The 114,585-nt window shown below is 53.8% G+C and carries 103 protein-coding genes and 3 riboswitches; of the genes, 45 read left to right on the top strand and 58 right to left on the bottom strand.

Features of this window, described 5'->3' with window-relative positions; genetic code table 11:
* Positions 1–16: 16 nt before the first annotated feature.
* The gene (locus HVE01_RS12145) at positions 17–337 is read right to left on the bottom strand and encodes a hypothetical protein (RefSeq protein ID WP_125752034.1); all 321 of its coding nucleotides are present in this window, start codon (positions 335–337) and stop codon (positions 17–19) included.
* A gap of 185 nt (positions 338–522) precedes the next feature.
* On the opposite strand from HVE01_RS12145, the gene HVE01_RS12140 reads away from it, so the two are divergent.
* Positions 523–1,416, top strand: a complete 894-nt coding sequence (locus tag HVE01_RS12140; RefSeq protein WP_146944387.1) for a LysR substrate-binding domain-containing protein — start codon at positions 523–525, stop codon at positions 1,414–1,416.
* 92 nt (positions 1,417–1,508) lie between these two features.
* Here the strand turns inward: HVE01_RS12140 and HVE01_RS12135 are convergent, their stop codons facing one another.
* Positions 1,509–2,147, bottom strand: a complete 639-nt coding sequence (locus tag HVE01_RS12135; protein ID WP_125752029.1) for an NAD(P)-dependent oxidoreductase — start codon at positions 2,145–2,147, stop codon at positions 1,509–1,511.
* A gap of 110 nt (positions 2,148–2,257) precedes the next feature.
* Here HVE01_RS12135 and HVE01_RS12130 point away from each other — a divergent pair, with 110 nt between their 5' ends.
* On the top strand, positions 2,258–3,157 hold the full coding sequence (locus HVE01_RS12130; RefSeq protein WP_125752026.1) for a LysR family transcriptional regulator: 900 nt from the start codon (positions 2,258–2,260) through the stop codon (positions 3,155–3,157).
* A gap of 27 nt (positions 3,158–3,184) precedes the next feature.
* Here HVE01_RS12130 and HVE01_RS12125 read toward each other — a convergent pair whose 3' ends face one another.
* Complete coding sequence (locus HVE01_RS12125; protein WP_125752024.1) at positions 3,185–3,838, bottom strand: TetR/AcrR family transcriptional regulator; 654 nt, start codon at positions 3,836–3,838, stop codon at positions 3,185–3,187.
* 100 nt (positions 3,839–3,938) lie between these two features.
* Here HVE01_RS12125 and HVE01_RS12120 point away from each other — a divergent pair, with 100 nt between their 5' ends.
* Genes HVE01_RS12120 through HVE01_RS12115 form a run of 3 tightly spaced genes read left to right on the top strand, consistent with a single transcriptional unit; the run spans position 3,939 to position 8,185 of the window.
* On the top strand, positions 3,939–5,099 hold the full coding sequence (locus HVE01_RS12120) for an efflux RND transporter periplasmic adaptor subunit (protein ID WP_146944385.1): 1,161 nt from the start codon (positions 3,939–3,941) through the stop codon (positions 5,097–5,099).
* Positions 5,086–5,922, top strand: a complete 837-nt coding sequence (locus tag HVE01_RS20040) for an efflux RND transporter permease subunit (RefSeq protein WP_252183161.1) — start codon at positions 5,086–5,088, stop codon at positions 5,920–5,922. Before HVE01_RS12120 ends, HVE01_RS20040 begins: the two co-directional genes overlap by 14 nt.
* Before the next feature lie 13 nt (positions 5,923–5,935).
* Positions 5,936–8,185 carry an efflux RND transporter permease subunit gene (locus tag HVE01_RS12115; RefSeq protein ID WP_252183160.1) on the top strand — a complete coding sequence of 750 codons (2,250 nt, stop codon included), beginning with the start codon at positions 5,936–5,938 and terminating at the stop codon, positions 8,183–8,185.
* Between the two features lie 68 nt (positions 8,186–8,253).
* Here HVE01_RS12115 and HVE01_RS12110 read toward each other — a convergent pair whose 3' ends face one another.
* The 6 genes from HVE01_RS12110 to HVE01_RS12085 all read right to left on the bottom strand — a co-directional run bounded on the left by HVE01_RS12110 (position 8,254) and on the right by HVE01_RS12085 (position 14,356).
* The gene (locus HVE01_RS12110) at positions 8,254–9,015 is read right to left on the bottom strand and encodes a M15 family metallopeptidase (protein WP_198350388.1); all 762 of its coding nucleotides are present in this window, start codon (positions 9,013–9,015) and stop codon (positions 8,254–8,256) included.
* A gap of 33 nt (positions 9,016–9,048) precedes the next feature.
* The gene (locus tag HVE01_RS12105; protein ID WP_146944383.1) at positions 9,049–10,326 is read right to left on the bottom strand and encodes a TRAP transporter large permease; all 1,278 of its coding nucleotides are present in this window, start codon (positions 10,324–10,326) and stop codon (positions 9,049–9,051) included.
* Positions 10,323–10,814, bottom strand: a complete 492-nt coding sequence (locus HVE01_RS12100) for a TRAP transporter small permease (protein ID WP_146944381.1) — start codon at positions 10,812–10,814, stop codon at positions 10,323–10,325. Before HVE01_RS12100 ends, HVE01_RS12105 begins: the two co-directional genes overlap by 4 nt.
* A 125-nt stretch (positions 10,815–10,939) precedes the next feature.
* Positions 10,940–11,986, bottom strand: a complete 1,047-nt coding sequence (gene dctP, locus HVE01_RS12095; RefSeq protein ID WP_125752012.1) for a TRAP transporter substrate-binding protein DctP — start codon at positions 11,984–11,986, stop codon at positions 10,940–10,942.
* A gap of 125 nt (positions 11,987–12,111) precedes the next feature.
* Positions 12,112–13,038 (bottom strand): LysR family transcriptional regulator, encoded by a 927-nt coding sequence (locus tag HVE01_RS12090; protein ID WP_125752009.1) that lies wholly within the window; start codon positions 13,036–13,038, stop codon positions 12,112–12,114.
* Between the two features lie 67 nt (positions 13,039–13,105).
* Positions 13,106–14,356, bottom strand: coding sequence for a D-amino acid dehydrogenase (locus tag HVE01_RS12085; RefSeq protein WP_146944379.1), 1,251 nt, complete (start codon positions 14,354–14,356; stop codon positions 13,106–13,108).
* A gap of 55 nt (positions 14,357–14,411) precedes the next feature.
* Positions 14,412–14,519: riboswitch (glycine riboswitch) on the bottom strand.
* 23 nt (positions 14,520–14,542) lie between these two features.
* A riboswitch (glycine riboswitch) is annotated at positions 14,543–14,633 on the bottom strand.
* Between the two features lie 169 nt (positions 14,634–14,802).
* Between HVE01_RS12085 and HVE01_RS12080 the strand changes: the two genes are divergently transcribed.
* The gene (locus HVE01_RS12080; protein WP_146944377.1) at positions 14,803–15,096 is read left to right on the top strand and encodes a hypothetical protein; all 294 of its coding nucleotides are present in this window, start codon (positions 14,803–14,805) and stop codon (positions 15,094–15,096) included.
* A gap of 109 nt (positions 15,097–15,205) precedes the next feature.
* Positions 15,206–15,733: an HPP family protein gene (locus HVE01_RS12075; protein ID WP_125752000.1), complete on the top strand. Its 528-nt coding sequence runs from the start codon at positions 15,206–15,208 to the stop codon at positions 15,731–15,733.
* Here the strand turns inward: HVE01_RS12075 and HVE01_RS12070 are convergent.
* Positions 15,724–16,308 carry a gamma-glutamylcyclotransferase gene (locus HVE01_RS12070; protein ID WP_125751997.1) on the bottom strand — a complete coding sequence of 195 codons (585 nt, stop codon included), beginning with the start codon at positions 16,306–16,308 and terminating at the stop codon, positions 15,724–15,726. The genes HVE01_RS12075 and HVE01_RS12070 overlap by 10 nt on opposite strands.
* 94 nt (positions 16,309–16,402) lie before the next feature.
* On the opposite strand from HVE01_RS12070, the gene HVE01_RS12065 reads away from it, so the two are divergent.
* Complete coding sequence (locus HVE01_RS12065) at positions 16,403–17,269, top strand: sirohydrochlorin chelatase (RefSeq protein ID WP_146944375.1); 867 nt, start codon at positions 16,403–16,405, stop codon at positions 17,267–17,269.
* An 83-nt stretch (positions 17,270–17,352) separates the two neighbouring features.
* Positions 17,353–18,942, top strand: coding sequence for an ABC-F family ATPase (locus HVE01_RS12060; protein WP_146944373.1), 1,590 nt, complete (start codon positions 17,353–17,355; stop codon positions 18,940–18,942).
* Between the two features lie 11 nt (positions 18,943–18,953).
* On the opposite strand, the gene HVE01_RS12055 is transcribed toward HVE01_RS12060, so the two are convergent.
* The 4 genes from HVE01_RS12055 to HVE01_RS12040 all read right to left on the bottom strand — a co-directional run bounded on the left by HVE01_RS12055 (position 18,954) and on the right by HVE01_RS12040 (position 22,895).
* Entirely contained in the window at positions 18,954–19,547 is a 594-nt protein-coding gene (locus HVE01_RS12055; RefSeq protein WP_146944371.1) for a cell division protein ZipA C-terminal FtsZ-binding domain-containing protein, read from the bottom strand.
* A 254-nt stretch (positions 19,548–19,801) separates the two neighbouring features.
* On the bottom strand, positions 19,802–20,920 hold the full coding sequence (locus HVE01_RS12050; RefSeq protein WP_146944369.1) for an alkene reductase: 1,119 nt from the start codon (positions 20,918–20,920) through the stop codon (positions 19,802–19,804).
* A 176-nt stretch (positions 20,921–21,096) separates the two neighbouring features.
* Positions 21,097–21,468: a hypothetical protein gene (locus HVE01_RS12045; RefSeq protein ID WP_146944367.1), complete on the bottom strand. Its 372-nt coding sequence runs from the start codon at positions 21,466–21,468 to the stop codon at positions 21,097–21,099.
* 236 nt (positions 21,469–21,704) lie between these two features.
* Complete coding sequence (locus tag HVE01_RS12040) at positions 21,705–22,895, bottom strand: M24 family metallopeptidase (protein WP_146944365.1); 1,191 nt, start codon at positions 22,893–22,895, stop codon at positions 21,705–21,707.
* A gap of 356 nt (positions 22,896–23,251) precedes the next feature.
* Here HVE01_RS12040 and HVE01_RS12035 point away from each other — a divergent pair, with 356 nt between their 5' ends.
* Positions 23,252–24,544 (top strand): NAD(P)/FAD-dependent oxidoreductase, encoded by a 1,293-nt coding sequence (locus tag HVE01_RS12035; RefSeq protein WP_146944363.1) that lies wholly within the window; start codon positions 23,252–23,254, stop codon positions 24,542–24,544.
* 227 nt (positions 24,545–24,771) lie between these two features.
* Here the strand turns inward: HVE01_RS12035 and HVE01_RS12030 are convergent, their stop codons facing one another.
* Entirely contained in the window at positions 24,772–26,160 is a 1,389-nt protein-coding gene (locus HVE01_RS12030) for a glutamine synthetase family protein (RefSeq protein ID WP_146944361.1), read from the bottom strand.
* 266 nt (positions 26,161–26,426) lie between these two features.
* Here HVE01_RS12030 and HVE01_RS12025 point away from each other — a divergent pair, with 266 nt between their 5' ends.
* The 5 genes from HVE01_RS12025 to HVE01_RS12005 all read left to right on the top strand — a co-directional run bounded on the left by HVE01_RS12025 (position 26,427) and on the right by HVE01_RS12005 (position 32,604).
* On the top strand, positions 26,427–27,233 hold the full coding sequence (locus HVE01_RS12025; RefSeq protein ID WP_125751970.1) for a gamma-glutamyl-gamma-aminobutyrate hydrolase family protein: 807 nt from the start codon (positions 26,427–26,429) through the stop codon (positions 27,231–27,233).
* Between the two features lie 35 nt (positions 27,234–27,268).
* Positions 27,269–28,645 (top strand): aspartate aminotransferase family protein, encoded by a 1,377-nt coding sequence (locus HVE01_RS12020; RefSeq protein WP_146944359.1) that lies wholly within the window; start codon positions 27,269–27,271, stop codon positions 28,643–28,645.
* Positions 28,645–30,144 (top strand): aldehyde dehydrogenase, encoded by a 1,500-nt coding sequence (locus HVE01_RS12015; RefSeq protein WP_146944357.1) that lies wholly within the window; start codon positions 28,645–28,647, stop codon positions 30,142–30,144. The genes HVE01_RS12020 and HVE01_RS12015 overlap by 1 nt, the downstream gene beginning before the upstream one ends.
* 290 nt (positions 30,145–30,434) lie before the next feature.
* A complete protein-coding gene (gene nhaC, locus HVE01_RS12010) occupies positions 30,435–31,889 on the top strand; it encodes a Na+/H+ antiporter NhaC (protein ID WP_125751960.1) in 1,455 nt (484 codons plus the stop codon).
* A 163-nt stretch (positions 31,890–32,052) separates the two neighbouring features.
* Positions 32,053–32,604 (top strand): cupin domain-containing protein, encoded by a 552-nt coding sequence (locus HVE01_RS12005; RefSeq protein WP_051626371.1) that lies wholly within the window; start codon positions 32,053–32,055, stop codon positions 32,602–32,604.
* A gap of 73 nt (positions 32,605–32,677) precedes the next feature.
* Here the strand turns inward: HVE01_RS12005 and HVE01_RS12000 are convergent, their stop codons facing one another.
* The 3 genes from HVE01_RS12000 to HVE01_RS11990 form a co-directional block, all read right to left on the bottom strand.
* The gene (locus HVE01_RS12000) at positions 32,678–33,418 is read right to left on the bottom strand and encodes a sulfite exporter TauE/SafE family protein (RefSeq protein ID WP_146944355.1); all 741 of its coding nucleotides are present in this window, start codon (positions 33,416–33,418) and stop codon (positions 32,678–32,680) included.
* Between the two features lie 11 nt (positions 33,419–33,429).
* Positions 33,430–34,095, bottom strand: a complete 666-nt coding sequence (locus tag HVE01_RS11995) for a transglycosylase SLT domain-containing protein (protein ID WP_171880216.1) — start codon at positions 34,093–34,095, stop codon at positions 33,430–33,432.
* A 75-nt stretch (positions 34,096–34,170) separates the two neighbouring features.
* Positions 34,171–35,589, bottom strand: coding sequence for an aminotransferase-like domain-containing protein (locus tag HVE01_RS11990; RefSeq protein WP_146944353.1), 1,419 nt, complete (start codon positions 35,587–35,589; stop codon positions 34,171–34,173).
* Between the two features lie 140 nt (positions 35,590–35,729).
* Between HVE01_RS11990 and HVE01_RS11985 the strand changes: the two genes are divergently transcribed.
* The 3 genes from HVE01_RS11985 to hmuQ all read left to right on the top strand — a co-directional run bounded on the left by HVE01_RS11985 (position 35,730) and on the right by hmuQ (position 39,068).
* Positions 35,730–37,181 carry an NAD-dependent succinate-semialdehyde dehydrogenase gene (locus tag HVE01_RS11985; RefSeq protein ID WP_146944351.1) on the top strand — a complete coding sequence of 484 codons (1,452 nt, stop codon included), beginning with the start codon at positions 35,730–35,732 and terminating at the stop codon, positions 37,179–37,181.
* An 11-nt stretch (positions 37,182–37,192) separates the two neighbouring features.
* Positions 37,193–38,464: a 4-aminobutyrate--2-oxoglutarate transaminase gene (gene gabT, locus HVE01_RS11980; RefSeq protein ID WP_146944349.1), complete on the top strand. Its 1,272-nt coding sequence runs from the start codon at positions 37,193–37,195 to the stop codon at positions 38,462–38,464.
* A 301-nt stretch (positions 38,465–38,765) separates the two neighbouring features.
* Positions 38,766–39,068 (top strand): heme-degrading protein HmuQ, encoded by a 303-nt coding sequence (hmuQ, locus tag HVE01_RS11975; protein ID WP_125751945.1) that lies wholly within the window; start codon positions 38,766–38,768, stop codon positions 39,066–39,068.
* 18 nt (positions 39,069–39,086) lie between these two features.
* On the opposite strand, the gene HVE01_RS11970 is transcribed toward hmuQ, so the two are convergent.
* From HVE01_RS11970 to HVE01_RS11950, 5 genes are read right to left on the bottom strand one after another with little or no spacing between them, the layout of a single operon-like run.
* Positions 39,087–40,487, bottom strand: coding sequence for an amidase (locus tag HVE01_RS11970; protein ID WP_146944347.1), 1,401 nt, complete (start codon positions 40,485–40,487; stop codon positions 39,087–39,089).
* A 2-nt stretch (positions 40,488–40,489) separates the two neighbouring features.
* The gene (locus HVE01_RS11965; RefSeq protein ID WP_146944345.1) at positions 40,490–41,779 is read right to left on the bottom strand and encodes a Zn-dependent hydrolase; all 1,290 of its coding nucleotides are present in this window, start codon (positions 41,777–41,779) and stop codon (positions 40,490–40,492) included.
* A 49-nt stretch (positions 41,780–41,828) separates the two neighbouring features.
* The gene (locus HVE01_RS11960; RefSeq protein WP_146944343.1) at positions 41,829–42,695 is read right to left on the bottom strand and encodes a FadR/GntR family transcriptional regulator; all 867 of its coding nucleotides are present in this window, start codon (positions 42,693–42,695) and stop codon (positions 41,829–41,831) included.
* A gap of 22 nt (positions 42,696–42,717) precedes the next feature.
* Positions 42,718–44,265, bottom strand: a complete 1,548-nt coding sequence (locus HVE01_RS11955; protein WP_146944341.1) for a sodium:solute symporter family protein — start codon at positions 44,263–44,265, stop codon at positions 42,718–42,720.
* Between the two features lie 13 nt (positions 44,266–44,278).
* Positions 44,279–44,521 carry a hypothetical protein gene (locus HVE01_RS11950; RefSeq protein ID WP_125751929.1) on the bottom strand — a complete coding sequence of 81 codons (243 nt, stop codon included), beginning with the start codon at positions 44,519–44,521 and terminating at the stop codon, positions 44,279–44,281.
* Positions 44,522–44,867: 346 nt separating this feature from the next.
* On the opposite strand from HVE01_RS11950, the gene aptA reads away from it, so the two are divergent.
* From aptA to HVE01_RS11935, 3 genes are all read left to right on the top strand, one after another.
* Positions 44,868–46,235: an omega-aminotransferase AptA gene (gene aptA / locus HVE01_RS11945; protein WP_146944339.1), complete on the top strand. Its 1,368-nt coding sequence runs from the start codon at positions 44,868–44,870 to the stop codon at positions 46,233–46,235.
* A 43-nt stretch (positions 46,236–46,278) separates the two neighbouring features.
* A complete protein-coding gene (locus HVE01_RS11940; RefSeq protein WP_146944338.1) occupies positions 46,279–47,775 on the top strand; it encodes a CoA-acylating methylmalonate-semialdehyde dehydrogenase in 1,497 nt (498 codons plus the stop codon).
* 94 nt (positions 47,776–47,869) lie between these two features.
* Positions 47,870–48,490: a TetR/AcrR family transcriptional regulator gene (locus tag HVE01_RS11935; protein WP_125751919.1), complete on the top strand. Its 621-nt coding sequence runs from the start codon at positions 47,870–47,872 to the stop codon at positions 48,488–48,490.
* Between the two features lie 7 nt (positions 48,491–48,497).
* Here the strand turns inward: HVE01_RS11935 and HVE01_RS11930 are convergent, their stop codons facing one another.
* Positions 48,498–48,956, bottom strand: coding sequence for an Lrp/AsnC family transcriptional regulator (locus tag HVE01_RS11930; protein ID WP_146944336.1), 459 nt, complete (start codon positions 48,954–48,956; stop codon positions 48,498–48,500).
* Positions 48,957–49,081: 125 nt separating this feature from the next.
* Between HVE01_RS11930 and HVE01_RS11925 the strand changes: the two genes are divergently transcribed.
* Entirely contained in the window at positions 49,082–50,038 is a 957-nt protein-coding gene (locus HVE01_RS11925; RefSeq protein ID WP_146944334.1) for a hypothetical protein, read from the top strand.
* A gap of 94 nt (positions 50,039–50,132) precedes the next feature.
* Here HVE01_RS11925 and HVE01_RS11920 read toward each other — a convergent pair whose 3' ends face one another.
* Both HVE01_RS11920 and HVE01_RS11915 read right to left on the bottom strand, forming a co-directional pair.
* Entirely contained in the window at positions 50,133–51,005 is an 873-nt protein-coding gene (locus tag HVE01_RS11920) for a PhzF family phenazine biosynthesis protein (protein ID WP_146944332.1), read from the bottom strand.
* Positions 50,992–51,192: a DUF1127 domain-containing protein gene (locus tag HVE01_RS11915; protein WP_125751907.1), complete on the bottom strand. Its 201-nt coding sequence runs from the start codon at positions 51,190–51,192 to the stop codon at positions 50,992–50,994. Before HVE01_RS11915 ends, HVE01_RS11920 begins: the two co-directional genes overlap by 14 nt.
* A gap of 225 nt (positions 51,193–51,417) precedes the next feature.
* On the opposite strand from HVE01_RS11915, the gene HVE01_RS11910 reads away from it, so the two are divergent.
* Both HVE01_RS11910 and HVE01_RS11905 read left to right on the top strand, forming a co-directional pair.
* Complete coding sequence (locus HVE01_RS11910; RefSeq protein WP_146944330.1) at positions 51,418–52,860, top strand: aminotransferase-like domain-containing protein; 1,443 nt, start codon at positions 51,418–51,420, stop codon at positions 52,858–52,860.
* A gap of 83 nt (positions 52,861–52,943) precedes the next feature.
* Positions 52,944–53,900, top strand: a complete 957-nt coding sequence (locus tag HVE01_RS11905) for a zinc-dependent alcohol dehydrogenase family protein (RefSeq protein ID WP_241006755.1) — start codon at positions 52,944–52,946, stop codon at positions 53,898–53,900.
* Between the two features lie 133 nt (positions 53,901–54,033).
* Here the strand turns inward: HVE01_RS11905 and pcsA are convergent, their stop codons facing one another.
* The 3 genes from pcsA to pdxR all read right to left on the bottom strand — a co-directional run bounded on the left by pcsA (position 54,034) and on the right by pdxR (position 57,019).
* A complete protein-coding gene (pcsA, locus tag HVE01_RS11900; RefSeq protein WP_372374328.1) occupies positions 54,034–54,714 on the bottom strand; it encodes a phosphatidylcholine synthase in 681 nt (226 codons plus the stop codon).
* Positions 54,715–54,916: 202 nt separating this feature from the next.
* Positions 54,917–55,522 carry a DNA-3-methyladenine glycosylase I gene (locus HVE01_RS11895; RefSeq protein ID WP_146944326.1) on the bottom strand — a complete coding sequence of 202 codons (606 nt, stop codon included), beginning with the start codon at positions 55,520–55,522 and terminating at the stop codon, positions 54,917–54,919.
* A 24-nt stretch (positions 55,523–55,546) separates the two neighbouring features.
* Entirely contained in the window at positions 55,547–57,019 is a 1,473-nt protein-coding gene (gene pdxR / locus HVE01_RS11890) for a MocR-like pyridoxine biosynthesis transcription factor PdxR (RefSeq protein WP_146944324.1), read from the bottom strand.
* A 92-nt stretch (positions 57,020–57,111) separates the two neighbouring features.
* Between pdxR and HVE01_RS11885 the strand changes: the two genes are divergently transcribed.
* A complete protein-coding gene (locus HVE01_RS11885) occupies positions 57,112–57,561 on the top strand; it encodes a GNAT family N-acetyltransferase (protein WP_146944322.1) in 450 nt (149 codons plus the stop codon).
* Positions 57,562–57,663: 102 nt separating this feature from the next.
* Here the strand turns inward: HVE01_RS11885 and HVE01_RS11880 are convergent, their stop codons facing one another.
* The 4 genes from HVE01_RS11880 to HVE01_RS11865 all read right to left on the bottom strand — a co-directional run bounded on the left by HVE01_RS11880 (position 57,664) and on the right by HVE01_RS11865 (position 61,703).
* Positions 57,664–58,161, bottom strand: coding sequence for a 6,7-dimethyl-8-ribityllumazine synthase (locus HVE01_RS11880; protein ID WP_125751897.1), 498 nt, complete (start codon positions 58,159–58,161; stop codon positions 57,664–57,666).
* Positions 58,162–58,266: 105 nt separating this feature from the next.
* Positions 58,267–58,437: riboswitch (FMN riboswitch) on the bottom strand.
* A 32-nt stretch (positions 58,438–58,469) separates the two neighbouring features.
* Positions 58,470–59,726 (bottom strand): cytosine deaminase, encoded by a 1,257-nt coding sequence (gene codA / locus HVE01_RS11875; protein WP_125751895.1) that lies wholly within the window; start codon positions 59,724–59,726, stop codon positions 58,470–58,472.
* A 16-nt stretch (positions 59,727–59,742) separates the two neighbouring features.
* Positions 59,743–61,008, bottom strand: a complete 1,266-nt coding sequence (gene codB / locus HVE01_RS11870; protein WP_125751893.1) for a cytosine permease — start codon at positions 61,006–61,008, stop codon at positions 59,743–59,745.
* Positions 61,009–61,082: 74 nt separating this feature from the next.
* Positions 61,083–61,703, bottom strand: a complete 621-nt coding sequence (locus HVE01_RS11865) for a TetR family transcriptional regulator (RefSeq protein ID WP_125751891.1) — start codon at positions 61,701–61,703, stop codon at positions 61,083–61,085.
* 149 nt (positions 61,704–61,852) lie between these two features.
* Here HVE01_RS11865 and HVE01_RS11860 point away from each other — a divergent pair, with 149 nt between their 5' ends.
* Both HVE01_RS11860 and HVE01_RS11855 read left to right on the top strand, forming a co-directional pair.
* Positions 61,853–62,950 (top strand): efflux RND transporter periplasmic adaptor subunit, encoded by a 1,098-nt coding sequence (locus HVE01_RS11860; protein ID WP_125751889.1) that lies wholly within the window; start codon positions 61,853–61,855, stop codon positions 62,948–62,950.
* 1 nt (position 62,951) lies between these two features.
* On the top strand, positions 62,952–66,008 hold the full coding sequence (locus HVE01_RS11855) for an efflux RND transporter permease subunit (protein WP_146944320.1): 3,057 nt from the start codon (positions 62,952–62,954) through the stop codon (positions 66,006–66,008).
* On the opposite strand, the gene HVE01_RS11850 is transcribed toward HVE01_RS11855, so the two are convergent.
* The 5 genes from HVE01_RS11850 to HVE01_RS11830 all read right to left on the bottom strand — a co-directional run bounded on the left by HVE01_RS11850 (position 66,005) and on the right by HVE01_RS11830 (position 72,148).
* The gene (locus HVE01_RS11850) at positions 66,005–66,877 is read right to left on the bottom strand and encodes an ABC transporter substrate-binding protein (protein ID WP_146944318.1); all 873 of its coding nucleotides are present in this window, start codon (positions 66,875–66,877) and stop codon (positions 66,005–66,007) included. The two genes, HVE01_RS11855 and HVE01_RS11850, sit on opposite strands and share 4 nt — an antisense overlap.
* Before the next feature lie 179 nt (positions 66,878–67,056).
* Complete coding sequence (gene preA, locus HVE01_RS11845) at positions 67,057–68,391, bottom strand: NAD-dependent dihydropyrimidine dehydrogenase subunit PreA (RefSeq protein ID WP_125751881.1); 1,335 nt, start codon at positions 68,389–68,391, stop codon at positions 67,057–67,059.
* Complete coding sequence (locus HVE01_RS11840) at positions 68,388–69,773, bottom strand: NAD(P)-dependent oxidoreductase (RefSeq protein ID WP_213017539.1); 1,386 nt, start codon at positions 69,771–69,773, stop codon at positions 68,388–68,390. The genes preA and HVE01_RS11840 overlap by 4 nt, the downstream gene beginning before the upstream one ends.
* Before the next feature lie 37 nt (positions 69,774–69,810).
* Complete coding sequence (gene hydA, locus HVE01_RS11835) at positions 69,811–71,250, bottom strand: dihydropyrimidinase (protein WP_125753822.1); 1,440 nt, start codon at positions 71,248–71,250, stop codon at positions 69,811–69,813.
* A gap of 31 nt (positions 71,251–71,281) precedes the next feature.
* Positions 71,282–72,148 carry a nitrilase-related carbon-nitrogen hydrolase gene (locus HVE01_RS11830; RefSeq protein WP_125751874.1) on the bottom strand — a complete coding sequence of 289 codons (867 nt, stop codon included), beginning with the start codon at positions 72,146–72,148 and terminating at the stop codon, positions 71,282–71,284.
* A 576-nt stretch (positions 72,149–72,724) separates the two neighbouring features.
* Here HVE01_RS11830 and HVE01_RS11825 point away from each other — a divergent pair.
* Complete coding sequence (locus tag HVE01_RS11825) at positions 72,725–74,242, top strand: NCS1 family nucleobase:cation symporter-1 (RefSeq protein ID WP_146944314.1); 1,518 nt, start codon at positions 72,725–72,727, stop codon at positions 74,240–74,242.
* A gap of 86 nt (positions 74,243–74,328) precedes the next feature.
* Here HVE01_RS11825 and HVE01_RS11820 read toward each other — a convergent pair whose 3' ends face one another.
* On the bottom strand, positions 74,329–75,234 hold the full coding sequence (locus tag HVE01_RS11820) for a LysR family transcriptional regulator (protein ID WP_125751869.1): 906 nt from the start codon (positions 75,232–75,234) through the stop codon (positions 74,329–74,331).
* Between the two features lie 184 nt (positions 75,235–75,418).
* Between HVE01_RS11820 and HVE01_RS11815 the strand changes: the two genes are divergently transcribed.
* Entirely contained in the window at positions 75,419–78,532 is a 3,114-nt protein-coding gene (locus tag HVE01_RS11815; RefSeq protein ID WP_146944312.1) for a bifunctional diguanylate cyclase/phosphodiesterase, read from the top strand.
* Here HVE01_RS11815 and HVE01_RS11810 read toward each other — a convergent pair.
* The 5 genes from HVE01_RS11810 to HVE01_RS11790 are packed head-to-tail and all read right to left on the bottom strand — an operon-like array spanning position 78,512 to position 83,281.
* A complete protein-coding gene (locus tag HVE01_RS11810; protein ID WP_146944310.1) occupies positions 78,512–79,534 on the bottom strand; it encodes a CobW family GTP-binding protein in 1,023 nt (340 codons plus the stop codon). The genes HVE01_RS11815 and HVE01_RS11810 overlap by 21 nt on opposite strands.
* Before the next feature lie 3 nt (positions 79,535–79,537).
* Positions 79,538–80,545: a GTP 3',8-cyclase MoaA gene (gene moaA / locus HVE01_RS11805; RefSeq protein WP_213017540.1), complete on the bottom strand. Its 1,008-nt coding sequence runs from the start codon at positions 80,543–80,545 to the stop codon at positions 79,538–79,540.
* Positions 80,542–81,795 carry a molybdopterin molybdotransferase MoeA gene (gene moeA / locus HVE01_RS11800; protein ID WP_146944308.1) on the bottom strand — a complete coding sequence of 418 codons (1,254 nt, stop codon included), beginning with the start codon at positions 81,793–81,795 and terminating at the stop codon, positions 80,542–80,544. Before moeA ends, moaA begins: the two co-directional genes overlap by 4 nt.
* A complete protein-coding gene (gene mobA, locus HVE01_RS11795) occupies positions 81,792–82,427 on the bottom strand; it encodes a molybdenum cofactor guanylyltransferase MobA (protein ID WP_125751857.1) in 636 nt (211 codons plus the stop codon). Before mobA ends, moeA begins: the two co-directional genes overlap by 4 nt.
* Entirely contained in the window at positions 82,424–83,281 is an 858-nt protein-coding gene (locus HVE01_RS11790; protein WP_125751854.1) for a formate dehydrogenase accessory sulfurtransferase FdhD, read from the bottom strand. Before HVE01_RS11790 ends, mobA begins: the two co-directional genes overlap by 4 nt.
* A gap of 146 nt (positions 83,282–83,427) precedes the next feature.
* Here HVE01_RS11790 and HVE01_RS11785 point away from each other — a divergent pair, with 146 nt between their 5' ends.
* From HVE01_RS11785 to HVE01_RS11735, 11 genes are all read left to right on the top strand, one after another.
* On the top strand, positions 83,428–83,868 hold the full coding sequence (locus HVE01_RS11785) for a DUF3305 domain-containing protein (protein WP_146944306.1): 441 nt from the start codon (positions 83,428–83,430) through the stop codon (positions 83,866–83,868).
* The gene (locus HVE01_RS11780; RefSeq protein WP_146944304.1) at positions 83,865–84,488 is read left to right on the top strand and encodes a DUF3306 domain-containing protein; all 624 of its coding nucleotides are present in this window, start codon (positions 83,865–83,867) and stop codon (positions 84,486–84,488) included. The genes HVE01_RS11785 and HVE01_RS11780 overlap by 4 nt, the downstream gene beginning before the upstream one ends.
* A 186-nt stretch (positions 84,489–84,674) precedes the next feature.
* Positions 84,675–86,393 (top strand): 4Fe-4S binding protein, encoded by a 1,719-nt coding sequence (locus HVE01_RS11775; protein ID WP_146944302.1) that lies wholly within the window; start codon positions 84,675–84,677, stop codon positions 86,391–86,393.
* Between the two features lie 4 nt (positions 86,394–86,397).
* Entirely contained in the window at positions 86,398–87,051 is a 654-nt protein-coding gene (locus HVE01_RS11770; RefSeq protein WP_146944300.1) for a TorD/DmsD family molecular chaperone, read from the top strand.
* Between the two features lie 79 nt (positions 87,052–87,130).
* Positions 87,131–87,334 carry a twin-arginine translocation signal domain-containing protein gene (locus HVE01_RS11765; RefSeq protein ID WP_146944298.1) on the top strand — a complete coding sequence of 68 codons (204 nt, stop codon included), beginning with the start codon at positions 87,131–87,133 and terminating at the stop codon, positions 87,332–87,334.
* 24 nt (positions 87,335–87,358) lie between these two features.
* Positions 87,359–90,211 (top strand): molybdopterin-dependent oxidoreductase, encoded by a 2,853-nt coding sequence (locus HVE01_RS11760; protein WP_146944296.1) that lies wholly within the window; start codon positions 87,359–87,361, stop codon positions 90,209–90,211.
* Between the two features lie 72 nt (positions 90,212–90,283).
* Positions 90,284–90,898: a formate dehydrogenase FDH3 subunit beta gene (gene fdh3B / locus HVE01_RS11755; protein ID WP_146944294.1), complete on the top strand. Its 615-nt coding sequence runs from the start codon at positions 90,284–90,286 to the stop codon at positions 90,896–90,898.
* A gap of 11 nt (positions 90,899–90,909) precedes the next feature.
* Complete coding sequence (locus HVE01_RS11750; protein WP_146944292.1) at positions 90,910–92,022, top strand: formate dehydrogenase subunit gamma; 1,113 nt, start codon at positions 90,910–90,912, stop codon at positions 92,020–92,022.
* Positions 92,023–92,109: 87 nt separating this feature from the next.
* The gene (locus HVE01_RS11745; RefSeq protein ID WP_125751833.1) at positions 92,110–92,436 is read left to right on the top strand and encodes a DUF1244 domain-containing protein; all 327 of its coding nucleotides are present in this window, start codon (positions 92,110–92,112) and stop codon (positions 92,434–92,436) included.
* Positions 92,437–92,447: 11 nt separating this feature from the next.
* Positions 92,448–92,969 (top strand): molybdenum cofactor biosynthesis protein B, encoded by a 522-nt coding sequence (moaB, locus tag HVE01_RS11740; RefSeq protein WP_146944290.1) that lies wholly within the window; start codon positions 92,448–92,450, stop codon positions 92,967–92,969.
* Complete coding sequence (locus HVE01_RS11735; RefSeq protein WP_146944288.1) at positions 92,962–94,167, top strand: molybdopterin molybdotransferase MoeA; 1,206 nt, start codon at positions 92,962–92,964, stop codon at positions 94,165–94,167. The genes moaB and HVE01_RS11735 overlap by 8 nt, the downstream gene beginning before the upstream one ends.
* Here the strand turns inward: HVE01_RS11735 and HVE01_RS11730 are convergent.
* The 8 genes from HVE01_RS11730 to HVE01_RS11695 are packed head-to-tail and all read right to left on the bottom strand — an operon-like array spanning position 94,150 to position 103,962.
* Positions 94,150–94,554, bottom strand: a complete 405-nt coding sequence (locus tag HVE01_RS11730) for a hypothetical protein (protein WP_146944286.1) — start codon at positions 94,552–94,554, stop codon at positions 94,150–94,152. The genes HVE01_RS11735 and HVE01_RS11730 overlap by 18 nt on opposite strands.
* Before the next feature lie 4 nt (positions 94,555–94,558).
* Positions 94,559–95,146 carry a chemotaxis protein CheW gene (locus tag HVE01_RS11725; RefSeq protein ID WP_146944284.1) on the bottom strand — a complete coding sequence of 196 codons (588 nt, stop codon included), beginning with the start codon at positions 95,144–95,146 and terminating at the stop codon, positions 94,559–94,561.
* Positions 95,143–96,888, bottom strand: coding sequence for a diguanylate cyclase (locus tag HVE01_RS11720; protein ID WP_125751818.1), 1,746 nt, complete (start codon positions 96,886–96,888; stop codon positions 95,143–95,145). The genes HVE01_RS11725 and HVE01_RS11720 overlap by 4 nt, the downstream gene beginning before the upstream one ends.
* Positions 96,889–96,942: 54 nt before the next feature.
* A complete protein-coding gene (locus tag HVE01_RS11715) occupies positions 96,943–97,299 on the bottom strand; it encodes a response regulator (protein ID WP_125751815.1) in 357 nt (118 codons plus the stop codon).
* 25 nt (positions 97,300–97,324) lie between these two features.
* A complete protein-coding gene (locus HVE01_RS11710; RefSeq protein ID WP_146944282.1) occupies positions 97,325–99,460 on the bottom strand; it encodes a hybrid sensor histidine kinase/response regulator in 2,136 nt (711 codons plus the stop codon).
* A complete protein-coding gene (locus HVE01_RS11705) occupies positions 99,460–100,860 on the bottom strand; it encodes a CheR family methyltransferase (protein ID WP_125751808.1) in 1,401 nt (466 codons plus the stop codon). Before HVE01_RS11705 ends, HVE01_RS11710 begins: the two co-directional genes overlap by 1 nt.
* On the bottom strand, positions 100,857–101,924 hold the full coding sequence (gene cheB, locus HVE01_RS11700; RefSeq protein ID WP_125751805.1) for a chemotaxis-specific protein-glutamate methyltransferase CheB: 1,068 nt from the start codon (positions 101,922–101,924) through the stop codon (positions 100,857–100,859). The genes HVE01_RS11705 and cheB overlap by 4 nt, the downstream gene beginning before the upstream one ends.
* A gap of 10 nt (positions 101,925–101,934) precedes the next feature.
* Positions 101,935–103,962 carry a methyl-accepting chemotaxis protein gene (locus HVE01_RS11695; RefSeq protein ID WP_146944280.1) on the bottom strand — a complete coding sequence of 676 codons (2,028 nt, stop codon included), beginning with the start codon at positions 103,960–103,962 and terminating at the stop codon, positions 101,935–101,937.
* A gap of 171 nt (positions 103,963–104,133) precedes the next feature.
* Between HVE01_RS11695 and HVE01_RS11690 the strand changes: the two genes are divergently transcribed.
* The 3 genes from HVE01_RS11690 (at position 104,134) to HVE01_RS11680 (ending at position 106,589) form a co-directional block, all read left to right on the top strand.
* Positions 104,134–104,313: a hypothetical protein gene (locus tag HVE01_RS11690; RefSeq protein ID WP_146944278.1), complete on the top strand. Its 180-nt coding sequence runs from the start codon at positions 104,134–104,136 to the stop codon at positions 104,311–104,313.
* Positions 104,314–104,430: 117 nt separating this feature from the next.
* Positions 104,431–105,435 (top strand): GlxA family transcriptional regulator, encoded by a 1,005-nt coding sequence (locus HVE01_RS11685; RefSeq protein WP_146944276.1) that lies wholly within the window; start codon positions 104,431–104,433, stop codon positions 105,433–105,435.
* Positions 105,426–106,589 carry an MFS transporter gene (locus tag HVE01_RS11680; protein ID WP_146944274.1) on the top strand — a complete coding sequence of 388 codons (1,164 nt, stop codon included), beginning with the start codon at positions 105,426–105,428 and terminating at the stop codon, positions 106,587–106,589. Before HVE01_RS11685 ends, HVE01_RS11680 begins: the two co-directional genes overlap by 10 nt.
* Here HVE01_RS11680 and HVE01_RS11675 read toward each other — a convergent pair.
* From HVE01_RS11675 to HVE01_RS11655, 5 genes are read right to left on the bottom strand one after another with little or no spacing between them, the layout of a single operon-like run.
* Positions 106,586–107,032 carry a phosphatase domain-containing protein gene (locus HVE01_RS11675; protein ID WP_146944272.1) on the bottom strand — a complete coding sequence of 149 codons (447 nt, stop codon included), beginning with the start codon at positions 107,030–107,032 and terminating at the stop codon, positions 106,586–106,588. The genes HVE01_RS11680 and HVE01_RS11675 overlap by 4 nt on opposite strands.
* 10 nt (positions 107,033–107,042) lie before the next feature.
* On the bottom strand, positions 107,043–108,125 hold the full coding sequence (locus HVE01_RS11670; protein ID WP_146944270.1) for an MBL fold metallo-hydrolase: 1,083 nt from the start codon (positions 108,123–108,125) through the stop codon (positions 107,043–107,045).
* Complete coding sequence (locus HVE01_RS11665; protein WP_125751790.1) at positions 108,122–109,180, bottom strand: ABC transporter ATP-binding protein; 1,059 nt, start codon at positions 109,178–109,180, stop codon at positions 108,122–108,124. The genes HVE01_RS11670 and HVE01_RS11665 overlap by 4 nt, the downstream gene beginning before the upstream one ends.
* Positions 109,168–110,868 (bottom strand): ABC transporter permease, encoded by a 1,701-nt coding sequence (locus HVE01_RS11660; protein WP_125751787.1) that lies wholly within the window; start codon positions 110,866–110,868, stop codon positions 109,168–109,170. The genes HVE01_RS11665 and HVE01_RS11660 overlap by 13 nt, the downstream gene beginning before the upstream one ends.
* 2 nt (positions 110,869–110,870) lie before the next feature.
* Complete coding sequence (locus HVE01_RS11655) at positions 110,871–111,851, bottom strand: ABC transporter substrate-binding protein (protein WP_125751784.1); 981 nt, start codon at positions 111,849–111,851, stop codon at positions 110,871–110,873.
* 148 nt (positions 111,852–111,999) lie between these two features.
* On the opposite strand from HVE01_RS11655, the gene HVE01_RS11650 reads away from it, so the two are divergent.
* A complete protein-coding gene (locus HVE01_RS11650) occupies positions 112,000–112,752 on the top strand; it encodes a DeoR/GlpR family DNA-binding transcription regulator (protein WP_125753816.1) in 753 nt (250 codons plus the stop codon).
* Positions 112,753–112,759: 7 nt separating this feature from the next.
* On the opposite strand, the gene HVE01_RS11645 is transcribed toward HVE01_RS11650, so the two are convergent.
* Positions 112,760–113,044, bottom strand: a complete 285-nt coding sequence (locus HVE01_RS11645) for a YrhK family protein (RefSeq protein WP_125751781.1) — start codon at positions 113,042–113,044, stop codon at positions 112,760–112,762.
* Positions 113,045–113,171: 127 nt separating this feature from the next.
* On the opposite strand from HVE01_RS11645, the gene mtnK reads away from it, so the two are divergent.
* A complete protein-coding gene (mtnK, locus tag HVE01_RS11640; protein ID WP_213017541.1) occupies positions 113,172–114,437 on the top strand; it encodes an S-methyl-5-thioribose kinase in 1,266 nt (421 codons plus the stop codon).
* Positions 114,438–114,585 lie beyond the last annotated feature (148 nt).

The raw sequence follows: 114,585 nt of genomic DNA, 5'->3' as shown, positions 1-114,585 counted from the left end.
CCTGGGCCTTTTGGGCTTACCGCTTTTTCTGCCGGGCTTCTAACGCGTGGATGGCGTCGATTTTCAATGGGAGCTTGTTGGCCCAGAGAATATCTTCGCGGCAATGGCCAATATCTATCAGCACCTGATCATCGTAGGCCAATAGCGGCAGTATATGGCGGCGGAAAAGACAGCGCCGCCGAAAACGCCACCAGCCCATATCTAGCGCGCGAATTAGCCTCATTGACGGCATGGCCGGCATGTAAAAATCTACTTGTGGCGGCTTTGGGGGCGGCGCCAATTGGCTAGCTTTTATCCATGCATTTTGGGCATGTTGGGCTGAATATTCACACTTCATCGCGCACCTCTTTTTTCACAACGACTGTGCAGGCAGCGGTGTCTGGGCACTGACTGGACAGGTATGGTTTGTGGTCAATAAGTGAGAGGGTCGCGACCTCTTGTGAACAGCTTGGAACTTCGCCTTGGATCAATCAAACGAAAAGATCTACACTGATCGTTAAGTTTTTCTGAAGAGTGGGCGTGATGAATCAACTATCGGCCATAGCTCCCAGCCGAGCTGCCTTGCCGCTACTGGATAGCGAGGTGCTACGCACCTTTGTGACGATTGCGGAGAGCGGCAGCTTCACCCGCGCCGCCCAGCAGCTATTTCGTACCCCATCTGCGTTGAGCATGCAGATCAAACGGCTAGAAGAAACGCTTGGGCAAACGCTATTTGTGCGAGAGGCGCGCTATGTGCGCCTGACTACCGAGGGGGAAGTACTCCTGGGCTATGGTCGACGGCTGCTTAAGCTCAATGCTGAAGCCGTGACTCAGTTTTTATCTCCCTCCATAGAGGGGCGCGTGGGGCTGGGGATCACTGACGACGTCGTTGGGCGTATTTTACCCAATGTGCTTGCGCAGTTTGCTCGCTCGCATCCAGCCGTGCAGATCGATGTCGTCGTTGGGCGCAGTCAAGATTTGCTCGCTAGGCTGGATGAGGGAGAACTCGACTTAGCATTGGTGATGGGGGGAGAGCCTGGTCAGGCGGCGCGCGGCGATGTGGTGCATAGCGAACCGTTAGTGTGGGCGGGTCGTGAGGATGGCGTTGCCGTGGAGCGAACACCACTGCCGGTGACTTTGGCTCAACAGGGGTGTACGTGGCGGAGGATCGCGCTAAACGCCCTTGACCATGCTGGGGTTAATTACCGGATCGCTTACTCCTGTGACCATTGTGCTGGTCAGGAAGCGGCTATGCTGGCTGATCTGGCTGTGACGGCTTTTCCGAAAAGCTTGATTCGCCCACCGCTCAAACGGTTAAACAACGATTCTCTACCGCCGTTGGGCGATTATCAGGTATTTCTTGTCAAGCGTGCGGGCAGTCGCGATGCCTGCGAGGTATTAGCTGAACGTGTTGTAGAGGCGTTTCGTAAGGGATGAGTTCATAGGGAAGTTCGTTGCGTATCTCTGACCGGCGTAGCTCTGATAGTCGACCCGACACTATGTCGGGTCGAGAAAGCGTTCCTGGCCACTCAATACGCGACGCAGAAGCGCTGATTGGTGTGTCGTGGGTTTTCCAGTTCATCGATCATGGCGATGGCGTAATCCTGCACGGAAATACGGCTGTTGCCTTCGCTGTCGGTCAGTAGCGTATCGCCGCCCAGCCGGAAGTTGCCTGTGCGTTCGCCGGGGAAAATCTCAGCAGCAGGGGAGAGAAACGTCCATGCTTGGGCTGTTTGTGCGCGTAAGATTTCAAGAGCTGTTTGCGCCCCTTCCGCCGTGGCCCGGTACTCTGCTGGAAAACCAGGTGCATCTAACAAAAGCTGACCCGGCGCTACCTCGAGTGTTGCTGCGCCACCCACTATCAGTAGCCTAGGTACTGAAGCTTGTTGAGTGGCTGACAAAATCGAGTGAAAGCCTTTGAGGTAATACTCGTAAACATCCTCCTGGGCGTGGCCACTAAAGGCGCTGATAACGGCCTCGGAACCGCGTAGCTGCTCGGCAAGCGCATCGGTATTTAACACGTCACTTTTAACGGTAGTGAGATTCTCCTGTGGCGCTACCCGCTCGGGCCGGGTCACTAACGCCGTCACGTGATGGCCGCGGGATAGCGCTTCGGTTAATAGGGCAGATCCAATGAATCCGCTAGCGCCAATCAGTGCAATCTTCATAACAGTTCTCCTTAAGTAGGTTGTCGCTGCATTGTCTGACGCTTTATTGATTTGAAAAATAGCGATTAACGTAATTTACTGTTATTGATTTCATAACAGTAGGGTGATGAATGACCACCGCCAATGAGTTCGATTTAAACGGTTTGCCGATCTTTGTCGCGCTGGTGGAAGCCGGTAGCTTTACCAAGGCAGCTGAGCGGCTAGGCTGTACAAAAACCCGCGTGAGTCTACAAATTCGCCAGCTGGAAACGCGCCTGGGTGTCACGCTGTTCCATCGCACAACGCGGCGGGTGCAACTTACCCAAGCTGGGGAAGCACTCTACCATCAGTGCCACCCGCTGTTAGCAAGTTTACAGGGCGCGCTTGAGAGCACCGTGAGCGATACTCAGCAGCTACATGGTGAACTGCGTATAACGGCTCCAGAAGATTACTCCTCCGGGGTGCTGAGCGACGTGGTGGTAGCGTTCAGCCGTTTGCACCCAGCGTTGCATATCGAACTGCGTAGCGGCGACCAAGTCAGCGATATGGTGCAAGAGGGAATCGATTTAGCATTTCGTTTAGGCTGGTTAAAAGATTCCACTCTGCGTGCCCGTCGGTTAGGCACATTTCAACAGTATGTAGTGGCTGCTCCCAGCTACCTAAAACGCCACGGCATACCAACGCACCCGAAAGCCCTGGAAGCACACGACTGGATTGCCTTCACGCCATTAAAAGCGCCTTTAACGTGGGCGTTTAAGCAACAAGCAACCTTGGTCAATGTGCAAATGAACGCAAGGTTAGCAGCCAATTCGACGGTGAGTTTAGTGGCTTTGACCGCTGCCGGAGGCGGGTTTTCAGTGCTGCCCGATATTACCGCTGAACCGGAAATAGCGGCCGGACGCTTGGCTCGCGTTTTGGCCGAATGGTCTCTGTCCGAGGGGGGCGTTTATGCGGTTTACCCGCCTGGACGGCATGTGCCCGCCAAAGTACGTGCGTTTATGACATTTTTTGAATCGCAAATGCAGCGCTAAAAGTGACAGCCGCGATTGCCGTTCTCATCATGCTTGTTTCCCATACGCCGCCAAAAACACATCCACTGCGCTACTAACCTGACGATCAATCTCTTCATCACTGGGGAGCTGGCGAACCCCCATACGCACCTCCATAACCAACATGCCTTGCCACATGCTACAGAGTTGGTCTGCGGCCAGTGTGGGAGCGTTAAGAGTTAAATGTCCGGTGCGGGCTAGCCCCTCAAGTTTTTCCTGCAGCCACTTTTTAGTGGCCCAGGGGCCTGATTCGAAAAAGGCCAGTAGCAGCTCGGGGTACTGACTTCCCTGTGTACTCATAACGCGCTCAACGGCTAACACGTGGGGCTCCAACAAAAAGCGCACGAGGCTTGTGCCGACTTCAATCAGTGACTGACGCACGGCTTCATGGGTGTCGGGAAGCTGTTCTAGGCCATGACGGAGGAGGGCGGTTTCACGCTGAATGACGCTGCCAAACAGCGCTTCTTTGGTGGCAAAGTGGCCGTACACGGTCACTTTGGAAACACCCGCTTCACGGGCAACGGCTTCCATGGTCACCCCTTCGAGTCCAAAGCGAAAAAATAGGCAGGTCGCCGCGTTTAACATCGCGTCGCGCTTAGCCATATCCTTGGGGCGGCCGACGCTGCGTTTTTTGTCAGGCGGTAAAGGTTGCGAGTCCGTCATGCGTAAAATCCGTGCCTATCGAATAAATAAATATTGAACGCTAGCGTACACATATTATAGTGAACCGAATCGTTCAAGAATAAACCATTTCGAGGCCATTATGGACACTTCCTTCAATACTTCCTGGCGCCACCGAAGTCGTGGCACGTTGGCGGCCTTAATTATGATGAGTATCACGGCAGTGGCGGTGGTTGCGCTTACTAGCCAGCACAGTCGTGCCCAGTTGGCGAATCAGCAGGAAACGGATAACGCTTTGTTGCAAGTGGTGACGCAGTCTCTTGCTCACTCCCAACAGTTGGAACGGGACGTGCGCTTAACGGGGCGAGTGGTTGCACGCCAGTCAGTGTCGCTTGCTTTCGAACCCGCTGGCCGTGTTAGCGAAGTGTTGGCTGATAGAGGGAGTGCGGTTGAACAGGGCGATGCGCTGGCGATACTGGATACCCGTCGTCTTGAAAGCCGTTTGGCAGAAGTGGCCGCACGCAGTGAGGAAGCCCGCGCTAGCCTAGCTTTTGCTCAGCGTCAAGAAGAGCGCGAAGCGCAGCTGAATCAAAGTAACTTTGCCAGCCGTACGGCGTTGGACCAAGCGCGCACGGATCGGTTAACGCTTCAAGCCCGCCTTGCCGCACTGACGGCTGAGCGAGACAGCCTTACTGCTGACCTTGAGGACAGCACGTTAAAAGCGCCTTTCGCTGGGCGTGTTATTGAGCGTTATGTCAGCGTTGGTAGTTTAGTGACCAGTGGTACCGCCGCGTTTGAGCTTATCGACGTTGAGAAACTGGAAGCACATTTAGGGTTGCCTGCTCGGTTAGCGGCGACGTTTACACCAGGCGAGACAGTCGCGCTCAACGTTAATCACCAGGCTATTGGCGGTGTGGTGCGTGCTCGATTACCCCATATCGACAGCGACAGCCGCACGCAAACGCTGGTTGTCTCGCTTGACGCCTCAAACAGCGCGGTGCCTGGTGATCTCGTTGAGCTTAGCTACGCAGTTGTCGAGCCTGCCAGTGGTTACTGGGTGCCGCTAGATGCCTTACGTGCTGCCGAACGAGGATTGTGGAACGTGTTGGTGGCAGAGCCGCTGGAAGAGGAGCGCTTTCGTGTGGCACGGGCGAGCGTGGAGCTGCTGCACACCGAAGGCGACCAAGCCTTTGTGCGCGGAACCCTTGAGCCAGGAATAAGGCTAATTACTAGCGGCATTCACCGCATCGCCCCGGGGCAGCAGGTCACCCTCAGTGAGGATATGGCTTATGCAGCGGATTGAGTGGTTATTTAACCGGCGTTTAGTGGCATTAACCTTGGGGTTGCTGGTTGTGGCTGGGCTATCGGCTATTCAAACGCTTCCTCGGGCAGAAGATCCTCATCTGATTGCACGTATGGCTACTGTGCTTGCGCCGTTTCCCGGCGCTACGCCTGAACAGGTTGAAGCGCTGGTAGCGCGGCCCATTGAGAACGAGCTGCGCACTATTTCTGAAATCCAAGTGCTTGAATCTACGTCGCGCCAGGGCATCGCTGTTATCAGTCTTGAATTAGAAGACGCGGTTGTTGATGTCACCCCCGTATGGAGTCGAGTACGCGATAAGCTAGGCGATATCGCGCCAACCTTGCCAGCCAGTGTGCAGACACCAGAGCTTCTGGATGACCGTGGTTACGCCTTTAGCATAGTGGCTGCCCTGCGCTGGACACTAGATTCTTCGCCTAACCCTCAGTTAATGGAGCGCTACGCCGAACGGCTGGAAGATCAGTTTAGGCGTGTTGCAGGCACGGAATACACCCATCGATTTGGTATCGCAGGGGAGCAGGTCGAAGTTATGGTCGACCCCTTAGAGCTAAATGCACTGGGGCTTTCCGTAGGCCAGCTGGCCGCCGCCATTGAAGCAAGTGATGGCCGTCGCACAGCAGGCGAAGTGGTTACCCAAGGCCATCGGCTAACGGTCGGGTTGAGCGGTGAGTTTAATACGTTAGACAGGTTGCGCGATGTCGACGTGGCTATCCGGCAAGGCCAAACGGTTAAGCTAGGAGAAATTGCCGAGCTGCGTCGCGGCGTGCAGGATCCGCCCGCCGCTATGGCGCTGCTTAAACGGTGAACGAGCCGTGTTTGTGGGTGCCCGTATGGCTCCTGGCCAGCGTATTGATGTTTGGGTTGAACGGGCTCAGCAACAGCTAGTGGCGTTTGCTGACGAGTTGCCTGTAGGCCTTGAAATTGAAGTGGTGTTTGAGCAAGCCAGTTACACCAATCAGCGCTTAAGCGATGTCGCTAGCAGCCTGTTGATAGGGTTAGTGCTGGTAGTGGCTATTCTGTTTTTAAGCATGGGTTGGCGCTCGGCGATCACGGTGGGGCTAGCGATTCCCGCTACGGCGCTGCTCACGTTGGCGTTTTTTAAGCCGCTGGGCATTGATATCCACCAAATGAGCATTACCGGCATTATTGTAGCGTTGGGCTTAATGGTGGATAACGCCATTGTCATGACCAACGCCCTTCGGGAGCGCTTCTTGCAAGGGGACTCAGTGGTGGCTGCGACCCGAGATGCCTTGCGCCATTTAGCGGTGCCATTACTCGCCAGCACGCTGACTACTATTCTGGCATTTATGCCAATTGTGCTAATGCCAGGGCCCGCCGGAGAGTTCGTAGGGCCGCTAGCCATGGCCGTCATGGTGGCGCTGGTGAGCTCTTACTTGGTATCGCTGCTGTTAGTGCCAGCGCTTTCGCCGATGCTGCTGGCTAACGTGGCGCAGAAACCGTCGGGCTTACAAGATAACGTGATTAAACGTGGTTTTCGGCGTGTCGTAGGTAGTGCGCTGCGTCATCCGGTGGCTGCCATGATCATTACCTTATGCGTGCCTGTGAGCGGTATCGCGCTAATGCCAACGTTAGACGTCGCGTTTTTTCCACCGGCAGACCGTGACCAACTTCACATTGAAGTACGTCTGCCCCCAGCTAGCAGTATCGCCAATACCGCGGCGTTAGCCGATGAAGCTGTCACCCTTATTCGAGAGCTGCCGGGCATCAAACGAGTATCTGCATTTATCGGCGAAAGCGCCCCCATGATGTATTACAACGTATTGACCAATGAGGATAACAACCCAGCGTTTTTACACTTGATTGTCGATACCGAATCGTTAGCGGTGACGAATCAGCGGGTGCCCATGTTGCAGCAGATGCTTGATCAGCACTTTCCTCAGGCGCAAAGCGTGGTGCGTAAGTATGAGCAGGGGCCTCCGTTTAAAGCACCGGTTGAGCTACGGGTCTATGGCGATGACTTGGACATACTGTCATCGCTGGGGCTTGAACTCGCGAAGCTAATGCATCAGTTGCCGCAGGTGACCCATGTGCGCGCAGGCATGCAGCGCGATCTGCCCAGGCTGACGCTGGATATCGACCAAACGGCGCTTCACGATGCAGGTTTAACGCCACAACGGCTAGCGGAGCAGGTTGGTGCTGCGCTGTCCGGCCAATCTGCGGGCATGCTGCTGGAAGATACTCAGCAGCTCCCTGTTCGAGTACGGTATGTTGGTGAGTGGCGCACCGATGCTGAACAGCTTGCCGCGCTGCGCTTAGTCAGCGATAGCGTCGCAGAGGGGTTGCCACTAGCAGCAGTGGCGGAGGTATCGCTAACGCCAGCCTGGAGCGTGATTACTCGCCGTAATGCCGAACGGGTGCAGTTAGTACAAGGCTACTTGGTGGCCGATGCGTTGCCGGCAGTTTCCACGGCACAGTTAGAGGACGCGTTGCAGAATGCGCTGAAAGCAGGAGAGATCCACCTCCCTTCTGGCTATCGTATTGAAACCGGTGGCGAGGCTGCCGAACGTAGCGAAGCCGTGGGTAACCTGCTGGCCTCAGTGATACTGCTGGTGATTGCCATGGTGGCAACGGTGGTGCTGGCGTTTAATTCCTTTCGCCGCGCTGCCATTGTGTTTATTGCCGGTGCTCAGGCGATGGGCATGGGCATTGTAGCGCTGCTGCTCAGTGGCCATGCATTCGGTTTTGTCATTATTGTTGGCATTATGGGGCTGGTGGGTGTGGCGATTAATGCCACTATTATCATCATTGCTGCGTTTGACGACGATGAAGCTGCACGCCAAGGCGATATTGATGCCATGTTAGCGGTCATTAGCGGCCCCACCAGTCGCCATATTGTCTCAACAACGATCACCACTTTCGCTGGATTAATTCCACTGATGATAGCAGCAGGTGGGTTGTGGCCACCTTTCGCACAAACCGTTGGATTTGGGCTACTTCTGGCAACGCTGGTGTCGTTTTTCTTTACCCCAGCGCTGTATCGGCTTTGGATAGCAAGAGCAAGCTCGTCTGTCGGTAGCAAGGATGCGGTAGCAGGAAACGCAATCTGAGCATCCTTGATCAGGGGGAAACTCTAGGCGCGATGCCCTTTAGCTGGAGCGGCATCGCGCCTAGTAAACTACAGTTGCCGGCGCCAGCGATTCTCAATGGTATCCAGCTCTATCGGGCCGTAATGTGCCTGTTGGTGTGACCCGTAGTAGGCCCATAATTGATCGCCGTAGTCGAAGTGCCACCACTCGCTGGGTAGGTTTGTGAAGCCTTGCTGTTGCATGGTGTGGTATAGCAGGCGGCGGTGATCTCGGGCGTTAACTTGCTGAGGCGTTAGCGTTTCCAGGTGCTCGAAATAGTCGCTATGAGAGGCGGGGATCGCTTCATCAAACAGTGTCCCCATATCCAGCGGCAGACCATCGGCATCACATAGCGTGACATCGACGGCACCACCGGTGAGATGTGGGCTCGGTTCTAGTGGATTGCGGCTGGGAACCGAAACAAACTCCCTTGTGCGCTCCAGTAGCTCCGCCTCGCTGAGGCCAGGCTGATGATGCTGGATAGCTTCGTGCAGGGTATCAAATAAGTACTGCTGTACCCGCCATGGACGCCAGCCGTCCAGCACGATTAGACCGATCCCTTCGGGCAAGCTGCGCGCTGCGGCGAGTAGCGCCCGATAAACGCCTTCCCGAACGAAACACTCTGGTACCGCGCCGGGAATGCCCAGCCGAGCATAGGCGGGGAATACGCTAATCGGTGCCGGGGCGAGGCTCATTGGCACCAAGCGCTCACCATTATCTTCAATAGATGTTCGGCGTAGCTGTTCCCAGTTTGGAGCTAGGTGGCTGGGTAGAGGCGGTAAGGCCTTCACTAGTGTGTTCAAAGGCATCATGTTATCCAAGCAAAGGATTATTCAAGAAGAGCACTATCCAAACTGTGTAGGCAGCCAAAGTGTGAGTGGCGGAAACAGGATGAGTAGAAGAAGCACCGCAATCGCTGTTAGCACAAAGGGCCAAATGGTTCTGAATAGTGACACTATCTCCAGCCGACTGACCGCGGCGGCGACAAACACGCAGGCGCCCAGCGGCGGGGTGATTAACGCGATGGTAATGTTTAGCGTGATGATGACACCCAGATGAATGGGGTCGATACCCGCCATCATCGCCACTGGCGCAAAGATGGGCGTCAGTAGCATCAGCGCTGACACTTCCTCCATAAACATTCCCGTGACGAAGGTGATTGCGCTGAGTAGCAATAAAATAACCACGCTATTGTCTACGTAGGGCGATAGCAGCGAGACAAATTGCGCGGGCACTTGCGCATAGGAGAGCAGCCAGCTAATCGTCGCGGAGGCGGCCATAATCAGAAAAATCGCCGAGGTTAAGCGTGCCGTATCGACAATAGCTTTCCAGCACTCTTTGAAACGCAATCCTCCCAACACGACTCCGCACAACGCGACATACAGCGCTGTCAACGCCCCCGACTCGGTCGGCGTTACAAAGCCCAGCACGATGCCCGCAACAATAATAAAAGGGGCGATAAGTGCAGGCAGAGCGGCCACAAAGGCTATACCAAGTTGGCTGAGTGAGGGCAACTGACCACTTTTGGGTAACCGATGGCGCCAGGCATACCAAGCGTTCATGCCCATAAAGGCAACGCCCAGTAGCAGCCCAGGCACGACGCCTGCCAGAAATAGGTTGCCGACCGAGGTATTGGTCAGTGAGGCGTAGAGAATCATAAAGATGCTGGGGGGAATAATCGGGCCGATTAACGAACTGCCAGCGGTCAACCCTGCGGCAAAGGCTCGTGAGTAGCCCTCTTTCTCCATAGCAGGTACTAATAGCGACCCAAGTGCCGAGGTGTCCGCTACCGCTGAGCCATTAACACCTGCGAAGAATACGCTCGACACCACATTGACGTGCCCCATGCCGCCCCGCAAATGCCCTACCATCAGGCGGGCGAGCCCCATCAAGCGTTCGGTTAAGCCGCTGACGTTCATCAGGTTGCCAGCGAAGATAAATAACGGAATCGCCATCAAGGAGAAAACATTGATACCACCAAAGAATTGCTGGGGCAGCATGCGTGGAATCATTGAGGGGTCGACAAACAGAAAGCCGACTATCGCGGTGGTCAGCAGGGCGATAAACAGGGGCAGTCCAAGCAAAACGTGGCCCAGGAAAACAACCAGCATAGTGACAATCATAGGTCGTCCTCGATGGTCTTGAGTGGCGCAGGGCCATAAAGGAGCACATGCCAAGCCAGCAGCAAAAAACCAATCGGTAGCGAAAGCAGTGGCACCGTACGGCTAATGCCGAGCCCAGAAGTGGTAAACATACTGACCGACAGCGCATATCGATAGCTAACCCATGCCCCGCCCGCCGCAATGAACAGAGTGAGTAGCCATTGGTACACGTTTAGCAGCCGAGCGAAGGGGGCGGGCAGTCGTTTCTCTAACAGGCCAACGCGCATATGTCCTCCTTCAGACCAGACAGCGCCAGCTGCAAGCATCACGGTGGCGATGATCAAGAAACGTGATAGCTCATCTGTCCAGATAGGCGCGCCACCAGCGATGTAGCGTGCAAACACCCCAAACAGAATAGCCGCAACATTGAGCGATAAAAGTGCGCCCGCCAGGGTTAAGGTAACAGGGCGGCTGATCGCTAAAAGACGGGATCGAAGCGTATTAAACATGGCAGCCTTTCATGAAGCACAGAAATGTTAAGCACGAGAACATTGAGTTGTGGAAATAGGGGCCAGCATGATGCCAGCCCCTGTTGTTTCCATCATTGCAATGGTGACAACGGTGTTAACAGCCGTTAGTCGAGCAGTTCGCTCATGCCTGCATCTTCCAACGCCATATCGATCCAGCGCTGCTCGATATCACGCTCAGCAAGCCACTCAAGGTAGGCAGGCTGGCCGATTTCGCGGAAAGCGGCTAGCTCTTCTTCAGAGGGGCGAATGACTTCCATGCCTTGCTCTTCCAGATAGGCGATACGTGATTCTACTTGCTCCTGATTATGCTCACGGGCATTGTGATTAGCTTCGGAGACGGCCTCCATAAAAGCGCTACGAAGCTCATCATCCCAACCTGCGATCATGTCGCTGTTGCCTACCAGGAATTGGTCGGAGTACTGGATATTGGCAAGGGTCAGATAGTCCTGCACTTCGTAGAGACTGCCTAAGATGATATACATCGGCGGGTTCATTTGGCCGTTAGCCACCCCGGTGCGCAGTGCCATATAGGTCTCTGTCCAGGGGATGGGAGTGCCGGAGGCGCCGAAGGCTTCATAAAGAGCGACCTGGCTAGGATCCATGGCGCGGAAGCGGAGTCCTTCGAAGTCGTCAGGGTGGCTGATCGGCCTTTCGTTATTGGTGAACGCCAAAAAGCCGCCCTCTTCCACAACGGCTAGCATATCGATACCGGCACGCTCCTGCAGCGCGTTGCTGACTTCCTGCCAATACTCACCCTCATCGAAGAAAGTGTGGGCTGCAGAAAAATCGTCGAACAGAAACGGAATAGCGCTAACGAAGATTTCATCCACAAGAGGTGAGACACCCGCAAATGACGCCACATTGAGCATGGGCGTATTCATGGTTTGTTCCATGCGCTCCTCTTCTTCGCCGAGCATGCTATTTGGATAGAGCGTAAGCTGGATCTCACCGTCAGTTTTTTCGTCTACCAGCGCTTTAAGGTTCTCTGCAAAAACGTGGACAGCGTTCTTTTCCGGGTCTGGGGCTCCGTTGTAACTTAGATTAATCGTAGTCGCTGCAAGCGCGTTCCCTGCCATCAACGCAGAGCCTACTAGGCACGCGGTTATAAGCTGTTTAGGTGCAAAGTAGTGGGGCAGTTTTGCTGGGTACATAGTCAGTCTCCTGGTTTATTGTCGTGAGCTACGGGCGCTGTGGGCGCGTTATTGGATTTATAAGGAGTGCCTACTAGAAGACTATGTATTGAGGTGTTGACTATGCAATACCTAAACTGTGGCTTTTATTGCAACAGTCGTGGTGCATCGGCGGAGAAAAAGCGCATGCCTCTGTGCAAATGATTGATGCAAGTAATTGAAGCTATTGGGAGTTCCTGTCCTTTCAGGCTAACAATTTGCGCCCGCGTACCGTTCATTATTGGGTACTGCATGGGGAGTGTGAAAATCTCACCGCGCTTAATCTCATCCGCTACGGTGAGTTCAGGCATAAACGTAACGCCGATGCCTGAGCGGACGAAATTCTTTAACACCGCAACAGAGTTTGTATGCAGGCGTGCTTCAAGGTGAATGCGCTCCTGATGAGCCACCATATTGACCATTTGCCGCATACCGAAAGGATTGTCCATTAACGCCAGGGGCCACTCCTTTAAGTCATGCAGCGTAACCGGGCGATTAAGATCACTTAGTGGGTGGTTGGGGGGAACAATGACATCGAGCGGCTGGCGCGTTTCCACATGGCAGAAAAGTTGCGGGTCTACCGGCGGTGCATAAAGCAGCGCTATATCCACCTCGCGATCTTGGAGTAACGACATCGCTTCATTGACACCCGCCATGCGGATTTCAACTTTGATGCCGTCAAACGCTGACATAAAAGTGCCTAACGGGGCGGCGATTAAGTCAGCAATAAACCCTTCTCCCACGGCAATGCGAACTTGCCCTTTCGCGAGACTTTGAAGTGCCATTAGCTGGGAAAGCACCGCTTCTTCTGAAGCCCGCTGAGCATGAAAATGGTGCACTAGTAGCTGGCCCGCGGCGGTGGCGCGCATCCCTCTTCCGTGCCGCTCGCATAGCTGGGTACCCAGCTCTTCTTCTAGTGCTTTTAGTTGGCGGCTAACGGCAGAAGCATCGACATTCAGGTGGGCAGCGGCGCGCCTGAGCGAGCCGCGCCGAATCACTTCATTGAGGTAAGTTAATGCACGCTGGTTAAGCATAAAACACGCCTATGTTGGGGTGTTTAATATCTTACCCGAAGCCTGCCCGGACTTGTCATGGTTGGCACTAGCTAAGCGGTTGAGGGGCTGGCTCGCGGAGGATGTTTTTCTCCTCTACTGCGTCCGCCAGCATTTCGGCGGTAATGGCTGACAGTGTCCAGCCTAGGTGGCCGTGACCGGTGTTATAGAAAACAGTCGGTAAGCGGCCAGGCCCAACTTTGGGCAGCATATTAGGCAGCATTGGGCGCAGGCCAGCCCAGGGCACTACGCGTTGGGTGCTCACGCCAGGGAAACACTCTTCTACCCAGCGAACCAGTGGTTGAATGCGGTCGTTGCGTATATCGCGATTCGCGCCGTTAAATTCAGCGGTGCCAGCCACGCGGAAGCGGTTGAGCCCCAAGCGGCTGGTCACCAGCTTGGTTTCATCGTCTAGCAGGCTGACGGTTGGCGCAGCTTGCTGAGAGGCCTCGTCATCTAGCTGTACGGTGATGGAGTAGCCTTTTACGGGATAGATATTAACGCGATCGCCTAATTTGGCGGCAATGGCGCGGCTGCCAGTTCCCGCACAAACGACCACGCTGTCAAACCGTTGGCTCATGCTGCTGTTATCTACCTTGGCGCTTACCCACGCTCCATGTTCGTCAGCGCCAATATCGTCAATATGGTGGCCATAGTTAAGCTGCACGCCACGCTTGGCGGCTGCTTGAGCGAGGCCGTTGGTATATTTATGGATATCGCCAGTGGCGTCGCTTTCGGTATAGAAACCGCCATAGTAACTGCCCGCTAGGGTTGGCTCGATGGCGCGCATTTCATCCGGCGTAACCGATCTACGTTCAAGGCCACCTTTCGCTAGCAACTGCGACACACGGGTGGCGTGATCAAAGCCAGCTTTGTCACGATAGATATGCAAAATGCCTTGCTGCTTAAGATCGAAATCAATTTGCTCGTCTTTCGCCCACTGGAATAAGTGCTCTCGGGCAGCAATGGCTAACCGAGTGGTTTCCGTGGTGTTGTCGGAATAACGGGGAATGGCGGCGATGAACTCTGCAAACCAGCTGAGTTTGTGCCAACTAGGTCGGGGATTGACCAGTAACGGTGCGTCGCTTTTTAGCATCCAGCGCAGGCCTTTAAGCACCGTCGGCCAGTGGTTCCACACTTCAGCATTTGAGGCTGATAGCTGCCCGCCGTTGGCAAATGACGTTTCCATTGCCGCATAGCGGTGCTTCTCAAAAACAGTCACCTCAAAACCACGCTTTGCTAGCGCATAAGCACTTGTAATACCGGTGATCCCACCGCCAATAATAGCAATGCGTTGCATAAGTCTCTCCAGATTGTATGAGCGTCAAGCGATACCCCTAGCAACATTGGCTAGGCGTACCCCTTCCGTCATGGAACCTGAGAGATTCACGCATCTGTGGAGGCGCTTGCTCCTTCGGTGTGCTGAGTGACGCAGTCATCAGCCGCTCTTCGGAAAATGTTAGTAGTTACTGTGTTAGTAAATACCATAACGATAGCGGTCCGGTGGCCTGAGAGTTTCCGGGGTCGTTGCTCCTTCGGCGCTGGTGGCTAGCACCAGTCTCTCCCGCTATTGCTTTAATAAATGACGTTGTAACGCGTCAGTCGAAAAAGTGAAATAGGGTAAACGTCTTAAGGGGAGGACGCAAAGACGCAAAAGAGAGGAGCACGCTGCTTAATGGGCATGCTTTGCAATAGCGTGGTTTTAACTGACAATATCGAAAACCTTATTAGCGATGGAAATAACGCATGCAGGCAAACGGATTTTTTGATGGTGTAGGCGAAGCGATTGGCGATGCTATTCGCGTGGTGGTGGAGTTTTTAGTAGGCTTTTTTGGCAATTTTTTTGGCGCGTTTGATGATTTTATTGATGGTCTAACCCGCTCACTGGGTATCAATGCGTCGTTCTTTAGCATCCTGGTGTTGGTAATTGGCTTGTGGCTGTTGTGGCGCGGCTTTCGCGCGCTGCTACGGGGCTCCGTACTCGGGGGCATTGTGCGTATTGTGCTGGCGCTGTTTATCCTGTCGTGGTTAATGACGTAGAGAGGGCGAGCGCCCTTGAGTCAGCTTCATTGGCTAAGTGATCAATTGTCATTTGCTTATTTGGTGCATTTTGCCATTATCTGCACTCTTTTTGTGCAGAGAGGGAGCAATGAAAGCTTATCTTGGCAAGATGCGAGGAGAACCAACGGCACGCCGTCCCGTTGGCTGGCAAGATGCCTGCTGGTCGTGGCTGGGCGCTTTTACTGGCATGGCCGTTATATGCTGGCTAAGCACCGCTTGGCTCTCGCAGCAGTTATTGATCGTAGGCTCCTTTGGGGCAACGTCGGTGTTGATTTATGCCGCGCCTGAAAGCCCGTTCGCCCAGCCAAGCCATGTACTGTTTGGCAGTGTTTTGTCGGCGCTGGTGGGGGTGGGTTGCTACCAATTGTTGGGTGCTACACCTATCTCGATGGCACTAGCGGTGTCGCTTTCCATACTGGTGATGCAGCTAACACACACAGTACATCCACCGGGGGCTGCCGCTGCGCTGATTGCGGTAGCCGGTGGGGCGAGTGTCCACAAACTAGGCTGGTGGTATCCGCTGATCCCCATTGGCGCTGGGTGCGTGGTCATGCTGGTAGTAGCCATTTTGGTAAATAATTTAGCGCGCCATCGCCGTTACCCACGTTATTGGTAGCGTTGTAGCTGCTCCTCAATGGCGAAAACGTGCGCATCGTCTGTGCCTAATTCGCGTAACGCCTGGGCTAAGTTCAGTAAGTAAGCTTTATTCGAGCCGCTCGGGCCATGTGAATAGGCAATTTGGTGTGCAATATCATCCAGCGATGCCTCGCCCAGAAAGGCTGGGTTATCTTCAGTAGCTAAGTAAATTAGCCCTTCCGTTGTTGCCTTTGCTGTTTGCACATTGCCCCGCTGCGTTAGAAAAGTGAGCGGCACTTTTTCACGCAGGTAGCCGTTCTTTTCACGTACATCCAGCGGTGCCAGCACGTCGGGTGTAATGCGGTACGCCATGCCGTGACATATTTCTCCCTGGGCACGAATCAGCGTCGCGACGCGACCCGGTGCGTCCGGCGTGCCACGATGATCGTGGGAACCTTGCCAAAAACGCCGCGCCCAGCCGGTAATGTAGGCGGGCTGACGTTCCAAATAGGCAAAGTCGGCCTTCCAGATCAGCGAGCCATAACCAAAAAGCCAGATATCGGTATGGCCATCGAAGAAGTTTCTTTGCTGGTTCAGGGCGGTAGTATCAAACATCGCTATCAAGCATCATGAGCACGGCACATCGATTAAAGCGCTCATCTTATCATGCCTTTAGTGATTACTTACTTGACCATCTCCGGAGACCGATATGCGCGCTATTTTTCTCGTCGATAACGGCTCATTACGGCCTCAGGCAACCCATAATCTGCGCCGCGTAGCGTTTGCACTCAGCCAGCAGCTAGGCGAAACCGTACAGGCAGCTTCCTTGCTGCACTCCAATAAAATTCCTCCCGACGAGGTCGACGGCACCCCTGCGATGACTCTGGGCCCAGCTGCTGAGCGCAGTGCCGAGAATGGGGCGACAGAGATCATTGTGCTGCCGTTTTTCTTTGGCCCAAGCAAAGCACTGACGGGCTACTTGCCAGAGCGCATGGCAGCACTGCAGGCGCGGTTTCCTCAGGTGAGCATTCGGGTGGCCCAGCCGCTGGTGGATGAGCGGGGTAATAATGACCTGCGCTTAGCCAAGCTGCTGGCCGACAACGTGCGCGACAAGTACCAGGCGGGAACGACGCCGCATGTGGCGCTGGTCGATCACGGTAGCCCGATCCCTGACGTAACCGCCGTGCGCAACCGCTTGGCGGGACAGCTTAGTGTACTGCTTGGTGATGACGTGGCCTGTGTGGCGGCAGCCTCGATGGAGCGCCGTGAGGGTGACGAATATCGCTTTAACGAGCCGCTTTTAGCGCATCTGCTGAATACACCGGAGTTCCAAACAGGCCCAGTCATCTTAGCGATGCTGTTTCTCTCGCCTGGGCGTCATGCGGGAGAGGGGGGCGATATCGCTGAGATTTGTGCCGCCGCTGAGCAGCGCCATCCAGGTTTGAGTGTGACAACCACCGCACTGGTTGGTGAACATCTTGACATTGTCGCGATACTGCACACCCGGCTGCGCCAAGCGCTTGATGGTGAACGTTTTCTACTCGAACTTCCGGCGACGCTAGACAACGCGCACTAGGTGGGAGGTGTAACGCTGCTCAAAGGCGCGTAGAATCGCGAGCCTTTGAATGCGCAATTACACTGTTAACCAGGGCTCACATCTTGATCGCAACCGCCAATATCACCATGCAGTTTGGGGCCAAGCCCCTGTTTGAAAATGTTTCCGTCAAATTTAATAACGGCAATCGCTACGGTTTGATTGGCGCCAATGGTTGCGGTAAGTCCACCTTTATGAAAATTTTGGGTGGCGAGCTTGAGCCTTCTTCCGGGCAGGTCATGCTGGATAGCAGCACGCGGCTGGGTAAGCTACGCCAGGATCAGTTCGCCTACGAAAACGAACGGGTCATCGATACCGTTATCATGGGGAACGCGGAGCTCTGGAAAGTGGCCGCCGAACGCGAACGGATCTACTCCCTGGCTGAAATGAGTGAAGCGGATGGCATGGCGGTGGCCGACTTGGAAGTACGCTTTGCTGAGCTTGACGGCTATACCGCCGAGTCTCGCGCCGGAGAGCTACTGTTGGGGCTAGGTATTCCCATTGAACAGCACACCGGTCCGATGAGTGAAGTTGCCCCCGGCTGGAAACTGCGTGTGTTGCTGGCCCAGGCGCTGTTTTCCGACCCGGATGTGCTGCTGCTCGATGAGCCGACTAACCACCTGGATATCAATACTATCCGCTGGCTGGAAGATATTCTTAAAGCACGCAGCAGCACCATGATTATCATTTCCCACGACCGCCACTTTCTGAACAGTGTGTGCACGCACATGGCGGATCTGGATTATGGGGAAATTACCCTGTTCCCCGGTAACTACGACGACTACATGACCGCGGCCACCGCTGCCCGCGAGCGTCAGCATGCGGACAATGCCAAGAAGAAAGCCCAAATTGCCGAGCTTCAGCAGTTTGTTAGCCGTTTCTCGGCCAATGCCTCCAAAGCCAAACAGGCCACTTCGCGGGCGCGCCAGATCGATAAAATCAAGCTGGAAGATATCAAGCCCTCCAGTCGGGTGAGTCCGTTTATCCGCTTTGAGCAGAATAAAAAGATTCACCGCAATGCCGTGAATGTTGATGCCATTACCAAAGGCTACGACGATGAGAAGCCGCTCTTCGAGCGTTTCTCGATGACTGTAGAAGCGGGTGAGCGCATTGCGATTATCGGCCCCAACGGCATTGGTAAAACCACCCTGCTGAAAACCCTGGCGGGTGATTTACACCCCGACGCCGGTGAAGTGAAGTGGACCGATGCAGCGGAAGTTGGCATGTTTGGCCAAGATCATACCGACGATTTTCCTGTCGATGCCACGCTCTTCGAGTGGATGAGCCAGTGGACCAAAGGCGGCGAACAAGTGGTACGTGGTGCATTGGGCCGGATGCTGTTTTCCAGCGACGATATTGGTAAATCGGTGAAGGTTATTTCCGGTGGCGAGCAGGGGCGCATGCTGTTTGGCAAGCTAACGCTCACCAACCCGAACGTGCTGTTAATGGATGAGCCAACCAACCACCTGGATATGGAATCGATTGAGGCGCTGAACTTAGCGCTGGAGAACTACCCAGGCACGCTGATCTTTGTCAGCCACGACCGCGAGTTTGTTTCCTCGCTGGCCACGCGCATTATTGATATGCAGCCAGGAGGGATTGTCGACTTCAGTGGCAGCTACGACGACTACCTACGTAGCCAGGGCGTTGTTTGATTGCTAACCGATCAACCAATAATCTGTGTGTAAGTCGACTCTGAGGCGGGCTGCTGCTCGGCATCGAGTAAGTTGCCGCTAAAGGTTTCGTTTAACTCTTTGGCAAGCTCTACATAAACGTACATCTGCTGATTGCGACGTTTATGTAGCGGCGGCTTAACCAGCAAGCTAATCCCACGAATGGGTTCGTGGTTTTCCCCTTGCAGTAGGTCGGGCATTTCTCCAGGTGGAAAGGCGTTGGCGATCGTGATTGGGTTCGAAGGTTGTTTGCCTTTGATAAAGAAAACCTTTTTGATCGCATCATAGCTGGCTTCTTTTCCCCGAAGCCATTCGGCCAGACGCTCGTCTGTCGTCGCATCGGGGTGAGAAAAAATCACAAACAGAGAGTGCTGCTTCACTTTCGCGGTGCGCTTGGTGGGCACCGGCTCTTCTGGCTCGGGCGAGGGAGGCTGTGGTTCTGCTTTGGGTGCTGGCGGCGGCGTGGCGGCCTTTGCTTTGGCGCGGCGTTGTTTGGGAAGAACCACGTAAACGAAAATAGCCGCAGCCACGACCCCCAGCACTAATGAAGCAACAGCGAGCAAGAACGGAAGTGAAGTGGTATCCATCTCATTGAGTCCTATCTATCGGCGCTTAGGCCCTATTATTTAGTTAGTCGTAAAATAGCGGCATTCAGTGTTTACGCAAGCGCCTCCAAAGCCAATGAGGAATACCCGTAGAGTGAATAGCAAGCTGAGCATGACTCACCAGTATATGACAACTAAAGAATCAATAGCCTAGCAGCGTTTTGGCGTGTCCAGACATAAAAAAGCACCACCTAAGTGATGCTTTTCATTCGTAAGGGTTCGGCTTAACAAGCAATCTAGCCAATACGGTCGTAGCCGTTAGCCATAAACGGGTAATCGGTGTAACCCTTTTCATCACCGCCGTAGAACGTTTCATGGTTCGGTTCGGTAAGCGGTGCATTCACTCGGAAGCGTTCCGGCAGGTCGGGGTTGGCAATATAAGGGCGGCCAAAGGCCACGGCATCGGTAGTATTTTGATTAATGCGGGCTTCCGCACGTTCTGCATCGTAATTGCCGCAGTAAATCAGGCTACCGTTAAAGCGCTCGCGCATTTGCTCGCGAAAGCCGTCAGGGAAAGTAATATCGCCACCGATCCAGTTTGGCTCGTTTAAATGCAGGTAGGCTAAGCCGCGTTTGGACAGCTGCTCCGCCAGATAGAAAGCCATGGCTTCAGGCTCATCATCGGTCAGGCCGAACAGTTCGATAAAGGGCGTCAAACGAATGCCCACGCGCTGTGCACCGAACACCTCAATCACCGCATCGACCACCTCTAGTGGGAAGCGGGCGCGGTTTTCCAACGAGCCGCCATACTGATCGGTGCGCTGGTTGGTGCCGGTCGCCAGGAACTGGTTAAGCAGGTAAGCGTTAGCCGCGTGGACTTCCACCATGTCGAAGCCTGCGCGTTTGGCGCGAACAGCCGCTTGGCGGTAGTCATCAACAATGCTAGGAATCTCATCGGTTTCCAGCGCCCGGGGCGTGCTGGTAGGGTGCTGACCAGCAGTGCCGTCTGCAAACTCAACAAAGCACTGAGCGCCTTCGCCTTTTAGCGCGCTCGGGGCAACAGGCTGTTGTCCATCTGGTTGCACCATTTCATGGGACACACGCCCAACGTGCCACAGCTGTAGCGCGATACGGCCACCTTTTGCATGCACCGCATCCACCACGCCTTTCCAGCCCGCTTCTTGTTCATCCGTCCAGATGCCAGGTGTATACACATAGCCCTTGGCAGTCGGGGAGATATTGGTGGCTTCACTAATAATCAGCCCTGCGCCTGCCCGCTGGCCGTAATAGGCTTCCTGCAGGGTGCCCGGCACGCTGTCTGGGGTGCGCGAGCGTGTCAGTGGCGCCATGATGACTCGGTTTGGAATCGACAAACTGCCTAACTGAAGAGGGGTGAAAAGCGTTTCATACGCCATGAGCAAACTCCTTTTGGAAACGGTCAATTACATCGTGGCGAACAGAATAGACCAGTTTACTAGTAAATGCTAACTCAGTCATTGCCAGCCGCTACAACGCAGTCATGGGGTAAGGTTTTTGATGGAAAAACAAACCCCCAGCAACGCAATAAACCGGGGTATAGGTAAAGGGTTGCTTAGGCTCTCTGCCAAGGCCAGCGGCGCTTGGCTGGCGTGTTGACTTGCTCAATAGCGTTGGTCAGCGCCAGCATGATGGCGCTTAACTGACGGTGGCAAACGGCGCTGCTCAGCACGCCGGGGCACTGTTTGAGGAGTAAGTCACACTGCTGTGAGGCAATGAATATTTGCTCGGTGACGGGAGGGGCGAAGAGCGGCTTCGCTTGTTGGCTGCTGCGGGTCAGTTCCCGTGAGAGTAGAGAGAGCATGCTGGTGTCTAGCCAGCAGGGTAGCGGGTCGTCTAGCCGACCGGCAATCGAGTGTTGCACTGCTTCGAAAGAGGTGCGTAAAAAAATCAACGTTTGGCGAAGCTGGCGCTGCTCACTAGTCATGGTGCTTTTCCATAGGACTTTTCCATCGTACTTACTCGCATCACAGTACTTGCTCACATCACACTACTTACTCACATCACACTACTTATCGTTAGCTCAACTGAGCGTCACCTAAGAGAGATGATAGACCTAAAATAGAGATCTAAAAGATAGTGTTTCTCATTTGCATATTTGGTGACGATAGCGCTGGTTAATCGTACTGTCAATCTTGGGCTATAAGTGTGGTTCTCTGTTCGCTACTTATCCATTGCCTGATAGAGCTGCCAATCGTTGTTAGTGAGTGGCTCGGCACCGTGTTGAGTGACCACTACGGTATCACTGATGCCTACGCCCCACTGGCCAGGAACGCGTAAGCAGAGCGGTAAGTGGAAGACCATATTCTTTTCGAAGGGACGATGCAGGCCTTGGGCAATATAGCCGGTACCTTCCACCCAACTAGGAGGGAACTGCGCCCCCACCGCGTAGCCAAACACCCCCGAGAAGAACAGTTGATCACGGCTAGGTGCCAGCAGTGTATCCGCCGCCTGCGCGGCATCATCAAAGGTGTGGCCTGGTTTCATATGGCTGCACAGGGTCTCGAACAGCGAGCGGCACAGATCGCGGGTGGCGGTTAATTCAGCGCTAGGTTTTCCTGTTACCGCTGTGCGCATCATCGGGGCGGTATAGCGCTGATAAGCGGCACCAAATTCTAAAAATATCGGTTCATTGGGCTGTATGACGCGGCGTTTATGGTTAACGTGAATCACCCCGATACGGTGCCCGCTGGTCACGATAGGCTGCAAACTCATAAACTCGCTGCCGTTCTCCAGCAGTGCTTGAGCACCGATAGCGGCAATATCGTTATCAGTCATGCCAGGGCGAATAGCGGCCATCGCAGCTTCTAAACCTGCCGCAGTGATGCGTGCACTTTCGCTGAGCATTTCAAGTTCGGCGCTACTTTTAACAATGCGAATCGTATCGAGCAGGTCGCCTGCTTCACAGAAGCGCTCTTTACCCACTGAGCGGGCCAGCGCGTCCATCACGCCCACTCGCAAACCGCTGCTCCAGCCATCAATACCAATTTGCTCGCAAGCAGTGAGTAAGTCCGCGAGCGGCGTGATGATCTCATCCAGGTTTTCCCATCGGTATCCAATGATTTCGTCGACACGGGCGGTGACCACTGCCGCCCCTGTTTCAATGGAGGCCACCTGCAGCACCAGCTGTGTAGGTGTGCACACTAAGCAGGCATGCACCGATACCTCGAAGGTGTGATAGCCGGTTAAGTAGTTAATGTCGGCAGGGTCGGTGAGCAGTAAGGCATCCAGCCCGCGCTGTGCCATTGCCTGGCGCACTTTGTCTAGGCGCGTTTGGTATTCGGCAGGCGTAAAGGGCAGCTCACTTTGGGCGAGCGTCTCGGCAAGGGCGGTGCGGTATTGTTGATAATCCATAGCGGTCTCCGGTGGGGGCTATGGTGAGTATAGGCAGCGGCTAGGGTTACGCCGCTGTGGTTATCAACGCTAGCAATAGCAGCGAGTTGTGTTCTCCAGCGTACTCGGTAATAAGGCGCCAACAGGAAGCACGTGAGCGCGTCCTCAATGGGAGGCGGTGGATAAAAATGGGAGTGGCTATTGTCAGTGTAATAGTTGTATCTTTTATGTCTTGGTGTTGCTTTTTTAATAACATTTGTTTTGTGGGGAAAGATGCTTTTCGCCTCTATAAGCCCATTTTATGCTGTTGCTTGCGCATTCTCACATCGGCCTATATGATCATTTGGTTAAAATAATCAACAAAAGGAAGGTGGCAAATGCAACCTCAAGCGTCTTCTGGGTATGTCGCGTCTTACTACGCGGCATCGGCAAGCTCCACACCTCAACGGCCTACGCTGGAAGGGGATGTCGAATGTGATGTCTGTGTCGTAGGGGCTGGGTTTACAGGCATCTCCGCAGCACTACATTTGGCCGAACGTGGTCATCGGGTTGTGGTGTTGGAAAGCGTGGCGATTGGTTTTGGGGCGTCCGGGCGTAACGGTGGCCAGATCGTTAATAGCTATAGCCGTGATATGGATGTTATCGAGAAACAAAACGGCGCTGAAACCGCTCGGGCGCTGGGTGCGATGGCATTTGAGGGTAACCAGACTATCCGTCAGCGCATTGAAAAGTATCAGATCGACTGCGACCTAAAAGAAGGCAATTTGTTTGCTGCTTGTAACAAGAAGCAGTGGCAAGGCTTAAAGGAGCAAAAAGCCTTATGGGAGCGCTACGGCCATCAGAAACTTGAGCTGCTGGAAGGTGAAGAGGTCAAACGAGAAATAGGCAGCGATCGTTATGTGGGTGCGTTGGTGGATCACTCTGGTGGCCATCTTCATCCTCTCAATTTAGTGCTGGGGCAGGCGGCGGCGCTGGAGTCGCTGGGTGGCAAGATTTTTGAGCACTCCCCCGTTACACGCGTAGAGCACGGTGAGCCGGTGACGCTGCATACCCCCAAGGGGCGCGTGACCGCTCAACGGGTCGTTATGGCTGGCAATGCCTATTTGCAAGGCTTGCTACCCAAGCTGGAAAGCAAGGCGATGCCGTGCGGCACCCAGATTATTACCACTGAGCCGCTGTCCACAGCGTTAGCTGCGCGATTACTACCTAACGATAAAGCCGTAGAGGATTGTAATTACCTCTTGGATTACTACCGACTGACCGCCGATAACCGTTTGTTGTATGGCGGCGGGGTGAACTATGGCGGTCAGGAGTCCGCGAGTATTGAGGCAGCTATTCGGCCAAAGATGCTGGCTACTTTTCCTGAACTTGGTGATGTGCGCGTCGATTACGCCTGGAGTGGTAACTTTTTGCTGACACTTAACCGCCTGCCGCAGTTTGGCCGCATTAATAGCAACGTTTACTACGCTCAGGGGTATTCTGGCCACGGGGTGACGTGCTCTCATTTGGCTGGCAAGTTAGTGGCAGAAACGATCAGTGGTGAAGAAACACGTTTTGAAGCGTTTGCGCAGATTTCTCATCTGCCAATGCCCGGTGGACGGTTGTTACGTGTGCCGCTTTCTGCCATGGGAGCGTGGTTCTACGCCATGCGTGACCGGCTGGCGGTTTAGCGCCGATTAGTTTGGTGTTTGCTTGGAAGCGGGCTGGCGAATACGTTCGTTAGCCCGTTTTTTATTTGCCACGGATGCTCAGAGATAACACGACATATAAAGCTAATAGAAGGACGGGGGGAGGGGCAGCATAAGACAGACAGAAGCAATAAGAGAGACGCCGAACAGCGCCTCTCTCTATTCTATTGGTGAGTTCTATTGGTGGGTTCTATTGGTGGTTTATCAGCTTATACGTGGCGCAGGTACCAGTCATACTCCATGGCGCTAACTTCGCGCATAGTTTCGGCGCGCTCTGCCTGGCGGTTGGCAATGAACACTTCAATAAAGTCTTCGCCAAGCTGTTCGCCAAGTACGCGGTTGTTGCTTAACAGGTGCAGCGCTTGGGTCCAGCTGTTCGTCAACTGAGGGGCGATTTGGTCATAGGCGTTGCCGACGATTGGCTCCGCAGGTGCAATCTGCTGAGTTAGGCCATGGTGGATAGAAGCTAGCACGGTGGCCAGTAACAGGTAGGGGTTAACATCGGCTCCCGCTACACGGTGTTCTATGCGTCGGGCTTCTTTTGGGCCAGCGGGGACGCGTATTGCTACAGAGCGGTTATCGTATCCCCAGGTTGGTGCCATGGGCACATAGAGGCCTTCCTGGAAACGGCGGAACGAATTGAGGTTGGGAGCCAGCAGTGCCATGGAGTCTGGCATTAGCTCCAGCAGCCCTCCTACGGCGTGTTGCAGTGCAGTGCTCTCCAGCGGATCGTCGCCGTTTTCGGCAAAGATATTGTGTCCGTCGCTATCTATCAGGCTAACGTGAACATGGGTGCCGCTCCCCGCTTCTAAGCCGTAAGGCTTGGCCATAAAGGTAGCTTCAAAGCCGTGCTTTAATGCAACGCCCTTGATCAATCGCTTGAGTAGTACTGAGTGGTCGCAGGCGCTTAACGCATCATCGCTGTGAATCAGGTTGGCTTCAAACTGGCCGGGGGCACACTCTTTCAATACCGTATCCAGCGGCAAGCCTTGCGCCTGGGCGGCACTCTGCAAGTCATTGATAAACTCGGCGTACTCGTCTAACTCCAACACAGAATAGAGCTGACTTTGAGTGGCCCGCTCGCCGCTGCAGGGAGACTGCGGTGGCTGAATCAAGTTTTCTTCGTCGCGTAAGCGATCAACCAAATAAAACTCTAACTCAAGGGCGACAACAGGGGTTAAACCCCGCTCGGAGAGCTGTTCAAGAATGCGCCGTAGAATCTGGCGAGGATCGGCAAAAAATGGTGAGCCGTCCATCTCCTCCATGGTCATCAATAGCTGGCCATACTGGTTGTTGTTCATCCAGGTAACCGGATTGAGCGTGCCTGGAATGGCGCGACATACCCGGTCGCCGTCGCCGCTGGAAAGCCCCAGCCCCGTCTCTTCGACGGTGTTGCCATTGATGTCCAACGCAAATACCGAAGCAGGCAAATAGATGCCTTTTTCAAACACTTTGCCAAGGTTATCGCTAGGGATGCGTTTACCACGAATGACGCCGTTAAGATCACTGATTAGCAGGTCAATGCTGGTGATCTCTGGGTGACTGTCAAGAAAATCCGAGGCTACGTTTTGAGCGTCTGTGTTATTGGCAGAGGACATACGTTGTACCTTATTTTTATGCCGTTTTAGTTGTGTTTCTGCTAACAGTATCCTTGCTTCGGCAATCGTTCGTGTCAAATATTTAATAACAAAAATTGTGGCATTGTTTTTTTGAGATAACGGTTATTTTTTTTAATTCCTTGTTTATCATATGGTTAATGTATTTTTTCATAAAAATTTCATTTTGCTATTGGAAAATAAAACAAGCCACGCTATGTTGAAGTGACTGTTGAATAAAACATAACAACTGACAAAGTGGTTTGACTATGCAAGCAACGCATTCCCCACGCCCACTGGTGGGTGTTATCGCCTGCTGCCGAGAAGTGGAAGGCCATCCCGCGCAGATAGTGACCGATAAATTCCTGCAGGCGCTTTACCACTACGGCATCACGCCGGTGATTCTTCCTGTATTAGCCGCCGATACGTTGACGCCCGAGCAGCGTGCTGAGCAGGCCATTGAGCTGCTGGGTAGCCTGGATGGCTTGCTGCTAACCGGCAGTTATACCAACGTCGCTCCTGACCGCTATGGTGCTGAACGCGCGCCGGAGAATACCCGCGCAGACGTACGGCGCGATGAAGCGGCACTGTGCTGGGTGCACGAGGCGTTACGTCAGGCGTTGCCCTTATTTGGTATTTGTCGCGGCTTTCAGGAAATGAATGTGGCCTTTGGAGGCACCCTGCATCAGGCCGTTCAAACGTTACCAGGCATGCTTGATCATCGTGAGCCGCCCGCTGACGACATGGCTGGCCATTATGTCCCCTCTCATACGATCAGAATCCGTCCGGGTGGCGCCCTGGCAGCGCTCTATAGCAGCGAGCAGGCTGAGGTGAATTCACTGCATCAGCAGGGGATTGATCAGCTAGCACCAGGCCTAGTGGCAGAGGCCTGGGCGCCTGATGGATTAGTTGAAGCGATTTCGGTGCGTGATGCGGCTGCGTTCGCCCTGGCTGTGCAGTGGCACCCGGAGTGGCGCCCTAAAGAACACCCTTTCTATGACGCACTGTTTCAGGGGTTTGCGGCGGCCTGCCGTCAGCATCGTACCCAACGCGCCGCCCAGCTAGCTACTAGCTGAATGCTTGTTGTAACGACTTGATCAGGAACTGACCTATGCAGACCCAGGACTACCAGGCGTTGGATCGCCAACATCACCTTCATCCATTCACTGACTTTAAATCACTCGGCGAAGAGGGTAGCCGCATCATCACCCACGCCGATGGGGTATACATTTACGACAGCCAGGGCAATCGTATTCTTGATGGTATGGCGGGACTTTGGTGCGTCAATCTCGGCTACGGCCGGCAAGAGTTGGTGGATGCCGCCAGCGAACAGATGCAGCAGCTGCCGTATTACAACAATTTCTTTAAAACCACCCATCCACCGGCGGTAAAGCTGGCCGCTAAGCTGAGTGAGCTGGCACCCGAGCATATCAATCATGTGTTCTTCACGGGTTCCGGGTCTGAAGCCAACGATACCGTACTGCGCATGGTGCGGCGCTACTGGGCGATTAAAGGCAAGCCGGAGAAACAATGGGTCATCTCGCGTGAAAATGGTTATCACGGCTCTACTGTCGCGGGGATGAGCCTGGGTGGTATGGCGCCGATGCATGATCAAGGCGGCCCGTGTGTGCCGGGAATTAGCCATATTTGCCAGCCTTACTGGTTTGGTGAAGGGCGCGACATGAGTCAGGAAGCCTTTGGCAAGCAGTGTGCCCAAGCGTTGGAAGAGCAAATTCTGGCGTTGGGTGAAGACAAGGTGGCGGCGTTTATCGCTGAGCCGGTGCAGGGCGCAGGTGGTGCGATCATTCCACCAGACAGCTATTGGCCCGCGGTGAAAGAGGTGTTGGCCAAGTACGACATTTTGTTGATTGCCGATGAAGTTATTTGCGGTTTCGGACGTCTAGGCGAGTGGTTTGGCAGTACTCACTATGGCTTAAAACCTGACCTGATGCCGATTGCCAAGGGCTTGTCGTCGGGCTATCTACCCATTGGCGCGGTGCTGGTGGGAGATCGCGTGGCCGATACGCTGATCAAAGATGGCGGTGAGTTCTTCCACGGTTTTACTTACTCGGGTCACCCGGTCTGTGCGGCGGTTGCGCTTAAAAACCTCGAATTGCTGGAAAGTGAACGGGTAGTCGAGAAAGTCCGCGATGAATTGGGGCCCTATCTGGCTAAACGTTGGCAGGAACTGGCTGAGCATCCGTTGGTGGGAGAAGCCCGCTCGTTGGGCTTGATTGGGGCACTAGAGCTGGTCGCCGACAAGCGCACCGGTGAACGCTTCGATAAGTCGCTTTCTGCGGGCAATTTGTGTCGTGATTTGTGCTTTGAACATGGCCTAGTGATGCGCTCAGTGGGCGATACGATGGTGATGTCGCCGCCGCTAATTATCACCCGTGATGAAATCGATGAATTGGTCAGCAAGGCGCGTTTAGCGTTGGATAAAACTGCTGAAAAACTGGCGATAACACACCCAATGGAGAGTGCATAATGGCGGCAGATACACCGAAAACCCTCGCCGACTGGCAATCAAAAGCCGCATCACTGAGCTTTGAAACGCGCGCCTTCATTAATGGTGAGTTTGTCGCTGCCGCCGATGGCAGCACGCTGAGCAGTATCAACCCTGCCACCGGGCATGTGCTTGCTGAGGTAGCCAGCTGCGATGCGCAAGATGCTGAGCTTGCGACGCAAGCAGCCCGTGCAACCTTTGAAAGTGGTGTTTGGTCACGCTGTCACCCGAGTAAGCGTAAGCGGGTGCTACTGCGTCTAGCTGAGCTGGTAGAGACACACCGCGATGAATTGGCGCTGTTAGATACGTTGGATATGGGCAAGCCGATTTCCAGTTCGCTAGGGGATTTGGCAGGCACCGTCGCCTGTCTGCGCTATCAAGCGGAGTGTATCGACAAGCTTTACGGTGAAGTGGCACCTACTGGAGATCGTGCGCTAGGGTTGGTGCTGCGCGAGCCAATGGGCGTTATCGCTGCCATTGTACCGTGGAATTTCCCACTAATGATGACGTCGTGGAAGATTGCTCCAGCACTGGCGGCGGGCAACAGCGTTATTCTCAAGCCGTCGGAAAAATCACCTTTGTCAGCGCTGCGCTTGGCTCACCTTGCCAAGGAAGCGGGTATTCCCGATGGTGTCTTTCAAGTGTTGCCAGGGTACGGCCATACGGTGGGCAAGGCTCTGGCACTTTCTATGCAGGTTGATGGTCTGGCGTTCACCGGCTCCACTGGCGTGGGTAAACAGCTGATGCAGTACGCCGGACAATCCAACTTGAAACGCGTGTTTCTGGAGTGCGGTGGCAAAAGCCCCAATATCGTTTTTGCTGACTGCCAGCACCTAGATGCCGTCGCCCAGAGCGCTGCGGAAGCTATTTTCCACAACCAAGGCGAAGTCTGTATTGCCGGTTCGCGACTGCTGGTGGAAAACAGTATTCGCAAAGACTTTGTGGCTCGGGTAGTGAAAGCTGCTGAGCACATGCAGCCGGGCGATCCGCTTGATCCGGCTAGCTTTATGGGTGCTATGGTGGATGAAGCGCAGTACCAACGAGTACTTGAGTATATTCGCCAAGGCGAAAGCGAAGGTGCCACCCTGAAGTTGGGCGGCGAACCTAGCGGCTCTAATGGGTATTTCCTGCCGCCTACGGTCTTCGATGATGTGACTCCCGACATGTGCATTGGCCGCGAAGAAATATTTGGCCCTGTACTGAGTGTGTTTGGGTTCGACAGCGAAGAGCAAGCCATTGCGCTGGCCAATGACAGCGACTACGGCCTTGCTGCGGGCGTTTGGAGCCAAGATATTGACCGCATCATGCGAGTCTCTCGGCGGCTGCAATCCGGTCAGGTCTATGTGAATAACTGGGCCGGTATCGATCAGACCGTTCCCTTCGGCGGTGTTAAGCAGTCGGGCAATGGACGCGATAAATCGCTTCACGCGCAGGAAAAATACTGTGAAGTGAAGACGGTATGGATGTCGCTTAGCCCTTAACACTTAACACTCCTTTGTTCGTGACTTGCGAACAGCGATTAAAGGCATCACCACGTATTGATTTGAGTCATTCACAGCGCCAGACGCCGCCGTATAAGCGGTGGCATCTGGTCATGGCTTCGCTGTGCCTGAGCACCGTATCAGAAAGGTAATAACAATTTCTGCAATGGTCTTTGCGATGGTCTTTGAGATGGTCTTTGAGATGGTCTCAGCGATGCCTGCACAACGGTTTCTAACGCGGTTACATCACTATCAACACCAACAACAAGCAAATGCTGAGTGAGGACATTATGTCGACCGACACCACTGTTAAGGAAGATCAGGAAATACCACGGCCAAGTTTAAAAGCGACCATGATCCCGATTGTGTTTATGGCAGCATCTTTGGGCGTATTTATCGGCTACTTTGAAACGGATCCGCACTTGCCGCTGTTTTTAAGTGCGATTGTGGCAACAGCGGTGGCCCTTGCGACGGGTAGCCGCTGGAAAAAGCTTGAAGCGGGCATCATGCGCTCTATTGGCCTGACGACTCAGGCGATTGTCATTCTGATCATTATCGGCACCATTATTGGCTACTGGATTGCCGGTGGGATTGTGCCCACGATGATCTATTACGGCCTGAGCATTCTGGCACCGGATTACTTTTTGGTCGCGGCGTGCTTAATCTGCTGCTTAGTGTCGTTGGCTGGTGGTAATGCCTGGACGGCGGCCGGCACCATTGGTATCGCCTTGATGGGCGTTGGTGAAGGGCTAGGCCTTAACCCGGCAATGGTCGCGGGAGCCGTGATCTCCGGCGTGTATTTTGGTGACAAGATTTCTCCGCTTTCCGAAACTACCAATATGGCGCCGGGTGTGGTTGGTGTCGACCTGTTTGAACACATTCGCTATATGCTCTACACCACGGTTCCTGCGCTAGCGGTTGCTCTGGTGCTTTACACCATTATCGGCCTGAACATGACGCCTTCCGGTGATGGCGCAGCACAGGTAACCGAGTTACAGCAGAGCCTCAATGAGCTGTTTATTATTAGCCCCTGGCTGCTACTGGTGCCAGCGGCCGTCATTGTGATGATGATCAAAAAAGTACCTGCCATTCCGGCACTTTCTATCGGTTCGCTGATGGGAATTGTCTGTGCAATTGTGGTTCAGGGCGTCCCGCTAGGTGATAGCTTTACTATTTTTGTGGAAGGCTACGCGGTAGACACTGGCAACGTTACGGTGGACGACCTGCTAACCAACGGCGGCGTTAGCGCCATGATGTGGACGGTTTCGCTGATCATTATCGCGATGAGCTTTGGCGGGATTCTTGAGTCAGCAGGGTTCTTTCGCACCATCGTGGAAAGTCTGCTCAAACTGGCCAAGACTACTGGCAGCCTGATTGCTACCACAGTGGCAACATCGATGGCCGCTAACGTCGTAGGTTGCGATCAGTATTTAAGTATTATTCTGCCTGCCCGTATGTATGCCAGCGAGTACAAACGCCGCTCGCTCAAACTGAAAAACCTGTCTCGTACCGTGGAGGATGCAGGCACCATGACATCACCCCTGGTGCCCTGGAATACCTGCGGTGCCTTTATGTTTGCCACCCTTGGGGTCAGTGCATTTAGCTACGCGCCCTACGCCTTTCTGGCGCTGCTGAGCCCGATGTTCGCGATTATTTATGGCTTTACCGGCTTCCGTATCGCCTATGAAGATGGGGCGAAAACGGCAAGCGCCGACTCGGAGTTGGCGGGAGTTCGTAGCGCCTGAGTGGAACATAATGCCTGACGCTGACTAAAACGATTATTTTTCAAAACGCCACGTTAATTGAGAGTTTGCCCCACAGCCGTGGGGTTTTTTTTGCGCTATTATGTGCCCGTCAATAGACCGTCAACGTAATTTAATTTACTTATTGATAGGGAGTGAAAACAGCATGTCGGATGACGTGGGTGCGAGCTTGCGCTCCTTGCGCAAGCAGCGAGGGATTTCGCAGCGTGAACTGGCAAAGTTGTGTGGGGTTACCCACTCAAGTCTTTCGCTAATAGAGCAAGGAAAAGTTAGCCCATCAGTCAGTTCCCTGAAGAAAATCCTAAACGCATTCTCTATGAGCGTCGGTGATTTTTTTACGATGGATCTTGATAGCCAGGAGCAGATTTTCTATTCGGCGGATGACTTGGTTGATATCGCATCCGGCGATATTTCCTTCAAACTTGTCGGGGCAAATCGGCCTAATCGTGCGCTGGCGTTTATGGTTGAACGATATCTGCCGGGCGCTGACACTGGGCAAGCCATGATTACCCACTACGGTGAAGAAGCTGGCTTTGTTGTAGAAGGCGAGATCGAAATCATTGTTGGCAGCACCGCCAGGCGCCTAGGGCCGGGAGAGTCTTATTATTTTAAGACAAGCGTTCCACATCGTTTCCGAAATATTAGTGATGCCCCCTGCAAGATAATTAGCTGCGCTACGCCCGGTAAGGCGTTCTGATATGACTGGTTTGTAGTGTGCGGCAATTGTCGCAGTAATGATGTCGTACACATAATTTGGGCGCTGCCCAACGTTAGCGGGTGAGTAGAAAGAGCCCTTGCAGGAAGTAGAAAATCCCAATGCCGGTCACGATCCAGCGCGTCCAGGTGCGGAAGTTGGCATCAGTGAGGCGCTGCAAAATACGATTGCCGGTGTGGGTGCCAAAGATCGCAAAGGGCGTTGCTAGCAGCACAATGCCCCATTCGCTGGTGCTAAGTGCCATAGCTGCGCCCAGATAAAAGAGAATCTTGATGCTGTGAGCCACCACCTGAATCATCGCCTTGGTGGCTACCACTTGTCGTCGATCCATTTGGGAGCGCACAAAGAAGATATCAATCAGTGGCCCAGAAACCCCCGCCGCAATGGTCAGGCTCCCTGCTGCAATGCCGCAGCCTAGCGCGTGGCTGGCGCGATTAGCATCTAAGTGAAACCAGCGTTTGGGAATCCATACGAGTATTGGCATTAAGCCAATGAACAGGGAAACCGTCGCGGCATTGGGGCTATAGCTGAACAGCAGCAGCAAACCAGCGGCGATCAATACGCCCAATGTCATCAGCATAACAATCCGCCAGACAATAAAGCGTCTTGATAACCATGCTCGCGATCCGTTAGACGTGAGCTGAATCACCCCGTGTACGGCCATGGCAGTTCCTGCAGGAAACATGATCAGCAGAAACCACAGCAGTACTAAGCCGCCCGCCATGCCAAATACGCCAGACAGCATCGATGTCAAAAACACGACACTAATTAAGGCCAAGCCACCCATTAGAGTCATAGAAGGAGCGCTTAACTACGACAGAACGGCCAGACTTGATAAAACTTGCGGCACTGAAACTCTGCTTCGCAAGCGTTGAGCTGGGCTTGATAACGGTTAGCGCGGGCTGCTACTTGGCTGCCTGCACGCAGCACGTGGGGTTTGCTGCGGTAAGTGCCTCGCTGGTAGCCGCCCGCGCCTTCATGGTAAGCGTAGTAAAGGTGTTCAGGGTTACTCAGCGAGATACCTGCCTGCTGCTGAGAGCGGCGGTTATACCAGCCAATGAAATCCGTGGCGTGCTTCATATGGGTTCGGCGGGCAAATAGGCTACCCGCTTGATCCTCATACTCCTCCCAAACGGGGTCTTGGGCTTGGGCATAGCCTTTGGCGGAGGAGGGGCGTGGACCGGGGATAAAGCCCAGGTAATACTTGCGGTCTGGGCGCACATGACTGCGAAATGAAGATTCCTGCTGAATAAATGACATCTGCGTGGCAATCGGTGTGCCCCATTTCTCTTCGGATTCCTGGGCATAGTCATACCAGCTTGGCTGCTCACGAAAGATTTCACAGATATTGCTCTGATCTTCCGGCGGGCTAGGTGCAAAAGCTGCGCAGCCTGAAACTGCCAGCACGGCGCACAGCACCATCAATAGGCGAAGCGTTGAGAGAAGCACCGAATTATCAACAGGGTGGCGCATGGAAAAATCCTTGTGAATAAGTTTTTTTAACTAGGCATACAGTGTGATGCTCAACACGGTCTAAGCCTACCTCGCCTAGCGAAGTAGTAACTCTAAACAGCGCCGCAGCCGTTGGGCTTCACGCACTAATGTCTCGCCCGATAGCATGCCCACGCCCATTACCAATCCTGTCCGTGAGTCCTTGTCAGCGCACACGGGGCTTAGCGGGCGAACAATCAAGTGTTCTTTGAGCAGTGCTTGGGCAAGTGCTACATCATTAACCCCGGGTTCAAACTCAACGCACAAGCTAATCGCGCTAGTCGGGGGGGACACATTGCGCACTTTGGGTAGTGAGCTGAGCTGGTCGTGCAGCACCTGCTGACGGCCTAGATAGTCGCGCTGGATGCGGCGACACCAAGTGTCTAAGTCACCATCAAAAATAAACTGCGCCAATACCGCTTGATCAAGCATACGGCCTTCGCGAAACAGCTCGCTGCGTAGGCGGTTCATTGGACCTGCCAAATGGCGTGGCACCACTAAATAGCCAAGTCGCAGGCCGGGAAACATCATCTTAGAGAATGAGCCTACCAGTAAATGGCGTTCCGAGTTTGGATCAAACAGCAGGTTAGTGTGATCGTCTCGGGTGAATTCGTAGTCATCCTCAACCACATAGGTGGGCGATAAAGCGTCACACAGCTGCTGCTTATGAGCAGCGCGAGTGGGCACGCTGAGCGGATAGTGATGAGAGCCGGTCAAATATGCGAGCGCAATATTACCGGTCGTCTGCGGTAACACATGTCCACTATCGGAAAACCAAGGCAGCATCTCAATTGAAAGCCCTGTGGCAGTGAATACGTTGCGCGCTCCCCAATAACAGGGCGATTCCATCGCCACGGTATCGCCCACATCGGCCAATGCCATGGCGCATAGCTCAATACCGTTATGGGTACCATCAGTGATGATGATCTGCTCAATATCACAATGAATATTGCGCCAGCGCGCCAGAAACTCACGGATTGCGCGCTTAAGCGGCCCATAGCCACCGGTAGAGTAAGAAAGCAGTAAGGCATTTTGCGGCACGGTGACACTGGCATACAGCTGACGCCACTTGCGCATTGGAAACTGAGCGATATCCGGTATGCCAGGCACAAAGGCGCCGCTTTGAACGGTGCTGGCGCCAGGCCAACGCAATACTTGCTGAGCACGTTTTGAAAGCTGAATACTCTGTGACGTGGGAGCGACAGAAGCTTCCTTCCTACAACTCCAGGTGCCCTTGCCATGAAATGTCGTTAGCAGCCCCTCTTCAACAAGCGTCGAAACCGCCACTGCTAGCGTATGTCGGGCAACGCCCAACGTTAATGCCAACTGACGGTGCGACGGCAATCGAGTTTGGTTCGGCCACGCCTTAGTAACCGCCTGCCTCAATGCCTGCTCCAGTCGTACTTGTTTGCTTAAACGCTCAGGTTGCTGGGCATAGTGTTTTACAAGCTGCTGTAACACGTCCTGGCGGTCCATTTACATCCTCTTATTGTCACGATGCTCCCCATTTAGATAGTAAAACAGAAAAGTGGTCTGGTTGAACGCGAAAGTGGTGCATTCGCTCACCAGCGCATTACTGCTAGCGTGCATACCATGTTGCAGATCAGGAGAAGGTCATGAGCTTTATCGAACAGTGGTTACACGATGCAGTACCCACCCTGGTGGGTGGCGAGTGGCGCAAGGGTCAACAGACCTTTGCCGTCGATAACCCCGCAACCGGCGAGACGATTGCCCGGGTTGCCGACTTAGGCGCTGATGACGCCCGCGATGCGGTGGCCGCAGCGTATGCCGCCGGGCCAGCCTGGCGCGCAACGCCAGTGAAACAGCGCTCGGCATTGCTGCGCCGCTGGTTTGAGCTGATCAATGAACACGCCGATGACTTAGCCCGCTTGATGACCCTGGAGCAGGGCAAGCCGCTAGCAGAAGCAAAGGGTGAAGTGACTTACGGCGCCTCATTTATTGAGTTTTTCGCTGAAGAAGCCAAGCGTATGGCCGGGGAAACCTTGCCTAGTCACGGCGCGGACAAGCGCCTCATGGTGCTGCGCGAGCCGGTCGGCGTGGTAGCAGCGATTACCCCGTGGAACTTCCCCCTGGCGATGATTACCCGCAAGTGCGCCCCGGCCTTGGCTGCAGGCTGCACCGTGGTGATTAAGCCCGCCGAAGCGACGCCGTTAACCGCGTTGGCAACGGCCCACTTGGCGCTTGAAGCAGGCCTGCCAGCCGGCACTATTAACGTGATTACCGCCTCAAAACCGGCAGCGGTGGGTGAAGTGCTCACCACCGACTCACTGGTGCGTAAAGTCTCGTTTACTGGCTCGACGCCGGTGGGTAAGCACCTGCTTGCTCAGTGCGCGAGCACGGTGAAGAAAACCGCTATGGAGCTGGGCGGCAACGCGCCGTTTATCGTCTTTGATGACGCTGATGTGGATGCCGCCGTAGAGGGGGCGATTGCCTCAAAATTCCGTAATGCCGGGCAAACTTGCGTGTGCACCAACCGCTTCCTAGTACAGGACGGGGTTTACGACGCGTTTGTCAGCAAGCTGACCGAGCGTGTTAGCGCGCTGAAGGTCGGCGATGGTTTAACGGAAGGCAGCACCATCGGCCCGCTGATTAACCAAGCGGCGGTGGAAAAAGTGCAGCGTCACGTAGACGACGCGGTCAATCACGGCGCGCGACTGCTCTGCGGCGGTAAGCCCCACGCCGCAGGCGAGCGCTTCTTTACCCCCACGGTGCTTGCTGACGTAACCACCCAGATGGCGGTGGCCGATGAAGAAACCTTCGGGCCCGTTGCGCCAGTGTTCCGTTTCCAGCGTGATGAAGAAGCGATCGCCATGGCCAACGATACCCCGTTTGGCTTGGCGGCCTACTTCTACGCCACGGGTTACCGCCGTATCTGGCACACCATGGAGCAGTTGGAATACGGCATGGTTGGTGTCAATGAAGGCCTGATTTCTACCGAACTGGCGCCGTTTGGCGGCGTGAAAGAGTCCGGATTGGGGCGTGAAGGCTCCCACCACGGGTTAGATGAGTTTACTGAACTGAAATACGTCTGCGTTGGCGGTCTATAAGGAAAACGATGATGAATAACCAAGAATTGAACGAACTGAAAAATCGCTATGTGGCCAACGGTGCCGCCACGCCTACCACCCAGTTTGCCGAGCGTGCTGAAAACGCCGAGCTGTGGGATGCCGATGGCAACCGTTGGATCGATTTTGCGGGCGGTATTGGCGTATTAAACCTGGGCCATCGCCATCCAAAAATTGTCGCGGCGGTAGAAGCGCAGCTTAAAAAAGTCATGCACACTAGCGCGGCGGTGATCTCCTACGCCCCTTACGTGCAGCTGTGCCAAAAACTTTGTGAACTGACGCCGGTGCGTGGCCCCGAGCGTAAAGCAATGCTGGTTAATACCGGTGCTGAAGCGCTGGAAAACGCCGTGAAGATCGCCCGCGCGGCGACTGGCCGTACCGGCATTATCACGTTCGACGGTGCTTTCCACGGCCGTACCATGATGACGCTGGCCATGACCGGCAAGGTACTGCCCTATAAGAACGACTTCGGCCCTATGCCGGGCGATGTTTTCCGCGCGCCGTTCCCCAACCCGCTGCACGGCATCAGCGAAGAAGCGTCGTTAGACGCCATTCGTACGCTGTTCAAAACCGATATTGCCCCGCATCGCACCGCGGCCATTGTGATTGAGCCGGTACAGGGCGAAGGCGGTTTCTACATCGCCTCACCGGATTACCTGAAAGCGCTGCGTGCGCTGTGCGACGAGCACGGTATTCTGCTGATCGCCGACGAAGTGCAGTCTGGCTTTGCCCGCACCGGCAAGCTGTTTGCGCTGGAACATAGCGGTATTGAAGCGGACATCCTCACCACCGCCAAGAGCCTGGCGAACGGCATGCCGCTATCGGCGGTTGTGGGTAGTGCCAGCGTGATGGATGCCTCTGGCCCCAACTCCCTGGGCGGCACCTACAGCGGTAACCCGCTCTCCTGCGCAGCGGCGTTAGCGGTTATCGAGGTAATCGAAGAAGAAGATATCCTGGCGCGCAGCGAACAGATGGGCAAAATGCTGGCCGAACGTTTCGCGGTATGGGAAGAACGCTTCCCTGCCGTTGCCCACGGCCGCCAGCTCGGAGCCATGGCGGCGTTTGAACTGCTCGACAGCGAAGGCAAGCCAGATCCTCAGATGACCGGCGCGCTGTGTGCCAAAGCCCGTGAGAAAGGCCTGATCCTGCTCTCCTGTGGCTTCTACGGCAACAGCATCCGCATTCTGGTGCCGCTGACGGTCTCTTCTGCAGTGTTGGAAGAGGGCTTGAGCATTATTGAGCAGTCGTTGGAAGCGCTTAGCTAAACCGTTCTTCTAAGCATCATCAAACCCGTCATCGCCAAACAGTGAAAGCTGTTGGCGTTGGCGGGTTTTTTGGTTTGAAGATGCTGCTTAGCGAATGTTTGAGTGACAGGTCATGATTCATGCGCATATCGCGTTTGAACCAAACGACCTGGATGGGTGCCTTAGCCATGCCGTATCCTGATGGTTTGCTCGGCGTAACGCCTATTCGTCATAAAACCATGACGTTACCATCAAGTGATAGACGTCGTAAGCGGCAGGCCGCTACGCTAGCGTGTTAGACAAACTCAATAGGAGAGAGTGCATGTATATCGCCATGAACCGTTTTCGGATTGCCCCAGGCCGCGAAGAGGATTTTTTAGAGGTGTGGCGCAACCGCGATTCTCATTTAGATGAAGTGCCGGGCTTTCAACAATTCCAAATGCTGCAGGGCGAGAGCCAGGAAGACCACACCGTGTTTATCTCCCACAGTGTGTGGGAATCGGAAGAGGCCTTCCGTGCCTGGACCAAGTCAGAAGCGTTCCGCAAGGCTCATGCTAACGCCAAGGCGCCGGAAGGTATCTATCTTGGCCCACCTAAGTTTGAAGGGTATGAGGTCGTGCTATAAGCGATATTTCATATCTGTTTAGGCAATCGCGGGTGGTGTTAGCGGTGGCAAGTAGCGCTCAAGTAACTGGGCGGCATGCAGCACTTTGAGGTCTTGATATTTGCCCGCGACTAAATGAAGGCCTACTGGCAGCCCTTGATTATCCAAACCGCAAGGAAGGGATGCAGCGGGCTGCTGGGTGAGGTTGAAGGGGTAGCTGAACGGCGTCCAGTCCATCCAGTCTCGGTAGGTTCCCCCTGGTGGTACGTTGTGGCCCGCTGCAAAGGGGGAGATGGGCATCGTGGGTGTAACCAGTAAGTCATAGCGTTCGTGAAAGGCTGCCATTTGGGCGGTCAATTCACTGCGCTGGCGCCGGGCGGCGAGATAGTCGGAAAGCGATACATCCTGCCCGCGTCGGGCAATATCGAGAAACCCAGGGTCGAGTGATGCCTGCTGCTGTTCGTCCAGTTTTTCTAGCGCTTGGGTGGCACCTGCAAACCAGAGGGTGTTAAACGTCTTGATTGGATCGCTAAAGCCAGGATCAACGCGGGTTACTGTGGCGCCCAGCTCTTCGAAATAGGCAATGGCTTCCTCTACCCTTCGAGCAATGTCTGAGGCTACTTCTACGTAGCCCAGGTCGGCGCTGTAGGCGATGCGCCAGCCCTTTAGGTTGGCAGGCGGCGGTGTTAGCCAGTCTGGCCCTTGGGGGTTGCCGGAGTAACCATCCCTGGCATCTGGCTGGGCCATCACGCTAAGCATTAGCGCACTGTCGGCCGCCGTGCGGGTCATTGGCCCTAAATGGGAAAGTGTGCTCATGGCGCTGGCGGGCCATTGGGGAACCCAACCAAAGGTTGGCTTTATGCCAAAGGTGCCGGTAAAGCTGCATGGGATACGGATCGAGCCACCCGCGTCGCTGCCTTGGTGTAAGAGACCTAGATTAAGCGCCGCTGCTGCCCCTGCACCGCCGGATGATCCGCCGGGCGTTAGTGCGCTATTCCACGGGTTACGGGTAATGCCGTGCAGGGGGTTATCAGTGACGCCTTTCCAACCAAATTCGGGCGAAGTCGTTTTGCCAATGACGATGGCTCCAGCATTGCGAAGGTGATGGCTGATCGGCGCATCCACCTCCCAAGGGCCGTCTGATGGGGTGGTGGTTGAACCCAGGCGTGTCGGTAGGCCCTTCGTTAAGGTTAAATCTTTAATAGTGACAGGAATGCCATCTAGCGGGCCGCAGGGTTTATCTGCCTGCCAGCGCTGGGCAGACGCTGCTGCCAAGCGACGAGCCTCTATCTCGTTCACGCAAGTAAACGCATTGACCTTTGGGTTGTCGCGGGCAATCCGCTCCAAGCAGTCGTTTACCAGCGCCTCTGGGGAAAGAGTGCCCTGGCGGAAGCGGGCTAATGCTTCCACAGCCGTGAGTGTCTCAAATGTCTCGGTCATTGTTACTCCCCAGCTATGCTAATGCTGTCTTCAACACCGGCCGCATTCAACATGGCCTGCAGAAGGACGTTACAGCCAGCGTGAACATGCTCTGGGGTAGCACTTTCAATTTCGTTGTGGCTAATGCCGTCCTTGCAGGGCACAAAGATCATTGCAGCCGGGGCTACACGGCCGACGAACATCGCATCGTGACCAGCACCGCTGATGATATCCATGTGCGATAGGTTGAGTTGCTTGGCCCCTTCGCGCACGGCATCAACACAGGTTTTATTGAAGTGCTCCGGGGCAAAATCTGCGGTGGGCGTTAATTCATATTCCAGCCCATGACGTTGGCAAATTTCTTCGACGGCCGTCGCTAAGGATTGAGCCATTGAGATGAGGGCTTCCGGCTCCCAGTGGCGCATATCCAAGGTCATTTTGACTTGGCCGGGAATAACGTTACGCGAGCCAGGATGTAGCGACATACAACCAACCGTACCGCGCCCGTGGGGCTGATGATCCAAGGCAATTTTGTTGAGTGCTTGGGTGACTTCCGCCGCGCCCATCATGGCGTCGCGACGCAGATTCATGGGTGTGGGACCCGCGTGGGCTTCAAGCCCGGTTAGGGTTAAATCAAACCACTTTTGACCAAGCCCACCGATAACCACGCCAATGGTGGTGTCGGTATCTTCTAAAATCGGCCCCTGTTCGATATGTGGTTCAAAGTAAGCTTTTATCTCACTGGGTGAGACCTCATCGCTACCACGGTAGTGAATGGCATCCAGTGCATCACTTACCGTGACGCCATCGGCGTCAGTGCGTGCCATCATGGCGTCAAATTCAAGCACGCCAGTAAATACTCCAGACCCCATCATGCAGGGTGGGAAGCGACAGCCCTCTTCGTTAGTCCACGCAACGACTTCAATGGGCGACTTTGTGGTGATGTTGTGTTCATTAAGCGTTCGGATTACTTCTAGGCCTGACAGTACGCCAAAGCAGCCGTCATACTTCCCACCAGTGGGCTGGCTATCCAAGTGGCTACCCGCCATGACGGTGTTGGCTGTTGGGTCGCTGCCTTCACGGCGGGCAAAAATATTACCGATATTATCAATACGGATGGTGCAGCCTTCTGCACGACACCATTGGATAAATAGGTCGCGCCCCTGGCGATCAAGATCCGTTAGCGCCTGTCGGTTAACGCCGCCCTTAGCCGTAGCGCCCAGCTTTGCCATGTCCATTAGTGATTGCCAAAGCCGATCGCTGTCGGTGCGTAGATTAGTGATTGCGTTTGTTGGCGTTATGTAGGTAGTCAATTTGCTATCCTCTCAGGATGAAAAGGGTGCTAAAGCACGCATTTTTCATTTATAAATCATATAGTTTTGAACGATTGGCTAGAGTGCCTAGTAGGTCGTTGCTGACTAGCATTTGTGCGGCCATTTCGGCTTCCAACGCGCTCATGTGGTGCTCTGCATCTAGCATATGCTCGGCCATCACTTGACGAACACGCGAGGTATCTTCAGCTCGGTAGGCATCTAGCAACTGTCGGTGATAGTCCTGGTTAGCGTGATCGAATTGTTTACGCTCAGGCACGTAAGCTTTTTTGATCACGACTAGGTCGCGCAGCATGTCGTTTAAAAACTGGCATATAAATGCCAGCAGTGGGTTCGGGCAGGTGCGCGCCAGCAGTTGATGGAACTCCAGCTCTAAAAAGCGCTGGCGCTTATGGTCTTCCTCGCCGCTACAGCAAGTGCAGGATGCTATATTCGCTTCAAGCTGTTGAAAGTCTTCTTCCGTGAGTCGGCCGACGACGGATGCCGCCAGCTCGACCTCTAACAGCTTGCGCAATTGATACACTTGCTTGCCATCTAACTGTTGGAAATGCAGAAAGTTACGTAGCATGCGGCTGGCGGGTTCCATGCCCGGCTGATTAATAACGGCTCCTCCTTGAGGCCCGGTTTTTAAAGTGATGAGCCCCTCAACTTCAAGTATCTTAAGCGCTTCGCGTATAGTGGCTTTGGCGCTGCCATAGAGCTCCATTAGAGCTCGCTCATTTGGCAGACGATCACCTTCACCGAGCCCCTCTGATGCAATCCAGCGTTTGATATCATCACTGATAAGCTCGGCGAGTTTAGGGCGACGCTTAGCGGTTGAACTAGTAGTTGAACTAGCCGTTGAACGAGTAGTTGAACTAGCCGTTGAACGAGTAGTTGAAACAGGGGCTTTGGCCATCAATACACTCCTTTGTTGATTGTTAGCGATCAGCTACTGAGGGCTTAGTTTCTTGTGCATAAGCTGGTTTAGCGTCTTGTGCATAGCTAGGTAAACGCTCGGGATGATACTCCGCATCATAGTCGTAGCGCGCCTGGGTAAAGCGTTCCACAACCGCTGTGTCGCGGCGATGCAATGCATGGCTTAGGCCAACAAACAGTGCGATGTTGAGCAGTAGTCCCCAAATACCTGCATGGAAGCCAAGGGGAGCACTTAGCGGGCCAAAGGTCATCAGAAGCACGCAGCCAACGCCGCCCCACAAACCTGCTAGAGCAGCAGTCGGGTGAGCTTTTTTCCAAGTGATGGCACCGAGTGTTGGGATCACTAATTGTGCAGTACCAGCCAGAGCAGCAATGCCGATAGTGACCAGAACACCGGGTACGGTAAGCGCCATGATATAAGCCACCAGTGAGAAGCCCACCAGTGATAAGCGACCGATATAAACAATACGGGCTTGGCTTGCGTCACGGTTCACATAGCGTTTGTAAATATCCATGGTCACTACCGTGGATACCGCGTGAATCTGTGAGTTTGCCGTTGACATGGCGGCTGATGCGCCCGCTGCCATAATCAACGAGGCAAGTAGATATGGCGCATACTCCATGAGCATGATGGGCAGGATTTGGTCGGGATTTTCCACATTCGGCTCAAGTAGCACTCCCGAGTAACCTGATAGAACAGAACCTACATAGGCAAAAGCTGCTAAACCCAATAAGAAGGGCATTAAGTTAAACAGCTTGCCGTGCTTAACTGAGTACATGCGCAACCAAATTTGTGGGCCCATAAAGGCGCCAATAGCGGTTATCGCAAACAGCGAGAACCACATGGGATAGCCCATCGTGCCGTTCGGTCCTGGCATAGTGAGGTGTTCAGGAGAGGTTTGCTGGAGTTGGCTGAACAGAGCGGATGGCCCACCTACTTGGGTGGAAATATAGTAGCCTGCGTACATCATGCCGAAGAACAATAGCGCGCCGTAAATGACGTCGGTCCAGGCGATGGCACGAATGCCGCCAATCCATACATAGATAATAATAATGAAGTAAAACAGCAGCGCGGCGAGCCAGAAAGGAATCAAGCCACCAGAGGCAACTTCAATTAAATAGGCACCACCCGTTAATTGGATCTGTAAATAAGGTACGGTAAAAATCAGCGTAATAGCCGCAACGGTAATGCGCAGTGCTTCGCTGTTATAAAAGTCGCCAATTAAATCTGATGGCGTTAAATAATTGAATCGCTTTCCTAAAAACCAAACCCGCTTGCCGATCCAGTAATACATAAAACCAAACAGCAAGTTCCAGGCTAGCGCAGTCAGAAAGACCGGGCCATTGGTATAGAACGTGGCGTTAGAACCCAAGAAGGCAAACGCGCTCCACCAAGTGGCCGCTACGGTGAAAAATACCGCTATGCTGCCCATCGCGCGGCCTTGAACGAAGAAGTCTTCACTCGTTTCTTGCGATTGTCGTGCCGATAAAACCCCTACCAGTAAGGGGATGATCATAAATGCGGCAATAATTAATAAGCTACCGGTCATGCGTTATCCCCTTTTATGGTTGCTTAATAGTGTGGTTAGCCGTTGATGATGGGCTGCCCCAATTTGTCAAATACGCCACTAAAAACAGCGCCGTTAATGCAAACCACCAAAAGAGATTCCAGGCCAATAAAAAGGGGAGTCCCATCAGCATGGGTTCTATGCGATTGGCTAGCATGATGATGGGACTTTCTAGCATGAAGAACCCAAGCAGCATGCCGCTATAAAGCGCTAGTTTAAGAGGAGGTAGATATTTCATAACACGTTTGCCCTTTGTTTATGGTTAGTGTGTGAGCTTGGTTTTTAGCGCAAAGCAATCCAGCAAAAGCTATTCAGCAAAAGCTATCCAGCAGCAGAGCAGCAGCGTTATTAAGCGCAGCGCGGTTGCTAAGCGTTAGTGGGGCGTGAACCACTTGTTTGTTGTATTTATTCGTATAGATATAACAAATAGGTGTTTTTCAAAATATCGTCAAGCCAGAATGGATAGCGAAAGCCTGCTTATTACGTATAAATTTTCTAACGTGAACACAAGAAAAGCGTAATTTTATAAACATGTTCAGTAGCGCATGCTGAGGCCATGTCTCATAGCGATGGAGCTGGACACCATGTTTGACCTACAAAACAACACGACCCCTCAAGCGTTTATTGACGAACAAAACGCTTCTCCCAGTGCGCTTAATCAGCACTATTGGATGCCGTTTAGCGCTAACCGTGATTTCCGCGCCAACCCGCGCATGATTACTGGCGCGGAAGGGCGCTACTACATCGATGACCAGGGCCGTAAGCTGTTTGATTCACTCTCTGGCTTATGGACCTGCGGTGCAGGTCACAATTGTGAAGAGATCCAGAAAGCGGTGGCGGCGCAGCTCGGCTCTCTCGACTTTGCGCCAGGTTTTCAAATTGGCCATCCGCTGGCGTTTAAGCTGGCGGAAAAAGTGGCCAGCCTTACACCTGCTGGGCTGGATCATGTGTTTTTCACTAACTCTGGTTCAGAAGCCGCTGATACCTCTGTCAAAATGGCCAAGGCCTACTGGCGGCTAAAAGGTAAGCCCGAGAAGACGCGCATGATTGGCCGTGCCAAGGGTTATCACGGGGTGAATATTGGTGGCACCAGCCTGGGTGGCATCGGTGGTAATCGTAAGCACTACGGCCAATTGATGGACGTAACGCATCTGCCGCACACGCTGCAGGCAGGTCACGCCTTCACTCGGGGCCAAGCTGAAACTGGCGCCGAGCTTGCTGATGCGCTGCTTGATCAGATCGCCCTGCACGATGCATCCACCATTGCGGCGGTGATCGTTGAGCCGATGTCTGGCTCTGCTGGGGTGATTGTGCCACCTAAAGGCTATCTGGATCGGCTGCGCGAGATCTGTACCGCCCACGATATTCTGCTGATATTCGATGAAGTGATCACTGCTTTTGGTCGCAGCGGCGCAACCACCGGGGCAGAAGCATTTGGCGTTACGCCGGATATCATGAACGTTGCCAAGCAGATCACCAACGGTGCTGTTCCTATGGGTGCGGTGATTGCTTCCAGCGAAATTTTCGACACTTTTATGCACGCTGGCGGTGCCCAGCACGCCATTGAGTTTTCCCACGGTTATACCTACAGCGCCCACCCCGTTGCGTGTGCAGCTGGTTTAGCGGCATTGGAAATGATGGAGCGTGACAACTTCCCTGCTCAGGTAAGGGCTATCGCGCCCGCTTTTGAACAAAAGCTGCACGCTCTAAAAGGCCGCAATCACATTGTTGATATTCGCAACTATGGCTTGGCGGGCGCACTTCAATTAGCCCCCAGAGATGGCGACCCTACCATTCGCCCTAGAGATGCTCATTTAGCCTTATGGGAAGCTGGGTTCTACGTGCGTTACGGCGGCGACACGCTGCAGTTCGGCCCTCCGTTTGGCTCCACTGAGGCTGAGCTAGAGCGGCTGTTTGATGCCGTTGCCACCACCCTGGATTCGTTAGCATAACCGACTGATCTAAACTTTAGAGCGTTAACAAGAGAGTTAAAAAATGAGCGTTGTTTCCCATCTAATTAACGGTGAATTAATCGACAGCCAGCGCACGCTGGACGTCACTAACCCCTCAACGGGTCAAGTGATCCGCCAAGTGGCGGACGCCAGCGCCGCCGACGTAGAGCGGGCGATTGCCGCTGCCCAAGCTGCGTTTCCTGCTTGGCGAGATACACCACCAGCTAAGCGCGCCCAAGTGATGTACCGCTTCAAGCAACTGCTAGAGGAGCACGCTGACCGCTTGGTGCAACTGGTCAGTGAAGAGCACGGTAAAACTCCTGAAGATGCGATGGGCGAACTGAAGCGCGGCATCGAAAATGTCGAGTATGCCTGCGGTGTGCCTGAGCTATTAAAAGGTGAGTATTCCCATAATGTTGGGCCGGGCATTGATGCGTGGTCCAATTTCCAGCCATTGGGCGTAGTGGCTGGCATTACGCCGTTTAACTTCCCTGCCATGGTGCCGCTGTGGATGTATCCGATGGCGATTGCTTGCGGCAACAGTTTTATACTCAAGCCTTCGGAAAAAGACCCTTCGGCAGCAATGGCGGTAGCCGAGCTGTTGCAAGAAGCGGGGTTGCCAAAAGGCGTGATGAATGTGGTGCACGGTGGTCGCGAAGCGGTGGAAACCCTGCTCGATGCTAAGGCCGTAAAAGCCATCTCGTTTGTTGGCTCAACGCCGGTAGCGGAAGCTATCTATTCCCGTGGCTCGGCCGCAGGCAAACGCGTTCAGGCTCTGGGTGGGGCGAAGAATCATGCCGTGGTGCTTCCCGACGCCGATTTGGAAAACGCTGCCAATACCCTGATGGGGGCGGCTTTTGGAAGTTGCGGCGAACGCTGCATGGCAATCTCGGTGGCGGTATGCGTGGGTGACGAGACGGCAGATCGACTAGTTGAAACGCTGCTGCCTAAAATTGCTGAGCTCAAGGTTGGCCCTGGTACCGATAAAGGCTTGGATATGGGTCCGCTGGTGACGGCAGAGCATCGTGACAAGGTATTGGGCTATATCGAAGACGGCATAAAGGCCGGCGCGTCGCTAGTGGCCGATGGCCGTGAGCTGAAAATTGCGGGTCATGAAGACGGCTATTTCGTTGGTGGCTGCCTGTTCGATAACGTCACCACCGATATGCGCATTTACCAGGAAGAGATTTTCGGGCCAGTGCTGTGCGTGGTGCGGGTCGGCAGCTTGGATGATGCCATGCAACTGATTAACGACCATGAATACGGCAATGGTACCTGCCTGTTTACTCGCGATGGCGAGGCTGCTCGACGCTTTACCGATGGCATCGAAGTGGGCATGGTGGGTGTTAACGTACCGCTTCCCGTGCCGGTGGCCTACCACAGCTTTGGCGGCTGGAAGCGCTCTTTGTTTGGTGACCTTCATGCCTACGGCCCTGACTCTGTACGCTTCTACACCCGTCGAAAAGCGGTTTCCCAACGCTGGCCTTCGGTGAGCGAAGCCACACGTGCCGAGTTTTCGTTTCCCACTAACCAACGTTGACGCCGTACGCTAACTGCGCCATCTTCTCTGCACCACTGCTAAGCGGTGGTGCACTTTTTGGTGTGCGTATCTTAGTCGTAAAGGGACGAGCAGCGTGGCGAGAACACAGGACGAAATTCGGCAAACCAACGTAAAAAAGATTCTTCAGGCGGCGGAGCAATTGTTTGCTGAAAAAGGCTATGCCGGAGCGTCGATGGGGGAAATTGCCCAGTTGGCCGATCTGCCCAAATCCAACGTGCACTACTATTTTTCCACTAAAAAGGCGCTCTACCAGGAAGTGCTGCTAGCGCTGCTGGAAATCTGGAAACAGGACGCGCTGTGCTTTGAACTCTACGACGACCCGCGAGTCGTGCTTTCTAGCTATATTCGCGCCAAAATGAATCATTCTCGTTACCGCGCTCACGGCTCGAAAGTATGGGCGGCGGAAGTAATGCAGGGCGCACCCATCCTGAAAGAGCGCCTGCGCGATAACTTATACGAATGGGCTAAATTGAAAGAGTCGAAAATTCGCGAGTGGGTTGAGTCGGGCCAAATTAATCCCGTTGAACCGTCCTACCTCCTTTATATGATTTGGGCCTCCACCCAGCACTACGCTGATTTCGACTACCAAATCTACCTACTTAACGACGATAAACCCTTAGACGACCTGCAGTTTGAAAAAGCCGTGCAGTCGGTAACCTCGGTGATTTTGCGGGGAATTGGGTTGACGGCGTGAGCTGTGCTCAACGACTGAGTTGCACAGACGTATCAAATTTATGCCGTTTTCGCGACAGTAACGTGCGGAACTTGCGCAGGTTGTCGTGGGCATAGAGCACGCTGTCGCAAAAGCGGTCGTACTCATCTAAATCCGCGACGGCCACGATCAACACAAAATCACACTCACCCGTTACTTGATAGCACTGCTTCACTTCAGGGGCGTTGACCGCTGATGTTAAGAACTGCTGGTAGAGTAATTTGTTATCCCGCTCCATGGTGACTTCCACCACCATGTGTAGGCGCTGGCCTAAGGTATCAGGGTTGAGCAGCGCCACTTCACGCTCAATGACGCCAGCATCGCGTAATCGATTAACCCGCTTTAAACAGGCCGAGGGCGAAAGCCCTATTTCATCCGCTAAGGCTTGATTGGTTTGGCTTGAATCACGTTGAAGCTGGTCAAGAATCCTTCGATCAATAGCGTCCATGCAATAAAATTCTCTTTTTGAGTTTATAAAAAACGAATAGTGATTGTGACCGCCGTATTGAAAAGAAGATTCTGCGTCATCCCCATTATCATAACGTTTGTTAAAACGATGGCAATGAGGGTTTGATGCGGATCACAATTCACTATTTATTGGCGGTGGTAGGTCGTGTACTGCAAGACGCGCTGCGCGTGTATGTGACACTACTCAAAATCCTGATACCTGCGTTGCTTATCGTCAAAGGGTTAGAGCTACTTGGTATGATCGAGTGGCTGGGGATGGTACTAGCTCCTTTAATGAGCACGCTCGGTTTGCCCGAACAAATGGGCGTTGTGTGGGCGGCGGCGCTCTTCACCAATTTGTACACCGCCATTGCGGTGTTCTTCCAAGTCGTTGGTGAAACGCCTTTGAGTGTTGAACAGGTAACGGTACTAGGGGCATTGATGCTGGTAGGGCATTCACTTCCCGTTGAGGGAGCGGTTGCCAAGCGTGCTGGCGTACCTTGGTGGGGCACGTTGGTTCTGCGTGTCGGCGGGGCGTTACTGCTTGCTTGGTTGTTACACTGCTTCTACTCGTATTTTGGTTTGTTGCAAGCACCCGTTGAATTGGTATGGCAGCCAAGTTTTTCATCAGCACCAACGCTCAGCAGTTGGGCGTGGGCGCAGCTGGAAACGTTAGCGCTTATTTTTGTGATTATTTTAGCGCTGATTGTGCTCTTAAAACTGTTAAAAAAGCTGGGTCTAGAGCGTTGGATTCATCTTGGCTTGCTACCGTTGCTCAAGCTATTAGGCATTGGTCGTTCGGCAGCGAATGTGACGGTCATAGGCTTCACGCTGGGGTTAAGCTATGGTGCAGGGCTGCTGATTCGTGACGTGCAAAATGGAGTGCTAAGCAAGCGCGACAGCACGCTGGCGCTGTGTTTTCTCGGCCTCTGCCATAGTGTTATAGAAGATACGCTGCTGATCTTGATGCTTGGAGCCGATATAACGGGCATTTTATGGGCACGGCTGTTGTTTGCCGTTATTGTCACCGCGGTAATTGCCCGCTGGCCCAAAACTACGGGGAATCAGCTAAGCCCCTCATAAACAAAGGCGGGCGAGCCACGGTGGCTTGCCCGCACTGATAGCGATGGGCTTGATATGTCGCGAAATCGATACTTTTATTGTTTTGTTAGTCGCTTCAATCGTCCAAGTAAAGCTTACCTTCGCCAGCGATGATTGCGTGTCCTGCGACAGTGACAAACCCTGGCTCTATAGTGCCATTGGCGGTGGTGTGGATGACACTGGGTCGTCCCATTTCAACACCTTGGTGAATCTTACAGTGCAGAGGAGCGGGGGTGAGTGACGCTAAATAGCTGGTTAACGCTGCTGCAGCGCTGCCAGTGGCGGGATCTTCGCAGAGACTAGCGTGCATGCAGAACATACGGCTCCGTACAATCGTCTCTTCGTTATCGCGTTGTTCCACCACGTACAGGTATATCTGCCCAGCGCTGCTGGGTGTAACAGCATCCGCCCATACTGAACCGGCGATTTGAATCTGCTCCAAGGCTGCCAGGTCCGCTAGCTCAATAAGATGAAAGGGCAGCCCGAAAGAAGCAATGACGGGGTCGCCAATGACTTGGTGGATGTCTAGCCCCAGTAGCTCAACGGCCGTAAGGCGATCAAGAGTGCTGCCCGTGACCATAACGGATAGGGCGGTCTTAAAGGTTGCTCCCTCTTGTTCATAATTAACCGCTAATGCGCCGACAGGTGGCTGTAGCACAATGCCTTGCTCGCGGTTGGCGAGGTTTAACTCTGCCAGTAGATGCGCGGTACCGACGGTGGGGTGGCCAGCAAACTGCAGCTCAGACGTCGGTGTAAAAATCCGCATAGGATAGTGATTAGCCGTTGTCGCCGCGCCTAAAAATACCGTTTCAGCTAAGTTAAGCTCATTGGCAATTGCCTGCATGGTGCTGGTTTCAAGCTCATCGGCATTTAAAAAAACTGCCAACTGATTGCCCGAAAAAGGCTTATCGGTAAACACATCCAACAGGTAATACTCAGCAGTTTTCATAGGGGCCTCTTTTGCATGACGAGTGCTTCCAAAACGGTTTACAACCCTCTTTTTGCGCTTGAGTGCGGGTGATGCCGATATCTTTCAGTAATCGGTCATCAAGGGCTAGTAACTGGCGACGGCTACAGCGGCGCTGATAATAGTGGCGTAACTGACAGCGAATTTGGGTGAGGCTGAAGCGTAGCATGGCAGTTCTCCTTGATGGCGATATGCTCAACCAGATTACGCAGCCATGCTTGATCAATACAGATATAGGATTTTTTATTTTTAGGATACAGATGGTGTATGTTATACCTCTGTATGGTTGCTGGGCAGGGTATCTGTATTGTTTTTAAAAACGTCTTCAAGAGCGTCTTCAAGAACGTTTTGAAGAGCGATTTTAAAAGCGTCTCAAAGATAGAGGGCTGGAGTTATGACACGCTACGAAGAGGTTGCTTGTACTTTGCGGGAGCGAATTGAGCACGGTATTTACCGCGTGGGGGATCGCCTGCCTTCTATTCGAGCGGTATGTCAGGAGCTTGATGTCAGTATCTCGACTGCTCAGGAAGCTTACAGGCAGTTGATGGATGTATCGCTGATCGAGTCACGACCGAAATCGGGCTACTTTGTACTTCCAAGCAGGGTGCCTACGGTGCTGCCTTCTGTCTCTCGTCCTGCGCAGTGCCCGCTGGATGTCTCCCAATGGGATCAAGTATTAGAGCTGGTCGCTACCCAGCGTGACGATAGCCGGCTGCTGCTTGGGCGCGGTGTGCCGAACTTGGCGTATGAAACGCTTAAGCCGCTGTCGAAAATATTGGCGGGGCTACACCGTAAGAACGACCTGAACGGCTTTAACTATGACAAGCTGAGTGGAAGTGCCGAACTGCGTCAACAGGTGGCGCGGCTGGCCATTGCATCGGGCTGTTTGCTGCACCCGGATGACATCATGATCACCACTGGTTGTCAGGAAGCATTGTCGATAGCGCTACGCACCTTGACTCAGCCTGGCGACGTAGTGGCCGTGGATTCGCCCAGCTTTTACGGCACCATGCAGATCCTAAAAGCCAATGGCCTAAAAGCGTTGGAAATTCCCACTGATCCACAAACCGGTATCAGCTTGGAAGCATTGGAAATGGCGCTGGAGCAGTGGCCGATCCGCGCCATCCAGGTCACCCCGACCTATAACAATCCACTGGGCTATACCATGAGCGAGGCGCGCAAGCAGGCGCTGTTTCAACTTGCCCAACGCTTCGATGTGGCCATCATTGAAGACGATATCTACGGTGATCTTGCCTATGCCCAGCCAAGGCCGTTGACGGTGAAGTCTTTCGATGACGATGGGCGGGTGCTGTTGTGCAGTGGCTTTTCGAAAACGGTGGGGCCAGGGCTAAGAGTGGGGTGGCTGGCGCCAGGCTGTTATCGAGATAAGGCGCTGCATATGAAGTATGTCTCTACCGGAGCTTCGGCCACATTGCCGCAGTTGGCGGTGGCGGAGTTTGTCGCCAAAGGCCACTACGAGCGTCACCTTCGCTATGTTACCCGCCAATATCAGCGCCAACGGGACATCATGATCAACTGGGTGCAGCGCTATTTTCCAGAGGGTACGGGCATCAGTTATCCGCAAGGCAGCTTTTTGCTATGGGTGGAGTTACCTACTGCCGTAGACTGCGAACGTCTTAATGAGCGCTTAGCCAAGCGCGCCATCCATGTGGCTCCTGGTTCGCTATTTTCAGCCTCGGGTAAGTTTCGCCAGTGTTTGCGACTTAACTACGCATTTACGCTAACACCGGCTATCGAAGATGCCGTGCGCACCGTGGGAGCACTCGCCACCGAGATGGTGGAGGAAGCTCAGGCGCATGCGGTAAGTATTATCTAAGTTCGTGTCTAGACCGCAACCCTGAGCATGTATCCGTATTCATATTAGGCCATGGAAATTCATCCACTATGTTAGAGGTGCTCATGCGTCGTCATGCACTTACCTATCGGTCGTTCGGAAATCCACTTGAAAAACTGAACATAGAGACAACTGAAGTTCCAAGCAGGGCCGAAGGTAAGCTCAGGGTGAGGATGTTGTGTGCTCCAATTAATCCGTCTGACCTAATTCCTATAACAGGTGCTTATTCTCACCGTATCAACCTACCCGCTGTTGCAGGTTACGAAGGGGTTGGCCGTGTTATTGATGCTCCACGTAAATATTCTTACCTGACCGGAAAGCGAGTTCTTCCATTACGAGGCGTTGGTACTTGGCAGACTATTTTGGATTGTGATGCAGCTCTCGCAGTGCCCGTCCCAGATGCCATACCTGACGTCGTCGCAGCACGTGCCTACATTAATCCCTTAGCCGCCCTAACTATGCTTGAGACTTGGCCTGTAAAAGGAAAGCGTGTCCTGCTTAGTGGGGCTGGATCGAATTGCGCTGATTACCTTGGAGCATGGGCATATCGTCACGGCGCTAAGGAAGTCGCTGGCATATACCGCTCAGATAGTAGAATTGCGCGTTTAGAGACGCTCGGTATCAAACCGATCTCTATTCAAGATGCGTCGCAGATCTCGGATGTTGCGCGTAAATCTGATTTGGTATTTGACTCTTTGGGTGGGCCAGTCGCGGCAGGTATACTGCAATCAATGGCCCCTGAATCGACGTTTATTGCCTATGGGTTATTGACTGGACAGGCTATCCAGTTAAATACCAAACCTTCGGCTCACTATAGAAGATTTCATCTACGCGACAGTTTAGCCAAGACGTCAGCAGATGCTTGGCAACAAAAGTTCTCAAATATCTGGAAGCTCTTAGGCCAGACAGATATGCCTCGCTATCAAGTGCTTCCTGGCCAAGACTGGCGTAAAGCTATTGAGGTGGCGCTTCATCCGAAAGGCCAAAAGATGTTGCTAGACTTTACCGATTGGAGGCAATGACTCTTGCTTCAAAGTTAAAGCCTGATTTAGAAGCGCGGTGCTTATACGAGGCGCTGTTTTGCAGTGCAATAGCTCTCAACCTCGGGTGCGTAATGTTTCAGGCTGAACCAAAAGAGCAGCCGTTGCGTATCAATCAAAACGCTTCTTGAGCCGTACGCCATATGCACATGCTGATGAAGTAAACGGATGTAATACCCCATCCCCACAGTGCCCAGGCGGCATGATCGGGGCTGGAGAGCACCAGTGACGTTGTACATGCGCACCATAATAGCGTGACAGCGATATTGAGAGGCATGAACTGACGTACACGAAACGGATGCAGAAACTTCATCTTGGTCACGGTAAGAATGGCTAGCAAAACGATCGACGCAAAGGTGATAAAGGGCGGTAAATCGAGAATATAAAAATAGGCCGCGGCAATGTTCCAGGCAGCAGGAAAGCCAACAAAGTAATTATCCTGGCTTTTCATATTGGTGTTGCAGAAACAAAACATCGATGACAGCAGAATGATAAACACTGACAGCAATTCGAAATTGGGCGGTAACTCAATAAAGAAGTAAATAAACAGAGCGGGAATAAATGCCCAGGTTAGATAATCGATGACCATATCAAGGGTTGAGCCATCGAAGTGGGGCAAGATGGCTTTTACTTCATACTTGCGTGCTAGAGTGCCATCGAAACCGTCGACCATCATCGCTGCGCCAAGCCATAGCAAGCAGGCGACTGGATTGTTATCGATCAGCGAGAGCAGCGCCATTGTGCCGAGCAGTACGCCGCTGGCCGTAAAAATATGCACGCTCCAAGCTTTCCATATTGAAGCGCGGGATTCTGTGTGCGAAGAGAGCGTTTGGACCACGTTGACCCCATTGGGAACGTGATGTCCCCTTGCTGTTCGGTGTATAGATAAGTGTGTAAAAACCATACCCTACTACAAGACGGCACCCAGCGAATACGTAGGCCAGCCATCTGGGCATGCCACGGTTGTGCAAAAAGTATAGTGCCTTGTGCCTCTGTTGCTATTTTGGTCGTTGAAATTGCTGCCTTGCCTGTTCGACTTGCTGGCGGGTGATGCACCTCAGCGAGTGATCATTGAGTAGCCCCATGGCCTGCATAAACGCAAACGCAGTGGTTGGACCAACAAATTTCCAGCCGCGCTTTTTCAGCTCTTTAGCAAGTGCGATGGATTCAGGCGAAGTGGTTTGTGTCTGAGGCGCGGTCAATGCATCTGGCGCTGGCTCGAAACGCCAGAAAAACGCGGCCAGTGAACCTTCCTGGTCGACCATTTCCAGTGCCCGTTGGGCATTATTAATCACCGCCTCGATTTTGCCGCGATGGCGAATAATGCCTGCGTCCTGCAACAGGCGCTGCACATCTTCTTCACTAAAGCGGGCAACGTGATGGAAGTCGAAATGATGGAAGGCAGCGCGGAAGTTCTCGCGTTTGTTGAGAATCGTGCGCCAACTTAAGCCCGACTGAAAACTTTCCAGGCAGAGCTTTTCGAATAGCCGTTGGTCGTCGACCACCGGAAACCCCCACTCGTTGTCATGGTAGGGCAGAAACTCGGGGGCACCGCCACACCACTGGCAGCGTGGAAGGTTATCGGGGGCAATAAAGTCGGGCATTATGCGCTCCTTAGCGTGTATTTCTTAGCATAAGCTTAACCATGTGCGGCTAAGCCACTTTCCTGCCTTCATTAGTTCGCTTTCCGTTGAGCCTGCATAGCCGAGCACTAAACCAGGGCGCTTATTCTCACCGAGGTAATAGCGGGAAAGAGGAGAAAGCGTAATACCTGCTTCATTAGCGCGCCTTACCAGTATCTCTTCTTTTTCAAAATTATCGAGCTCAGCCAGTAGGTGCATGCCTGCATGACCGTCAGAAAGCTGAAGCCCTGCGGCCACCGCAGGCGCTAATGCAGTGCGCAGGCAGGCTTGGCGTTGGCAATACGCAGCCCGCATGCGGGCGATGTGGCGAGTAAAGTGGCCGTTGGCAATAAGTTCAGCAAGCGCTGATTGTATGGGGTAGTTACCCTCGCGGTGCAGCCGCGTATGGGCGCGCTTAAAGTCTTCGGCAAGCCTATCAGGCAATACCAAATAGCCTAAACGCAAGCCGGGGTAAAGCACTTTACTGAAGGTACCCACATAAATCACCGACGTCTGTTCGGCGAGGCCTTGTAGAGAGGGAGTAGGCGGCGTGTCGTACCGAAATTCACTGTCGTAATCATCTTCGATGATCCAGCTGCCAGCATGAGAAGCATACTCTAACAATGCTAGTCGGCGTGGTATCGGCATGGTAACGCCACTGGGATATTGGTGAGAAGGTGTTACATAGATTAGCCGGGGTGAGGGGGCGCCTGCAGGCGCTAGTGAAGGGTTTAGTCCTTCTTTATCTACGGGTATGAGCGTTGTCGTTAAGCCCGAGGCTAGGAAACATGCTTGCGCTCCGCGGTAACCAGGCTCTTCCATCCAAACCGAATCGCCGTTATCGGTGAGCAGTTGGGTAGTCAACTCAAATGCCTGCTGAGCTCCTTGGGTAATCACGATCTGCTCTGGTTGACAGCGCACCGCGCGGGAGAGTCGTAGATAGTCACAAAGGGCAGCTTTAAGTTCAGGCAGCCCACCGTTGGTTTGGTAATCCATCCATGACATTTCTGCGTGATAATAGTGACGACGCAAAAGGCGTTGCCATAGCTCGCGGGGAAACAGATCGAGCGCCGGGACACCAGGGGAAAACGCTCGATGGCCGTGGCTTAACGCGCCACTTAGCGTTAGTAGTGTGTTGCCCCGGTTTGAATAGCGAACAGGCACAGGGGAGGGAAGTTCGGTTCTGTTTAATCGTGTGGGTAGTTGTGCCACATAGAGCCCCGCTCCCTGGCGAGCGATCAGCAATCCTTCCGCCAGCAGCCGGTCCATAGCGGCCAGCACCGTATTGCGGCTAATACCTAAAGCGGTGGATAAATAGCGAGAAGAGGGAAGTGCATCGCCTGCCGTCAATTCGCCATGTTGAATCCAATCCTTAAGCGAACGGTAGAGCTGTTGAACCAGCGTGGCTGCTTCATTCGCTGCTAGCCTTATCGCTAGCGCCTCCGTAATCCAATCGCTAGCAGCGTTACGTCGTTTCACTGGTTCCCTCAATTTAGCGATAAGTGGCTCTTTGTTATAGACCACTATAGCGGCAAGCTGAGTTTGTTCACCATCTTAATGGAGTAGTTGCCATGGTTAATATTCGTTCAGCGGTACTGTCTGACTTAGAGGCACTTAGTGGATTACTCGACGGCTATCGGCAGTTCTATAATCAGCCGAGTGATCTCGGTGCGGCGCGGGATTTCTTGCGTCAGCGCTTTGGGCTGGCGGATTCGCGCATTTTAGTGAGTGAAAATAGTGACGGTAATCTCACTGGTTTCGTGCAACTTTATCCTGGGGTTTCCACGGTGGGCTTGAATGCGCGTTGGACACTAAATGATCTTTTTGTGTTGCCGGAGTGCCGTGACAAGGGCACGGGTAGGGCGTTAATGGAAGCCGCTACCCAACTGGCTCGCGAGCATGGTGTCGCGCGCTTAATCCTTATGACCCAGGTAGAGAACGAGCGCGCCCAGCACCTTTATGAGTCCTTGGACTGGCAGCGCAACACGGCGTTTTACGGCTATTTGCTGGATATCAAATAACGTAAATGATGACTAAGGAACCGTCATTTCGAGCCCGGCGTTTAGCCGGGCTCAAACAGCACAGATTTTAACTGCGCTATAGATTTTAACTGCACTATAGATTTACGCGTTGCTTAGCTTGCGCGCTCGATGCAGGTTTTCCATTGTATTCAGACACGCCTGGGCGGCTTCTTGCCCTTTGGTAACAAAGTGCTGGGTGTAGAAGTCGTGGTGAGTGCTGTGCTCATGGAAGTGGTGTGGTGTTAAGACGACCGAAATAATCGGTACTTGCGTATCTAACTGCACGCGCATTAAGCCGTCAATGACCGCATGGGCGACAAAGTCGTGGCGATAAATGCCGCCATCTACCACAAAGCCTGCCCCGACAATGGCGCCATAGCGGCCACTTCCGGCGAGAACCTTTGCCTGGAGGGGGATTTCGTAAGCACCTGATACGGTGAAGATGTCCACTTGTTCGGCGTTAAGACCGCAGCGTTCTACTTCAGTGATAAAGGCTTCATAGGCCTTCTCGACAATGTCGTGATGCCAGTGGCCTTGAATAAACGCAATGCGCTGAGCTGTGGTATGTGTTGAAAGCGTTAGCGGAAATGTCTGATTCATGGTCATTCTCTTGGATAAGTTGTACCAGAATCAGGGCACGCGGGACCGGTCGTCAGGCAACCGAAAAAGGTGGCTGAAGCCACTTTTTAAGTTGCGTGTCTAAGGTACCGTTCTCTTTCATCCGGACTATCACCGTCGGCTTCGGCTTTTCACCGAATCTGCTGACCTCAAGAAATAAACAACAACCGTCTTGAGCGCTCGCGGGCTTAGATGACAAAAATTTATTCGGTCATCATCACCGCCGGTGGGGACTTTCACCCCGCCCTGAGAACTTTGCTGATTATCAGCCCGGCTATATTACGCTTTTTCTAAAGGCCAAGCCACGGGGGCGTGGTGATCTTTGCGGGGTCGCGCTGCATAATAATCTCACCGTGGCGAACGGAAAGTAGCACCTCACCCTGGTTGCGCAGCACGCTGTAATCATCTTCACCCTCGAGCAGGTTGAAGCTAGCGGGCTTGCCGACCTCAATGCCGTAACGTTGCTCAATATTGAGTGTGCGGGCGCTGTTATCAGTGATAAGCGATAGCGCCTGGCTGAAATCCTGGTAGCCCATCATTTGGCAGATATGCAGGCCAAAATCGAGCGTCCGCAACAGCTTACCGTTACCCAGCGAGTACCAGGGGTCGAAGATGGAGTCCTCGGCAAAGCAGACATTAATGCCCGCGGCGTTTAGTTCTTTTACGCGGGTAACACCGCGACGTTTTGGGTAACTATCAAAGCGTCCCTGCAGGTGGATGCTTTCGGTGGGGCAGGAGACAAAGTTGATGCCCGAACGTTTGAGCAGCAGAAACAGCTTGGAGCAGTAGGCGTTATCGTAAGAGTGCATCGCCGTCGTGTGGCTGGCAGTCACGCGGCTGCCTAAATCGTTAAACAGCGCTTCGCAGGCCAGCACCTCAAGAAAGCGCGAGTTAGGGTCGTCTATCTCATCGCAGTGCACATCCACCAAACGGTCATATTTGATCGCGAGCTCTATCACCCGCTTCATGGAAGCGACGCCTAGTTCTCGGGTGTACTCAAAGTGGGGAATGCCGCCGACAACGTCCGCACCGATCTCCAGCGCCTCTTCCATCAGGCGGTCGCCACCGGGGTAGGAAAGCAGGCCATCTTGCGGAAAGGCGACCACTTGGATATCAATTTTATCTTTCAATTCATCGCGCAAGGCGCATAGGGTTTTAATGCCGATTAGACTGGGGTCGCTGGTGTCGGCGTGTGTGCGCACAAACTGGACGCCGTTGCCTATCAACAGATTCAGGGTGTTAAGCGCGCGTTCGCGAATATCTGCTGCGGTGAGCATGGGCTTACGCTCCCCCCAGCGCTCAATGCCTTCAAACAGCGTGCCGCTTTGATTCCAGCTTGGTTCGCCCGCCGTTAACGCGGCGTCCAAGTGAATATGCGGTTCAATGAACGGCGCGCAAAGCAGCTTGCCGCCTGCATCAATTTGCCCATCCCCCGCCGCTTGTGGTGCGTCTTGAGCGGTAATCGCTGTGAACGTGCCGTTCTCAATCTCAAGCCGGTAAAGCTCGGGGCGCTGGCGTAGGCGGGCGTTAATGATCTGCATACTCATAGAATTAGTGGCTCACTTATTGTTTGGCAGTCGAAGGGGAGGTATCACTTAGCGTAGCGTGGTTTAAACGAAGCAGTACAGCGTAGCTAACGGCCGCTACTACGACACCTACCAACGGGGGGAGCAACGGGGAGAGGTAAGCGGCTCCAGCGCCTAGTGCATAGGCGGCTAACCCTCGGCGATTAAAATTGGCTAGCTGAGTGGACTCCAGCGTGGGGTAGCGGCCTTTATGTTTGAGCCAAAAGTCCGCCATGATCACCCCGCCCATAGGAGGAATAAAGGTGCCTAGCAGTACTAGAAAGGGAATCAACAGGTTATACATACCGCCTACCGCTAGTACGGTGCCAATTGCTGCGCCACACACCGTGACTAAGCGGCGTTTCTCGGTGCGTAGCAAATTGCAGCCCGCGACGGCAAAGTTGTAGATGGTGTTGTCCTGGGTGGTCCAGATATTTAGAAACAACATAAGCACGGCGATGGTGACAAAGCCCTGTGCGATCAATACATCGACAATATCCGCCTGCTGGTAAATCATGGTGCCCAGTGCGCCGGTCAGCACCATTAAGCCGTTGCCCACAAAAAAAGCCGCCAGAGTCGCGATCACGGCAATTTTTGGCGTCTTAGCGAAGCGGCTCCAGTTAGTCGCTTGGGTGCCTCCGCTAATAAAGGTGCCAATGATGACGGTAATCGCTGCCGCCACGCTCATGCTTTCCGTGGGCGTTTGCTGGCTTAGTCCGGCAAATCCGCGTGCATCCACTAGACCGGTGAACAAGCTAATCAAGATAAACAGCATCATGGCGGGGACGGCAAAGCGCGAAAGCCAGTCCATCCCTTTATAGCCAATCATGGCCGTTACGCAGAAGCCGAACCCAAATAGCACCATTAAGGGGATTTCCAGCCATTCAGGCATTCCTGTGGTGCGTACTAACACTAGAGCAATGGTGGCGGTGCCCCAGGCGTACCAACCAATCTGGGTAAAGCCGAGAATAAAATCGGAAAGTTTGCTGCCTTTTTCACCGAAGCAGAAGCGTCCCATCAGCACGGAGTTAAGACCGCTTTTACAGGCAATGTAAGCGAGGGCTGCCGCGTAAGCGCCCAACAACAAGTTACCCACCAGGATGATCCAGAGCAGTTGGCCAATCGGGAACGATTGGCCAAGCGAGCCACCAGCCCACATGGTGGCAGTAAAAAAGGTAAAGCCGAGCAGCACAACGGAGGTGGAGAGTAAGCCCTTACGGGCGCTAGTGGGGACTTCACTTAGCGGATAGTCAGAGTGGTGCATGGGAGGCTCCAGGTGAGTATTATTTTCATAGTTATATAAGCAACCTGCGTGCCAAGCTTAGCTTCCCAAGGCGTTTAAAGCGTACTTTCCAACATCCCCCGCATTAACGTTTCGATCATACTCTCGTACTCGTCTGCTAATGAAAATTGTTGTGGATCTTGTAGCCAATCAAAGCAAATGCCGATTAAAAAGCTATGGTACTGGCGACGGGCGCTGGCGGGGGTGAGGTCAGCGCGTAGATGGCCGGTTTGCCGAGTTTTCTCAAACAGCTGTTCAACCTGCATCTCGGCATGCTCAGAAAGCCGAGTGATCATGCTGATACGTGGGTGATCATCTTCCAGCTTTTCGCAGCGATGCAGCACGATGGTGGCGGCGCGTTGTAACGGAAGATTATGGCAAATAGCGCTAAGCGCACTCAGTGCAATCTCTTGCAAACACTGGCTGGGGGTATGGCCCAGCCGCAGCACCGCATCATCGACGATTTCATCGAGCGGCACGCGAGCACGCTCTAGCAGAGCATCGAATACCGCTGCTTTATCCTCAAAATGCCAGTAAATGGCACCGCGGGTAACGCCAGCCGCTGCGGCAATATGGGCCAATGTGGTGCGCGAAACCCCCTGGGCGAGAAACTGAGTTTCTGCAGCATCAAGAATGGCCTCTCGGGTGCGTTCAGCCTCAGCTTTGCGGCGTGACATAACGGCTCCTAACAAAAAAGTGCACTTATATTGGCATTACTGAATGGCAAAGTCGCCAGTAGACGATTAGTATACACATTAACTGACATTCATGAATGTCAGTTAAATTTTTATGACTGCGTATTGATAACACCACCGAGGAGTCCGCTGTGCGTAACACTGTGATTCGATTGCTTCCAGCGCTGCTGGCCCTGTTGCTGGCAACAGGTGACGCTTATGCCGAGAGCCACAATGAACCTCTTCCTCGGCCGGTGAAGCTGATGACCTTAGAAGCGTCTGGTGCCGCGCTGCAGCGCCAGTTTCCTGCGCGCGTTGAAGCCACTACACGCAGTAATCTATCGTTTCGCATGGCGGGTGAACTGTTAGAGCTTAACGTGAGTCCCGGTCAGCGGGTAACGGAAGGCACCCTTATCGCACGTATTGATGATCGTAATATGCGCAGTGAGTTGGATAGCGCTCGTTCGCGGCTGGAGCTGGCACGGGCCACTCACGAGCGCATGCGCTATACCCTTGAGCGCGGAGCGATTAGCCAAGCACGGTTTGATGAATCAACGGCGGAATTGCGTGCCGCTCGGGCGACCTTTGAGCAGGCCGAAGAGCAGTTGGAAAATACCCAACTGCGCGCACCTTACGATGGTGTGATTGCCCAGGTGCCGGTAGATAACCGACAGATTGTCCAGGTACAGGAAACCGTGGCGGTGATTCAGCAGCCAGGGCAGCTTGATGTGATCTTTCACTTACCGCAGCAAATCGTTCAGCAAATACCCCACAGTGACGAGGTAACCCCGTTTGAAACGGCGATGGCCTTTGAAGTGCGGTTTGGCAATAGCGAAAAACCTTACCTTGCTCAGTTGGCGTCTTATACCACCCAGGCCAGCGCCCAAAGCTTGGCTTATGAGGTAACGCTTCGGCTGCCGCAGCCCGACGATATCACGCTACTGGATGGCATGAGCGCCACCGTGCGGCTTGATTTAGGCCAACTGTTACCCGCGTCTGAAGGTCTTGTTTGGCATCTGCCGCCTGACGCCATTAGCTATCAAGGTGAGAACTCAGAGCAGGCGGTGGTGTGGCGTTTTCAGGCGCCGGACCGTTTAGAGGCGGTGCCGGTCGAGGTGGGACGTTTAACCTCTAAGGGGTTAGAAGTGAGTGGCGAACTCGCCGCGAATGATCGTGTGGTGGCAGCGGGGGCCCATCGTGTCAGCGCTGATATGCGTGTAACACCATGGGAAAAGGAACAGGGGCTATAAGATGGTTGATTACTTCTTACGCCACCGGGCCGCTAGCTATTTAATGACCGTGGTACTGCTCTTCGGCGGGGCGCTTGCGTTCACTGGCATGGGGCAGCTTGAGTTTCCTGAATTTACCATTCGTAATGCACTGGTTACTACCCAGTATCCTGGTGCAACGCCAGAAGAGGTGGAGCAGGAAGTCACCTCGACACTGGAAGAAGCCATTCAGGAAATGCCCGCAATTAAACGCATCAGTTCGGTGAGTTCTAACGGGTTATCTCAAATCACCATCGAGCTGCAAAGCACGGTTCAAAACGATGAGCTGCAACAGCTTTGGGATTCATTACGCCGCAAAGTGGGCGATGCGCAGGCCGCCTTGCCGCCAGGCGCTAGTCAGTCACGAGTTAACGACGATTTTGGCGATGTGTTCGGCTTGATGATTAACCTGACCGGTGATGGCTATGCCATGCCCGATTTGAAAAGCCAAGCTGAGTTTCTTAAGCGTGAGCTCGCCTTAGTCGACGGCGTTGAAAAGGTGTCGCTTGCGGGGGTAAGGGACGAGCGCATTTTCATTGAAGTCGACCGAGAGCGGCTACGTGCGCTGAACATTCCGCTAAGCTCACTCCAGCAATTGCTGAATACGCAAAATGCCGTAGTGGACTCGGGGCACTTGAAGCAGGGAGGTCAGCGTTTCCGAGTAACGCCTTCGGGCAGTTCCGCTGATATTGATGATTTACGCGCGTTAATCGTTAGTGAAGGTAACGGCGAGCTGGTAAGACTGAGCGATATCGCAGAGGTTTCCCGCGGCTTGACCGAGCAACCGCAGCAGCTTTACCGCGATATGGGACGACCGGCTATTTCCCTGGGCATCTCGTTTGAAAGCGGCGTCAACGTGGTCGAAGTCGGTGCTCGACTTGAACAGCGGCTTGACGAACTGGAAGCGCGCACCCCGTTGGGTATGGAACTCAATGTGGTCTATGACCAGCCGAGCGTGGTGGATGAAGCGGTATCCGGTTTCTTAATCAGTCTGATCCAGGCGGTTGCCATCGTCATTGTGGTGCTCATGCTGTTTATGGGCTGGCGCAGCGGCCTACTAATGGGCTTTATTCTGCTGATTACCATTATTGGCACCTTTATGCTGATGCGCATTCACGGTTTGCAATTGGAAAAAATCTCGCTGGGGGCGCTGATTATCGCCTTGGGGATGCTGGTCGATAATGCCATTGTGGTCACTGAAGGCATGCTGGTCGGCCTAAAGCGTGGCCAAAGTATTCGTGAGTCAGCGCATCAGGTGGTTCGACAAAACGCATGGCCCCTGCTGGCTGCTACGCTGATCGCAGTTGCCGCATTCGCTCCAATTGGGCTGTCGCCAGATACCACCGGTGAATTTATCGGCTCGCTGTTTTATGTGTTGCTCTATTCACTGCTGCTAAGTTGGCTGACAGCGCTGACGCTTACGCCGTTCTATTTCAAGCTGCTGTTTCGCAATGTAGCGCCTAGCAGTACAGATGAAGACCCTTACCAAGGGGTGGTGTACCGTTTGTTTAGCCGCGTGATTGTGGCGGGTATTCGGCTGCGTTGGCTAACACTGGGGCTGGTGATAGCTATATTGGCAGGCGCGGTTGTTGGCTTTGGCTCCGTCAAGAATGCCTTTTTCCCTGCCTCGAATACGCCCATCTTCTTTGTTGATTACCGCACCCCAGAAGGCACTGATATTCTGGAAACCCAACGGCGGGTGGCAGAGTTGGAAGAGGTGGTGATGGAGATGGAGGGGGTCCGTCATCTCACTACTGTGGTCGGCGGCGGTGCCCAGCGCTTTACCTTGACCTATGCGCCGGAAGACCGCTATGCCAGCTATTCACAGCTAATTGTTGAAACCGATAACAAAGCGATACAGCAAGCGCGCATGGCGGATATCGAAGCGGTACTTGAGCGTGATCACAGCGATATCGACTATAAAATTGCTCCGCTGGAAGTTGGTCCTGCCCCGAAAGCCAAGATCGAAGCAAGGTTTTACGGCAGCGACCCCGCCGTGTTACGCCAGCTCGGTGATCAAGTCGCGGCACTGTTTAGTGATACGTCCGATATGGTCAGTGTTCGCACTAGCTGGCGTAACCGTGTTCAGGCCGTGGTGCCAATTTTTGCCGAAGACACCGCACGACGGCTGGGCGTTACCCGCGAGAACCTGGCGGCCACATTGGCGTTGAGCACTAGCGGTAGTCAGGTGGGCATCTACCGTGACGGCAGCGACTTGATTCCGATTGTCGCTAGAGCGATACCAGAGCAGCGCAACGATATCGATAACATCGGGTCGCTTAACGTATGGAGCGCCGAACAGGGGCGTTACATCACGGCTGATCAAGTGATGCGTGATGTGACGACCGAGGTCGCTGACCCGCTGGTGATGCGCCGTGACCGCGAGCGCATGTTGGCAGTGTATGGCGAACCCGACCCGTTAAGCGGCGTGACGGCGGCTAGTGTATTGGCTCAGGTTCGACCTCAAGTAGAGGCGCTTGAATTGCCTCCCGGTTATCGGCTTGAGTGGGGCGGTGAATTTGAGACTGCCGGTGAAGCTCAGAGTGGCCTATTTGCATCGTTGCCGCTTGGCTTGGTGATGATGTTTATTATCACGGTGGTGTTGTTTAATAACTTCCGTCAGCCGCTGGCGATCTGGTTTTTGGTGCCGTTGACCATTGTCGGCGTAGTGGCCGCGTTACTGCTAACCGGGCTGCCTTTCTCGTTTATGGCGCTGCTGGGCACGCTGAGTTTGATCGGGATGGTGATTAAGAATGCTATTGTTCTGGTAGAAGAGATCAATGTGCAACTGCCGTTGCACAAAGATCGCTATCACGCCGTGGTGCGCGCCGCCATTAGTCGCGTGCGCCCCGTTTCAATGGCTGCGCTAACCACCATGCTGGGTCTGATTCCGTTGATTAGTGATGCATTCTTCGCCAGCATGGCGGTTGCGCTGATCGGCGGGCTTGGTGTTGCCACGCTGCTTACTCTTATCGTGCTACCGGTGATCTATTGCGTGCTTTACCAGATCAAGATCCATGAGGATTCATCGAGCACTTAATTCAGCGCAGCAGCGACCTCTTCAATTTGTAGCGCTAAGCTTTGTAGGCCGCCACCGGAGAGGTACCACAGAGCCGGGGTTAGCATCACTAGCTGGGGGGTAGTACCAGCCTCGGCTAGTGTTTGGCGCAGTTGGTCGGCATCCGCAGGTTCATTGCCAATGGCGGCGCTGCGATCAATGACCAGCACAACGTCTGGTTTGATGTCGGCAATGGCATCAGCAGAAAGCGGTGTAAAGGTGCGCTCACCACGGGTTTCTGAGATCACACTCTCTGGCATGCTGAGCGCTTCCACGCCTAGCACATCGTGAACGACGGGATGTTGGTTAAGCATCAGGTTGCCGCCGTTGTGAGTGACGACCAGTGTCCTGGGGGCATTGCTGAGTGCTTCGCGTAGCGCGTCAATCTCTGTGTGGAGCGTTGCAAGTGCCTCATCAGCTTCACTTTCCGCCTCAAATTGGCTGGCGAGCTCACGCACGTTGTCGTCAAACGCCGCGAGGTAATTATCGCCTTGCAAACTGGTGTTAAGTAGCGGGGCAATATCACCAAGTGCTGCTTTCCAATCGCCCTGGCGGCCAGTGTAGAGAATCAGGCTAGGCTCGCTAGCGCTGATGGCCTCCATGTCCGGTGAGCGCAGGCCGCCAATATCGCTATAGCGGTCGCTAGCGTATTGCTCTAGGTAGGTAGGCAGGCTCTGCTTGGGGACGCCAACCACTTGTTCGCTTAAGCCCAGCGCATCTAGCGTATCTAAACTGCCTAAGTCGAAGGTGGCGATGCGCTGTTCGGCATGAGCGTTTACGCTGATGGCTGAAAACAGTACGGCTGTGGCGAATGTAGGAACGAATTTAGTGGCAAAAGAGGTAGGCTTCATCGTAGCTCCTTTTATGAGAAAATGTTTTATATGCGATGGTTTCTCATATTCTCAAAAGAAGAGGCGCTATGTCGCCTTTTTATAACGGAACAAACTGTTGCGCAAAGTGACCGCCCTCACAGAGGAGGGCGGTGCTATTCGCGAAGACTAGGTCGTGATGAGGCGTTTATGGGACACGCTTATGAAGCGACTCTGAAGGGGTTACGAGGGTCGTTGTCCCAGGCCAAGAATGGTTTGCCGGTTTCTTGAGGCACCATGGTGATGCAATTCTCCACTGGACAGGTGATTTGGCATAAGTTGCAGCCAACGCACTCGTCTTCGATTACCTCGTAACGGCGTGCGCCATCTTGCTCGGTGAGCTTGGCAATCGACTGATGGGAGGTATCCTCGCAAGCGATATAGCAGCGACCGCACTCAATGCACAGGTCCTGATCAATCTTGGCAATGGTTTTAAAGTTGATGTCCAGGTGTTTCCAGTCGGTGGTTTGGGGCACGGCTTTGCGCGAGAACGATTCAATAGAGTCGTAGCCTTTTTCTGCCATCCAGCGTGAAAGGCCATCTTTCATCTCTTCTACAATGCGAAAACCGTTGAGCATTGCAGCGGTACATACCTGCACGCTGCCTGCTCCCAGAGTGATAAATTCTGCCGCATCCCGCCATGTAGAAATGCCGCCGATGCCGGAAATCGGCAGCGTTGGCGTTGCCGGGTCGCGGGCAATCTCTGCCACCATATTCATCGCGATAGGTTTCACGGCGCTGCCGCAGTAGCCACCGTGGGTACTCTGATGGCCTACCGTGGGTTTGGCGACCATATTGTCCAGGTCGATGCTAGTGATCGAGTTGATGGTGTTGATCAGCGATACCGCGTCGGCGCCACCCCGTAGCGCGGCTTGGGCACCCACTCGAATGTCGGTGATGTTGGGGGTGAGTTTTACAATCACCGGCTTTGAGTAGTGCTTCTTACACCAGTAAGCAACTTTTTCGATCAGGTCGGGATTTTGGCCGACCGCTGCCCCCATGCCGCGTTCCGGCATGCCATGAGGGCAGCCCAGGTTGAGCTCAATGCCATCTGCGCCAGTTGCTTCCACGAGTGGCAAAATATAGGCCCAAGCGTCTTCGTTACAGGGCACCATGATAGAGACAATCAGCGCTCGGTCGGGCCAGTCTTTTTTCACCTGGGTGATTTCTTGAAGGTTGATCTCCAGCGAGCGATCGGTAATCAGCTCGATATTGTTGAAGCCGATCACCTCGCGGTTTTTGCCATAGTGCGCAGAGTAACGTGAAGAGACATTCACTGCTGGTGGCTCTTCACCAAGGGTTTTCCAGACGACGCCGCCCCAACCCGCTTCATAGGCGCGTACTACGTTATAGGCTTTATCGGTAGGCGGGGCTGAGGCTAGCCAGAACGGGTTGGGGGCTTTGATGCCTGCAAAATTCACCGACAGGTCAATGCCGTTTACTACGCTGTCGCCGCTGTTTTTGTTGCCTGGTGGTGTGAAGGGAAGTGTGTTCATGCGGCCTCCTGCTTGGCGGCAAGCGCTTGGTGAATGGCATGGGCAGCTAGTTTGCCGTGTTGAACGGCTTGAACAGTAAGATCTTGACCGGGGTTCACGCAGTCGCCACCCGCGTAAACATTGGGCATTGAGGTGCGGAAGAAAGCATCAACTTGGATACGTTCGCCGTCGCGGGCAAGCTCTCTGGCGGCTTCATCCGTCAGGCTAGCGCTATCGAAGCCTTGGCCAATCGCCTTAAAGATGGCGTCGGCGGCAAGGTCGAATGTTTCACCAGTAGGTGTTAACTGACCAACCCGATCGTGGGTCTTGGCAAAACGCATACCCGCCACGCGCCCTTGGTCATCCAATAAAATGTCGTCTGGCTGAGCCCACGTCACCATGCGCACGCCGTTCGCTTTGGCAATTTCTTGCTCATGATCGGTAGCAGACATCGCCTCTGTGCCGCGGCGGTAGACCAGCGTTACCTCTGTCGCACCAAGCCGGGTCATTTGGGTCGCCATATCAATGGCGGTATTGCCTGCACCGATCACAATGCAGCGCTTGGCGACAGGTAAACTCCCAAGGTCTTTGGTTTGGCGCAGGGTTTTAATGTAGTCAACGGCAGGCATCAAGCCGGGAGCATCATCCCCCGTGAGCCCTAGGGCACGGCTGGCACCAAGACCCAAGCCGAGGAAAACGCTATCGAACTGCTGGTGCAGCGTCGCAAGCGACAAATTATCACCGAGGCGCTGGCCGTACTGAAGCTCAATGCCGCCTATTTCTAATAGAAACTCTACTTCTTTACGGGCGAAATCATCGGTCATCTTATAGCGGGCGATACCGTACTCATTTAGCCCGCCGGGTTTTTGTTCGGCCTCAAAAATGGTCACTTGATGGCCTAGCATCGCCAAGCGGTGGGCACAGGAAAGGCCAGCGGGCCCCGCGCCTACCACGGCGATATGGCGGCCGCTGTTAGCCGCCCGCTTGAATGGGTGGCTTTCGAACTGCATATGGTCAGTGGCGTGGCGTTGCAGCAGGCCAATTAGCACTGGTTGGCACTCTGCATCATGGTTGCGCACACAGCTACGCTCGCAGAGGATTTCAGTGGGGCACACCCGGGCGCAGCTGCCGCCAAGAATGTTGGCTTCCAGGATGGTTTCTGCTGCGCCATTAATGTTGTTTTCGCTGATCTGACGAATAAAGCTGGGGATATCAATATCCGATGGACAGGCCTCAACGCAAGGGGCGTCGAAACAGTACAAGCAGCGCTGGCTTTCGATCATTGCTTGACGGTGGGTTAACGGTGGATGGAGATCGGTAAAGTTGTTTGCCAGTGTCGGTGGATCGTAGGTGCCGACCTCTTGTGCGCTAGGCAGGTGGTCAAGTGAGTGGTTCACGGTCATCTCTCCTGTTGGATTTTTTCTTTTCTTGAGGAGCTGTTCAGCGCATTACGGCTACCGGCGCATTTAATTCGGCACGTTTAGCCAGTAGCTCAAACACGCCTGGGTAGGCGGGGCGTTTTAAGTAGCGACCAGCACCCCGCTCGGCGTGCAGTTCACCGTCTCGCCATACCCATTTCCCTTGGCTAATCGTGTGGCGAGCAATGCCGCGCACCGTTTTGCCCTCGAAAATGTTGAAGTCGACATTTTGATGATGCGTTTTTGCGGAGATCGTACGTGTGCCATTAGGGTCCCACACCACAATATCGGCATCGGCGCCCACTTGGATGGCTCCTTTACGAGGGTACAGGTTGAAAATTTTGGCGGTATTGGTAGATGTCACCGCGACAAACTCCTGGGGCGAGAGCTTGCCGCTGTTAACGCCTGCGTCCCATATCACGGCAAGGCGATCTTCTACCCCGGCGGTGCCGTTAGGGATTTTAGTGAAGTCATCTTTGCCTGCGGCTTTCTGTTCTTCGCAGAAGCAGCAGTGGTCAGTGGCGGTGGTTTGCAAATTGCCGGACTGCAGGCCATGCCAAAGTGCTTCCTGATGCCCTTTGGGGCGGAAGGGGGGGCTCATTACGTGGGCCGCGGCGGTTGCCCAGTCGGAATGCTGGTAAACGCTGTCATCAATGAGTAAGTGTCCTGCTAGGCACTCGCCGAATACTGGGTGACCTTGCTGGCGGGCATAGGCAATTTCATCGACGGCGTCTTTGGTGGATACATGTACCAGGTAAACCGGCGCGCCTAGCGTGCTGGCAATTCGAATCGCTCGGCTGGCGGCTTCGCCTTCTACTTGGGGCGGGCGGGAAAGTGGGTGAGCTTCCGGCCCGGTAATGCCCTGGGCCAGTAGCTTCTGCTGCATGTGGTAAACTAATTCGCCGTTTTCGGCGTGTACCGTAGGTACCGCGCCCAGTTCAAGGCAGCGGGAAAAGCTTTCCACCAATATGTCATCAGTGGCCATAATCGCGCCCTTGTAGGCCATGAAGTGCTTGAAACTATTCACGCCGTGTTCGCGCACCAGGGTACCCATTTCCTCTTTGACGCTCTCATCCCACCAGGTGATTGCCACGTGGAAAGCGAAATCGGTAGCCGCTTTTTCCGCCCACCCTTGCCACGTCTCAAAGGCTTCTAAGAGTGATTGGCCTGGGCTTGGAATGACAAAGTCGATAATCGTCGTGGTACCACCCGCCATCGCGGCGGCGGTGCCGGTGTAAAAATCTTCGCTGGCCACTGCGCCCATAAACGGCATTTGCATATGGGTATGGGGGTCAATGCCACCGGGCATTACCAACTGATTGCTGGCGTCAATAATGTCGCAGTTATCGGGGAGGTCCAAGTCGGTGCCGATGGCGTGGATTTTTCCGTCGACGCACAGCACATCGGCGCGGTAAGTATCGGCATGGGTGACGACGGTGCCGCCTTTGATCAATAAACTCATCATGAAGTCCTCGTATGGTTCATCAACAGGGCTACTCACCATCAGTGAGGCGGGTGTAGGCATCGGGGCGGCGATCACGGAAGAACTGCCAGTTATTGCGCACCTCACGCACCATGTCTAAATCAATTTCATGCACTAGCAGCTCGTCTTCCGTTTCGCTGGCCTGGGCTTCGATTTTGCCGCGGGGGTTGACGATATAGCTGGAGCCGTAGAAGTCACCGATATTCCAGGGCGCTTCTGTACCCACGCGGTTGATAGCGGCAATAAAGCAACCGTTAGCCGCAGCGGAAGCAGGCTGCTCAAGCTCCCATAGGTACTGGGAAAGCCCTGCTACGGTAGCGGAAGGGTTGAAGATTACCTCAGCACCGTTAAGCGCTAGTGCACGCCAGCCTTCAGGGAAGTGGCGGTCATAGCAGATATACACACCAATTTTGCCGTAGGCAGTGTCGAAGACCGGCCAGTTTGATTTGCCCGGTTTGAAGAAGAATTTCTCCCAAAAACCGGCCACTTGAGGGATATGAGTTTTATGATATTTGCCGAGGTAGCTACCGTCGGCGTCAAACACGGCGGCGGTGTTGTAGTAAACGCCGGTCTCTGTTTCTTCATACACGGGCACGATAATGACCATGCGGTGTTCGGCAGCCAGTTTTTGCATCATCTGACAGGTGGGGCCTTCTGGAACCCGCTCAGCGGCGGCATACCATTTGCCATCTTGGCTTGGGCAGAAGTACGGCTGGTTAAAGACTTCTTGAAAACACAGTACTTGCACACCCTGTTCGGCGGCCTGCTGAATCATCGGTAGGTGTGCTTCGTTCATCGCATCGCGGATCGCCGCGGGGTCTAAATCGGTGCTGGTTTTGAGCCCCATTTGAATTAAGCCAATTTTCATTTTCTGCATAGAACATGCCCTCTCAAGTCATACGCGCCAACCGCATGCGTACGCATGTCGGTACGTTACTGGTCAAGTAACAAGTGTGTGATTACGTGGCGTGCAGTGGTGTCTTATTGTTGTTCAAAAAGTTGTCTTTATTGACAGCTTTTTGAACATAGTCCTTTGTGAGGTGTTGTTTCAAGTGTTTTTTAATAATTTTAATTTTCTGATTTAACTCTTTGATTTATTGATATTTTTATTGTTTTTAGTGATGAGTTTTCTAAGTTGGTGAAGTTTTGTTCGATGTTGGTGATGTTTGTTTTTTCTTTTAAAACATATGGTTGTGTTTATTTTTTTGAGTTTTGATATTTTTTGCGCATCTTTTTGGTGCGTATTTTATTTAAATGGCTACGCTTATTAATGGCTTTTAAGACCTGAAAGGCGAATAACAATAATCACGCTATAAGTATGTGTATGTCTGCCTAGTAAGTCAGCTTTTCGATCAATGGGTTAGTGTTTGTGATTTTGTTTTAGGCACGCTTATTGCTCTTGAAAGACTGAAACCGTGAACTTACTGGGCTACAGCACTGCTGAGGAGACTATATGACTGGCTCAACATCCCGAATGGTAGACAGAGAGGGGTTAATTGAACTCGATGTAGGCAAAGACGTAGGTGATAGTCCTCGTTTCAATAAAGATATTGCGCCCACTCAGGCGAGTGAGCGCACTTGGAGCAAATGGAACATTGCGGCACTTTGGGTGGGGATGTCGATTTGTGTACCGACCTACACCTTGGGTGGTGTGTTAACCGCCTACTTTGGCCTGAGTGTGGGCGAAGCGCTTTTTGCCATTTTTCTAGCCAACGTGATCGTCCTGATTCCGCTCACTCTAAATGCTTTTCCGGGCACTAAATTTGGTATTCCTTTTCCAGTTGTGCTGCGATCGTCATTTGGTATTTTAGGCTCTAACGTGCCTTGTTTGGTGCGGGCTCTCGTAGGCTGTGGCTGGTTTGGCATTCAAACGATGTTTGGTGGTTTGGCTATTCATCTTCTGTTATCCGAACTGGTCCCCGCTTGGGCTGCGCTGGGTGGGGTAGGTGAAGTCATTGGCTTTTTTGTCTTCGGCGCAATGAATCTTTTTGTGGTCATTCGTGGGGCTGAGTCGATCAAGTGGCTGGAAACCCTAGCGGCGCCGTTGTTGCTTGCTGTGGGGATTGGATTAATGATGTGGGCATGGCCGCACATGTCGATGACTGAGTTATTAGCGCAACCGCCCTCGCGCCCAGAAGGAGCATCAGTATATGGCTACTTCTTTGCAGGATTAACTGCGATGGTGGGGTTTTGGGCGACGTTGTCGCTGAACATTCCTGATTTCAGCCGGTTTGCCAAAAGCCAAAAAGATCAAATTGTTGGCCAAGTGATTGGGTTGCCGCTGACAATGTTCTTCTTTGCAGCGTTGGGCGTTGTATTAACGGCGGCGTCTGAGTCGCTAGTGGGCCAGACGGTTGCTGACCCAGTACGTTTGATTGGCTATATCGAAAGCCCTTTCTGGGTAGTGCTTGCCATGTTGCTAATCATTATTGCCACGATTTCCACCAATACCGCTTCGAATATTGTTTCTCCCACGAATGACTTCCAGAATATTGCCCCAAAACTGATTAACCAAACCCGCGGTGTGCTTATGACCGGAGCGGTGGGTGTTTTGTTGATGGGCTACGACCTTTTGCAGAAAGCGGGTATCATTGCTCAAGGGGTGTCGCTTGAGCAGATGTACTCAAACTGGCTGCTGGGATACTCCAGCCTGCTTGGCCCCATCGCAGGCATCATGGCAGTGGACTATTTCCTAATTAAAAAGCAGCGGTTAGATGTGCCTAGCTTATATATGGATAACCGTGCTTATCCTGCGGTCAATGTGGCGGGTTTTATCGCGTTCGGCGTGCCGGTGGCACTGACGCTAATCTCGCTGTTAACCGGCACCATGAACTGGTTCTATGACTATGGCTGGTTTACTGGCTCTGCGCTTGGCGCGATTGTTTATTACGCCGCAAGCCACGTTTTAACATCATCTTCTCAGGTAGGGCCCGCGCCACACATGGCCAGCGAGACGGCAAAGCTGCCATAAACTCGTTATAAGTAAACGCCATTAATAATCAAAGCTCGGCACTTAGCCGAGCTTTGATTATTTTGTGCTTGGCATAACCAGGTGAGCTATTTTGCGCCTTTCACAAATCCTAAAAATGCATCGACCACCCGGTTGGGGCGGCGATCATGGCGAGTGATTAGCACAAACGGAATCTGATAACGTTGGGTACCCGGCTGAATGGCGCGCATCTTATGGGCATTAACCCATTGGGCGGCAACATGTTCAGGAAGAAAACCGATAAACCGTCCAGTGAGAATCAAAAACGCAGCGCCCTCCCGGTCAGAGGCAGAGGCTTGTAAATTTAACGCATCATGTGCTTTACGCGCATCGCTGGGGAGTGGATAGCGAGGCGTTATCGCTGGATAAGCGGCAATCTGTTCAAATGTGAATGCGTCATCAGTTGCATTAAACAGCGGGTGGCCAGCGGCGCAGTAAAGAAACGAAGGCTCCTCGTACAACAGGTGCGTTTCTAAGCTGGAGGGTAAGTTAACCGCGGGCACAACGCCGACATGCAAGTGGCCATCCATGACGCTTCGAATAACGGCATCTGAAGGCTCCATGTGAATATTAACGGTGACCTCATGATTTGGCGCGGTCAGCTCGGCGAGCGCATGGGTAACATGCATAGCAGGCAAGGTGACCAAGTTATCGGTGATACCGATATTCAGTTCGCCCTTGATAGTATGATGTAATGCGTTTACATCGCTTTTAAAGGCTTCGAGCGCGGTCAGTAGTGTCAAACCTGCTTGGTAAATTTCCTTGCCTTCTTCGGTTAAACTAAAGCCGCCTCGGCCACGCTGGCATAGCGAAAAGCCTAGCCTACCTTCTAAATCATTCATGTGTTGGCTAATGGCTGAACGACTGATGCCTAAAGCGGTTTCCGCAGCGGTGAAACCACCGCACTCCACGACCGTTTTAAAAATACGCACTAAGCGTACTTCGTAGTCACTCATTTGGCCTAACGATGCCATGACAGCCTCTTATTGAGTAAAATAACGACTTTTATGAGCTTTTTGCTGAAAATAGATATACATCAAAAACAAGCCGCGCCACTATTTAAAACCGCCTACGAGGAGCCGTTGTGGTCTATTTTTCACTATTCTTTTTATACTGTATCAGGTGTGCTGCGGGATATCTGAATAAGGCCTACATATAATGCTGCTACCTCGCAGTGATCGGGTAACTAACAAAAGCCAGGCAATGCCTGGCTTTCGGCGCCAAAAGCAGCGCGTTATTACGCTCTACATTTTGTCTTTATGTATGATGATTGCGCTGTTTGGCTGGTTGCTCAAAGGCCAATATCACCAAGAAGTCACTGCGGCTGAGTCCCGTGTGATTGCTCGTGCGAACGTGGTGTCAGAATGGGTAATAGGCATGTTTGGGAAGAGCAGCCAAGGTTTGTTTAGCCTGGCCGAGTTGCTCAATGTTCACCAAGAAAACTCTTTGGGATTGGATGGTTTAGAGGCGGAAAGTGCAGCTGCCGTCCAACGAGCGCTCGACAATCTTACCGAGTACGTGCCGCTAATCTATAGTGTTAGTGTATTAGACCCTCATGGGCGCCTACGTTTAAGCAGTAACGCTAATCGAGATGTTGAGGAGGGGATTGGCGACAGCGTCTTTTTCAGCACCTTTCAACAAGGTGACCAAGACGAAATGATGACGCCGCTTATTTGGTCGGCAAGCAAGCAGCGTTTCTTTCTCTATCATGGCAGGCGTCTAGTGAATGACCAGGGCGACTTCGCTGGTGTGATTGTGTCTCGTATCATGCCGCATATCCTCAATAGTGCGCTGCAGCAAATGCGAGTGTACGACGGTGAGAGCATGGCACTGATAGATGAGAGTCTAAAAGTAGTTGCTCGGCACCCGGCTCCCCATGAAGGCAGGTTTATTGGTAGCCAGCTTGATGCGCCTGAGACACAGCAGTGGTTAAACAGCGGTAGTGTTACTCGGACATTAACCGCGATCTCGCCCCTTGACGGAAGTAAACGCTTATTTCACATGCAACGCATTAGTGACTATCCGGTATTTGTTGCTGTAGGTGTTGACCTTCATACGCTGATGGCTGGATGGCGCCAGCGTTTGCTGGTGTTATTGTTGGTCGTTGGTTTAATTACGCTGTTAGGGGCTTGGGGTGTTCGCCACTACTTAAACCGCCTTGCGTTAGCTTATCAACTACATGAGCGAATAAAAGAGCGAGAGCTAGCAAGAGCCGAAGCGCAAGCGCGTGGCGCACGTATGGATGCTTTAGTCCACTCGATTCAGGATTTGATTTTTGTATTTGATGTAGAAGGGCACTTTAGCTATATCCATGCGGCTTCCCCTGAGCAGCTGCTTGTTAAAAGCCAAGATGCGCTGGGAAAGCACTTTTCTCAGGTCTTGCCAGCTCCTTTGGCTGGTGCATTTGCCGCCGTTTTTGAGCGAGTGCAGCAGTTGCATAAAGTAGAAAGATTTGAGTATCCGCTGACCATTGACGCGCAGCCACACCATTTTCATGCCACCGTGAGCCCGCTAATAAGTAGTGCTGGACAGTTTGAGGGAGTGTTATCGGTGAACCGTGATATTACCGAAGCGAAGCGCGCAGAAGTTGAGCTGCAGATTGCAGCGGCTGCTTTTCAAGCGCATCTAGGCATCATAGTGGCGGATGCACGGGGAGATATTTTAAAAGTTAATGAGACGTTTAAGCGTATAACCGGCTACAGCGAAGCTGAGGTGATCGGCAAGAACCCACGTATGTTTAGCTCTGGTCACCATAACGCAGCGTTTTATCGTCGCTTGTGGAAGCGGGTGATGACCACAGGAAGCTGGGAGGGCGAAATCTGGAATCAGCGCAAAAATGGTGAGCTGTTCCCTGAGTGGCTGACGATCAGTGCTGTTTACGATGCAGACGGTGTGCTGACTAACTACGTTGCCACCATGAGCGATATTAGTGAGCGCAAAGCCGCTGAGCAAGAGATCCACCAACTTGCGTTTTATGATCCATTAACAGGCTTCGCAAATCGACGTTTGTTTATGGACAGAATGGAGACAGCACTCAAAGAGCTAAACCGCCACCAGCGCTGTGGGGCGTTACTGGTGATCGATATCGACCGTTTTAACCATATTAACGATACCCTGGGGCACCTTGCCGGCGATCAGTTGCTTCAGCGGGTTGCCCAGCGGTTTGGCCAAATGTTGCGCGATACCGATACGTTGGCTCGCCTGGGGAGTGATGAATTTGCCGTGCTTATTGAAGACATCGATGGAAGCCCACGTCAGACACGTCGCTTAGCAGAGCATATTGCCCAGAAACTTCTGGTGGCGCTTGATGAGCCAGTTAATTTTTCTGAAGAACAGATCATGGTCACCGCATGCGTCGGGATTACGGTTGTGTCCGATAGCCAGCGAAGCGCCGAAGACTACCTTCAGCAAGTCGACATGGCTTTACTACAGGCGAAGGCGAGTGGGCGTCGTGCCATACGCTTTTTTGATCCTTCGATGCAAGCTGCGCTACTGGCAAGGGTTAAGCTTGAAGCCGACTTGCGGCAGGCATTAGAGAGTCATCAGTGGCGTCTCTATTACCAACCTCAAGTTGATCGCTGTGGCCACTATACGGGCGTTGAGGCACTGCTACGCTGGCAGCATCCAGAGCGTGGCATGGTGTCACCTGGCGAGTTTATTCCGCTCTTAGAGAGCACCGGGCTGATTAATGAGGTTGGCGAGTGGGTCATTGAAGAGGCGTGCCATCAGCTAGCTTGCTGGGCAGCAACGCCACACCTGCATGAGCTGACGATTTCGGTGAATATCAGCCCACTGCAGTTCCGCGATAGTGATTTCTTGTCTCGCTTACAGCAGGTCTTTGTGCGTACAAAGGCACCGCTTGAGCGCCTCAAACTTGAAGTTACCGAGTCGCTGTTTGTGGAAGCGCGCGACGATGCGCGTGACAAAATGCTGAGCCTGAAAGCCCAAGGTGTGCGTTTTTCTCTGGATGATTTTGGAACCGGTTATTCATCGCTGGCGTATCTTGCCCAGTTGCCGCTTGATCAGCTTAAGATCGATCAGTCGTTTGTCCATCAAGTGTTAGAAAGCAGTGCTAATGCGGCCATTGTGGAAAGTACGATTGCCCTGGCAAAAAGCTTAAATCTTGATGTCATTGCCGAAGGCGTCGAATCAGAGAGCCAGAAAGCGTGGCTGCTGGCTCATGGCTGCCAAGCTTTTCAAGGTTATTTGTTTGGACGCCCTATGCCGGTAGATGCTATCGAGAAAACGTTTTTAGCTCAACAGCGCTCCTGATGATTGCAGTTCTGTCACTAAATTGGTGTGGGTATTAGCGTCATTGTCGGGGGTAATCACCTCCAGCCGCGAATCTTGCCGCCAGGCGCTATTGCCGAGACTAAGTGTTCCATCGGCTCGATTGAGCTGCTTCCAGCCCTGCTCGGTATGAAAGACGCCTTTTACTCGCGCAGATGCGGGAAACTCACTCAAGTGAGCGGCCAAACGATCAAGGTCAAAGCGTTCACTGGGATGCCAGCGAAGACCTGTGCTGGTATATCCAAGGGCACTAGCCGTCTTGTGCTGAGGCTGACCAGGCGCAGGAGCCGTATCAAAAAAAGTGCCTTCCAGTGTCGGGGTTGCCATCATTTGGCGGTGCGTATCAGGAACAGCGGTATCTTCTTGTTGGGCACGGGTCTGGGCGCTGTTTAACAGCAGCGATAGCGGCATCGTGCCATGCTCACTGCGATGAACCCACTTGCGTGGTGGCCAGAGCTCCGTCACAAACCGCTGCGCATGTTCATGCTGTTCGGTACTGGCCTGCTCGCCCATCGTAATGGCGATGGCATCGGCCATGGCCAACTGGTCTTGAAAGGTCTCGTGTTCACGGACCCGAGGCTCATCTAACCGGCGCGGATCTAGGGTGGCAATAATATCGTGCACGGCGACAACATCTTGAAAGGCTTCGCCGCGCAGTAAATCGAGTAAGCCAGCTGGATGGCCAAGCCCCGAAGGCTCAATAATGACGCGGTCTGGTTTGTTACGGGCGAGCAAATTGACCAATGCAGCCTGTAGCACAAAGGCCAGCTGGCAACATAGGCAGCCACCGGGGAGACCTTTGACAACGACGTCGTCGCGCTGCTCAAACATCGCTTGATCAATGCCTATTTGGCCAAACTCATTGACTAAAATGGCCCACTTCTCATCCACAGGCTTTTGCTCGATTAGGCCGTGAATAAGCGTAGTTTTACCGCTGCCTAGAAAGCCCGTAATGATATGCACTGGCACGCGAGTAGCTGACAACGTTTAACCCCCTGTCATATTCATAAAGCGCACCACCTGGACATCGCCATCGGTCGTAAAGTGATGGCGCTCGGGCTTGAGCGGCAAGGCATTAATAATGGCGGTTTTCAACGCCAGCATATTGCCAGGGTGTCGGCGTAGTACAGCACGTAAATCGACAGAGTGTTCATTGCCTAGGCAGAGCAGTAGACGGCCTTCAACGGTTACCCGTACGCGGTTGCAGCTATCGCAAAAGTTGTGACTATGGGGCGAAATAAAGCCAACCCGACTGCTGCTATCGGCCATTTTAAAATAGCGCGAAGGCCCAGGTGTGGTTTCCGTTGTGGGCATGAGCGGGTAGCGTGTCTCGATCAGTGCTTGAACGTCGTCACTAGAGTAAAAGGTCTCGGCTCGAGAGTGATCAGACACATCGCCCAGCGGCATCTCTTCGATAAAGCTGATATCTAGCTCTTCTTGGCGAGCGAACGTAACGAGGTCCAGCACTTCATCATCATTGCGCCCCTTTAGAATTACTGCGTTAAGCTTGATACGTGAAAAACCAGCTTCTTTAGCGGCGTGAATGCCGTCAATCACTTTCGCTAAATCACCTGTCCGAGTCAGCTGTTTGAAGCGCTTTGGGTCAAGGGAGTCAAGGCTGATATTGAGTCTGCGCAGCCCCCCTTGATAGAGCCGTTTGGCGTGTTTACGCAGACTGGCCCCGTTCGTGGTCATGGTGAAATCGTTGAGCCCCGGCAGCGCGCCAATGTCGTCCACAAGCTGCTCAATGCCATTACGTACTAGCGGCTCGCCCCCAGTTAAGCGGATTTTCTCAACGCCTAGCTCGGTAAACGCCTGAGCTACCATGGCGAGTTCTTCCAGCGTAAGCACTTTCGCTCTTGGCAGGAAGGTCATCTCTTCGCTCATGCAGTAAACGCAGCGGAAGTCGCAACGATCCGTCACGGAAATGCGTACATAGCTAACACGACGGCCGAAATCATCAATGAGTGTTTCAGCAATTGGTTGTTTAGTCATGGCCACCTCGTCAGTGGTTGAATGCAGACTGCGTCGCCTGGCTGGGCGCCTGCTTGATCATCACCCAGCTCAATCAGGCAGTTAGCAGCTACCATCGAGGTTAAAATCCCAGACCCCTGCGCTCCGGTACTACGTACCTGCAGCACACCGTGAGCATCGCTTGAATAAATGCCACGTATAAAATCGGTGCGCTTTAGGCGACTTTTTAGCGGAGTTTGGGTAATGGCTGTTAAACGCCTCGGTGGAACGGGAGATTGTTTTTGTAAACGTTCCAATAATGGCACTACGAATTGGCTAAAGGTTACCATGACCGCAACGGGGTTGCCGGGTAAGCCGACAAATGGCTTGCGCGATTCACCCAGCCAGCCGCAGGCCATGGGGCGCCCGGGGCGCAGCGCCACGCGCCAAAAAGCTAATTGGCCTAATGTTTCCAACGCTTCCCTGGTGTAATCGGCCTGGCCGACAGAAACGCCTCCACTGGTAATAACTAAATCACACTGCGTCGCCGCGCTAGCCAGGGCATTTTGAATGGTGGTGGGGTCATCAGGCAAAATGCCCAGATCCATCACTTCAGCACCCTGTTCGTTGAGCAGGCCCAGCAATGTAAAACGATTGGTGTCGTAAATGCCTGCGCTGGGCAGCGCTTCGCCAGGGGGAGTGACCTCATTTCCAGTAGAGAAAATCGCCACCTTTGGACGCCTGAAAACACAAACCTCACCATAGCCCAGTGAGGCGATTAACCCCAAGCAGGCGGCATCTAGCCGCGTGCCAGCTACCAGTGCTACCTCGCCTAGGGCAATATCTTCCCCTGCTTGGCGCACATGCTGACCATGGCTAACTCGATCGGGAGAGTCAACGGTGACACTGCTGTTATGCTCGCTAAGCTGCTCGCGCATGATAATGGTGTCGGTGCCTGACGGTAACGGGGCACCCGTGGTAATGCGTACGCATTGGCCGAGAGGTACGCTGCCTTCAAACGCTTGTCCGGCAAAAGCATCGCCTGCAATCGGCCATTGAGTTTGATGAGGTTGCTCTCCTGGCCACGCCAGGGCGATACCATCCATGGCTGCATTGGTATTCTGTGGCACGTTAATTGGCGCAATGATATCGGTGGCTAAGCGTCTGCCATAAGCTTGGCTCAGCGCTACCGATTCTACCGCAACGGGCTGTTCAGCCAAGGACAGTAGTGCCTCTCGCGCTGCGTCAACGCTGAGCATTTGCTCACCGAGTTCGAAGCACGACAGGCTCATGGTGTTTCCCTCGAGGCAGCGTTGTTAGCGACAGAACCTAGCGTTAGCTCCAAACGAGCCTTTTCCTCTTCGGTATTGAGGTTGGCAAATGTTTCCGGGCAATCCGACATATCGACCTTGCACCATGAGTGGCGAGCGTACCAGCGGTCAATTTTACGTTCGCCCTCAGCCAGCGCATTCGCTAAGTCATCGGCAAGCGAGGTGCGCAGCAGTGCGACGACTGGGTGCAGGCGCTCGCCGTCAAACGCAACGGCGATATCGTGTTCACCACTCTCTGAGGTGATGCCCGCCACCATACGCGCCACTAGGTCATTAGGTAGGGCAGGTGAGTCGCAAGGGGCAACCAGTAGCCAGGGCGTTTTAGCAGCGCGCAGGCCACTATAAATGCCCATCAACGGGCCTTTAAAGCCGCCTTCCACGTCTTCAATAACCCGACTTGCAAACAGTGCATAGGCATCTGTATTGCGATTGGCGTTGATCAATAGTTCGGATACATGGCTATCAAAGCGTTGAGCCACATGGGCCACGAGCGGTAGTCCCGCGAAGGGTTCAAGGCCTTTGTCACGCCCACCCATACGGCGGCCTTCACCGCCCGCGAGAATCATGCCAGTGAGGGTTTGCGGGGTGATCATAGACCGGCCTCCTTAGACGTGCGCGCACTGGGTGGCTTGGCTGGAATGGCATCTAACGTTAGGCGGTTAGCGGTATTAATCGCCTGGAAGTGTTTGCCCTTAGCCCGAGCAATCAGCATCACGCCGAAGCGTTCCGCCAGCTCCACGCCTTTTTGGGTCACCCCAGAACGTGAAACCAGCACGCTGATCCCCATTTGCGCCACTTTCAACACCATTTCGGAAGTTAGGCGGCCAGTGGTATAGAAAATATCAGCACTACTGCTTTCGGCCTGGTTGAGCCACTGGTGGCCTGCCAGGGTATCCACCGCATTGTGACGCCCGACATCTTCAACGAAGTCGAGCACGCGGCTTTGCTGGCACAGCGCGCAACCATGTACTGCTCCCGCGCTGCGATAAGTCTCGTTGTAGGTATTCAAATTGGTTAGCAACTGATAAAGCGTTGATTGCGCCAGCGTTGTCTCAGGTAACGCAGAGAGCGATGTTTGTTCCAGTAATTTGCCGAACACGGTCCCCTGACCGCAACCCGTGGTGACGGTACGAGTACTCAGCCGGTTGTCTAAATCGTCAGGTAAATAATCGGTGACGACGGCGGCGGACTCGACCTCCCAATCCACCTGTACCGCCAATAAGTCTTCCGCGCGGCGCAGTAATCCCTGGTTGCGTAGATAGCCCACCACCAAGGCTTCAGGGTCATCGCCTAGCGTCATTAGCGTGACAATTTCACGTTTATTGAGGTAAACCGTCAGCGCGCGCTCTGCGGCGATGGCTTGTTGGCGGGAGTCGCCGTAAGCATCCAGCACATCGATTGTCGTCGTGGCCGGTAAGCGGGCTCGGCTTAACTGAAGGGCGGGCATCCGCAATCCTCGTTGGAACCTAGTGAAGAATCATGTAACGCATACATGTAAATTATAATAGTTGAGTAAAACACTCTGAGTTGACGATGATGGCGCTCAAAAGGCTTACTTGTCTACCCATTCAAGGTCTAAGGTGGTCTATCCGTATGAGTGATAATCTGCGCTCTTTGAGCATTACCTTGGTGGCAGAGCCCAAGCAGGTGAGGGGCTTTACCTTAACGCAATGGCGTATCGCCGAGCTGACGCCAGGTGAGCAAGGTGACTATGTGCTTAGCCTTCAACTGTCGATGACCGAGCGTGCGGCCTACCGCTTTAACCTTACGTCAGTAACTCCGCGTCTTTTTGTTCGCGCTGGTTTTACCGGACAAGCGCCCAAGCCTGATGCTATTACTGCAAGCCAAGATGTTGCGGCGGGGTGGCTTGATGGTGAACAGCAGGTACTCGAAGCATCGATGCCGATGGCGATTCAGGTATGGTTGGAAAGCTATTTAGCGCGCCATGGTGAAGCGCCATCAGAAAAGCGCAAAAAGAAGCATAAGGGAGCCGGTCGGGCTAAAGACACCCCGACCAAGGAGCAGCCCCAGTGAGCAGGCTTGAACGCTGGTCACGTAAAAAGCGTGGCGTTGAAAGCAACGAAGCAGACGTAGCGTCAGAGAACCCTCCCAACGGCAGCGCAGAGCCGAAGTCAGAGCTAGGGCTAGAGGCCGATGCGCTAAGTGCTACTTCCAGCGAAACTGAGTCGTTGGATGCAGAGGCTAACGTTGATGACGCGCGTCCCCTTCCTGGCAGCTTGGATCACACTTTACCCGACCCTGATAGTTTACCGGCAGGCAGTGATTTTAGCGCGTTCATGGCACCTGGTGTCAGCGCTGCACTGCGCCGCCGTGCCCTAAAAAGGCTATGGGCCACCGGTAACTACAACGTACGCGATGGGTTGGATGACTACGATGCTGATTATCGTCAGCAGCTTAAACCTATGGCCACTGAGCTTGCAGGCAAGCTTCGCCGCTGGGCAAACAAAGCGGAAGAGGCAGTCGATAGGCCAGCAGAAACAGCTGGTGAGAGCATCGCGGATGACGGAACTTCTACCCCACATGAAGACGTTAATGCTTGTATAAGCGAGAGTGGTTGCGCAACAACAGCGTTAATAGACGACCAGTCTGATTCATCTAACAGCAAGCTAGACGAACGTATTAAAAAGGAGTAAGTGTTTTTATAAACAGTTGGTTATGGTGATTTTTCTGATGATGCGTTGAGACGCTGATGCGCTTTAAAGTGGCGAAAAACGCGTAAGCACCATACGCTCAAGGTAGGGAAAGCGCTAAGATATGCCATTAAAGTAAATAACATAACTTTTAATTATAAAAAAAAGACTTTCTGACCGTGAGAATGCATGAACCAACGAATCCAACTGGCATCGGTAGATGACCAGGTTAACGTCACCGCCCGCGAAGCGGTACGCCAGCGTATCTCGTGGCCGGTTAACTTAACGCCTGCTAATGTGACTTATCACAGCCGCGGTCATGCGCTGTTGATGGGCAATTCACACGATGTTAGCCAAGCTGCCCGAGTGTTACAGGGGCGTGGCTTGGCATCGTTGACACTGCTAACAACGGATTCTACCGTTGATTTAGCGGCGGCCAACGAGCCTCTCATCTGCCAAACGCTAACCGATACCCAACAATCTCAACTGCGCATCACTGGTTATCTGGGTGCCTTTCGCGTTGAGGTAGCGCCCGCGAATGGCGACACACTCAATTTGGCTCAAGCACTAATTGAGCGTGATGTGTTTGACGTGGTGCTCGACTTAACGGCAGCAGCCATGTCGAAGGCCACTCATGTATGGGAAATCCCACCGCCGGGCTATGTGTGTCTGGATTGGCTAGCCCAAGAAGCGCGGCGCGGTGAAATTCTGGAAAGCGTTATTGAACTCGTTGGTGAATTCGATAAACCGCGTTACTTCCAGGTTAATAGTGATCTCTGCGCACACTCCGCGAGTGGCAACGTGGGCTGTACTCGCTGTTTGGATGTTTGTCCGGCAGATGCCATTTCCAGCATTCAAGGGCGCATTGAATCGCGTATTGAGATTGACCCGTTCCTTTGCCAGGGGGTGGGCAGTTGTACCAGTGCTTGCCCAACCGGTGCGATTGAATTTCGCCTGCCGGAAACCCGTCGTCAGCAAGACACCTTAGCGACGTGGCTGGCCGCCTATCGCGAGGCGGGCGGTCAAGCGCCTGTGATGCGTTTTGTCACCCATGACTTTCTCGATGCTGAACGCCAAGCAGGTGCTGTTACGCCAGGCCATCTGCTTGATGCCCCGCTTGAAGAGCTGGGGGCTGCTGGCCACGACCAGTGGCTTACCGCGCTGGCGAACGGGGCTGCCGAGGTGCGTATTCAGTTGCACGATGGGATGCCGCCTCGTTTAACCACGTTCATCACCCACCAAGTTGCTCAAGCCCACGGCTTACTGGACGCACTGGGGCATGATGCCGCGCGGATTAAACTGCTGCCGCCAGAGTCGGCGGTTGAACGCGATGCACTTCCCACGCTTACGCCATTAACCGATGCTGCGTTGACCTTTACCGATCCCCATAAGCGCGCCCGCTTTAATCAAGTGCTCGCAACACTTGCAGCGCTTGGAACGCCTAGTAATGACCGGCATAGCATGCCTGACGGGGCCGCTTATGGCGGCATTCAAGTTGATCGTGAAGCCTGCACGCTTTGTCATGCCTGCGTGAGTAATTGTCCGACACCGGCACTGAAAGCAGGGGGCGATACACCCGCGCTAAGTTTCTTGGAGTCCGACTGTGTGCAGTGCGGGCTATGTGAACAGGCGTGCCCTGAAAGCGCGATTACGCTACTTCCTGGTTTTTTAGCGGCGCCGGAACGCGACACACGGCAAGTTTGTCACGAAGAGGCGGCCTTTGAGTGTATTGGCTGCGGCAAGCCGTTTGCCACTGCCAGTACGGTAGCGACCATCAAAGCGAAGCTGGCTAACCACCCCTATTTCGCGGGCGATGCACTCGCGCGGCTAGAAATGTGCGAGGACTGCCGGGTTAAAGATGTGTGGAAAACCATGATCCGTGACCCTGATGCGCAACTAAAGGTGTAAAGCAATGAGTGATGCAATGCCCACACTTAGCGATACAGACGCACTGCGGGCCGATATTTATCAGCTCTTAGCCAGTTTGCTACGCCAGGCGCCCGACGGTGAGTTATTAGCGTGGCTAGCCAGTCTAGATATTGAACAAGACGGCAGCCGATTGGCGGAGTGTTGGTCAGCGCTCTCAAATGCTGCTGGCCAAAGCAGTGTAGATAGCCTGCAGCGTGCCCACTTTCGTCTTCTGGTTGGCGTCATTCAGGGCGAGATAGTGCCTTATGCGTCTTGGTACCGAAATGGGGAATTAATGGAGGCAGCATTAGTTGCATTACGCCAGGACCTTCGCGCGCTGGGGTTTGAGCGTAGCGAGCATACCCGCGAGCCAGAAGATCATTTGGCTGCTATATGTGAGGTGATGGCAATGCTGATTACGTCCCAGAGCAGCGAGCAGAGCTACTTCTTCCAGCAACACATGGCTCCCTGGTCAACGCGCTGCTTTGACGACCTCACTAGAGTCGACACTGTTTTTTACGCATCGCTTGGCCAGTTAGGCGGCGCGTTTATGGAAAGCGAGCAGGCAACGTTGAGCGAAAGAGCGGCCTATCAAGCGGTGCGGATTGTGGAGCCAACGACAACCGCAGCCGGCGCGGCGCGCGACGTCACACCGTGAGTGGCAGTGCGCAGCGGTAAGCGAATAATAGGGCCAGCTGGCCATGCAGAAGAATAAGGGCATGATAGAGGAGAAACCCATGCACACGTCACACAACTCTGAGCGCCGTCGGTTTATGAAAACCGTTGGGCTAGGTACCGCCGCTGCCGGTGCGGCCGCTGCTGTAGGTCACGTCACGCTAGCTCAAGCCGATAACACCACATCGATTGAGCCTAAAAAACAAACAACGAATTACCACGAAACTGACCATATTCGCGCGTACTATGCGTCGCTGCGTGATTGACGGCGAAATGCCAGGAGAACTGCCATGCGTCTAACTCGCAAAACGAATACTGCCAACGCTTCAGGGCTTGGAATCTCCCGTCGTCAATTTTTAAAGCGTAGTGGCGTCGCCACCGGTGGCGTAGCAGCTGCGGGCTTTATGGGCGCGCCGATGATGCAGCGCGCCGAGTCGGCGAATAAAACCCCTGTACTAGACTCACCCGTTGAGACCAAACGCACCATTTGTTCCCACTGTTCGGTGGGCTGTGGTGTCTATGCAGAAGTTCAAGAAGGCATTTGGACAAAACAAGAACCCGCGTTTGACCACCCGATTAACCGTGGTGCTCACTGTGCCAAAGGGGCCTCGCTACGCCAGCACGGTCACTCTACCCGTCGCCTAAAATACCCCATGAAGCTAGTGGCGGGTGAATGGCAGCGGCTGAGCTGGGACGATGCGGTTAATGAAATAGGCGATAAGCTGCTTGAACTGCGTGACGCCTATGGCCCAGACAGTGTTTACTGGCTTGGCTCGGCCAAGTTTAATAACGAGCAGGCGTACTTGATGCGCAAGCTGGCCTCCATGTGGGGCACCAACAACACCGATCACCAAGCACGAATTTGTCACTCCACCACCGTGGCAGGTGTTGCCAATACCTGGGGTTACGGTGCGATGACCAACTCGCTCAATGATATGCAGAACAGCAAGGCGATTCTGTTCATCGGCTCCAACCCGAGTGAAGCTCACCCGGTCGCAATGCAGCATATTCTCATCGCTAAAGAGCGTAATAACTGCGACATCATCGTCGCCGATCCGCGCTTTACGCGTACCGCAGCAAAAGCCAATAAATACGTACGCCTGCGCCCTGGCTCGGACGTTGCTTATATCTGGGGGCTGTTGTGGCACATCTTTGAGAATGGCTGGGAAGACAGCGAATATATCAGCCAGCGTGTTTACGGTATGGATGAAGTGCGTGCCGAGGTGGCTCAGTTCACGCCAAGTGTCGTGGAAGACATTACAGGCGTACCGGAAGCGGACATGTTTGATGTGGCTAAACGGCTTGCTGACAATCGTCCGGGCTGCGTGGTCTGGTGTATGGGCGGTACCCAGCACACTACCGGTAATAACAATACTCGCGCGTACTGTATTCTAGAGCTGGCGCTGGGCAATATTGGCAAGTCCGGCGGTGGTGCCAACATTTTGCGGGGCCATGATAACGTGCAGGGGGCTACCGACCTCGGCCTTGGCTGTGACTCGTTACCCGGTTATTACGGGTTAGCTGAAGGCGCATGGCAGCACTGGTCCCAGGTGTGGGATGTCGACTATGAGTGGCTAAAAGGCCGCTTTGACGATACCGAGTATGCTGATGGAAAACCGATGTACTCCAGCGGTATTACCGTATCCCGCTGGGTAGATGGTGTACTGGAAGAGGATGAAAATATCTCCCAGCGCACCGCGCTAAAAGCGATGTTCTACTGGGGGCACGCGGTCAACTCGCAAACTCGCGGCGTGGAAATGCAAAAAGCCATGCAGAAGCTTGAGATGATGGTCATTGTTGACCCCTATCCCACGGTTGCCTCGGTAATGCACGACCGCGCTGATGGTGTTTATCTGCTGCCTGCGGCGACCCAGTTTGAAACTACTGGTAGCGTGACGGCCACCAACCGCTCTATTCAGTGGCGCGACAAAGTCATTGAGCCGCTATTTGAAGCAAAGCCTGATCACGAAATAATGTACCTATTTGCCAACAAGCTTGGCTTTGGTAACGAGTTCGTGAAGAACTTTGAGATGAACGGCAACGAGCCTCTGATTGAAGACGTGCTACGTGAAATCAATCGTGGCATGTGGACTGTTGGCTACACAGGTCAAAGCCCTGAGCGTCTCAAAGAGCACCAGAAAAACTGGCATACCTTCAGCTTTCAGAACTTACGCGCCCAAGGTGGCCCTGCCGACGGTGATTACTATGGGCTGCCGTGGCCGTGCTGGGGCACACCAGAGTTTAACCACCCTGGCTCACCCAACCTCTATGACACCAGCGTACCGGTAATGGAAGGCGGTATGGGTTTCCGGGCCCGTTTTGGTATTGAACGCGACGGCGTTAATTTGCTGGCGGAGGGCTCTGCGCCAGTAGATGGCGAGATTGATGACGGCTACCCCGAGTTTACCGACCAACTGCTCAAAGATCTCGGTTGGTGGGATGACCTGACTGACATTGAGAAAACCGCCGCTGAAGGTAAAAACTGGAAAACCGACCTCTCAGGCGGTATCCAGCGGGTGGCGATAGGTCGTGGTTGCGCGCCTTATGGCAACGCAAAAGCACGTGCCGTGGTATGGACCTTCCCAGATGCAGTGCCTAAACACCGCGAGCCGCTATATACCACTCGTCGCGACCTGGTCGGACGCTATCCCACCTGGGACGATTTTGACTCAATTATGCGTCTGCCCACGATGTACAAAACCATCCAGGATCGTGATAACAGCGCTGATTATCCGATTATTCTCACGTCGGGTCGATTGGTTGAATACGAGGGAGGCGGTGAAGAAACACGCTCTATGTCGTGGCTGGCCGAGCTACAGCAAGAGATGTTTGTCGAGATGAACCCCGCGGATGCTAATGATATTGGCGTACGTGATGGCGACGACGTATGGGTTGAGGGTGCAGAAGGTGGTCGAGTGAAGGTGAAAGCCTTGGTCACGCCCCGGGTTGATCGCAACGTTGCCTTTATGCCGTTCCACTTTGGCGGCATGTTCCAAGGCGAGAGCTTACGGGATCGTTATCCGGATGGGTCTGACCCGTACGTCATTGGTGAGGCGGCTAATACCGCCACCACCTATGGCTATGACCCGGTGACACTGATGCAGGAAACTAAGTGCACCATCTGCCGAATTGAGCGGGCTTAAGCCAATAACGTCTCGACCGACCTGACAGAACCCAGCGGGGGGAAATGCCCGCGCTGGTGAGAGGAGAACACCATGGCTCAAATGAAATTTATGTGTGACGCCGAGCGCTGTATCGAGTGCAACGGCTGTGTCACCGCCTGTAAAAATGCCAATGATGTGGAGTGGGGGATTCAGCGTCGCCGAGTGGTCACACTTAACGACGGCGAAGCGAATGAGATGTCGATTTCAGTGGCGTGTATGCACTGTGACGACGCGCCATGCATGGCGGTATGTCCGACTGACTGCTTCTATAAAACTGACGATGGCATCGTGCTGCACGATAAAGACCTGTGCATTGGTTGTGGCTACTGCCTGTATGCGTGCCCCTTTGGCGCACCGCAGTTCCCACAACAAAATGCATTTGGCGAGCGCGGAAAAATGGACAAATGCACATTCTGTGCAGGCGGCCCCGCCGAGAGCAAAGAGGAGGAGTACGAGAAGTACGGCTCCAATCGCATCGCCGAAGGCAAGCTACCGCTATGTGCGGAAATGTGCTCTACCAAAGCCCTGCTGGCTGGTGATGCGCAAGATGTTGCCGATATTTTTCGTCAGCGTGTCGTTCATCGTGGCCATAAAGATGGTGCTTGGTCGAATAACCCCCAGGCCAGCACTGACAACCTTGCCTACGATGCTGCCCGTAAAGGGTGAGGAGGCGTGTCATGACAACGATGACCACGACCACAATAACACCAGAGGCGCCTGCGCTAGCACTCTGGGGAAGGGCGTTTTTCCAGCGCTGTTGGCGTATCGGCATACTATTACTGCTGCTGGCTGCCAGCCTTGGCATGTCCCAGCTAGCGGTTGCCCAGGCTGACACTGACCGCGAGATGGTGACCGCGGCTCCTGGTATTAGTGCCGATCAGTGGCGTCAGGTGCGCAGTGGCGAAACAGGGCCTAACTACCGCGACTCGCGCTTTGACAGCACCTATAGTCTGATCAATTCGAGTGGCGAAACCTGGCGACAGATCCGAAACCGTTGGGTCTCGCCGTTTGGTTTGATTGCGATTGGTGGGATGATCGTGTTGATTGCGCTGTTCTACTTTATGGTTGGGCGCAAACATCTCGATGAGCCGCGCACAGGGCGTAAGCTTTTGCGCTGGTCGTTGCTAATGCGTTCGCTGCACTGGACTGTTGCCACCCTGTTTATCACCTTGGCATTAACAGGGTTGAACCTACTGTTTGGTAAGTTTGTGTTCCGCACGCTGTTTGGCGACGCCGTCTGGGCATGGATGATCTCAGCTTCCAAAGTGCTGCATAACTATCTTGGCCCGATATTCGGTGTGCTACTCGTTGTGCTGTTAATCAGCTTGCTGAAAGACAATATTCCTAAGAAGCATGATTGGGTATGGTTTAAAAAGGCCGGTGGATTAACAGGCAAGCACCATCCTGACGCGGGTTTTGCCAACGGTGGCGAAAAAGCGTGGTACTGGCTATTAGCTACTGCTGGCTTGGTGGTGATCGCGAGTGGTTTTGTGCTCGACTTCCCTAACTATGGTCAAGGTCGCGATACCATGCAGTGGGCCAACATCATCCATGCGGTGGGTGCGCTTGGGTTGACGGCTGTCGCGCTAGGCCATATCTATATTGGGACTATCGGTACGGAAGGCTCATTGGAAGGTATGACTACTGGCTATGTCGATGAAACCTGGGCCAAAGAGCACCACAATTTGTGGTACGAAGAGGTCAAAGATACCGCCATGAGCGAAGAAGAAATCGCGGCACACAAAACGGGTAGCAGCAGTAGCGATATTTCTGTTACCAAACCTGGCTAGCTGGGTTGCTTAATTGCCACTCGACACCGCCTTTGGGCGGTGTCTTTTGTTATGCTGCTCTAAAGCTACTTGATAAGAGGATCACCAATGTCAGCGTTTAATGAATTTGACCAAACGACGCGTACAGAGCTAGAAGCTGCCGCGTTTCGTCGTTTGTTACAGCATTTAGACGACAATAAGGATGTTCAAAACATCGACTTGATGATTCTGGCAGATTTTTGCCGCAACTGTTTATCGAAATGGTTGGTGTCTGCCGCTGAATCGCGCAATGAAGCTCTCAGCTACGAAGAAGCTCGAGAGTACGTATATGGCATGCCCTATAGTGAATGGAAGGAGCTTTATCAGCCGCCTGCGACTGCCGAACAGAAGGCTGCCTGGGAAGCGCATCATGCTAAAAAGCAAGCAGCCAAATAGAGATAACGCTAATGAGTGAGCCAATGGTACCTCTTAAAGTCGCCGTGCTGACGGTCTCTGATACACGCACGAATGAGACTGATCGCTCCGGCCAAGCGCTGGTGCAGCGTCTGACCGACGCTGGGCACAGCCTGGCGGAGAAGCGCATCGTGCCGGATGACGTCTACCAAATTCGTGCGATAGTCGCTCAGTGGATTGCCGATGCAAACGTACAGGTGGTGATTACCACGGGTGGTACAGGTTTTACTGGCCGAGACTCTACGCCTGAAGCTATTTCGGTACTGCTGGATAAGCGTATTGAAGGCTTTGGCGAGCGTTTTCGCCAACTGAGCGGGGAAGAGATCGGTAGCTCTACTATTCAGAGCCGTTGTCTCGGCGGTCTAGCCAATGCTACGGTCGTGTTCTGTTTACCGGGTTCAACCGGCGCCTGCCGTACCGGGTGGGACGGCATTCTGGCCGAGCAGTTGGATAGCCGTCATAAGCCTTGTAATTTCGCCAACCTGGTTATCCCAGGCCGGGGGCAGCATGGCTGAACTACAGCCGATAAGTGCCGCGCTTAAAGCGCTGCTGGCCGACGTAAGCCTTGTTGGCACCGAGAGCGTTCCACTAGACGCCGCTGCTGGGCGCGTGCTGGCCGAAGCCGTTACCGCTCAGTTGGACGTCCCGCCGTTTGATAATAGCGCAATGGATGGCTATGCACTGCGTGCCAACGATGCGGGCAAGTGGTTGCCTATCAGCCAGCGTATTGCGGCAGGCAGCCCTGCAGTGCCGCTGGCGGAAGGCAGTTGCGCACGGATTTTTACCGGCGGTGAGATCCCCCCAGGGGCCGACTGCGTGGTTATGCAGGAGCGCGTCGAAGTTGCGGATCATCAAGCTTTGATGCCTACCGACATACCCAGTGGAGACAACATTCGCCTTCAAGGGCGCGATGTGCGCCGAGGTCAACCACTGTTGGCGGCGGGCGAGAGGCTCGAAGCGGCGGCGTTGGGCCACTTGGCAGGCCAGGGCGTTACTGTGGTAAGTGTACGTCGCCGTCCTCGCGTTGCGCTGCTCTCTACGGGTGATGAGATTATTGATCCAGGCACGTCGTTAAAGCCAGGTCAGCTCTATAACTCCAATCGGCCGATGCTGAAGAGACTGTTAGAGACGTTTGGCGCGGAGGTGGTCCAGCTTGTGAGTGTGCCGGACGATTTCGGCCAGACCGTTGCGCTGCTCACAAACGCAGCGGCGGACGCCGATGTGGTGGTCAGTACGGGTGGTGTTAGCGTGGGTGAGGAAGACCATGTTAAAGCTGCGCTTGAGTCGCTGGGCCAGTTGGATATGTGGAAGCTGGCGATTCGCCCAGGAAAGCCGCTGGCGCTGGGCCGTTTGCCACGCGAAGACGGCAGTGAAGCGCGCTTTGTAGGACTGCCGGGTAACCCTGTTTCCGGGTTTGTGGGCGCGTGGTTGTTTTTACGACCGTTGATGGGAGCGTTACTGGGGTGTGCGACGTTGAGCGCCTTACCTACGCTGACGGCCTCCGCTAATTTCACTACTCAGACCGGCCCTCGCCAGCATTATATGCGTGTTGTGCTGCGTTTTAGTGAAGCGGGCATCATCGCCGATGCCTTTGAAGACCAAAACTCTGGCGTGCTGTCATCCTGCATTAGTGCAGATGCGTTAGCGGTGATTGATCCGCACCAGCAGGTAGACAAAGGCACGTTGATTCGCTGTTTATGGTTGCAGCGTTAGCGCTGCGCCATCGAATAACAAACGTATCGTTTGGTTAGCCATCGTCAAGCCTCGTAGGGCGGGGCTGACGTGGCGTGCGGCAATTAAAGAGGGTAATGGAAACAGCTCGGTTATCGGTGTGTTGGCTAAGACAACGTCGCCATTAACGCCTAGCTGCCAAGCGCCGTTGGCATCCTCAAGGGTTAGCCAGTGGGTAGGTGCGATACTCAACTGTGGCGCGTTAAGTAACAGGCACTCGGCATTCGCGCATCGCGGTAGGTGGCTCGATTTCGCTAACCCCGAGACGTGGCGCGCTTCGATGGCGGCGAGCGTATGACCAGCACTAAATAGCACTAACGCAACGTGTGTCGCTGCGTCTAAGGAGTGGTCTGGCGCGCTAATGGCCATAGGCTTACCCTAAACCTTGTTGATAGGCGTTGAATAAAGCAGCTGGATCCAGCAGGGCAATGGCCGCGCTGCCTCCTTCAGAATCGTTTTTAGTCTCTTCTTTGCCACTTTCTGCTGGCGTTGCATCAGGTTGCCATAGTGCGCTCACATAAGGCATTAGCTGGCTGGCGAGAGTATCCGGTGCCGGTTTCAGGGCACTGACCGGGATGTCGCAAACATCCTCTAAACAATCGATGCGCACGGCACTGCGAATGCCCGCGGCGGTTACGACTAACAGCATGCCCGTTTGCTCCGCAGGGGGGAGACCGAGAAGTGCCTGTAGGGTCACTACCGATTCAATGTTGCCGCGCAAGTGAATCACGCCTTCTGTGGAAGCAGGCAGTCCAGGCACGAAATAAACTGGCTGATCACCATTCAAAATTTCATTGACCGCACTGCCTGGTAAAGCGAACCTTTGCCCTGCTAGGCGAAATAACACCAGCTGCTGGCAAGGTTCGTCCACGTCAATAATCGCATCATCGCTACTCTGACGCGCTAGTGCCTCTTCGAGAGAGAGGGACTGGTCGTCACGCTGTTGGTGAGGGGAGGTCATTGTTTTTTTACACCGGGTGGCTTCGGTTGTGCTTTCCTGTCTGCATCGTTCTCGTTATTCGTTACCACTTGGTTGCGCCCCTGCTGTTTAGCTAGATAAAGTGCCTGATCGGCGCTAATGAGTAACGCTTCAGTGGAAAGCTGGCTGGGGAAACTGCTAACACCTGCACTGAAGGTGCAGCGAAAGCGCTCTGCGCCCGCATGAAAATCTACCTGTTCGAAATCGTGGCGCAGTTCGTCAATAAGTTCGGCTGCGCGCTGTGCGGTAACGCCCTTTAGTAATACGACAAACTCTTCACCGCCATAACGCCCGATGATATCGGATGCACGCAAGCGGGTTTTTAGCAGCCGTGCTAGCGTGATAATGACCTGGTCGCCTGCTAAATGGCCGTAGGTATCATTGACCGTTTTAAAATGGTCAATGTCGAGCATGGCCATCGCATGCTGGCTACTTTCACGATATGCCTGCGTGAGTGTTTTATCGATAAGGTCGGTTGTGGTGCTATGGTTATAAAGCCCTGTCATACTGTCCTGGGTCATCAGCGAGCGCAGTAAGTGTAGACGTTCGGCACGCAGCTTTACCGCAGATACGAGCTCGCCAGGGGTAACCGGCTTGGTAATAAAAGCTTCGACGCCCGCCGTCATCGCCAATAACTGCTTTTGGCTGTCTGTTTCGCTAGATAGATAAATAATGGGCAGGCCAATATGGGCGGATTGCTGGCGGATAATCGTCGCTAGCTCTTCACCTGAACACACCGGCATATACACATCAATTAACAGTAAGTCAGGGCTGAAGCGTTCTATGGCGCTCAGCGCGTCAGCAGGGTGATGCACCTGCTGAACAATCATACCGGCCTCTTCTAGTATCAATGAGTGGTAAGTTGCAGCATCAGGCTCATCATCGACTACCAACACACGCAGCGGTTCTTCATCTAAGGGGCTAGTGAGCTCGTCAATCACTAACATTAAGTCCAGCGGCTTAATGGGCTTGGTAAAGTAGCCATTACAACCAGCTCGAGCAGCGCTCAGTCGTGAATAAAAGTCACCGTGGGACGACAGTACGATGGCGGGTAATTGTTCCCCGATTAATTTATTGAGGCTGGTCAGCGTTTCAGTACCCGCAGTGTTACCTTGCGGAAACTGTACATCCATGATGATCGCGTCGGGGCGGCGGGTAATAACCGCATTAAAAAATGACGCTGTATCTTCAAAATGAACCACTTCATGGCCAAAGCAGCGAAGATGATGTAGCAACTGGTCGACTTGGTCAGGCTCATCGTCGCATAAATAAATAAGCCGCTGGCGTTGGCCGAGTGACTGTGGTGCTACTGATGGGAATTCGACGCTGTTGAGAGATGTCAGAAGGGATTGCTGACCATGCTGTGACTGTAAGTACTTAATCTCTTCATTGAGCTGCTGAAAAAGCTGATGAATCAGGCTGTTTATATCATTAACGGCCTGGTCATCAAGAGCATGGTCAGCGGAAGCAGAGGCTCCTTTGAGGAGCTCTTCACCTTGATCTGCCAACAGAGCAATCCGTTCAAAGCCCAGTGAGCGTCCGGTACCTTTTAAGCTATGGAAAAAGCGGTGAAGTTCTGGGGCTAAGCGTGACCCTGCCTCAGTTGAAAGTCGGCTTTGTTGCCACTTTGTTGCGGTTTGCTGTAAACGTGCTGGTAGCTGCTCAATAAAGCGTTGGCGCAGCTGGTTCAGCTTTTGTTGCAATGTCGGGGCAGATGGTGACATCAGACTACCTGTTCATGTGGGCGAACGGTGCGCTGTAATGCAAATGGACAATGTTCAACTGTTGAGCGCTTGAGTCACGGCATTGCCTAACGTGGATTCTAGCTCCGCATCTTTTTGCAGGCAGGCGTTTAAACCAGGCGTCTGGATAAGGGTTGAGTTAGGCGAGTCACCTGTGAGCAAAATAAAAGGTAAGGTAACGTCTTGTTCACGCAACATTTCCAAGAACTCTATCCCATTGATGAGCGGCATATGCATATCGCTAACAATAAGCGCGATATTGTCCAAACTATCTAATAGCTGCGTGGCCTCCATGGCATCATTGGCCATGACCGTTGTATAGCCCTGGAACTCTAGCAGCGTTGCTGTCATTTCACAGGCCAACGGGTCGTCATCTACGACCAATATTTGCATGATTAACCTCCGTCATGGTGAGTACTTAGCCGAGTAGCGCTTTTAGCGTATCCACCAAGTTATTCTGATCAAAGCTGCCTTTGACAATATACGCGTCGGCGCCCACTTCAATGCCGCGACGACGGTCTGCTTCTTTTTCGCGTGATGTGATAATGATAATAGGCTTATAACGATAAATCTCATTTTCTCGCAGACTCGCAGTGAGTGCAAAGCCATCCATGACAGGCATCTCAACGTCGGTGAGCACTGCATCAAACGAGTCAGCCAGGGCTTTGTTCAAACCATCCCGGCCATTTTCTGCCAGGGTGACCTGATATCCCCAAGCTTCTAATACATCTTTTTCAATTTCCCGGGTATTTAGAGAGTCATCGACGACCAGTATACGATGTGTCTGTGGCGGTTGATCCGTTTTAGCGAGAGCTTTGGGAGCATAACGGCGCGAGTGTTCCAGCAGTGTCGGCACGTGTAATAGGCTAACCAGCGTATTGCGCCCTAGCGTAACCATGCCAGAAACCAGTGGTAGGTGGCGCAAGTGTGTGGGTAGCGGCTTGATTACCATATCGCGTTCATCCACCAAGGCATCAATAATTAGCGCAAGTTTTTGATGACGTTGATGTACGACAAGTAACAGTAAGTTGTCAGCATCAGTGGGTGTATAGGGAAGTTCCAATAGCTCCGCAAGTGAAACGACCGGTACGAACTCGTTACGCAGGATCAATGTTTTTTGCCCAGCAGCATCAATAAAATCCGTTGATGCATGCTCTACAAGCTCTGACACATAAGGTGCTGTTACACCTAGCGTGATAGCACCCACATTGATCAGCAGAACCCGCATCATGGCTAGCGATAAAGGTAGGCGCAGGGTAAAACAGGTGCCTTTGCCTGGGTGACTGGTTAACTGTAAATCACCGTTGAGTTCGTCAATCACCGTTCGCTTGACGACATCCATCCCCACGCCACGACCAGAAAAGTCGGTAATCAAGGGTTTGGTTGAGAACCCAGGTAAGAAAATAAGTTCTAAGGTTTCCTGCTCGGTTAGGGTGAGCAGCAGCTCTTCACTGAGTAATTGCTTGGCGAGCGCCTTATGCCGTACGGCCTCAAGGGAAATACCTGCGCCGTCATCACGCATTTCAATCACTACCCAGCTACCGTCTTGCCATGCCTCAAGTGATAGCTGCCCCCGTGACGGTTTGCCTGTTGCCTGCCGTTCAGCGGGTGTTTCCAGGCCATGGTCTAACGCATTCCGCAGTAGATGAATGAGCGGGTCTGATAGGCGATCTATCATCTGCCGGTCAAGTTCAATCTCACTGCCGTGAACACGGCAATTAACTTGTTTGCCTAGCGAATGGGCAAGGTCTCTGGCCATTTGGGATAAGGGGTCAAACACCACGCTCAGCGGTAGCATACGCATTTGCAGAGCCCGGTCATGAAGGTCGCTCATTAGACCGTCGTGGGAAAGCACACTGTCCTTCAGCTCGCGACTAAAAGCGTTAAAGGAGGCCTGCTGTTCTTTGGGTAACGAGGCGCCAAGGCTGTGTGCCTGCTCTACGAGTGAGTGCAGATGATGGTGGCCTGATAATACTTCTCCCATCAGACGAATAACGTCATCTAGGCGGTCAAGACGCACGCGTACCGTATCTGTTAAGCGCAGTTCTTGAGTCGGAGGTGCAGAACTTTTCATTGTCGATGGCGCGGCGCTGAGGGCTGCGCTCTCGGCTTTGTCGTCCTCGGACACGCTTGTTTTAGGCGAGGGCTCCGTGGGCTGCCTTCCCGCCGCAGCGTTTTCCAGGGCCTGGCAAAGCTGACCGTCGGCGTCCGTGAGCTCTGCTGGAGACGTACCTTGGGCAAGCTGGCTAACTAGGTCAGACAGCGCGTCCGTGGCTTGATTAAGCAGGCAGGTGACATCAGGTGTAGCGGTTTGTGTTCCATCGCGTAGTGCGCTGAGCAGCTCCTCTGTACTGTGAGCGATCGCCGTTATGGGCGTCAGCTTTAGCATGCGCGATGAGCCTTTAAGCGAATGTGCTGCACGAAACAGCTCATTGATACGCTCTTGATGGGAGTCGCCTTGCTCTAGGGCCTCAATGCCCTCCCTTAACCGGGGTAAGTGGTCTGATGCTTCTTCAATAAAGCGCTGAATAAAGCGTTTAATATCCAGTGCCATTACCCTACTCCCTGTGTCGTTGCTTGTGCGCCAAGGTAGCAAGTTGCCAAGAAGTAGGCATCCCCCGGAGGAATAGGCGGCGTAATGACACTCAATCCACCATCCGCCTGTTTTGACGCATCCAGTAGGCGAATAACCGCCGCATAGCCGCGATTACGTTGTCCAGGAGCATCGTTAAGCTCTCCTAGTCGAAAAAGCTCGGCTTGAAAAAAGTGAGCTGGCCAGCACTCAGGAGCAACGTAAATGGCGCGCTTAAAGTAGTCGTAAGCATCGGTAAAGTTTTGCTGCCAACGAGCGACTAAACCCGCCAGCAGTAACGCATCCACACTCCAAGGTTGCTGTGCTAAAAGGTCAGAAAGTAGCGCGGCTGCTTCTGAAAATGCGTTCTGGTTGAGTAAATGATGAGCTTGCTGCAAAGCCGCGTTAAACGATGTCATCGGCTGCTTGTGCTCAGGTGCATTTTCTGCCGGTTGTGAAGGTGTCTTTGGTAACACCGGTGGGGTTTCTGACAACACCGCTGGGACTTCTGGCAACACTGGCGGGGCTTCTGGCAACCGCTCGTCGTTATAGTGTGATTCATCATTGGCAGGTAAAGCGCGGGGCAGCGTGCTCTCTTGAAAAAAGAACACCCCTTGAGCCTGATGCAGTTCCAAAATGCCCAGGTCGTTGCCTAATGTTTCAGTGACACCACACATCAACACTCCATGTGGTTTCAGTAGCTGCTTCAGGTGGCGTTGTATATCGCGCCGGGTCGATTCGTCAAAATAGATCGATACGTTACGAAATAGGATGACGTCGAAGGGGCCAAGCTGGTCAGCGTCTGGCTGTAATACATTGAATGAGCAAAAGGTGACCCAGTGGCGAAGCGCATCATCTATTTTGAAGCGTCGACCCTCTGGGCGAAAATAGCGGTGTTTAAGCGCAGGTTTCAGTGTCCGAAATGACATGCCGCTGTAAATGCCTTTTTGGGCTTTACTAAGAACCTGCTGATCAACATCTCCTCCCGTAATATGAAAGAGTTGCTTGGCGCGCTCTCCGTAGCGCTCAAACAGCGCAATAGCGACACTGTAAGGCTCTTCACCTGAAGAACATCCTGCACTGAAAATAGCCAATGGCTTACCTTCTTCAGCCAATCGGCGAGGAAGATAGGTATCGGCTAACCAGTGGAGTGCTTCAGGCTCCCGGTAGAAGTAGGTTTCGTTTACCGTTAACTGACTAATAAAGCGATCAAACATCGCTTCGTTTTGCTCTAGGTGCACAATGAGCTTTGAGGTATCGCTAATGTCGGTGTCGGCCTGAAGTGCTTCCACGGCTTTGACGAGCCGGGCTTCAGCGAGGCCATCCAAGTGCAAACCGCAGCGGCGATGCACCAGATCTTTGAATGGCGTCAGCGAGCTCATAGTGATTTCGTCCAGGTAGACAGCCGTTGCTCACGGGTCTCACGAATGAGTCTGCCAGGAAGCTCATCAAGGGAAACAACATGCTGGATAACGCCGGCACTAACCGCTTCTTGGTTCATGCCATAAATCACCGAGCTGGCTTCGTTTTGGGCAAAGGTGCAGCCGCCCGATAAATGAATAGCGCGCATACCGCTAACGCCATCACGTCCCATACCCGTTAAAATCACCCCGATAGCCTCTGAACCATAAACATTCGCGACGCTCGTTAACAAAACATCGCAGTTGGGGTGGTAAAGCGAATGATCTGGGCTCTGCTGTAGTTGAAGGCGGTGAGATGGCGTGACACGCAAGTTGCGTTCCGATGGCGATAGATAAATACAGCCTGGCTTAAGCGGTTCACCATGCTGAGCAACGCAAACCGGCATTGCGCAGAGCGATGCCAGCCAGTGTGCCATGCCTTCAATAAAGCCATGGCTGATATGCTGGGCAATCACTATTGGTGCAGGAAAGTTGCTCGGCAGCTTGCTAAGTAGGTGGGCGAGTGCCTGCGGCCCACCGGTTGAGCAAGCAATGGCGATAATGCGCTGAAAAGCCTTCGGCCGATGATGGTGGTTAACCGGTGGTACGTTTACCGGCGCAACGGTCATGGTGGATGTTGACCGGCGCCGTAGGCGAGTAATAACGGCCACTCCTGAAAGGAGCCGGACGCGCGCGAGTAGTCGTTGTGCGTCTTCATCATCCAGGGTCGGCTTCTGGATCACTTCTAGCGCGCCAACATCAAGTGCTCGGTAGGCCGTTTCAGCATCAGAACGATCGCTTACCACCAGGATAGGAACCCCTTTGGTATGCATAATTTCTTCAATGGCGCTGAGGCCGTCCATGACCGGCATATTCAGATCCATTGTGATCAACTGCGGCGATAAACGGCGGGCAAGTTCCACTGCTTCGCGCCCGTTACTGGCCTCACCAACAATCTCAATATCGCCATCGCGGGTGAGGATGTCGCGCAGCACGTCACGTGCCAGTTGGCTGTCGTCCGCCATCACTACCCGAATTGCACTCATCGCAGCGTCCTCACGAGGGGCGTTGGTGGTTTGTTTCCTGGTGAGCCAAAGTAAACTCCTGCACCAGTGCATTTAGCTCTGCCGACATGTTGATCATATCTTGGCTGATCTCGGTAATACTGCGTACTGACTGTGCATTACGTGAGCTGGCTGTATCAATATCGCGTAAGGCAATAACCACCTGATTACTAGCAGTTTTCTGCTGTTGGGTTGACAATGATATTTGCTGCGCTGCGCTACTGGTTTGGCTCGCTGCTTTGAGTAGTGCATCCAGGTCTTGAGCGGTATTAATACTGACCTCAACGCCTTTCTCTATCGAAGATGCTCCCTTTTCAGAGGCGACAACTAAACGATTTATCGCATTTTGAATTTCTTCGGTATGGCCCTCTATCTCTTGTGTTGAGTCAGTAACGCTATCTGCCAAGCGACGTATTTCGTTTGCCACAACAGAAAAACGGCGACCTGACTCGCCCGCACTTGATGCCTCTAGGGCGGCATTAAACGCAATCAGTTTAGTTTGTGCAGCGAGAGTATTAATCAGCTCCATGACTTTGCTGATTTGTTTCGACTTAGCACCCAGTGCCATGATTTCTGCCAGGCTCTGTTCGCTGTCGCTGCGAATATCCTGCATTTTTGCCTGCAGCAGTTGCATCGCTGTGCTGCCTTTGCGGCTGCGCTCAAGCGTTTGGTTAGCTACTTCTACCACAGATTGCGAATGATCAGCGATTTGTGTGGATGAGGTTGAAAGCTCCTCCATGGTCGAGGTTATCTCAGCCACTGATGAGGCCATTTCTTCTACGGCGGCGGCCATCGTCTGGTTCGCTTCATGATTGATGTCCCCGCCTTGAATGCCCGACAACCCTGCCGTTTGCGCTAAACGATCAGCCACTTGAGTAAGTGCCAGTGCGTTGTTGGAGACCGCCATAATGGTTCGAGATAAGCGTGCTAGCAGCTCGTTAGTCTGATTCGCTAAATCGCCAATTTCAGCCTGATCGTCGGTGTTTACGCGGCGGGATAAATCTAGGCTGTTGGTAATCTCTTTAAGCTGGCGTTGAAGACGAGTGAGAGGGCGAATCAAGCTGCCAGTCAGTGGGTATAACGTAATTAACCCACCTAAAAGGATCAAAAATCCGAAGCTCGTCGATGCAAAGAATCGCTCTCTGATGGAGCTTAAATACTCCTCTTTAGACACTTCAATCATCAGGTAGCGCTGCAGTTCGGGCAACCAGAGCGTAGAAACTAGAAAAGTGTGATTATCACGTTGGATTTCGTGTACACGAAGTTCGTGTTCGTCTTGCAGCAGGCTGCCTGACTCCTGGCTTTGAAGAGCGGCAAGTGACGTCTCATCACTGCGAATAAGTAGTTCGCCTTCCGCATTGAGTAGCGCGGCGCGGCCGGTTTCGCCTAGCTGAAAGCCTTCAATTAGCTGTGCCAATCGAGAGAGATCGAGCCCTGCTCCAGCAACAATGATAGGGCGGCCATTGGGTGCTTGTTCACGGCTGCGGAAATTTAAAAAGACAAACGCCTCTTCTGTTGAAAAATTATCGCTGTCTAGGTTTAGGTTATAAGCAGCATCGCTGTCAGTAAACTGATAGTACCAGTCATCATCGCCGCCGGGTGCTTGTAGCCTGCGCTCGAGAAACTCTCCATTGCGGTACTGGAAGTAGTAGCCGCGCCCTTGATACTGAGCCGTGATAAATAATAGTTCAGTGTCGAGCTGTTCCATCAAGCGTGACAAATAGCGCATGATATCCGGCTGGTCGGTGTCTGGCATCCCGTCGCGTACCCACCGCTCAATGAAATAGCTGTCGGCTAGGCTTTCTGACAGCGCTAGTGCTGGACTCAACCTAAGCGTTAGGCGGGTAGCAAGGCCCTCTACCTGAGCAGGCAGCTCTACGTTTAGCAGGTTTTCCAAGCGCGCCTGGCTATGCGAACGAGCCTGCAGGTAGAGCGCTAGCAACATGGCCAGTGCCAATACCGTTCCAAATGAGACAAACAGTCGTAACCGTAATGGCAAGGATTTCCAACGCGCTGTCATTATCGCTTCTGCTCCAAGTTAACTGGTGACGCTAGTAGTAGGAAAGTGCTAACACTGATTGCTTAGCGTTAAATAACGTTACAAGAAGCCTATCATATGACGATTTCAGCGGCTTTTATGAAAGCTGTCCAGTTTTCTCATTAACGCTACACCACGCGACAGGCAAATGCTGTGGCAAAAGTGCTGCACTTTGCGATGGAATTAAGCATCGAGGCTATTGAGCGGGGCGACTCTGTGGCCGCCCAGCAGGCACTGAGCGACCATGTATTGATTCAGGGCGAGCGCTTTAGCGATTTTGTTTCCAGCGTACGCAGGATGGAGTCGCCATTGAAAGTAGAGAAAACGAACTGAGCCTAATAGATCGTTTTTATAACAATGTCCGAATCGGTGGGGTAATGGTCCTTGCCGACATTGGGCGTAGCGCTGACACTCTCTCATGCTTCCATATCCCGTTAGCGGAGAGAGACTGTGACTCGCCACGTTGTGCTATTTGCTTATCCTGACTGCCAACTACTGGATGTCAGTGGCCCTTGGCAGGTATTTGCCAGCGCCAATGCGTTAAGCCCTCAACCGCTCTATCAGTTGACGCTGGTTGCCGATATCGTTGGCCCAGTAGCCACCAACGGCGGCTTAGCCGTGCATGCGACGCACAGCTACCACCAGCTTAAGCATTTACTGCCCCTGGATACACTATTGGTGGCGGGCGGCAGTGGCGTGATGCAGCAGCGTGACATAGCCGCTGTGAAACAGGTGCTTTGTAATGTCGCCCCTGAGGTGAGACGGTTTGGATCTATCTGCTCTGGGGCATTTTTGCTAGCCGCAGCAGGGCTGCTGGACGGCTGCCACGTCACCACCCACTGGCGCCATGCAGCTCAATTGGCCGAGGAGTATCCCGCGTTAAGCGTTGAGCCTGATGCACTGTATATCGAAAGCAACGGCCGTTACACCAGCGCCGGTGTAACGGCGGGAATTGACTTGGCGCTGTCGCTGGTAGAGGCAGATCACGGTGCTGATCTAGCCGGGAGAGTGGCTCGCGAGTTGGTGGTGTTTTTACAGCGTCCGGGTGGGCAGTCTCAGTTCAGTGAGATACTGCGCCACCAGCAAGAGGCGGGGCCGCTGCGCCGCTTGCTGGATCAACTCCACGCCGATCCCAGTGCCGATCACGGGCTTGAGAGTATGGCCGATCTAATGGCGGTCTCCCCGCGCCATTTAACCCGGCTTTTCAGGCGCTATCTGAATACTACTCCGGGTACCTACCTGACCCAACTACGCCTTGAGCAAGCACGCTTGGCGCTACTCAACGAGCGCGAGCAGTTGCCACTTGAGCGGCTAGCGCAGCGCTGGCGGTTGGGCGGCGCAGAGCAGTTACGCCGCCAGTTTCAGCGCTACTATGGAGTATCCCCCTCGATCTATCGCCAACGCTTTGCTTCTTCCCATACTAATGCCGCGCAGGAGAGTTCCTCATGCCTTTAGCCGTCACTCTATTATCGCTCTGTCAGGCGCTGCTGGTAACTGGCAGTGTCTTGTTGATCGCCGTATCACCGCTGATAGGGGCGTCCTTGGCCCCTAGCGCGTCATGGTCGACAGCGCCTGTTGCTACCCAGTGGCTGGGGCTAATGTGCGCCACGATACCTGCCTCGCTAATCATGGCTAGGTTGGGGCGAAAGCGTGGCTTTATGCTGGGCAATATCGTGGGATTGGTAGGCGCACTGGTTGCCGTCCAGGCACTGATGGATGAGCGTTTTGGACTGTTCCTGCTAGCCACTTGGCTGGTTGGCATCGGCATTGGCTTTGGTCAACTGTATCGCTTTGCCGCAGTAGAGGCCGCTCCGGCATTGATGCGAGACCGGGCGATTGGTCTAGTGATGGGAGGCGGTGTGCTGGCGGCGTTTGCAGGGCCGTGGCTGGCCAGAGTGAGCCGTGAGCTGGGCGAGGTGCCGTTTCTGGGCAGTTTCGTGGGTTTAGCGGTGCTCTATGCACTGGCATTAGTGGTATTAATGCTGACACGGTTACCGCCCGCTTCTCGCACCCACTGCGAAGGCAGCGCACTGCCGCTAGGGAAGATACTCCGCCAGCCCGGATTTATTGTCGCGGTGAGCGCTGCAATGGTCGGCTACGGTGTGATGAACCTGGCGATGACTGCCACACCGCTCGCCATGGAGGGAGCCGGGCACCACTTTAACCACGTTTCAATGACTATTCAGTGGCACGTGGTAGCGATGTTCTTACCTTCCTTCTTTACTGGCCATTTAGCCGCCCGTTTCGGTGCTAAACAGGTCATTGTGGCAGGTTGCCTGCTGCTGGTAGCCAGTGCTTTGGTTGCTCAGTGGGGAATCGGTTTAGTTGGTTTCAACGTGGCGCTGATTTTGTTGGGCTTGGGCTGGAACTTTACCTTCCTACCTGCCACCGGGCTGCTCACCGAGAGCTACCGCCCGGTGGATAAAGCACGCACCCAGGCCGCCAACGAGTTTCTAGTGTTTGGCACCGCGGCGGTGACCGCCTTGTTTGCGGGGCCTTTGGTTAGCGGATTGGGCTGGGCAATGCTTAACCTACTGCTAATCCCCATCGCGCTGGTGCCCTTGGTGGTGCTGGTGTGGCAGCACCGAATCAGCTTGGCAAGTGCTTAAAAATCTCCCGGTGCGCACTGCAGGCAGGTAAGTCCGAGTGCGCGCCATTGGGCGACGACCGCGTCACGATCATCCAACACCAGCCAAGGTGCAAAGCCGTCGTTACGCATTTGATTAAGTAGCGCGGCTTTTACCTCTTCATCATCTACATGATCATCGCCTTGCGGGCGTAGGTACATCGCATCAAAGGGAATGGTGTGGCGCTCTAACCAGCGCTGAGTATGCTCCCGGTGGCTATCCGGGCGGCCGCTGCAAATCACGATTTGCTGTCCTTGGGCCTTCAGGATCTTAACCAGCTTGGCCACCGCGTCGATCACCGGCGCTTCAGCCATATGGGCAAAAAAAGGATCCCACTGCTTGGCGGGGCCAAGAACCCACTCATGTACGTCGGTGGGGTGGAATTCGGCAAGCGTGCCGTCAACATCAACAATCACTGCGGACATTATTAATTTCCTAAACGGTTAAATAGGCGGTAGGGCGCGTGGCCGTATGCGGTTGAATCTCTAGGGTGTGATGGGTGCGTAGTCGCTGTCCCAGGCGTTGACGCCATTCGCTTAAACAGTTGCCAGTCAGCGGAGTAAATAGCGGTACTACCTGAGTGGCAGCTAGCTGATCGGCAAGCGCTACCAGATGGGAGGCGCGCAGATGAACATTCCAGCGTTGCCAGCTTATCTCGCCTGCGGCGAGCTGAACTTGGCGTTCGGGTGTTAAGTAACCGGTGTGCAGTAGCTGGTAATTGGGCCATTGGCCTGGCGTATCATTGCGGTCACTAACCAGCCGCAGCGCTGGCTGCGGAGCATTCTGCCGTTCTAGCAGTGCGCTAATCGCACCGTCGAGGCCTGGGCGGCGTAAGTCGCTGGGCAGTGCTAACAGTGCGGCGAGGTTATCGCGAATAATCAAGTCAATGGCGAAAGGGAGTTGACGACGGTCGGCCACTTCCGATAGCCACAGGGCCATTTCCAGGGCGCGCCCCGTTTCAGGTACCGGTAATACTAACGGCTGGTCAAGCTGCAGACGAATAGCCTGCACGCAGCTTTCCTGGGGTTGATCGTAGGTGCCATAGGAAGCGTCCAACAACGCCGTATGTGCAGGCGGCGGTGTATCGAAAGGAAACAAGCGGGATTCAAAGCAGGCGTCGCCGCTGTAGAAAATGCCGCCATCTACGTCCAGGTGCAGCCAAACGCCACCCAGCGAGTGTCCTGCCTGGCCGGTGGTCACCTTGATACCGTCGACCATAAGGCTTCCGCGTGCTGGCAAAGGCTGCCAAGCACGGTGTTTAGGCAATGTGTTGGCGACTAAGGGCGTGCAGTAGAGCGGAATGGTATCGGGCAGTTCAGCAACGCCACCGATATGGTCAATATGGTCGTGGCTAATCAGAATAGCGTCTACGTCCAAGCCATCTGCCCAGGTGATAGGTTCCCCAGGGTGCAGCGCGCCTCCTGCGTCCAGCAGCAGCCGTTTGCCGTTGGTTTCGACCACGATAGCAGCAGGGCCTTTACCCCCCAGCCCGCTTAATAGATGAATACGAGTGCTCATTGGTCAGGCTCCAGACACCAGCCTTCCAATAGCCGCAGCGCGACTTGTTGGCCCTCTTCAAGCGCTTGGTGATGGTAAGCCAGCAAGGCTTCGCCGCTGGGCAGGCGCAGGTGCAACTCGTAGCGTTCACCACGAAATGTTAACCGCTCGACACGCCCAGTGAGGTCATGCTCATTGGGAGCCTGAGCGTCTACGCGAATATGCTCGGGGCGAACTAGGACGGGTTGACGTGCAGTTTGGGCGCGGGGGTTGTGTGCCGCAGCCAGCCCTTGCATTAGGGCGCTTTCTGTTAGCCGCTGCCCTGGTACGCCGTTGGCAATGGCCAACTGGCTACCTTGGCCGATAAAGCTGGCCACCCATTCGCTGCGCGGTTGGCGATAAAGCGTTTCGGGCGTTGCCCACTGTACTAGCTTACCGTCGCGCATGACGGCAATACGGTCCGCCATCGCCATAGCTTCGCTTTGATCGTGAGTGACGTACACCATCGTCGCACGGGTGCGGCGGTGGAAATCCACAAAACTGTGCTCCATGGAGGCGCGCAGGTTACGGTCGAGATTGGCCAGCGGTTCATCCAGCAATACAACCGCAGGGTCGGTCACTAGACAGCGGGCGAGCGCGACCCGTTGGCGCTGGCCACCGCTAAGCTCCTGTGGCGAACGCTGTGCATAGGGTTCCAAGGCTACCTGGGCCAGTGCATGAGCAACTCGGCGTTGATACTCACTGCCCTGGATGCGGCGCAGTTTGAGTGGGTAACCGACGTTGTCGGCCACGCTCATATGCGGCCAGAGCGCGTAGGACTGAAACACCATCGCCATGTTGCGCTGTTCTGGTGGTAAATGGTGATGGCGGCTGGCGAGCAGCGTATCGTTCAGACGTATTTCGCCGCCAGTGACATTTTCGAACCCCGCCAGCATACGCAGCATAGTGGTTTTACCGCAGCCGCTGGGACCCAGCAGTGCCACAAACTCCCCTGGCGCAATCTCTAGCGAGAGATCATTGACCGCGCGATGGCCGCCAAACTGTTTGGTGACCTGTTGAATTGCTAGCCCTGCCATGGCACGACTCCTTTGGGTAAACGAGGGGCGAGCAGGCTGAGCGACAGCATCAGCGTGGCGACCATCAAGACCACCAGTACCGATACCGCCGATGCCAGCACGCTTTCGCCGCCCTCATCAAGGTTAAAAATCAATACGCCCAGGGTTTCGTTGCCGGCGCTCCAAAGCAGTGCCGATACCGTCAGCTCGTTCACCGCCAGCAGGAAGACCAACAGTCCCCCGGCAAATAGCGATGGTGCAATCAGCGGCAGTACGATCGTGGTTAGCCGCCGCCAGGGGCCTGCCCCCGCCAGTTGTGCGGCTTCTTCCAAAGAGGGATCAAGTTGGGCCAAGCTGGCGCTAACGGGTTTGAGGCATACCACTAAGAAACGCGCTAGATAGGCCACGAAGATCAGCCCAAGCGTGCCGTAGAGCGCTACATTGATTAGCGGCAGTGGGCGTACGAACAGCAAAATGCAGGCGATCGCCAGCACCACACCAGGCAGTGCGTAGGGCAGTTCAATAGCGCTGAGCGTCATCTGCTGGAGACGGGGCGGGAGTCGCTGCAGGCGATATGCTAGCGGCAGGCTGCACAGCATAAGCACCAGCGCGGCACCGCCTGCTAGCCATAGGCTGTTGCGTACAGCGCGCCAGGTGGCGCCTTGGCGGCCAATCACTTCGTGATAAGCGTTTAACGTCACGCTATCGAAGCTAAGGGGAACGCCCATGGCGGGTACCAATGAACTGACCACCAGTGCTGCCAGTGGCGCGACGAGAATTACCAATAAAACGCCGACAAGTACCGTCGTCACCGCTGGCCGAAAGCGGCCCAGGGTAAAGTCATGAGAGCGACCGCTATGGCCGCCTAAGCCAAAGCGGCTGCGATTCATCCAGTATTGCTGCAAGGCAACCCCTGCCAGTGCCAGCACACCAATCAATAACGATAGCGCCGCCATTTCCGCCAGCACGCCAGTACCAAAGCTAGCCATACGCTGGTAAATCAGCGTTGGTAACACGTAGTAGCCCGCTGGAATCCCCAGCATGGCAGGGATGCCGAAGTTGCCCAGGCTAGAAATAAACGCCATCGCCGCCCCGGCAATTAAACCGTGCCGAGTGACTGGCAAAATAATCTGTCCCCAGACTTGGGTCTGGCGCGCGCCGCTGATGCGGGCCGCTTCAATAAGCTCGCGGGGGAGTGAGATCAGTGAGGTACGCAGCGCTAAAAAGACCAGCGGTGCGCTTTGAATTCCCAGCAACAGCGCAATGCCTTCCGCTGAGTAGAGCGGCTGGGGGCTGCCCAGCGGCGGCGCCATACCAATGCTTTTCAGCAACGGGCTGGCGGGGCCGAACAGCTGGAGCCAGCTCAGCGCCGTCACCTGAGGGGGAATCATCATCGGCAGCATAAAGCAGAACACGAGCCACGCTTTGCCACGGATGTCGGTTAGGGTGATCACGAAGGCGAATAGGCTACCCAGCGTCAGAGCAATCAACATGCCAAGACCTGAGGTATACACACTGTGCCACAGCGCTCGCCAGGTACTCGCTGCGTTAAGCACCTTCCATAGCGGTGATTCGCTGCCCTGGCCAAGGTCACTAAGTGCCTCAGCCAGTAGCCGCAGGCTAGGCGCTAGGCTTAATAGCACCACCGTGAGCGTGATTAGGCTGAGCAGCCAGCGATGCTGGCTGCCAACGTTAAGCGACGGTGTCATGGTTAGCCGCCAAACAGGTCGCTAAAGCGCTGCTTCAACGTCTCTTCCTGCTCCAATGCTTGCTCAATATTGATCGGCATTAGCTGGATAGCGTCACGAGCGGGAAAACCTTCAGGCGGTGCAACCGTCGGGTGGGCAGGCAAGTAGCCCTGCTGGCTGACGAGTTCTTGGCCTTGTTGGGAAAGCACGAAATCGACAAATTTCTGCGCGGCATCCGGGTTGTTAGCACCCTGCATGATTGCGACAGGCTCGGTGACCGCACTAACGCCCTCGGTGGGGAAGACAAACTCAACCGGTGACCCCTTGGCGGCCTCGCGAATCGGCAGGAAATCTACCACGATGCCGTAGGGCTTCGTGCCTGATGCAACGGCATTGAACACGCCGCCATTCCCGCCCTGGGCTTCTGCACGATTAGCTTGTAGCGCCTCGTAGTAGCCCATTCCAAGGTCGGGGTTGTCGCTGAGCGCGGCCATATGAATCAGCGCTGCGCCGGAATAGAGCGGGCTTGGCATTGTGACCAGACCTTCATAGTCAGGCCCCGTCAGATCTTGCCAACTCTGCGGCTGATGCTCGGCAGCGGTGTTATACACAATCCCTGTGGTGATCAGTTTGGTGCCGTAGAAGTAGCCTTCCGGATCGTATAGTGACTCATCATAAGCCTCTCGCTCTGGGCTGAGGTAAGGCTGTAAATGGCCCTCTTGCTTGAGTGAGGTCATGGTCATGCTGTCAGCAATTAATAGTACGTCTGGATTGCTGACACCCGCGGAAAGCTCCGAGCGTAGGCGAGTCATCAGGCGAGTGGTGCCATCGCGTACCCACTCCACCTCAATATCAGGATAGGCAGCCTGAAAGGCATCGACGGTTTGCTGGGCATCGCTATTCGGTTGGCTGGTATAGAGCACCAATTTGTCATCAGCGAGTAGTGACGACGATAGAGCAAAGCTTGCAAGCGTAACGGCAGTGCACAGTGAGCGCTTCAACATCGTAAAACCTCCAGTAGGTGAACACCGATCACACTACTGTCATCGCCTTACAACATCATGACACTACGCTTTCGTTTGATGGCGGCAGGCTTTCGCCTGCTAAAAAAAGGCTTTCGTTCCTAAGGTGGTCGCCAACGTGAAGAAAATAATGGGCTTAAACGAGCGCCGCCGTGCCGTGTTGGCACAGGTGCGCCAGCAAGGTCGTCAGCCCCTGGAATCGCTAGCTGACCAGTTTGATGTGTCGATACAAACGCTGCGTGGGGATGTTCGTGTCTTGGCTGAGCAAGGGCTGGTGTTACGTCGCCACGGGGAAGTGTTGCCGTTTCCCGATCAGGAGAATATTGGCTACGATCAGCGCCAAATCGTTAATCAAGCGGGTAAGCGTCAGATTGCCCGCCAAGCCGCTTCGCTGGTTCAGCATCACCAGTCGCTATTTTTAGGTACTGGCACCACGGTAGAGCAACTGGCTGACGCCTTACGCGATAAGCAAGGTCTGCAGATTATGACCAATAACCTGCACGCACTCATCAAGCTGTGCACCATGGAATGCGAGCTGGTGGTAGCGGGTGGGCGGGTACGGCGCCGTGATCAAGATGTGATTGGCGGCGATGCCTGGCGCTTCTTTCAACGCTACCGGGTGGATGTCGGCATTGTCTCCGTGGGCGGCATGGACAGTCATGGCCATTTATATGATTACAATGATGACGAAGTCATGGCCCGCGAAGCACTGCTATCCCATGCTGCATATCGCATTCTGGTGCTGGATAAAACCAAATTTGACCTGCCGCTGCGCTGTGCCGCTGGCCAGCTTGCTGACTATCATGCGGTGATTACTGATAGCCCGCTACCGGATAGGCTGCGCAGCCCTTTGGCTGCGCAAGGGGTGAGGTTCTTGTGTTAAGTCCGTTTTAAGCATCGTGGTCGGTATCGGGCAGTTGCTTGAAGTAGATATAACGATGTAGGCGGATTGTTGGACGAATCAGCAGCTGTATACTGCCAATCAAAAAGAGCCAAACGCCGACAGTTTGTATCGCGCCGTCATAGAAAAAACAGATACTGCCGATAACAAACCAAATACCAATCATAAAGTCGTTCATTATGCTTAGTACTTCATAACGACGGTGAACAATCAGCTCGCGGTGACCCATAGTGAATGTCCAATCGTTTGTTGATGGATCTTGCTGACGCTGCATCGTGCTCTCCTTGTCGTCGGTTGCTGGGCTAATCGTGTTATGACGGTTTCGCTGCGCTTGCGTATGAAGGTGTTTGACAACCATTCCCCAGTGTGACAAATAAAAACGCATTTTCGCGAGGAATAACATGGTGGCACACGAACAGACCTATCAAGCGTTAGAGGTAGATACTCTGGCCCAACGGTTGGGGAGTGTTGAGGCAGTGGCAAGCCGAGTGGGCGCTAACCCTGAGCAGTGGCAGATCCGCGAAGTAGGGGATGGCAACCTAAACCTAGTGTTTATTGTGTCGGGAAGTGCGGGAAGCGTGGTGGTAAAACAAGCGCTACCCTATGTTCGTATGGTCGGTGAGAGCTGGCCACTGCCACTTTATCGCGCCCACTTTGAATATTACGCCCTAGTGCGCCAAGCCCAGCGTGCGCCGGGCATCGCCCCTGAGGTGTTCTATTTCGACAAGCCCCAAGCGCTGATTGTCATGGAGTACCTTTACCCGCATACGATTCTGCGTCGCAAGCTGATCAACGGTGAGCGGGTTAACCTGCTTGGCGAAACCATCGGTGAATTCTGCGCGCGCATGGCGTTTCGTGGCTCGGAGCTCTCCTTAAGCAGCCCTGAGAAGAAAGCTGACGTTGGGCTTTTTTCAGGCAACGTGGCGATTCCTGCGATTACCGAATCTCTGGTATTTACCGATCCCTATTATGGCGCTGAAATGAATCGCCATACGCCGGAGCTGTCGCCGGTAGTGGATGAACTGCGCCGTAATACACGCTTAAAAGCTAAGGTACAGCGGCTGTTGATGAAGTTCACCGCGAACACGGAAACCATGTTGCACGGTGATTTGCACTCTGGGTCAATTATGGCCACCGAGTCGGATGTGCGGGTGATTGATCCCGAGTTTTCCCAGTATGGGCCAATGGCCTTTGATCTAGGCATGGCCGTTGCTAACTTCCTGATGGCCTATTTCAGCCAGCCCGCCCACCGCCAAGCCGATGAGCTTGCTGCCTACCAAGCGTGGATTCTTGACGTGATTAAAGCGTGTTTTACCCGCTTTGATGCCGAGTTCCGCCACCTGTGGCAAACCGAACGCACCGGCATTCTGTTCCCCCGGGCGCTGTTTGAGGCGCAGGGAAACAGTGCCGATGACGCCTGCGATGCGCTGCTTGAAGAGATTCGCCTGGATGCACTAGCTTATTGCGGCATTGAAATGCACCGTCGCGTTTTATCGCTGGCCCATAACGCTGACTTTGAAGAGATCGAAGACACCGCACTACGCGCTAAGCTGGAAGCACGCAATGTGCTGATGGGCCAAGCGTTAATTATGCAGCCGGAGGCTTACTGTGATCTTGCCGCGCTGGCGGATTTAGCCAGGGCGTATAACCAGCAAGAGATGTTATAAACGCTTACCCCTCTCGATATAATCGACTTCTTGATAATGGCGCTGTGGCTGATCCGGCCTCGGTGCCAACCTCGGCACCGCTAGCGCGCTGCTTCCGCGGGTGCGCTGACGCTACATAATGAGCCCGACTTAACTATTGTTAAGCCCC

The sequence above is a fragment of the Vreelandella venusta genome (genome assembly GCF_007989605.1).
In the GTDB taxonomy this organism is placed as follows: Bacteria; Pseudomonadota; Gammaproteobacteria; order Pseudomonadales; family Halomonadaceae; genus Vreelandella; species Vreelandella venusta.
The sequence above is the reverse complement of the archived record's forward strand: the minus strand, read 5'-3'. Positions and strand labels throughout refer to the sequence as shown.

Excerpts from the sequence above, each read along its gene's own strand:
- HVE01_RS12145 (WP_125752034.1), bottom strand. The coding sequence starts at position 337 with ATGAAGTGTGAATATTCAGCCCAACATGCCCAAAATGCATGGATAAAA.
- HVE01_RS12140 (WP_146944387.1), top strand. The coding sequence starts at position 523 with ATGAATCAACTATCGGCCATAGCTCCCAGCCGAGCTGCCTTGCCGCTA.
- HVE01_RS12135 (WP_125752029.1), bottom strand. The coding sequence starts at position 2,147 with ATGAAGATTGCACTGATTGGCGCTAGCGGATTCATTGGATCTGCCCTA.
- HVE01_RS12130 (WP_125752026.1), top strand. The coding sequence starts at position 2,258 with ATGACCACCGCCAATGAGTTCGATTTAAACGGTTTGCCGATCTTTGTC.
- HVE01_RS12125 (WP_125752024.1), bottom strand. The coding sequence starts at position 3,838 with ATGACGGACTCGCAACCTTTACCGCCTGACAAAAAACGCAGCGTCGGC.
- HVE01_RS12120 (WP_146944385.1), top strand. The coding sequence starts at position 3,939 with ATGGACACTTCCTTCAATACTTCCTGGCGCCACCGAAGTCGTGGCACG.
- HVE01_RS20040 (WP_252183161.1), top strand. The coding sequence starts at position 5,086 with ATGCAGCGGATTGAGTGGTTATTTAACCGGCGTTTAGTGGCATTAACC.
- HVE01_RS12110 (WP_198350388.1), bottom strand. The coding sequence starts at position 9,015 with ATGATGCCTTTGAACACACTAGTGAAGGCCTTACCGCCTCTACCCAGC.
- HVE01_RS12105 (WP_146944383.1), bottom strand. The coding sequence starts at position 10,326 with ATGATTGTCACTATGCTGGTTGTTTTCCTGGGCCACGTTTTGCTTGGA.
- HVE01_RS12100 (WP_146944381.1), bottom strand. The coding sequence starts at position 10,814 with ATGTTTAATACGCTTCGATCCCGTCTTTTAGCGATCAGCCGCCCTGTT.
- dctP (WP_125752012.1), bottom strand. The coding sequence starts at position 11,986 with ATGTACCCAGCAAAACTGCCCCACTACTTTGCACCTAAACAGCTTATA.
- HVE01_RS12090 (WP_125752009.1), bottom strand. The coding sequence starts at position 13,038 with ATGCTTAACCAGCGTGCATTAACTTACCTCAATGAAGTGATTCGGCGC.
- HVE01_RS12085 (WP_146944379.1), bottom strand. The coding sequence starts at position 14,356 with ATGCAACGCATTGCTATTATTGGCGGTGGGATCACCGGTATTACAAGT.
- HVE01_RS12080 (WP_146944377.1), top strand. The coding sequence starts at position 14,803 with ATGCAGGCAAACGGATTTTTTGATGGTGTAGGCGAAGCGATTGGCGAT.
- HVE01_RS12075 (WP_125752000.1), top strand. The coding sequence starts at position 15,206 with ATGAAAGCTTATCTTGGCAAGATGCGAGGAGAACCAACGGCACGCCGT.
- HVE01_RS12070 (WP_125751997.1), bottom strand. The coding sequence starts at position 16,308 with ATGTTTGATACTACCGCCCTGAACCAGCAAAGAAACTTCTTCGATGGC.
- HVE01_RS12065 (WP_146944375.1), top strand. The coding sequence starts at position 16,403 with ATGCGCGCTATTTTTCTCGTCGATAACGGCTCATTACGGCCTCAGGCA.
- HVE01_RS12055 (WP_146944371.1), bottom strand. The coding sequence starts at position 19,547 with ATGGATACCACTTCACTTCCGTTCTTGCTCGCTGTTGCTTCATTAGTG.
- HVE01_RS12050 (WP_146944369.1), bottom strand. The coding sequence starts at position 20,920 with ATGGCGTATGAAACGCTTTTCACCCCTCTTCAGTTAGGCAGTTTGTCG.
- HVE01_RS12045 (WP_146944367.1), bottom strand. The coding sequence starts at position 21,468 with ATGACTAGTGAGCAGCGCCAGCTTCGCCAAACGTTGATTTTTTTACGC.
- HVE01_RS12040 (WP_146944365.1), bottom strand. The coding sequence starts at position 22,895 with ATGGATTATCAACAATACCGCACCGCCCTTGCCGAGACGCTCGCCCAA.
- HVE01_RS12035 (WP_146944363.1), top strand. The coding sequence starts at position 23,252 with ATGCAACCTCAAGCGTCTTCTGGGTATGTCGCGTCTTACTACGCGGCA.
- HVE01_RS12030 (WP_146944361.1), bottom strand. The coding sequence starts at position 26,160 with ATGTCCTCTGCCAATAACACAGACGCTCAAAACGTAGCCTCGGATTTT.
- HVE01_RS12025 (WP_125751970.1), top strand. The coding sequence starts at position 26,427 with ATGCAAGCAACGCATTCCCCACGCCCACTGGTGGGTGTTATCGCCTGC.
- HVE01_RS12020 (WP_146944359.1), top strand. The coding sequence starts at position 27,269 with ATGCAGACCCAGGACTACCAGGCGTTGGATCGCCAACATCACCTTCAT.
- HVE01_RS12015 (WP_146944357.1), top strand. The coding sequence starts at position 28,645 with ATGGCGGCAGATACACCGAAAACCCTCGCCGACTGGCAATCAAAAGCC.
- nhaC (WP_125751960.1), top strand. The coding sequence starts at position 30,435 with ATGTCGACCGACACCACTGTTAAGGAAGATCAGGAAATACCACGGCCA.
- HVE01_RS12005 (WP_051626371.1), top strand. The coding sequence starts at position 32,053 with ATGTCGGATGACGTGGGTGCGAGCTTGCGCTCCTTGCGCAAGCAGCGA.
- HVE01_RS12000 (WP_146944355.1), bottom strand. The coding sequence starts at position 33,418 with ATGACTCTAATGGGTGGCTTGGCCTTAATTAGTGTCGTGTTTTTGACA.
- HVE01_RS11995 (WP_171880216.1), bottom strand. The coding sequence starts at position 34,095 with ATGCGCCACCCTGTTGATAATTCGGTGCTTCTCTCAACGCTTCGCCTA.
- HVE01_RS11990 (WP_146944353.1), bottom strand. The coding sequence starts at position 35,589 with ATGGACCGCCAGGACGTGTTACAGCAGCTTGTAAAACACTATGCCCAG.
- HVE01_RS11985 (WP_146944351.1), top strand. The coding sequence starts at position 35,730 with ATGAGCTTTATCGAACAGTGGTTACACGATGCAGTACCCACCCTGGTG.
- gabT (WP_146944349.1), top strand. The coding sequence starts at position 37,193 with ATGAATAACCAAGAATTGAACGAACTGAAAAATCGCTATGTGGCCAAC.
- hmuQ (WP_125751945.1), top strand. The coding sequence starts at position 38,766 with ATGTATATCGCCATGAACCGTTTTCGGATTGCCCCAGGCCGCGAAGAG.
- HVE01_RS11970 (WP_146944347.1), bottom strand. The coding sequence starts at position 40,487 with ATGACCGAGACATTTGAGACACTCACGGCTGTGGAAGCATTAGCCCGC.
- HVE01_RS11960 (WP_146944343.1), bottom strand. The coding sequence starts at position 42,695 with ATGGCCAAAGCCCCTGTTTCAACTACTCGTTCAACGGCTAGTTCAACT.
- HVE01_RS11955 (WP_146944341.1), bottom strand. The coding sequence starts at position 44,265 with ATGACCGGTAGCTTATTAATTATTGCCGCATTTATGATCATCCCCTTA.
- HVE01_RS11950 (WP_125751929.1), bottom strand. The coding sequence starts at position 44,521 with ATGAAATATCTACCTCCTCTTAAACTAGCGCTTTATAGCGGCATGCTG.
- aptA (WP_146944339.1), top strand. The coding sequence starts at position 44,868 with ATGTTTGACCTACAAAACAACACGACCCCTCAAGCGTTTATTGACGAA.
- HVE01_RS11940 (WP_146944338.1), top strand. The coding sequence starts at position 46,279 with ATGAGCGTTGTTTCCCATCTAATTAACGGTGAATTAATCGACAGCCAG.
- HVE01_RS11930 (WP_146944336.1), bottom strand. The coding sequence starts at position 48,956 with ATGGACGCTATTGATCGAAGGATTCTTGACCAGCTTCAACGTGATTCA.
- HVE01_RS11925 (WP_146944334.1), top strand. The coding sequence starts at position 49,082 with ATGCGGATCACAATTCACTATTTATTGGCGGTGGTAGGTCGTGTACTG.
- HVE01_RS11920 (WP_146944332.1), bottom strand. The coding sequence starts at position 51,005 with ATGAAAACTGCTGAGTATTACCTGTTGGATGTGTTTACCGATAAGCCT.
- HVE01_RS11915 (WP_125751907.1), bottom strand. The coding sequence starts at position 51,192 with ATGCTACGCTTCAGCCTCACCCAAATTCGCTGTCAGTTACGCCACTAT.
- HVE01_RS11910 (WP_146944330.1), top strand. The coding sequence starts at position 51,418 with ATGACACGCTACGAAGAGGTTGCTTGTACTTTGCGGGAGCGAATTGAG.
- HVE01_RS11905 (WP_241006755.1), top strand. The coding sequence starts at position 52,944 with ATGCGTCGTCATGCACTTACCTATCGGTCGTTCGGAAATCCACTTGAA.
- HVE01_RS11895 (WP_146944326.1), bottom strand. The coding sequence starts at position 55,522 with ATGCCCGACTTTATTGCCCCCGATAACCTTCCACGCTGCCAGTGGTGT.
- HVE01_RS11885 (WP_146944322.1), top strand. The coding sequence starts at position 57,112 with ATGGTTAATATTCGTTCAGCGGTACTGTCTGACTTAGAGGCACTTAGT.
- HVE01_RS11880 (WP_125751897.1), bottom strand. The coding sequence starts at position 58,161 with ATGAATCAGACATTTCCGCTAACGCTTTCAACACATACCACAGCTCAG.
- codA (WP_125751895.1), bottom strand. The coding sequence starts at position 59,726 with ATGAGTATGCAGATCATTAACGCCCGCCTACGCCAGCGCCCCGAGCTT.
- codB (WP_125751893.1), bottom strand. The coding sequence starts at position 61,008 with ATGCACCACTCTGACTATCCGCTAAGTGAAGTCCCCACTAGCGCCCGT.
- HVE01_RS11865 (WP_125751891.1), bottom strand. The coding sequence starts at position 61,703 with ATGTCACGCCGCAAAGCTGAGGCTGAACGCACCCGAGAGGCCATTCTT.
- HVE01_RS11855 (WP_146944320.1), top strand. The coding sequence starts at position 62,952 with ATGGTTGATTACTTCTTACGCCACCGGGCCGCTAGCTATTTAATGACC.
- HVE01_RS11850 (WP_146944318.1), bottom strand. The coding sequence starts at position 66,877 with ATGAAGCCTACCTCTTTTGCCACTAAATTCGTTCCTACATTCGCCACA.
- preA (WP_125751881.1), bottom strand. The coding sequence starts at position 68,391 with ATGAACACACTTCCCTTCACACCACCAGGCAACAAAAACAGCGGCGAC.
- HVE01_RS11840 (WP_213017539.1), bottom strand. The coding sequence starts at position 69,773 with ATGACCGTGAACCACTCACTTGACCACCTGCCTAGCGCACAAGAGGTC.
- hydA (WP_125753822.1), bottom strand. The coding sequence starts at position 71,250 with ATGAGTTTATTGATCAAAGGCGGCACCGTCGTCACCCATGCCGATACT.
- HVE01_RS11830 (WP_125751874.1), bottom strand. The coding sequence starts at position 72,148 with ATGCAGAAAATGAAAATTGGCTTAATTCAAATGGGGCTCAAAACCAGC.
- HVE01_RS11825 (WP_146944314.1), top strand. The coding sequence starts at position 72,725 with ATGACTGGCTCAACATCCCGAATGGTAGACAGAGAGGGGTTAATTGAA.
- HVE01_RS11820 (WP_125751869.1), bottom strand. The coding sequence starts at position 75,234 with ATGGCATCGTTAGGCCAAATGAGTGACTACGAAGTACGCTTAGTGCGT.
- HVE01_RS11815 (WP_146944312.1), top strand. The coding sequence starts at position 75,419 with ATGCTGCTACCTCGCAGTGATCGGGTAACTAACAAAAGCCAGGCAATG.
- moaA (WP_213017540.1), bottom strand. The coding sequence starts at position 80,545 with ATGACTAAACAACCAATTGCTGAAACACTCATTGATGATTTCGGCCGT.
- moeA (WP_146944308.1), bottom strand. The coding sequence starts at position 81,795 with ATGAGCCTGTCGTGCTTCGAACTCGGTGAGCAAATGCTCAGCGTTGAC.
- mobA (WP_125751857.1), bottom strand. The coding sequence starts at position 82,427 with ATGATCACCCCGCAAACCCTCACTGGCATGATTCTCGCGGGCGGTGAA.
- HVE01_RS11790 (WP_125751854.1), bottom strand. The coding sequence starts at position 83,281 with ATGCCCGCCCTTCAGTTAAGCCGAGCCCGCTTACCGGCCACGACGACA.
- HVE01_RS11785 (WP_146944306.1), top strand. The coding sequence starts at position 83,428 with ATGAGTGATAATCTGCGCTCTTTGAGCATTACCTTGGTGGCAGAGCCC.
- HVE01_RS11775 (WP_146944302.1), top strand. The coding sequence starts at position 84,675 with ATGAACCAACGAATCCAACTGGCATCGGTAGATGACCAGGTTAACGTC.
- HVE01_RS11770 (WP_146944300.1), top strand. The coding sequence starts at position 86,398 with ATGAGTGATGCAATGCCCACACTTAGCGATACAGACGCACTGCGGGCC.
- HVE01_RS11765 (WP_146944298.1), top strand. The coding sequence starts at position 87,131 with ATGCACACGTCACACAACTCTGAGCGCCGTCGGTTTATGAAAACCGTT.
- HVE01_RS11760 (WP_146944296.1), top strand. The coding sequence starts at position 87,359 with ATGCGTCTAACTCGCAAAACGAATACTGCCAACGCTTCAGGGCTTGGA.
- fdh3B (WP_146944294.1), top strand. The coding sequence starts at position 90,284 with ATGGCTCAAATGAAATTTATGTGTGACGCCGAGCGCTGTATCGAGTGC.
- HVE01_RS11750 (WP_146944292.1), top strand. The coding sequence starts at position 90,910 with ATGACAACGATGACCACGACCACAATAACACCAGAGGCGCCTGCGCTA.
- HVE01_RS11745 (WP_125751833.1), top strand. The coding sequence starts at position 92,110 with ATGTCAGCGTTTAATGAATTTGACCAAACGACGCGTACAGAGCTAGAA.
- moaB (WP_146944290.1), top strand. The coding sequence starts at position 92,448 with ATGAGTGAGCCAATGGTACCTCTTAAAGTCGCCGTGCTGACGGTCTCT.
- HVE01_RS11735 (WP_146944288.1), top strand. The coding sequence starts at position 92,962 with ATGGCTGAACTACAGCCGATAAGTGCCGCGCTTAAAGCGCTGCTGGCC.
- HVE01_RS11730 (WP_146944286.1), bottom strand. The coding sequence starts at position 94,554 with ATGGCCATTAGCGCGCCAGACCACTCCTTAGACGCAGCGACACACGTT.
- HVE01_RS11725 (WP_146944284.1), bottom strand. The coding sequence starts at position 95,146 with ATGACCTCCCCTCACCAACAGCGTGACGACCAGTCCCTCTCTCTCGAA.
- HVE01_RS11720 (WP_125751818.1), bottom strand. The coding sequence starts at position 96,888 with ATGTCACCATCTGCCCCGACATTGCAACAAAAGCTGAACCAGCTGCGC.
- HVE01_RS11715 (WP_125751815.1), bottom strand. The coding sequence starts at position 97,299 with ATGCAAATATTGGTCGTAGATGACGACCCGTTGGCCTGTGAAATGACA.
- HVE01_RS11710 (WP_146944282.1), bottom strand. The coding sequence starts at position 99,460 with ATGGCACTGGATATTAAACGCTTTATTCAGCGCTTTATTGAAGAAGCA.
- HVE01_RS11705 (WP_125751808.1), bottom strand. The coding sequence starts at position 100,860 with ATGAGCTCGCTGACGCCATTCAAAGATCTGGTGCATCGCCGCTGCGGT.
- cheB (WP_125751805.1), bottom strand. The coding sequence starts at position 101,924 with ATGAGTGCAATTCGGGTAGTGATGGCGGACGACAGCCAACTGGCACGT.
- HVE01_RS11695 (WP_146944280.1), bottom strand. The coding sequence starts at position 103,962 with ATGACAGCGCGTTGGAAATCCTTGCCATTACGGTTACGACTGTTTGTC.
- HVE01_RS11680 (WP_146944274.1), top strand. The coding sequence starts at position 105,426 with ATGCCTTTAGCCGTCACTCTATTATCGCTCTGTCAGGCGCTGCTGGTA.
- HVE01_RS11675 (WP_146944272.1), bottom strand. The coding sequence starts at position 107,032 with ATGTCCGCAGTGATTGTTGATGTTGACGGCACGCTTGCCGAATTCCAC.
- HVE01_RS11670 (WP_146944270.1), bottom strand. The coding sequence starts at position 108,125 with ATGAGCACTCGTATTCATCTATTAAGCGGGCTGGGGGGTAAAGGCCCT.
- HVE01_RS11665 (WP_125751790.1), bottom strand. The coding sequence starts at position 109,180 with ATGGCAGGGCTAGCAATTCAACAGGTCACCAAACAGTTTGGCGGCCAT.
- HVE01_RS11660 (WP_125751787.1), bottom strand. The coding sequence starts at position 110,868 with ATGACACCGTCGCTTAACGTTGGCAGCCAGCATCGCTGGCTGCTCAGC.
- HVE01_RS11655 (WP_125751784.1), bottom strand. The coding sequence starts at position 111,851 with ATGTTGAAGCGCTCACTGTGCACTGCCGTTACGCTTGCAAGCTTTGCT.
- HVE01_RS11650 (WP_125753816.1), top strand. The coding sequence starts at position 112,000 with ATGGGCTTAAACGAGCGCCGCCGTGCCGTGTTGGCACAGGTGCGCCAG.
- HVE01_RS11645 (WP_125751781.1), bottom strand. The coding sequence starts at position 113,044 with ATGCAGCGTCAGCAAGATCCATCAACAAACGATTGGACATTCACTATG.
- mtnK (WP_213017541.1), top strand. The coding sequence starts at position 113,172 with ATGGTGGCACACGAACAGACCTATCAAGCGTTAGAGGTAGATACTCTG.